Origin of the sequence: Paenibacillus sp. A3M_27_13, assembly GCF_024213315.1 — a bacterium.
GTDB lineage: Bacteria > Bacillota > Bacilli > Paenibacillales > Paenibacillaceae > Paenibacillus > Paenibacillus polymyxa_B.
Map to the genome: position 1 here is coordinate 1 of NZ_JANAVE010000012.1, position 115343 is coordinate 115343.

Below are 115343 nucleotides of genomic sequence, written 5' to 3' on the forward strand. Positions count from 1 at the left end.
TAAAAATATCTCTTGTTTGATTTTGCGAACAAAATCGTTTTACTCACTCGTTGTTCAGTTTTCAAAGATCAAACATTCTTTTTCGTTGATTCAGCTTGTCACTTCATCAACTCTTATATCATATCATGTCCGAACCAACTTTGCAAGCATTTTTTTGAAATCTTTTTTTGTAACACTCGCTCGCAACATTGTATTTCTTGGCCGGAATTAGAATATACCATATGCATATCCCTATTGCAAGCATTTATTAGATAAGATTTCACAATGCTTTATTTATTATTCGTTTTCCTTCTATATAATAGCTTCTTTGTATCTATCTGCGTCTAACTACAAAAAAAGAACCTCTTCCCTTAAGCAACAGGAAAGAGGTTCTGTGTTCTATATCTACTGATTATTCGGAGCCCATAAAGGCAAAGCGGATCACTACAATAATAGCAAGCACCCACATGAGCCAGTGAATTTTAACTTTATTGCTGGTAAACAGATTACTGAACACAGCCAGCACAACGTAAGACAGAATACCAGCAGAGATACCATTCGCGATTCCACCTGTGAAAGGCATTAGCACGATGGTCAAAAATGCAGGAAATGCCAACAGGAAGTTATCCCAGTCGATGTTGCGAACCTGACTCATCATTAGGACCCCAACGATAATCAGAGCTGGAGCAGTAGCGGCAGAAGGCACAACCAGAGCCAATGGTGCAATAAACAGGGCCAACAAGAACAGAACACCTGTCGTTACAGCAGTCAGTCCGGTACGTCCGCCTTCTTCTACCCCTGCGGAGCTTTCTACGAATGCTGTAATCGTACTTGTACCCAATACTGCGCCGGTACTTACGCCAACAGCATCCACCAGCATCGCTTTACCGATAATTTTCTCGCCTTTTTTCTTATCTTTCATTATACCCGCGCGTGTAGCTGTACCTACCAAGGTACCGAACGTATCAAACAACTCTACAAATGTGAAAATGAAAATGATATCAAACAGACCAATATGCAAAGCTGCTTTCAAGTCTAACTGACCTACAGCCAAATTACTGAAATCAGGAATCCAGTTGCCTGTTGTCAAGCTACTCAGATTTGTTACTCCCATCGGAATACCGATTAATGTAGTAGCTACGATCCCAATCAGCAATGCACCTTTGACCCGAACGACCATCAGTGCTGCGATAATAAGCAATCCGATTAGCGCCAGCAGTGCATCCTTTTGATGTACCAGACTTCCCAGAATCAAATTAAAAGCATGACCCGGAACCGGCTGACCAACATCTGTCCCTGGAACGATGCTCACCATAACCAGATTACAAAGCTTGAAGCCGACAATCGTAATAAACAAGCCGATACCCACTGTAATGGCTGTCTTTAAATTTTCCGGAACCGCAACAAGCAGCATCTGTCTTACTCGTGTCACGGTTAAAATCAGAAAGACGATACCGGATATAAATACAGCGCCAAGTGCCGCTTGCCAAGTAATCATGCCATTCGAACTCAGGACTACAGTCATAAAATAAGCATTCAAGCCCATACCCGGCGCCATGCCGATCGGCACATTAACGAATAAACCCATCAGTATGGTAACCAAACCTGCACCTACCGCCGTAGCAAAAAAGACAGCTTCACTGGGCATACCTGCTCCAGTCGGACCTAAAAAAGTATTGTTGACCACCAGAATATAAGCCATGGTCATAAAAGTAGTAATCCCCGCAATAATCTCTGTGCGGACGTTCGTGCCATGTTCCTTTAATTTAAAGAAACGCTCCATGAGTCGTAATTCCTCCTACGCAAAGCATACTCGTATTGTTATCGTTCGTTTGAAGTAATATTCGCATTCATATGCGCTATATTATTACATTCGTTATTTTAGGCTCTCACCTACTGCTTGTCAACAGAAAAAGCGAATGTTACAAATTGAACACATATGTATTGTTCGGAAAACAGAAAACCCGCAAGCTATTATTCAGCTGACGGGTTATGATTTAGAGGAATCAGAGATTTTTGTACTTATCAAAGGCATTCGCTGTGTCTGGTATATTTTCCAGATAAACGATCTTACCTTCCGCATCCAGCCGGGCCTTGTCCACTCCAGTAAGTGTATAAACTTCGCCTGTTGCTTTTTTACCACACACTGCCCATTTGGTTTGATAGGTATCAGGTTCTCTGGGTACAGGTTTCCAACCTTCATACATATGCTTGATTTCGAGCGATCCCTCAAAGAACATATTCAAGAAGCTTTTCCAACTGTCCATACCTTGTTTTCGATCACCATTCAATACAAACTCAATCTTCTCAGAAAAAAGGCTAATTAATCGTTCTCTACTCTTCTCGTCATCTTTTGCTAAATCATAGTAGTGAAAATATTCTTCTAAAATCTTCATCGTGTGCAATTCCTTTCGTGCTGTATATGTGTATGCGTCCTTATGAGAAGGTTATTGCAATTTTACCGACAGCGTGGTGAGTTTCGCTTAAAGCGTGTGCGTCATACAAACCTTTTTGTGAAAAAGGAAACGTAGCTCCTACTACCGATCTTACTTTCTTTTGCTCCAACAGATCGGCAATTTCCTGTAGTTGCTGTCCGTTGGGCTCCAGCCATATATTTTTGGCCGTTACGTTGTACTCCTTCACCAGCTCTTCGTCAAAATTGCTGACAATGGATATGATCCGTCCGGTATCCCTTTTCATTACCTTAAAGCTATTCTTCTGAACATCCCCACCCATCGTATCGAACACCACGTCCACATCAGATAAAACTTCCTCAAAACGAGTTGTACGATAGTCAATGATTTGGTCGGCTCCCAATGAAGCAAGCAATTCATGATTACGCTCACTGGCTGTAGTAATGACATAGGCTCCGGCCTGTTTGGCAAACTGGATAGCAAACATGCCTACGCCACCTGCACCTGCGTGGATTAATACTTTCTCCCCTTTGGTCAGTTGACCATGTGTAAAGAGCGCCTGCCAAGCAGTCAACCCCGCCAAAGGTACAGAAGCGGCTTCCTCCCAAGAAATTGTGGCAGGTTTACGTGCCAGCAGGTGATCGTCCACCAAGGTATACTCGGCATAGGTACCGAACCGTGTGGTGTCCGGGCGTGCAAACACTTCATCTCCCACTTTCCAATCGGTGACCTCGCTGCCTACTTCCGAAATAGTGCCGGCTACATCCCAGCCTAAAATAATCGGGAACTCCCAATCCATCATTTGTTTTAAGTAACCTTCACGCAGCTTCCAGTCAATTGGATTGATGGAGGTAGCCGCCACTTTGACTACAACCTGATGAGCCTGTGGTGTAGGAGTAGCCACTTCTCTTTCTTTCAATTCATCCTTGCTTCCATACTGATCTATAACGATGGCTTTCATATTCATTTCCTCCTCGCACATTTACATATTCTTTACATTGCTAGACATACGCTGTAGCACATCTGTCAAAGCCACAATTTCCTCATCTGTAAACTTACAGAGCAGCTTTTCCTGAAAGGCTTGTCTTTGCTCTGACAAAACTTGCAGCTCTTGAACCCCTAATTCGGTCAAACATATATAGGTCACACGCTTATCCTGCTCTTTTTTACTACGTAAAATCAGACCTTCCTCTTCCAGCCTTCTCAGATGTCGGGTTACTGCTGCACCATCCAGAACGAGCAGGTGTTGGAGTTCCAGCTGACTTAGTTCCTGACGATGATCAATATGATACAAAATTTCAACCTTGGTAAAGCTGGTTTTTAACTGTGCTTCAAAGGCGTTATTCATTTCTTTACACAAAAGATGCATGCGATAAAACAACTGGCTTTTTTCAGAGCAATGTTCGATGACAAACCCTCCTCCTAATACTTGACCTATCAATTGATATATCAAGTATTATACACCCCCTCTAAAAATAAACAAGCCCTGAGACAAGTCTATATATACAAATCCTACAATCACAAAAAAATGCTCAAGCTAAACGAATAGCCTGAGCATTCTAGAATTTTGTAGTTAGTAGGGTCATTCGATAAAACGATGAAATGGTCCAAATTACAGTGTATTCATAAATCCCATAATACGGGCCGCCATCCGCTCGTGGCCTGCCTGATTCGGGTGCAGGCCGTCAGGAACACCATTTTCCCCTGTAAAGTACATCTGTTTATGTACAGGCAATAGTGGTTGAATTCCGGCGATATTCCACAGATCGCAGCACGGGAAAGAATAAAGTGAGGCCACTTCTCTCACGGCCTGTGCATACGCGCTATAGACTTGACCAGTAATGGCATTAGGCAGATGCTCAGGAACCGTATCACTTGATCCGTGAGGCGGAGTCAAAAAGACGATCAGCTTGTCCGGGTAACGGTTAATTAGTCCTTCGGCAATATGCTTGAGCGCACCATAAAACGTACGCGTTTCTGTCGATGGCGTATCCAAGCTACCGAACGGTATTTCTCCCATCGAAAAATCGTTTCTTCCCCCCATAAAAAAGATCACGTCTGCATGAGGGCTCATTTTCTCATAACGCTCACACATCGGTTCAAAACCGCCGCTGGCTACACTGCTGCCGGATATGCCGTGATTCTCAAAGGTTAGGAATCCCAGTGCGTCGCTCACAAGGTGGGGGTAAGGCTTTTCTCCATCACGCAATTCATATCCAAACGTAATGCTATCGCCCAGAAATACAGCATGGCTGCCTTGGTATTTGCCTTGATTGATTGTCATTCGATATCTCTCCTATCTATTAGATCGTATTGTTGATTTCGATAAATTTATGTTCAATCGCTGTCATTTCGTGATTTGACCGGGTTATTAAATATGTATCCATATAGCCGAAGGTTGGGGGAGCGGGCAAATAGGATGTTACTTTAAATTGCCGCGCCAGCTTTTTGGACATGAGGGTGATTCCCATTCCCATCAAGGAAAATTGCACCATCGTATCAAACACACCGACCTCTACCACCTCGCCATGAGTCAATTGCATGTCCTGATACATCTTCTTTAAATACGTGAGATACAGGCAACCATCCGACAATATGATAATAGACGCTCCTTGGAGTACCTGTTTGAGATCCGAGCCTTCATGTATGCCTTTCCCCACCAGCACCAGTTCTTCACGGCATAATTTTTGATAATGAATATACGGGTTGGCGGGATACCCTGTAACAAAAGCAATATCGAGTTCGCCGTCAAGGATCAATCGCTCCATTTCCGTCGTGGTTCCGGTTTTTAATGTAACCGAAGCCTGCGGATACAACTCGTATACCTTCGTAAGCGCCCTCGTTGTTTCGCCCGCCACGATGGACTGCATGGTACCGATGCGCAGCTTTTCCTCCTGCGGTCTCATTTTCATCTCCGTGTCTTGCCATAGCAACAACATTTGCTTGAACTGAGCATACAAGGTTTCTCCTGCGGGTGTCAGCTCCATACCACGGGGCTTTCGGTAAAATAACGCTGTGCCGTAATGGGCCTCCAGCTTCTTTATTTTGGCCGTCATATTCGATTGCAGGTGATTCAACTTTTGTGCTGCTTCTGTCAGGCTTCTCAGCTCTGCCACCGAAACAAATGCCTGCATATTTTCAATATCCATCCCTTCACCTCCCATCAAATAAAATGATACCTGTATCATAAACAAGCATTATTATTTATGAGTTAAGTGTATTATATTGGCCTTGGATGCTATTTTCCACCCTCATTTTAAAAATCAGGAGGTATGGCAACATGATCAAAAAGAAGATTCGTGTAGGTATCGTAGGAGGTTCGATGAATAATAAATGGGCCAGTCAAACGCATATTCCGGCTTTGCTCAAGCACTCGAACCTGGATATCACTGCCGTCGGTACCTCTCGTATGGAGAGTGCGCGACAAAGCGCAGAAGAAGTAGGTGCGGCACTAGCTTTTGATGATTCCAAAAAGCTCGCAGCTTCCGAGGATGTGGACATGGTCGTGGTGAGCGTAAAAGTTCCCCATCATTACGAGGCGGTGATGGCGGCAATTCAAGAGAGAAAACATATTTTTTGTGAATGGCCCTTGGGGGCAAACACTGCGGAAGCTGCTGAAATGGCCAAAGCGGCGGAACTGGCAGGCATTCATCATACCGTCGGCTTGCAGGCACGGCAGGATCTTGAAGTGCAAACGATGAAAAAGCTCGTGGAGGGCGGAGAGATTGGTGAAATTATATCCTGTCATATGCAAGTAGCTACTCCCGGCAAAGGAGGACAAGTAAATCAGGACACTGCTTATCTGCTGAATAGAGCCAATGGGGCTAATCTGCTCACGATTAATGGCGGGCATTCCCTGGATGCGCTGCAATACATCGTTGGCGAATTCCGCGAGCTATCGGCCATCACATCATCCCGTTATCACGAAGCCACTATTCAGGAAACGGGTGAAGTCATTTCCAAGGATACAGCCGATCAGATTCTGATTCACGGAATATTGGAAAAAGGAGCACCGGTATCCGTTCACATTCAAGGTGGAGTGAGTTCTAAGTTTGAGATAGAGATTCAAGGAAAAAAGGGCATTTTGCGTTTGTCACAGAATCCTTCGCTTGGGCATGTTCAATTCGGGAATCTAACGCTCGAAAAACTTGTGTACGATCCAAGCAGTACGCAGAGTCATGGTCCTAATGGTGCTTTTGAACAAATAAGTATAACTAGAGAGCCTAATATAAGCCTGGATTTCCCAAGAGAAGGGGTAACCCTAAATGTAGCCAAGGCTCATTATGTTTTTGCCGAGGATATTTTGACACACACCCGTCTCGCTCCCGATTTCAACCATGCCTTAAAGCTGCATCAGCTACTGGACCGCATTGAGGAATCGGCTGCAACTGGGAAAAAGATCGTATGGTAAGGTAGTATTATAAAAAAGAACCTTTAACACCACGATAGATGTGGAGCTAAAGGTTCTTGATCTTTTAAAATCATGCATTCTCGACCTTTATACTGTCACTTTCAACCAAAATAACTTCCGCGTTGCTGATTGGATATAAATTTAATTGGCTGCCATATTCCTCAATGATGCTCTCCACCGCTTTTTTAAACGGGATGTTCGTATGGTGGGGGACTGGATAGAATTCAATTATCCCGAGCGCAATAAAGGAATCCAAAGCAGGCGCCTCCTCCACATTGTCCATAAGTCGGGCATATTCGATATTCGGTGATAAAATCATCGAACCTGCCGATTCGCCTATATATAACTTCCCTGCATTAACTTCATCAGCAATGATTTTGTCAGCCCCGGTTCTTCTCAACTCTTGAAGTAAATAAAATGTGTTGCCTCCGGTAATATAAATATAGTCATTTTCTCTAATTTTACTCTCTATTTCGTTCAATGTTGCTGTGCCGATTTCGATTTCATCCACGACTAATCCTAAATTCTCTAATGCTTTTTTCCCTGAATCCACATAAAACTTAACTTTCTCTGGAATACTTGCGGTTGGGATGAAGGTGACTTTTTTTCCTTCTAAGTTTTCACCAGCGAAATGGACTAAGCATGGTGCAACATCCTTAAATGAGGACGACAGAAATAATTTTTTCATCTCTTTATTCTCCTTAGAACAGCGTTTAATAAAACGAGATATGCAACACTTTAATCTAGGTACATTATAAAATATATTAGTATCAAAACATGACACCATTAGAGCATGACATGAAAAAGAAGTGAACGTTTAATTTCATACTTGATTTAAGCTATTTATAGCTTGAATCTAATAAAACCATATAAAAAAAGGAGACATTACCATTGAATAATATCTCCTTTTTTCAGCTTCATATTCCGTTTTGCAACAATAAATGACTTCATATCTCCGCCGCATGAGGCAATGCTGTTCGCCTTTAGCTAACCCCCGTCGATTGAGGTTGCCGTACAGTAAACTTTCCCGAGCAAAGGTTCGACCTGGCACCCGTAAAAAAGACTCCAACCGCATAGCGATATTTCGCCGATACGGAGGAGTCCTGATGTTGTATTGGTAAATCTTAAAGGATTGATGGTTACGGCGCGGGAGTCTCCGCGTTTATTCCCACTCAATCGTTGCTGGTGGTTTGGAGGTGATATCATACACGATGCGATTCACGTTATCCACTTCGTTTACGATACGTACCGAAATTTTCTCCAGCACATCCCAAGGGATACGTGCCCAGTCGGCGGTCATACCGTCGATGGAGGTTACTGCACGAATACCTACAGTGTAAGAATACGTACGAGCATCGCCCATAACGCCAACACTCTTCATATTCGGCAAAGCGGTGAAGTATTGCCAGATTTCCCGGTCCAGACCGGCTTTAGCAATCTCCTCGCGCAAAATGTAATCCGACTCACGAACAATGGTTAGCTTGTCCTCTGTCACTTCACCCAGCACACGAATGGCAAGACCCGGACCTGGGAACGGCTGACGCCATACAATCTCAGGTGGCAGTCCGCATTCTTCGCCGACTTTACGCACTTCGTCCTTGAACAGGGCATTCAACGGCTCGATCAGCTTGAACTTCATGTTCTCCGGCAAACCACCCACATTATGATGGGATTTAATGGTCTGTGCCGTTGCTGTTCCGCTCTCTACAATATCCGTATACAGTGTACCTTGTGCCAGGAAAGTAAAATCGTCGAATTGAGAAGATTCTTCCTCGAACACATAGATAAACTCGTTACCGATGATTTTACGTTTTTGTTCCGGATCATCAACTCCTGCCAGCTTGGACAAGAAGCGCTCACGTGCGTCAATTTTGACAACTTTCATATCAAATTTACCAACGAACGTCTCCATTACACTTTCGGCTTCACCTTTGCGCAGCAATCCATGGTCAATGAACATACACGTCAGTTGGTCACCGATCGCTTTGTGAATAAGCATCGCTACAACAGAAGAATCCACGCCACCGCTTAAGGCACACAATACTTTCTTGTCGCCAACCTGTTGACGAATCTCACGAATTTGATCTTCAATGAACGATTCCATGGTCCAGTTGCCTTCACAACCGCACACTTCATAAAGGAAGTTGCTGATCATCTCGTTACCTTGAACGGAATGACGTACCTCTGGATGGAATTGCACCGCATACAGATTCCGCTCCAGGTTACTCATCGCGGCAATCGGCGCACTCTCTGTTCCTGCATCTAGTGTAAATCCGGTTGGCAGATCTGTAACGTGATCCCCATGGCTCATCCATACGGTTTGACGAGAATCCAGTCCTTTAGCCAAGCGGGCATCCTGATTGAATTGCACGTCTGCTTTGCCATACTCACGCTTGCCCGCACGTTCTACCTTACCATCCAGTTGGTGAGCCATCAGTTGCATGCCATAACAAATACCAAAGATAGGGATGCCAAGATCATAAATTGCCCGATCCACCTGAGGAGCATTGTCTGTATATACGCTGGAAGGTCCGCCTGAGAAAACAATCCCTTTTGGCGCCAGCTCTCTCAGCTTCTCCGCAGGCGTATTGTATGGAAGTAGCTCGCTATATACACCGAGATCCCGAATTCTTCTTGCGATTAACTGGTTGTATTGTCCTCCAAAATCGAGAACTACAACGATTTCATTAGGCTTATTCATTACCGTGCCTCCCTCAATTGTTCGTTTCATTATACGCAACGATAAAACAAGACGTCAAGAAATCAACCGGAGTTGAGTGGGCATGAAAAGATTGTTAAAATGAATTGATTCTAAAATACTCAATCTGTTCGTAGGAGTGTAAACGATGGATGTGCTGAAGTGGATCGCGCAATTGTTCGAAGAATACGGCTACGGCGTCCTTTTTTTCGGCTTGCTGCTTGAGTTTATTGCTTTACCTTTTCCCGGGGAAACCACAATGGCTTATGCGGGATATCTTTCCTATGCCGGTACCCTGGATTTCGGTAAACTGGTGCTGCTAGCTTTCTTGGGCACAACCATCGGTATGACTATTACCTACTTTATCGGAAAGTGGGCTGGACTCCCCTTTATTCAGAAATACGGTAAATGGGTTTTGTTATCGCCGGACAAGCTTCAGAAAACACAAAAATGGTTTCAACGATATGGATACTGGCTTATTTTCCTTGGATATTTCATTCCCGGTGTCAGGCATTTTACCGGTTATTTTGCCGGAATTATTGCTCTTTCTTTCCGTAAGTTTGTCTTGTATGCTTACAGCGGCGCTTTATTCTGGGTCATCCTCTTTCTAAGCATCGGCAAGCTGTTTGGTCCCCAATGGGATGTCATTTTCCATTTGGTAGAGCTGTATGCACTGCGAATTGCGGGAGCCGTTGGGTTCATGATCCTGCTGTATATTATTTACCGGTGGAGAAGCTTCCTGTTTAGCTCGCTACGCAAATCCGAAAAATCAGTGAAAACCAGCAACAAGGATGACTTGAAGTAGTCAAACTCCTGCTGCCTTACGGTTACGAGTCCTTGCATAATACATTGAAATCACGATAGATATCACAACAAACCCCGCGCCTCCACCCAAGCCCAACATACGCGGCTCCATCATTTCAATCGCCACCCCTGCTCCAAACATAGACAGTCCGATGATACCTTGGCTCCACGCCGTCAGCATGCCCAACATGACCACAATGGACCCTGTAAATACAATGGGGTCTCCCGCATTAATAATGTATCCAGACAAATGCCCCCCTACCCCGCTAGCAACCAGACCCGCGCCCAAAGCGGCTTAAAACACTCCAATTCCGGCATCGTCCAGCCTGAAATCCTGCACTGCATATAATTAGTTGTTTATCTAATTTATAAAAATCACTCTATAAACCGTCAAGGCATAAATCCATATATTCAGAGCATACTAAGCCAAGAAACTCCAATATCGGAGGATTTTACGTATGCCAAATCAGAATAAAAGTTGTCCAGTTACTCATGTGTCCTCTAACTTGAGGGATAATGTAAACCATATTGAAAGCTCCTTTGGAAACAGCGGGATTTAATCATTAAAGAGCTATTATGGATGCAAAAATGGCCAGCGGCTTTGTTTTATATCAATGGTCTGATTAACACTCAATTACTCCATGATTCCGTTCTGCGTTCATTAATGCGGGAAAACGAACATCATGTACCAGAGGGCGCGGAACCATTCGACTATTTAAAGGATCAAGCATTGATTGCTGGTAACTCAGGTAGTTTGGAGGAAATGGATATTACTGGTGTTTACTGTAGGCTTTTAGTCGCGTTAGTGAGATGCTGTTATCTGTATATGTATTCATTTTCTGTGGTAACGGCTTGTTCATTCCGCTTATATTATGGGGTATTTACCTTTGCCAGCAAAAGTGGAAGCATCGGCAAAACACATCTGGAAATTAACAAAAACCTTTTGAAACCAATGCGCCTGAAAGCACGATCCGGTTTCAAAAGGTTTTCTTTTGTTCTTCACTTACGCCATATCCTGAATGTATGCCAGCGCAGCATCAATATGTCCTTTCACTCTTAAACCACGCCATTCATGAATTAGGATACCATTTTCATCAATAAGGAACGTAGACCGAACTATGCCCATGTACTGCTTGCCGTACATCTGTTTTTGCTGCCATACACCATACGTCTCAGCCACCTGATGCTCTTCATCAGATAACAACTGAAAAGGGAGTCCGTACTTTGCAATAAACTTGTCATGCTGTTTGAGTGGATCAGGGCTTATCCCCAGAATCACCGTGTTCAAGCCTTCAAACTCCGTATGTTTATCCCGAAAATCACAAGCCTGGGTCGAGCAACTAGAGGTCAAATCCTTGGGATAGAAATACAACAATACCCTACTGCCTCGATAATCAGACAGCTTGACACGCTTTCCCTCACTCCCAGGCAATTCAAAATCCGGTGCCGGTTGTCCAATAACGGTAAATGTCGTGGACATCTCATCATCTCCTTTCTTGTGGGGGTTCTTATGTGATCCGCCCTATGAGCCTGCGCCCCTGTAACGGCGAATCCCCCAGTTCCATGCCAGTAAGCCCAAGGTCAGAAAGACAATCCCCATCACAGGAGTTAAGAGCGCCATATGGCGCATGTCCTCTCGGTGAAGGAATAGGGAGGCTGGATATACACCAACAAAAGCAAACGGTAGTATCCAAGTCAGCACAACCTGAATGGCTCGGTTATAGATCGTTACTGGATAACGTCCGTAGCCCTGAATATTGTACATGAGCGGGATAATTCCTGTAGGCGCATCCGAAAAGAATGAAAGAGATGTCAATATGGTGTATATGCCCGTATAGATCGCCACGGCACTTAGGCTCAAAACGATCAGCGCTGGTACGAACCACCACTCCATAGCCAAATCCATCTGTGCCCCGCTGATTCCCATAATAATCAGACCGATCACTGAGCCCACCAGTGCAGGCGGATCCACATTTTCAAGGAAAATCTGGAACAGATTATACGCGGGACGGGTCATTACCCGGTCGAGTTCACCTTTCACAATGTAACGCTCGCTAAAGTTCCAAAGGTTGACAAAACAACTGAATAGTCCGTATGGAACCATGAAAAATCCATAAACGAACACGACTTCATTTTCACTCCAGCCGCCCAAACTGTCTGTATGCATAAAAATAACCAGGATAAAAATAAGATTTGTGGCCTGAAACAGCAGGTCTGAAATCACTTCTACCCAAAAGTCGGCCCGATAGGTGAGCCGTGACTTCATGTAATTTTTTAAATATTCGCTAATGAGACCCAAATAGTACATCATCGGCTTACCCTCCCTGCACGAACAGACGTCTGCGCGCCAGTCGCCAAATGATGATCATCGGCACGAGCAGAACGACCAGCCAAATGATTTGGATACCCAGTACATTCCAGATGCCAACGCCTTTTACACGTCCCGTAAATACAGAGCCCGGCAAATAGGTAATCGCCTGAAACGGCATCCATTGGGCGATCGTCGCCAGCCAGCCTGGAAACAAACTGATTGGCAAAATCAACCCAGAAAACAGATCTACAACTACGCGCTTCATACGCATCATGCCCTCATTATTTTCGATAAAAAAGGCCGTTAACCCCGTAATAATATTGATCTGAGTGTTGATCAGAAAGCTGAAAAACAGCATGACCAGAAAACCAACCCAGGCTACCGGGTCACTGGGGAGTGTCACTGGAAAGAGCAGCATCGCAATCGCCATGCCTGGAATCATAAACAGCAGAAAACGGAACATTCCCTCGCCGAGTCCTTGCATAAATTTAACAAGTACATAGTTATAAGGTCGGATCATCTGAATTGCAATGCTTCCATCACGTATATCCGTCGAGATTTCACGATCCAGATTGTTAAAATAAAAGGCTCTCGCCATCCACGATACTGCTACATACGTCGTCATCTGAGCAGCGGTAAAACCTCCAATGCTACCCGCATCGCCATATATCGCTTTGTATGTGAAATAATATACGCCAATATTCATGCAATAAATAAGGATTCCTGAATAATAGTTCACACGATACGCAAGCATCGTGAGAAATCGGATACGAATAAAATCGGTGTATACGCTAAGCATGAACTTTGGCCTCCACTATCGGATTGCCCTGGCGTTCAGCCGAACCAGACTGATAGATACTGCGGACGATATCATCCGTGTTGGTTTCAATGATTTTGATATCCGTAATATCCGTGCGACCGACTACGCAAGCGAGAACATCCGATACATTAATATGAAGAGGAATCCATACTTTGGCAGCCAAATCATTATCCATCGTCCAAGCCAGTGGCATATCAGCAGTCCATGCCTGTAATTGTTCCAACTGGGTCGATGTGCCGAACTGGAACCGCACTTCTCGACCTGTCCCCCAACGCGCCTTCAGATCCTCCAGACCACCATCATAAATGATATTTCCATCATCCAGCATAATGACGCGCGAGCACAGCGCTTCAATATCCTGCAAATCATGGGTTGTCAGCAAAATAGTCGTACCATAATCCCGATTCATGTCCTTTAGAAACTCGCGGATTTCGGACTTTACCATAATATCGAGCCCAATGGTCGGCTCGTCCAGAAAAACAATGGACGGATTGTGCAGCAAGGCTGCTACCAACTCACAGCGCATCCGTTGCCCGAGACTAAGCTTGCGTACCGGGCGGCTTAGCAGATCCTGCAATTGCAGTCTCTCTACCAGCTCATCCAGCCTGCGTTTGAAGTCCGTAGCCGGAACCTGATATACTTTCCGCAGGAGTTGAAAAGACTCGATCACACCGATGTCCCACCAAAGCTGGCTGCGCTGACCGAAAACAACACCAATGTTGCCTACAAATTTCTCGCGTTCCTCATAGGGAACATAACCGCCTACCTTGAGATGTCCCGATGTCGGCACGAGAATGCCTGTCAGCATCTTAATCGTGGTGGACTTTCCGGCGCCGTTCTCACCGATATAACCGCATATTTCTCCTTGCGGAATACGGAAGGATATATCTTTGACCGCGGCTACCTCGTTGTATTCGCGGGCGAATAAATCAAGGAAGGCACCTTTTAAGCCCTCGCGATTTTTTTGAACCTTAAATGTTTTGCGCAGATCCTGCACATCAATTGCCAGCATGTTATACCTCTCAATCAGGATTTGTAAAATCCATAGTTAAATTGATTGTGCTCCAAAAAGAAATTATAATGTAATGAACTGAAAAGCGAAAGGGAGAGCATCCATGACAAGCAGAACCAAAAGGACGATATGGTCGGTTCTAGCCGTGGTAATCGTCGCGATTGTCGGCTTTGCCGTGTACTATTTTACATCCATTTATAATCAGCTGGATAATCTGCATAAAGAAGGCGCTAACTCCCCCTTCAAAAATGTAAAGCAGGTCGATCAGGTTCGTACGCCAGAACCGCCCAAGTGGGAAGGTACCGATATGGTTAACATTTTGCTGATGGGTGTCGATGGGCGCGGTATCCAGAAAGGGGAAGTTCCCCGATCAGACAGTATGATGGTCGTATCGCTGGACCCCGTTAAGAAAAAAATCCACCTGTTCTCTATTTTGCGTGATACGTACGTGGATATTCCCGGCTATGGAAAAAATCGAATTAACACCGCCATTACTCACGGACCCAACACAGCCATGAAGACGGCTGGCGATCTGTTAGGCATCCCGGTGCAATATTATGTGTACACGGATTTCCAGGGCTTTATCAAACTGGTGGATGCCGTAGGCGGGATTGATTTTGAAGTGGAAAAGGATATGCATTATACAAGTAATGCGGATAAACATCAGTACGATATTGATTTGAAAAAGGGCATGCAGCATCTAGATGGCAACACGGCGCTTCAATATGTGCGGTTCCGCCACGATGCAATGTCCGACTTCTCCCGATCAGGACGGCAACGCGCATTTTTGGAGGCAATAGCCCAGAAAATGCAGACCACGACTTCCATCGCTAACTTGCCAAATATTTTAGAGCAGGTTAACCCGTTCATTGACACGAATCTCAGTGTTAACGATATGTGGAAGCTGGCAAATGTGGGGTACCAAAGCAACTTTGCAGGCAGCGAACAGGTTCCACCGATGAAGATGCTCGGAGAAGAGAATGTGGGCGGCGCGGCAGTTCTTACTGTCCGCGATCCGGAAGAACTGAAAACGTATGTGCAGGATATATTTAATAATCCACCCGCACAAACACAGGAACAAAATAAGGATCAGAATGAAACGAAACAGCCAGACAGTGCATCGTCTACCAAGAAGGATAAAGCTTCTTTTACAGGGGGCAGTAAAACCAGTAATGAGGATGCTTCCACACAATCAACAACAAAGACAGGACAAAAAGAGCTATAATGATGTATGCAGGGGCAGCCGTGAACGCTGCCCTTTGGCGTGTGTATACCCTATTTTAATGAACGGAAAGGAAGTTTTTGATGATGAAACGGGAAAACTCCGAAGCACTATATAAAGAAGCCCTGGAGCATATTGTCGGGGGCGTTAACAGCCCTTCACGCTCCTTTAAAGCTGTGGGCGGCGGCGCTCCAGTATTCATGAAACGCGCTAAAGGTGCTCATTTCTGGGATGAGGATGATAATCGGTATATCGACTATTTGGCGGCTTATGGCCCTATTATTACTGGACATGCCCATCCCCATATTACTAAGGCTATCAGCGAAGCGGCCGCGAACGGCGTATTGTACGGAACCTCAACGGTATTGGAAATCAAACTGGCCAAGATGCTGAAGGAAGCAATTCCTTCTATGGACAAGGTCCGGTTTGTGAATTCTGGCACAGAAGCGGTTATGACAACGATTCGTGTTGCACGGGCCTATACGAAACGGAACAAGATCATCAAATTTGCCGGCTGCTACCACGGTCACTCGGATCTGGTACTTGTTGCCGCAGGCTCCGGCCCTTCCACGCTAGGCATACCTGACAGTGCAGGCATTACGACCAACATTGCGAGCGAGGTTATTACCGTACCATTCAATGATCTCGACGCGTTACGCCAAGCCTTGGAGCGTTGGAGCGACGATGTGGCGGCAGTCATGGTCGAGCCCATTGTCGGTAATTTTGGCATGGTCATGCCGCAACCCGGTTATTTGGAAGGGTTGTGCTCCATGGCGCGTGCGAACGGCTCACTCGTCATTTATGACGAGGTCATTACCGCATTCCGATTCCACTTCGGTTCCACCCAAACGTATGCAGGTTTGGACAACCATGATGCGATTCAGCCAGATTTGACCGCGCTGGGCAAAATCATGGGCGGTGGTCTGCCGATTGGTGCCTACGGCGGCAGCAAGCACATCATGGAGCAGGTTGCCCCACTCGGCCCAGCTTATCAGGCGGGTACGATGGCGGGCAACCCGGCGTCCATCTCGTCAGGCATCGCCTGCCTTGAAGTCCTTCAAGGGGAAGGCGTGTATGAAGAGATGGAACGTCTGGCTGTGAGGCTGACGGACGGTATCCAGTCCTCTGCCGAACGCTACGGCGTGCCATTGACGATCAACCGAATTCGTGGAGCGTTCTCGACGCATTTCTGTGATCATCCGATCACGAATTACGCGCAGGCGCAGGATACGGATAGCGAAGCGTTTGCATCCTTCTTCCGTCACATGCTGGATCGCGGTATTCATCTGGCACCATCCAAGTACGAAGCCTGGTTTCTCACAACAGCGCATACGGATGAAGACGTGGATACTACGCTGGAAGCGGCGGACGATTCGTTCCGGGCGATGTCACAAGGTAAGTAAAACAAGCAGTAAGTGATAGAATATGAATAGGATAAGAGCTGGAAGTAGTCTTAGGGATGGGAATCCGACCTCTGGGACTTCGTTCCGGCTTTTTTTCATTTCACAACTGTACCCGTACAGTTGCAGATTTTATGGATTGTATCAGGTTATGCCATCCGGGTATATTGAGAGAACCACAGGTTAAGGTCATTATTACGGAGGTTTATTATGAACAGTCGTTCCAGAAATGGAGCCGCCTATCTGGCAGCTCTCAGCTATGCAGCTATACTTGGATTTTCATTTTTATTTGTAAAATTGACAGTCACAGAGGCGAGCCCGCTGGATGTGATCGCCCACCGCTTTGCGCTGTCTTTTATCGCTTTGACCATTCCCGTGTTGCTCGGTTGGATCAAGATCAACATCAAGATGCGTGACATTCTGCGCATTTTACCACTGGCGCTGCTCTCGCCATTAGTGTATTTTCCACTGCAAGCCTTCGGGCTGATGAGCACTTCTTCATCGGAAGGTGGAATTATCCAAGCAACCGTTCCCATCTTTACGCTGCTGTTAGCTTCCTATTTTATTAAAGAGCGTACAACGGTAGTCCAGAAGATTTCCTTACTGCTCTCTGTCTTTGGCGTGGTTTTTATATTTGTGATGAAAAGCGGAGCACCGCTAGCATCCAATAGCTATGGCGGTATTCTTCTGCTCGTGCTTTCTGCGATATGCCTATCTGGCTATAATGTGCTGGCACGACCATTAACACAAAAGTACAACCCAATGGAATTGACCTACGTTACCTCTATTTTGGGATGTATCGTTTTTAACGTGGTGGCACTGGGATATCATGCCATAGACGGCTCCATGAGCGCCTATACCGCTCCACTGGTGAAGCCTGGTTATTGGATGGCACTGATTTATCTAGGCATTCTGTCTACCCTCGTCACCTCGCTGTTATCGAGCTTTGCCTTGAAGTGGATCGAAGCCTCCAAAATGAGTGTGATCGGCAATTTATCCACCCTCATTTCCATGATTGCCGGTGCTTACATTTTGAAGGAGCAGCTCGCCTACTATCACATTATTGGGGCTGTGATGATCATTATCGGCGTGTTGGGTACCAATTTCGGAGGACGAAAAAACTTCACGCCAATCAAAACAACTTTGGCAAAATCACAAAAAACGGGCTAAAAATAGACACTCATTTGCCTGCAAAAAAAGAAATCTCCAGGCTGCGCAATTCCAGCCGAGAGATTTCTTTTTTCATTTCTTAGTCTTCGTCGCATTAGATAGGGTACGCCATGACACTCATTAACGCCAATTCCGGCTGTGTCGCGTCCAATCTGCTATATTGTACGATTACGGGCACATCGCTAGTGACCGTAATTGCGTAAGGAATACCTACCGGAATCCGTTCGCCGGATTTCTCCAACGAGGCTGTTCGGATATGACGGGTTCGTCTTCCTTCTACCACCTCGATCAATCCCTCCAATGGCTCGCGGTCTTCAAAATAGATGTCTATACTCAGATTTGCCACACGGCTTCCACAATTCAGCACGCATATACTCTCATGACTGAGCAGCTCTCCCCGGCTTTCCGGTGGAATATACCCATCGGGGATGACCCAGAATAGGCTACCTCGCGGCTGATTAGCCACCTTATTCTGAGAAAGTTCAGCATTTCCCATACTATTGGCCTCCTTTACTCATAATACTTTTTGGCGCTTATCCCCCTTCTTCTAGCCGTACGGATTCTCCTTGGTACGCAACAGTTGAGCCAGAAAAGCAAGCGCCAATCCCTGACCCCATCCCTGAATGCGTTTGTATGGAACGTTTCGATAGCCGTCAATATCGTTCATCACAGCAGTTCCCGCGGATACACCCGTTACTGTGCCGTCGTCCTTAATGCGGGAAAGAATACCTTCGATCGCCTTTTGGGTGTATTTGTTAAACAATCTTCCTTGCATAAGCAAGGCGGTCGCAATTCCTGCCGAGCCCGAGGTTTCCAGATAAGAGGTATCATCGTTCAGCACCGTATGCCACAGCCCTTCTGGGGATTGCAGCCGCACCAGTGCATTGAGCTGGTCACGCAGCGAGCCGTCGATGATCATATAAGATGGATGCTGCACCTCCACAAGTTTCAGCGCTTTTGCCATCGTGAGGGCTGCCCATGAATTGCCGCGCGCCCAATATATTCCTGACATCCGGCTTTGATTCGCATGATCCCATCCGTGATAATACAGATTCGTATCCGGGTCCTGCAAAAATTCTTCATGCCCGTGATATTGACGAATTCCATCCTCCCAATACTCCTTGTTGCCTAACAGATGACCAATACGCAGCAAATAATAACCGGCCATAAACATCGTATCCACCCATGCTTGCTGCGGAAATACATCATGAAGTGAATTCACCGTATGCTGGAAAATGCCGTCGGCAAACCGCTCCGCTTTTTTGGCCAAAAATTCTGCCATCTCGATGGCAATATCAAGGTATTTTTGCTCACCTGTGGCCTGATAAAGCGTCAACAAACAGTGCCCGACAGAAACGCCGTTCACCGAGAGAGACGGAAGCCCATCCTCGATATTTTCGTCTACCCATTCTTTTAGCTTGGTCAGATACTTTTCGTTCCCTGTCGCTTCATACGCTTCGCATACTCCGTAAAAGGCTACTCCGCCCGGCCAATCCCAGCTGTAGTGCATTTGAAAGGTGCGTTCTACTACCCGGTCGATCACCTGCTTAACTTGTTCTTCATCAAAAATCAATGCAGGCATTTCCACGTCTCCCCCTTTGGTAAGTTTCACGTGAGTTACCTCCTTGACGCCCGTACATGAAAAGGTCGTCCTTCAACGTAAATACATGCGCAGCGGTTGCAAATCCAGTTCCTTCACAGCATCCACCACCATGTCTGCAATACGAACCGCGCCATTCTCATGAAAATGCGTGTTATCCTCTAAGCCGCCGGAAAAGTTCATGTATTCACCAGGCAGCAACCACATAAAAAGCTCTTTACTCTCTTCGGGACCCAGCTGCTCATATAACTCCTGCGTGCGGGCAGACAAATCAATCAGCGGTACATTCGCTTCTTCCGCCAGCTCACGAACCGCTGTTACATAGTCACCATGTGTGTCAGATAGCGTACCATCCTCGCTAAAATAGCGACGATGTACGGGCGTGACCAGTACCGGGGTTGCCCCATGGCTTCTTGCGCCGTCGATATAGAGGCGAAGATGCTCCTTGTAGGTTGTAAAAGGCTCTGTAGCCCGCTCCGGATCAGGCTTCTGATCATTATGACCGAACTGGATGAACAGGAAATCTCCTGCCTTTATTTCGCCCAAAATGACACCCAGCCGTCCTTCGTCCATGAAGCTTTTGGAGCTTCGCCCCGATACGGCATGATTATCCACGCAGACATCATGCTTGAACAAGGCGGGCAAAGCCTGACCCCAGCCTGTATACGGATAGCCGGATGCGTCCTGATCCGTAACCGTGGAATCTCCGGCTAGGAATAGCCGGAGGGTCTGTGGCGCTGGTGCAATCTCCAGCGCATTGAGCCTTGGCGCGGTGCCTGATACAGTGAGGCGCAGTTTGCCACCCCAGACAGGCACTGCAAACAGGGCTTCGGTGAACTGGCCTGGCAGCGTGTGCACTGGGGGAAGCATGTGCTTGCCTTCACCAGCCTTGAGTCGCGTGAGCGTTTCCGCCTGCGAATCGCCAACCAGTATAGTGACAAGATACAGCCCGTCTGGCACATCTACAACAAATGCAGCGTTTAGTGGAATACAAAAGCTGCTTCGCAGCCGCGTGCGTGCATCCTTGGCTGCACTCTGCCTTTTCCGACCGTACACATGCTCCGTAGTCTCAAAGCCATAGCCCTGTTCAGTTGTATATAAGCAATCCGGAGACACTCCCTTGTAGCCATCCGCAGGCTCCCCCGGACCAAAATCAAACTTCCACAATTTACTCACCTCTCAGCCATCGCCCTCAAATCCCGTCCATTCAATCGCACAAACCCGGATGCCTTCCATTTCCACTCGTAAGCTTCATAACTCACGCTATGGATTTTGGATCTTACCCCTTCAAACCACTCGTACTCATTCCTTCTACAATTTGCTTCTGGAATGCGAAGAATACAGCGATAACTGGAAGCAGGCTTAGGATAGACATCGCGAACATTCCTCCCCAGTTGGAAGCTGACTCGCTGTCGAGGAACATCTTGAGTGCAATAGATACGGTATATTTCTCTGGCGAATTCAGATACAGTACCGGACCAAGCAAATCCTCCCACTTCCAGTAGAAAGAGAAGATTGCCGCTGTAGCCAACGACGATTTAAGTAAGGGTAAAATAATTCTGAAATACAGCCGGAACTTGCCGCATCCGTCAATCGTCGCCGCCTCATCCAACTCTGCTGGAATCGTCCGTATAAACTGCACCATCAGAAAGATGAAGAACGGCATCCCGAAGAAGGAGGGTACCACTAACGGTAAGATCGTATTGATCCAACCGAGCTTGGTGAAAATAATATATTGCGGTACCAGTACCACATCCCCTGGTAGCATAAGCGTCACCATCATCAAAGCAAACCACAAGTTACGCCCTTTGAATTTCAAGCGTGCGAAGCCAAATGCGATCAATGAGGAGGAAAGCACAGCTCCAATCGTTGAAATCACCACGATCGTGAGCGAGTTCAGAATGTACGTGCCAAAGTTGTAGCCAGTCGTCCCTTTCCAACCTGTTACATAGTTTTGCCAGATCCATTCTGTAGGGAAAAGCGAGGATGCCGTGACGAATATCGTCCGACTTTCTTTAAACGAGCTGAACAGCATCCAAAAAACGGGATACAGCATCAGGAGCGCCAGTGCAGCAACCAGTATGTGATAAATTGGCCATTTGACCGTTTTCCATGCCATCAGTATCAGCGCCCCTTTTCCGTTTCATAAAATACCCAGTATCTGGAGGTTATAAATAAAATCGCTGTCAGTATCCCAATCATAATGAGCATGACCCAAGCCATGGCTGCCGCATATCCCATGTTGCTGAACATAAACGCCTGCCGGAACAGATACAGTGAATGCAGCATCGTTCCATCCATCGGGCCTCCTTCGCCCTTAGAAATAACATAAGCCGGGACGAAGGTCATAAAGGCGCTGATCGTCTGCATAATCAGATTAAATAGAATAATGGGGCTAAGTAACGGCAGCGTAATACTGAAAAATTTTCGTACTGGCTTAGCACCATCTACACTGGACGCCTCGTACAATTCAACAGGAATGTTCTTCAAACCTGCCAGAAAAATCAGCATAGAGGAGCCAAATTGCCATACGGACAGGGTGATCAGCATCGTAAGCGAAGCATCCGGATCACCAAACCATTTCACCGGGGTCGCCCCTAGAGTCGAAAGCAGGCTGTTCACTATGCCGTTATTACTGAAAATGTTCCGCCACATAATCGATACCGCAACGCTACCTCCGATAATGGATGGCAGATAGTACATCGTCCGATAGGTGCCGACCATGCGCGATTTGGTATTCAAAATCATAGCCACAAACAGCGCGAAAATCAGTCGCAACGGTACACCGACCAATACATACGTAAACGTGACCCTGATCGAATTCCAGTATTTCGGGTCTCCTGTGAACATCTTTTCGAAGTTACCCAGACCAATCCATTTGGGCGGGGTGAACAGGTTGTAGGTGGTAAAGGACAGATACAGCGAAATAAACATTGGAATTAACGTAAACGCCAGAAAGCCCACAATAAAAGGGCTGATAAACGCATATCCGGTCATATTGGCTTTCAAGCTCTGATGATTTCGCAAGCTCATCAAGCCTCCCTTCTGTTGCATTTAAAGAATTAGTAAAACTTTATGATGTCAATAATTCGTTGTTATGAGAATAATATAGTGATGTCTGCAAAGGGTGCTTATGCAGTTGGTTCGTCGAATCAACCGTGCGCAATCATGCTTTGGACTACGCACGGTTAACTTAACGAAATGTTCCTTCGATCCTATCGATTCTTATGCTAAAACGTTGTCAGATATCCAGAGGCCTTATTGCGCTTATTATTGCTTGTTATTCGCAAGGATGGTATTCGCATCAGCCCGGAATTTGGCCGCTGCGTCTTCAGCCGTCATCTGTCCGAAATTGACCTGCTCAATATAATCGGTCAGAGTCGCAATCACTTCCGGCGATCCGACTGGTGGCGGCGGGCTCATTGGAGAAGCCTTCGGCTCCATGGAAGCTACAAATTCAAACACCTGCTTCGTAGGCTCGCTCAACTCTGGTGCAACAGCTTCCTTGATTTTGGCGGAAATCGGCACGCCCCGTTCGCCTTTAATCAATTTATTCGCTTCTACATCGTTCATCCAGAAATCAATAAACTTAGCGGCTTCATCCTTCACCTGTGAACGGGAAGCAACCGTCCAGTACATCGTAGGCTGCATATATACGCCTTTTTCCATATTCGGCCCAAACATCGGAGCCAGTGCCATTGGGCGGTTAACAACCTGCTGTAATCCCACATACTGATTGGACCACTGCCAAATACCGATGCCTGTTCCTTTTACGATATCGGATTCCTCAAGAATCCCCTTGGTCTGGTTCATGATTTCAGGAGGCGGGGTCGCTCCCTTCTTAATCAGATCAGCCAATCCGCTGAAGAAGTCAACAAACAGCTTATCGTCGTCATACCCCAATCCTGTTCCTTCCGCATTGTAGAGAGTCTTTCCTTGAGTACGCAAATAGTAGTGGAAGAAAATATCGGCAGCCATCGAGCTGTCAAAGTATACTTTATTGGAACCAGCCTTTAAAGCCATTTCTTTGTATTGATCCCATGTCCAGTTGTCAGGAATTTTGTCTATACCCGCTTTTTTGAGCAACGCCGGGTCATACTGGAAACCCAGAACATTAACACCGGTTGGGATACCATATTGCTTTCCAGCAATTACGCCGGTTTTGAGTACATTTTCGGTCACATCAGCGACCTGAATTTTTTGATTCAAGTAAGGCGCGAGATCCTCCAGCTGACCATTTTTTGCATATTGGCTAATGTACGAAATGTCCATTTGCACGATATCCGGCAACTGATTAGCCGCAGCCTGCGGAGCGAGTTTTTTCCAATAGTCATCGAAAGAGGCATATTCCACATCAATCGTTACATTTGGATTTTTCTGCTTATACAAATCAACGACCTTTTGCGTGTATTCATGACGCGTATCCGATCCCCACCAAGCGATACGTAACTTTACTTTCCCGTCTGCACTTGTGCCCGAATTGCCGCCGCCCGCTCCGCTACATGCCGTCGTCAAAACGAGCAGCATAGCTATGATCAGAAACCATCCCTTTTTGCCCACCTATCTCTCCCCTTTTCGCTGTTCTAGAAAGGAGCCAAATTACGAGTGACAACGCACTTCCGCAATTTTGATAGCGTTTACATTAGCTCCTGTTGTTATTTTCCCAAAAGCCGAGAAACATTGGAATACACAAATCAGGTTTCCTGGGTTTAAAAAACAGTGGGACTCCATACGCTCATCCCCGTTCATGTGATTTAATGTACTCGGAAGGCGTCATACCCGCCCACTTTTTGAACACTTGGCTAAAATATTGTGCGTTCCCACCGAAGCCGAACCATTCCGCCAGCTCAAACACCTTCACGTCTCCTGTCTCCCGAATATGCTCAGCCGCACGTTCGATCCGATAACGATTGACGTAGTGTGAGAAGTTTTCGCCCGTCACCTTTTTGAATATCTTCCCTAAGTAGTCGGAATTCATATACAGCATTTGACCTGCCACTCCGTTCAGCGACAAATCGGATTTTCTGTAGTTTTGCTCAATAATAGTGATCATTTTATCAACGGTGGAAGATTGGCGATACACATTACTTTTATAATAGATTGCGGTCATTCGTTCGGCAGCTTCCTGTACAAATGATTTGAGACATGCCAGCGTTTTTTGCTCTGCCAGCACCACCATTCGGCTCGTAAACGCCGCACGCTCTTCTTCGGGGCATATACGGATCATAGCGGCATAGAGCTGAAGCACATAGGAGCGGGTCACGGAAATTTCCAGCTTCATACGGGACAGAATACCGAACAACCGATCCACTTCCTGTGCAACCTCCACCGTATTTCCAGCCTTGATCAGCAGACCGAACTTCTCCTCGTCCAGCTCCAAATCTGCCATCTCCCGGGTATCCTCAGCCGCTAAATCCTCCTTCGTAATCAGACTGCCTTCCCCGGTGTAAAACCGGTGATTCATACAATGCAGTGTCTCCCGATACATCCCCCGTGAATGCTGCATACTATCCGACTCACTAACTGCGACCGTTACCTCCAGCTTGTAAAAGCGATGAAATGTCGCACGTACCGCTTCAATCTGTTTCATAAACCGTGACGTGTCATCCTCACTTTCCAGCACGATGAGCAATTGCCCCTGCATGGTCGTACTGAGCAAGACATCATCCATCAAATCTGCCGCTATATTTTGCAATGCAAACAAATGCTCCGGCTCATGGGATTCCTCCACCCGCAGCAGTAGCATTCGAACCTGCTTATCTTGCAATTCAAGTCCGAATAACCGCTCATAAAATGCGATATCGCGGCTACCGTAAGTTTTATAGGAAATAAACTCCTTCAAAAAGTGTTCCTTCACATGAGGCAGCATACGCTGAAAATCTAGCTTCATCCGGTTTACAAACTGCTTGCGTTCTTCCTGCTCTTCCCGCTCCTGCCCCAACTCGGTCAGAGCCTCATGAATTTGCCGCTCATTGCATGGCTTCAACAAGTAGTGCTTCACCCCGTATTGCATGGCCCGACAGGCATAGTCGAAATCTTTGTAACCAGACAACAGAATGAAACGGACGTCTGGAAAATGCTCCGTCGTTTTGGCAACCAGTCCGATACCGTCTAGTCCAGGCATAGAGATGTCGCTAATCACAAAGTCAGGCGGGCTGGCCTGAATCTGATCATAAGCCTCAATCCCGTTACGTGCCGTACCCACCAATCTCGTTCCCGCTTTACCCCAATCAACCACCTGCGATATGCCTTCCAAAATCATACGCTCATCATCAACCAGTAGCACCTTGTACACGACCCTGATCCCCTTTCACATATGGAATACAGACATGAATCGACGTTCCTGTTCCTGACTCGCTATGCAGCTCTATCCCCCAAGGTGTACCAAATGTCAGGTTAATCCGTTCTTGAATATTCGTAAGTCCAATGCCCTGCCCACGAGTCGTGACCTGCCCGCTCCGCAGTTTTTCCAAGAAATCCGGCGTCATTCCCGGTCCGTCATCTTCAACTCGCAGAAATAGAGCCCCCTCGCTTTCTCTCGCAATAATAGCAATCCGACAGGGTTCAATTCGCGGCTCCAACGCATAATGGATGGCATTCTCCACCAAAGGCTGAAGCGTTAGCTTCGGAATTTGCGCATCCATCAGTTCTTCCGGGACATCCAGATGGAAAACGAGACGCTCATCAAAACGTGTTGTTTGGATCGTTACGTAGCTCCTTACAATATCCAGTTCTTTTCGAAGCGGAATCAGTTGCTCTTCAAAACTGACCGCACTACGCAATAGAAAAGCAAGTGCTTCCACCATCTCTGAAATCCGATCCTGCTTGTTGGCCTTGGCGAGCCAGTTCACGGATTCCAGCGTGTTGTATAAAAAATGTGGATTAATCTGTGCTTGTAGTGCCTTTAGCTCTGTTTCCCTCAGTAATAGCTGCTTGGCAACATTTTCATTAATGAGCTCACGAATGCGGCGAATCATTTTCTTATATGTCCGATGTAGCAAGCCTACCTCGTCCTGTGTGGAAAGGGGGACCGCGCCAAGTGCTTCTTCTTCCAAACGGTCGAGATCGCCTTTTTCTATTTTACGCATGTTCTGGATTAGTTGAACGATCGGTTTGGTAATGCTGCCTGACAACCTAGCTCCCAGTGCCAATGCAATAAGAAGCATAATGACAAAAATAGCGCTTACAACTTCTTTAATGATCGTAATGCTGCGAAACATATCATCGAAGGGGGTCATATGCAAATACGTCCAACCCGTATAAGAGGATTTGATTTGAGCAGCGAAAAAGGTTCCTCCTGAGTAGGTCGCAATCCCGTAAGGCTGCTTCCGACCAAGCTCGGCCTGAATATCACTCTCACTCAATAGTGGTGTTTCGGGATAAATCATCCGCCTTCCATCTGTAATCATCAGTTGTCCGTCACGGCCGGAGGTTTGCACGCGGTCCGCTACAATCCGGTCAATTCGCACACGAATCGCAAGCGTTCCGAGCCCATTCAGCGTAAAATTGGAATCGGTAAAGGATTTGAACTGCCGAGCTGCCAGCAAGGAGGAATGGCCTGCCGCATACCATGCATTGGAACCGTCATGTTCGTCTGCCAGCTCCGACAGGGTGGATCGAAGTTCTTGGGGAATACCTTCGCGGTTGCCCGCACTCATGACCTGTCCCTCTTTATCGATCACTATCATAGAATAGACATAGGTCTCAGAGCCGGCAAAGGCGACGAGCCTATTCGTTATTTTTTTACGCAGCACCATTTTGGCATAAGGTGACGTTTCCTTTTCCAATTGCAGCAAATAACGTTGAAGCTGCTCGTCCGTTGTTACCTTGAAAGTAACTTTTTCCACATCCTTCAACTCATTTTCTATACCGATTGAAGAAATATTGAGTACTTCGGATGTTTTTTTGTACATTTGATTATCATAAATATGAAATACGTACTTAAGTATGACTGCAACTACTGCAAAATTAACCAGCATAAGCACCGTAATCAGTAGTACCATTTTATGATGGATTCCAGCATTTTTGTAAGCGCTTTTAAAGTAGGTAATCAGTGAATGTCGCCTCCTTTATAACATACAAAATACCCCATGCCTTGGTCATTCGGCAAGAGGTATTTGTATTTGCTTAGCGTTGATCGGATGGTTTCGATTTGTCCGCCTTGCTCATATATTCGTCGTATCGGTCATCAAGTTCACGTGCCATACTCCGGTATTTACGCGTCTCCTCAACAATGGGATCGATATGAGTCTGAACCCGCACCTCATATTTAGGGCTGAGCCGTTCCCGCTTTTTGGCCTCATTCTCACGAATTTCGCCTTCCGTCAGCAGTTCACTGAGCTGGCGTTCCAATTCTTCGGATTGGCTCATCGCGATTTCCTCCTTCAGGATGATGGTCTACGTAGAATTATAACCCGGTTGCGTCTGCTTCTTTCAGCACTTGAATAAGTTGAGAATGAATAGCTGTATTCGTAGCTGCAATATGCCGTACACTCAGGTCATAAGGTCTGCCCAATGTATCGGTGATGGTACCGCCTGATTCCTGTACCAGCAAAGCGCCCGCTGCTACATCCCACGCATTCAAACCAATTTCGCAATAAGCCGACAGCCGTCCTGACGCTACATAAGCCAGATGCAATGCTGCCGATCCCAGCGCCCGAATGCCACGTACTTGAGGTGTAAGAACCTGCGTAATTTTCATATTTAGCGGTTGTGCATACGTACGGTCCGGTGGGAAGCCGATGCAGACCAGACTATCTCCCAGTGTTTCTTCTCTCGATGCTTGCATGCGATTGCCATGCACATACGCGCCTTTTCCTTTTTCCGCTACAAACATTTCATCACGGGACGGATCATAAATGACCCCGACAATCACCTCGCCACGATGGGCCAAGGCAATAGACACACTGTAATACGGCAGACTGTGTACAAAATTGGTAGTGCCATCTACCGGATCAATAATCCATAAATATTCCTCTTCACGGGCAGCCTCTAATGCGCGGGCCGAAGCTTCGGCTCCCGGCTCTACACTCTCTTCACCCAAAATAGCATGATCGGGAAAATGGGTCAGAATCAGTCTGCGAATCATCTGCTCTGCACCTTTATCTACCTCGGTCACCAGATCCGTAGGAGACTGTTTAGTATTCAAATGTTCAACAGTTCCCAGTCTGCTCTTAATCCATTCCCCGGCTTTGGATGCCGCGTTAATAGCCACGGCAGTATAGCTTTTTCCTGATACGATATAGGGAACCTTTTCGTTTTCATGTTCGTTCAACGTGTTCACTCTACTTTCTATATCATTGTTACGTGGTTTACGAAGCTGCCCTACAGCACAGTCTCTTAACCATCTCTGTTTCATTACAAGTTTGCTAGTTTACACATTCTAGTATACACAATAAACTGCATAAAGTTTCTCTAAATGGGAGCTTTATCCGCGAAATGCCACTTTCTAAGGCATAATTTCTACGGAAGCCCCATCCAGCACTTTAACCCCATTGTCTTCCTGAAGGCGCAGTTCATTCATCAATCCGAATAACGCTTCATCCTTAAGCTTGGCTTCAAGCATGACATCAATTCGATCCGTATATCCGGCAATATTGCGCAAAAAGGTAAGCAACGGCTCCACTAGAACACCCTCCGCATGGCCCCGGGGATCTTTTTCACTTTTGGGACTGGACGCATGAATTTTGGGCGGCAATGGATAATCAGCAGAAGATCCGGCTTGGGCCAACTCCCCTTTCCAAGTATCCAAAATACCCGGCCATAGCTCCCACGGCTTTTCCCCCTCATTATTCACCCATTGATGATGAATATCGAGAACCATCGGCAACCCCGTCAATTTGCAAGCCTCCAGCGTTTCCACCGCATTGAACGTTTTATCATCATTTTCCAGCGTTAACCGTTCTCTTAACGAAAGATCCAGCGCACTAACCTGCTCTACAAAACGCTGACCTGAGGTCACCTTATCTCCGTATGCACCACCAATATGAATGTTGTTCTTGGCTTCGGCACCGAGCCCCATGGCCTCCAGCATCGCTTTGTGGTACTTCAGATCATTAATGGAGCTCTGCAACACCTCAGGACGGGGAGTGCTTAACACTGTAAAATGGTCAGGGTGAAACGATACCCTCATCCTATTCGCCTTGACATAGTTCCCTACCTCTGCAAAATCAGCAGCAAGCGCCTGAAACGGGTCCCAATCCCGCAGATCCTGATGGGTCGCGAGCGGAATCAGCTTAGATGAGAAACGATAGACCTGGATATCACTCGCGCGATTATGGCGCAGCAGCCTCAAAGTATTATGGAGATTTTCGGCTGCTATCCGTTCTAGCTTGCGGATCGCAGCTTCTCGGTCTCCAATCTTGGTAAAGCTGCTCATTGTCATGGTTTTAGAGGGGGATGCATTTTGCACGGTAACCGACATGGCTACATAACCGAACCTTACGATCATAGGGTGTCTTCCTTTCAGCAGTCGCAGTAGATGGTAAGGCCGCTTTCGTTCTGTGACCTAAAACCCTTTTCTACTGATCATACCCGGAAAAGCACCTGCTGATTCGGTGTTATCGCACAAATTGCAAGAAGGAAACAGCTAGGATTGCTGCTGTGCTCCAAAAAACATTTCATCCGCCAATGCGGTCTGAATTCTCGCTTCCTCTTCATTCAGCTTACGAATGAGAATCATTTCAACTTCGGTCACTTCATCGCCCTGGAAATTAATTTCGGCGATACAGCCCACAATCTGCACGATGGCTACTGCCACGTTATCCACGCTGTATGCGATGACCTTCTGGCCTGTCGGAAACACACGCAGTCCGGATTTAACCATTTTGCCACGTCCGTATTCCAGGAGTTCGTAAAGTTCTTGTTCGCTCTTGAATTTGCACACTGAGTTAAATTCAGTTTGGAAGCCCATGTGTAGCCGCCACCTTTCATGATTAAGGGTTTAGTGTTGTGCTCAAAGATATGCCATTTATATGAACAAAAAGGAGAGTGATCAGCTCCCCTTTGTTTCGTTTATGAGTTCTCGTAGTGCAGTGCCGACCTGCGCTCATAACGCTCCAGTGCAAGGGCAATCATGCGGTCCAGCAGACTTGCATAGGATACGCCTGTTTCTCTCCACAGTAATGGATACATACTGAACGGTGTAAAACCAGGCATTGTATTCACTTCATTAATAAGGATATGTCCGTCCGAGCGTCTGACGAAGAAATCGGCACGGGAAATCCCGCAGCCTTCTAGAGCGCGGAATGCTTGCAATGCGGCTTCACGAATACGATCTGCCACTTCCTCATCCAACGGTGCCGGAATAAGCATTTCCGATTGGCCATCCGTATATTTGGCAGCGTAATCGTAATAATCACTCGCCGATACAATTTCACCCGGTACCGAGGCAATCGGCTCATCATTGCCCAGTACGCTGACCTCAATCTCACGGGCATCGACGTACTCCTCGACAATCACCTTTAGGTCAAATTGCAAAGCCAGATCTACAGCCTTTTCCAGCTCTTCTCGGTTGCTGGCTTTGGAAATACCGACACTTGATCCCAGATTGGCTGGTTTGACAAAGCAAGGATAACCTAGCTCGGTTTCCATGTTACGCACCAGATCATGACTGGTTTGGGCCCACTGTGTACTATTAAAATAACAGTATTTCACTTGCGGCAATCCTGCATGCTCAAACAGCTTCTTCATGACGCCTTTATCCATACCTGCTGCCGAAGCCAGCACTCCTGCACCGACATAAGGCATATCCGCCATTTCGAACAGACCCTGAATCGTTCCGTCCTCGCCAAAGGTACCGTGCAGCAACGGAAATAGCACATCCAGCGTCTGCTCTCCGTACAGCTTGCCGAACAATGTATCTAATGCCGCCTTGGTGCCACCCTCTGCGCGTTCCAGCTTCAATTGCTCTACAGAAGCCAGAGGAGCGCTTAATAGCGCCCCTCTACGCCAATCGCCAGCCTTCGTAATATAAAAAGGAATAATCTCGTATTTCTCATAGTTAAAAGCGTTCATTACCGCATACGCCGTTTGCAGCGAAACCTCATGTTCACCCGATTTGCCACCGTACACCAGCCCTACGGTCAATTTTTGATTTGCCATGCCTATCCTCCGCTTTCCTGCTTTCGTCATGTGACTGATTTGCATCACTGTACCTGTTATCCATCATCTCATTTAAAAATAGTCGGCGATGTGATAAAAGCGATATACCGTGTTGTCGGTCCACGCATACGAATTTTTATAGTCCCAATAACGATGTCTGGAGCTTACCGTATGTGCATTGACTAGCGGCATGCCGCCCGCATCAAAGGCCGTGACCACCGTGCTGTGCTGGAAGGTTCCGTCACCATCCCAATCGTAAAAAATGACGTCCCCCAGCATGAGCTGCTCTGGGCGACTCACTTGCTCAGCGGTCAACCCCCATGAGCTGGAGCCCAAATACCGCTCTAGACTGTTGGAAACTGCCCAACTGTAGCTCCACAGCTCACGTCCGGCAACCCGTCCTTTATACCACCAGCCCGATTCTCTTTTACCAGTATAGTGGATCGGTGCTCCCCCTGCAAAGAGGCATTGCGAGATATAATTGGTGCAATCCACATCAAAACCTTCAAACTCTGGATTGAAGCTATCCCACCACTGATCTGCATAGGCCGCTGCTTCTTCGCGGCGATATCGGCTGGGACGTGCTGATGAACCGAAGCCCAGCACACCGCGATTCAGCAGCGGCAGATTTCCTCCTTGATTAAACGAAGCCTGTTCAAAAGGAACCTCTCCCCCCGCTGGCTTCCTTTCTGCCGGATCGCGCTCAATTCTCGCTACCTGCCAGGCTTCACCCTCGCGTGTGAACGTCAGACGCTCCCGTTCAATCCGATCCTCCCGGTGAGTCATCCCGCCCTTCTCATAAAAGAGTCGGACATGCAGTTGTACATCTACCACAGCCTCATCCGGAGTATCCTGCACCATTCGTAGCGGCTTGGCGCGTGTCTCGCTGCGTAGGGGAACAGCATCCCGTTCGTTGTACCACTGCTCCAATCTGGCCGCACGTGCTGCTCGTTCCATCCGCTGACCCACCTCCAGATACTCATCTGGCTGCGGTATACCATTCACCTCACTGCGATTGTATTGATTCACGTAAGCAAAAAGGGCCTGTTTCCATTCCCGCTCCCCCATCCCAATCCCTCCATATTCGTCCCGCTATCCTTTTCCGGGGATAACCGGAATGATGAATAACTTCCTTTCTTCCCTCTCTGGTCTGATATGCTCTCTATACTATAAGTATGAATCTCTAAAGCTTGGTATGAACATCGAAACGCGAGGGAGCGGAACGTTTTATTTTCCAATCTGCAACGCATCATTTAGGCCAAAAAAACTTTACGGAACCGTCTGAAAACGGTATACTTAATCCAAAAGCAATCATTTTGAAATCACGTTTCATCTAATGAAACAAATTACATTGATCGCAACCTCTAACACGTAATGAACCACTGAAGATGTAATTGAGAACGCAACCAATTTAAACCAACTGTGCAAGACGTCGAAAAAACGACATCCCTATTTTCCCCCAAGCATCCACTTCAAGGAGGTAATACTTATGTCAGGAAAAGATCAATTCTCCATTGCCCGTAGTCTCGAAGTTAACGGTAAGCCTTATCGCTACTATAGTCTTAAGGCACTGGAGGAACAAGGAAAGAGCGGTATTGCCAAGCTGCCTTTCTCCATTAAAGTGTTGCTGGAAGCTGCGGTTCGCCAATTTGACGGACGCGCCATTACAGAAGAACATGTGCAACAGCTGACAGGATGGGCTGAGGATCGTGACACCAACAAGGAGATTCCGTTCATTCCTGCACGTATCGTGCTACAGGATTTTACCGGTGTCCCGGTGGTTGTCGATTTGGCAGCTATGCGTGATACGGTGAAAAAAGCGGGCGGTGATCCGAAACAAATCAATCCGCTCGTCCCTGTCGATCTCGTTATCGACCACTCGGTCATGGTCGATGCTTTCGGTACCAGTGACGCGCTGGACTACAATATTAATGTAGAGTTTGAACGCAACGAGGAGCGGTACCGTTTTCTGCGTTGGGCGCAAACGGCGTTCAACAACTTCCGTGCTGTACCGCCGTCCACCGGTATCGTCCATCAGGTCAATCTGGAGTATCTCGCCTCCGTGGCCGCCACCAAAACCATTGACGGCGAAACGGTCGTCTTCCCGGATTCCCTCGTGGGAACAGACTCCCATACCACGATGATTAACGGCCTTGGTGTTGTTGGCTGGGGTGTCGGCGGGATTGAGGCAGAGGCGGGTATGCTGGGGCAACCGCTGTATTTTGTCACTCCCGATGTGATTGGCTTCAAGCTGACAGGCAGTCTGACGGAAGGCTCTACCGCCACCGATCTGGCGCTCACTGTAACGCAAATGCTGCGTAAAAAAGGCGTAGTCGGCAAATTCGTGGAATTTTACGGGCCTGGTCTGGCTAACATCAGCTTGGCTGACCGTGCGACAGTTGCCAACATGGCACCGGAATACGGCGCAACGATTGGCTTCTTCCCGGTCGATGCGGAAACGCTGGCCTACCTGCGCAGCACCGGACGTTCCGATGAGCAAGTAAGCCTCGTAGAGGAATATTACAAAGCCCAAGGCATGTTCCGCACATCCGATACACCGGACCCTGTGTTCAGCGATACCATTGAGCTGGATCTGGCTTCGGTTGTACCGAGTCTCGCCGGACCCAAACGTCCGCAGGACCGTGTTGAGCTTAGCCGCATGAAAGAAACGTTTGAAGGCATTATCCGTACCCCGGTGGACAAGGGCGGCTATGGACTGAGCGATGAAAAAATCGCACAGAAGATTCCGCTGACCCATCCGGACGGCTCCACCAGCGAGTTGGGTACAGGAGCAGTCGTTATTGCAGCTATCACAAGCTGCACGAATACCTCCAATCCAAGCGTTATGCTCGGTGCGGGCTTGCTGGCCAAAAAAGCAGTGCAGCGCGGGCTCAAAAAGCCGGGCTATGTTAAAACCAGCTTGACACCAGGCTCCCTCGTCGTGACGGAGTACCTGCAAAAAGCCGGATTAATCGGACCGCTCGAAGCCCTCGGCTTCCATGTAGCAGGCTACGGCTGCGCAACCTGTATCGGTAACTCCGGCCCACTTCCTGACGAAGTGAGTCAAGCCATCACAGACAATGATTTGACGGTTGGAGCAGTCATTTCCGGCAACCGGAACTTTGAAGGTCGTGTGCATGCGCAAGTAAAAGCCAACTATCTCGGCTCACCGCCACTGGTTGTCGCTTATGCGCTGGCAGGCACAGTGAACATTGATTTGGTGAATGATCCGCTCGGTTACGATCAGGACAATCAGCCTGTCTACCTGAAAGATATCTGGCCAACCTCCGAGGAGATCAAGGAAGCCATCAGCCTGTCTCTCAGCCCGGATATGTTCCGTCGTAAATATGAGAATGTATTTACTGCCAACGAAAAATGGAACTCCATTCCGGTTCCTGAAGGCGAACTGTATGAATGGGATGAAAAATCAACTTATATTCAAAATCCACCATTCTTTGAAAAACTTCAGGATGGCGTGCAGGATATCAAGGAAATCCGTAATGCCCGTGTGCTTGCCCTGTTGAATGATTCGGTCACAACGGACCATATCTCACCAGCAGGCAACATTGCCCCTTCCAGCCCGGCAGGACTGTACTTGAAGGAGCATGGCGTGGAACGCAAGGACTTCAACTCCTACGGCTCCCGTCGCGGTAACCACGAGGTCATGATGCGCGGTACATTCGCCAACATCCGTATCCGCAACAATGTGGCTCCAGGTACTGAAGGCGGCGTGACCAAATACTTGCCAACGGATGAGGAAATGTCCATCTATGATGCATCCATGAAATATCAGGCAGCCGATCAGAACCTGATCGTCATTGCTGGTAAGGAATACGGCACAGGCAGTTCCCGTGACTGGGCGGCCAAAGGTACGCTTTTGCTGGGTGTTAAGGCTGTCATTGCCGAAAGCTTCGAGCGGATTCACCGCAGTAACCTGGTCGGCATGGGTGTACTGCCTCTGCAATTCCAGGAAGGCTATGGCTGGTCCAGCTTGGGTCTGAACGGTCGTGAAACGTTTGACATTCTTGGCATCGACAATGACGTGAAGCCTGGTCAAGAGCTTACGGTTGTGGCTAAACGCGAGGATGGCACGAAGTTCGAATTCCCGGTAATTGCCCGTTTGGACAGCACTGTCGATATCGACTACTACCACAACGGTGGTATTCTGCAAACCGTATTGCGTCAAATGATTCAAGAGTAAAGAGCGTATAAATAACAAAATCCCCTCCAAATGCAGTGGAAACTGCACATTGAGAGGGGATTTTTTACATGCTTCAGGCCTTTAAAAGAAAACATATACCCAGGATTGCAAATACGAGGGTTATAAGAAGTGTGAAGAGACCAGGCAGGCTTTCCATGATTGCAGAGCCTTCTTCGCTCTTGAACTGACGACTGAAATAGGGTTGGAGCATAAGCATAATTATAAAAGATATGAGGCTAACTCCACACAACAACCATACCTCAGGGGAGGATTTGTCAACAAAACGGTCAGGCACATCATTGAAATTGTAGTGGATTGCTACATTCCTAGGCATTCTCGGATACATGAAAAGGTAGATAATGAAAGGCAAAACAGAAATAAGAAAAGACAATACATTAGAAAAATTTAATTTACTTCTCATGGAAATCCCCCTAATATGCTAAATCGATCCGCATTATACAGATATCAGCAGTCTATATTTTTATACCTATGGCTTAGAAAGAGAGAAGTAACAAAACTAATCATCGTCGGTAAACAAGAAGCGAGCACCATATACACATTAACTTCTTGTCCTAATCCTATAGCGATCCCGATTAAGCCAAAGGCTATCCAAATATAAGCAGAGATACGATGCGTCTTCTTCCATGCCATTTCATTCGAAAGTAGCCAAGGGAACTTCAAACCAATTAGACGGTTAGGTGTTAATTTAGGGAATGTGACACCTACTGTTAAGTGCGATATCGCTGAAACCAGTAAAACTATATTTAAGGGACTGAAGTAAATAGCATTTGAATACAGTAACATTAAAAAAAGAAAAATAAAATTTAGAACAACAAACACACTGGAACATAATTTACGATATGGAACCAAATTTTTTTCAGAAAATTGTTCTCTATGTTTCGAGAATTTTGGGTACAAGACAACAATAAGAAAAGAGATAATCATCGCTCCTGATGACACAATAAAAAAGCTAGAGGGAGCTTTAGAGGGTTCATTGAAGGCAATACAATAAATGAATTTATGAAATGCAATATAATAAATAAAATAGAAATCTGAATCCACGGCTTTTTAAATTCTTTTTTTAAATCATAGTTATTCTCCACTCAAAACAACCTCACTTCGAACTGATTTTCAGTTGATTTTAGAAGTAGATGCAATAAGATTCTTTACTTAGATTTATAACACTTTAATGGTAAAAAATTAATATATTTGTATAAAATATATATCATTGTCTGAGCATAATACATATTTTTCAAAAAAATAAGAGATCAAAGTCACATTCAATATATTTTTAAAAAAAATATCTTTTCTTCTATTTCGAAAAGAACTTATTATCTATCTACTCTATTTCGATTATTAAAATAAACATCACAAAAACAAAAAAAGTCGATCCCTCAGGACCGACTTCTAGCCACGTTCTCTTATAACCTTACCTTCGCACGCGAGTTACTTCGAAATATCCAAAAAGCCCTCTCCGAACACATCCCGCACGTCATGAATGGTGATAAATGCTGCTGTGTCGATGGCTTTCACTATCTTTTTAAGCGCTGATACCTCTTGTTTACTAATGACGATATACAGCACTTCTTTTGGATTTTTAGTGTAATATCCGTGGCCTGACAGGACGGTAACTCCACGATCCATTTTCGTGATGACCATCTCAGCAATTTTATCTTGGTGCTCCGAAATGATCATGACCGCTTTTTTAGGGTTTAGTCCTTCGATCATGAAGTCCATCACCTTCGTACCAACGTACAATATAACGATAGTTAGCATCAATTTTTCTGGACCAATAATAAAATAGGAAGAGAACGCGACAATCAAATCAAAAAACAGCAGGCCATAGCTGATATTCCAATCCAGATACTTGTTGGCAATTCGGGCTAAAATGACCGTTCCCGCCGTAGTGCCACCTACACGTACAATTAAGCCAATGCCGACCCCCACCAAAACTCCGGCAAATACAGCATTAATCGTCGGCTCATGCGAATCAATCCGCCAGTTGACCGTTAAATGTAGAAACAGCGAGTTAAAAGCGACCGCAATTATAGTGTACAGGGTCGTTCTCTTGTCCAAAAATTTATATCCGACAATCAACAGCAAGCCATTGATCACCAGATTGACGATCGAGGGAGACCACTGAAACAGGTAGTACAAAATGATCGTAACCCCTGTAACGCCCCCCTCACCAAACTCATTCGGGATCACAAACAGATTAACAGCTAGCGCGAAAAAAAACGCACCCAGAATAATAAATGCGATATCTGCAATACTTTTTTTCATATATGCTCTAATCCTTTCTCTAACATTTCAAAGGATGAATCGCCAGATGGATTGGCTGACTCTTGTTGCCAAAATACGCTGACAACCAGTTCATGGTATCTACTACCAAACATAAAGTCAATACAACTTTGACACTTTAATTCGCCACCAGACTGCCTCAATCCTGACTTGGATTCCGCAAAATTCTCCTTTTACAAGGTTATTCGACAAAATAACACAATCCCGACTACTAAACTAAGAAAACGGGCCTCTAGCCCTTGTTTTAGACCTAGGCACATTTTCCTCTAAAACGACCATCCTCCTAATCGACATTTTGGACACATATGACCATCTTCCTGTTTTATGTCAAAAGCGTTTTACTTTGAAAAAATGTGGGTATAATGATTGAAACATTACCAAGCAACCTACATAGCATCACGACATCAAGTACATACAAATAGTCCTATACAGACGTTCTAAGCAACTCAATCTGAATTTGACAATATGGAATTGGAGGAATGACCTACATGAATACAATGAACTTAACCGTCCACACCCTGATGCCCTTTCACCACCAATACCAACGTGCCAACGCGGTGAGTATGCAGAAGAAAGAAGATAGCTCGGAGAAGAAGCTCAGCTTTCAGGACATTTTGAATGAAAAAATGGGTAAAAAATAAGGCGCCGTTTATCCGGTTGCAATATCCCACTTTACATAAGCTAAAAAGCCGTAGTTTCCTACATCGACTGTAGAGAACCACGGCTTTTTTTAGTTCATTTGTTCCTAAACTCACACGTTCGTTTTACTGACCGCCATCCCGATACTGCTCTGCCTTCTCACGCATCCCGGCAGCTACTGCTTCTTGAGTGTTCAGCCCCTTATCCGCTGCATAAGCGCGAATGTCCTGCGTGATGCGCATACTACAAAATTTGGGACCACACATCGAGCAAAAATGTGCTTCCTTGGCGCCCTCTGCCGGTAGCGTTTCATCATGGTAGGACAAGGCCCGCTCGGGATCAAGCGACAGATTGAACTGGTCCCGCCAGCGGAACTCAAAGCGTGCCTTGGACAAAGCATCATCCCGCTGCTGTGCCCGTGGATGACCCTTCGCCAGATCGGCAGCATGTGCCGCAATTTTGTAAGTAATGACACCCTCGCGGACATCATCCTTATTCGGCAGACCCAAATGCTCTTTAGGCGTAACATAGCACAGCATGGACGTCCCGAACCAACCGATCATCGCCGCCCCGATGGCTGAGGTAATATGATCATATCCGGGGGCAATATCCGTCGTGAGTGGCCCCAAGGTATAGAAAGGAGCTTCCTTACAAATCTCCATTTGTAAATCCACATTCTCTTTGATTTTATGCATAGGGACATGTCCTGGCCCTTCAATCATGACCTGAACATCATGCTTCCAGGCGATTTGCGTTAGCTCGCCCAACGTTTCCAGCTCTGCAAACTGTGCTTCATCATTCGCATCATAGATGCTACCCGGACGTAGACCATCTCCGAGAGAAAAGGCCACATCATAAGCTTTCATAATTTCGCAGATTTCTTCAAAATGCGTATACAAAAAATTCTCCTGATGGTGCGCAAGGCACCAGGCTGCCATGATCGACCCACCACGGGATACAATTCCCGTCATTCTATTCGCCGTCATCGGTATATACCGCAGCAATACACCCGCATGAATTGTAAAATAGTCCACTCCCTGCTCCGCCTGCTCAATCAGCGTATCGCGATACAGCTCCCACGTCAGCGCTTCTGCTTCGCCGTTCACCTTTTCAAGTGCCTGATACAGCGGTACAGTCCCAATCGGTACAGGAGAATTCCGAATGATCCATTCACGTGTTGTATGGATATTACGGCCTGTGGACAGGTCCATAACTGTATCCGAGCCCCAACGCACAGCCCAGGTCATTTTCTCCACTTCCTCCTCGATGGAGGAGGTAACCGCAGAATTACCAATGTTCGCATTGATCTTCACGTGAAAATGACGCCCAATGACCATTGGCTCACTTTCCGGGTGATTGATATTCGAAGGCAAAATGGCTCGTCCAGCCGCCAACTCCTGCCGTACAAACTCAGGCTCCACCCCTTCGCGGATCGCCGCAAATTCCATTTCGGGCGTAATGATCCCTTGCCGCGCATAATGCATTTGCGTCACTGTACGACCTTGCGAAGCACGAAGCGGACGGTTGGTCACGCCGGGAAATTCAACTGTCTCCCGTTTGGAGCCAGGTTTCAGTCCATTATCCTCCGGTTTGACGGCGCGTCCCTCGTAAGCCTCCACATCGCCCCGTTCCAGGGCCCAAGCTCGCCGTAATGGAGGCAGGCCCTGACGGATATCGACCTGATAGGCTTCGTCGGTCATGGGACCGCTCGTATCGTACACACGCAATGGCTCATGATGCTCCGTGCCCTGCGGCGTATGTGTAGGATGAAGAGCAATTTCGCGCTCTGGCACGGCAATGTCCGGCCGTGAGCCTTGAATATATACCTTACGGCTCCCTGGAAAGGGCGTTACCCCTCTGGCTTGCTCCCCGTTTGTCTTCTCTACCTCAACTTCTTTTGTTCCTACCAATCTTACTTCTGTTGATTTCAATTCTGTTCCTTTTGTTCCTTCTACTTCTGTCGGCTTCATTGTCCATTCCTCCCGTTTCGATGAAATGACACACCGATCCGGAACCATTCCCAGGGTGGCGCTGATCTATGCAAAAAAGCCGGTTCCCCAGGGAACCGGCTAATCTAACGAGGCAGCTATCCAGACAGTACGCATGTGGAATAATCCTATTCCAATGCGTCACCGTAGACAGCAGCCGCGTATACATTTCAATGGCCGATTACTTCCCTACGCTGGTATGATCCAGATCAGGTGCAAAGGGTCCGGAATCTTGCACGATTCCATCTCAGCCCGGCATTACAGGCTCCCCCAGTAACTGTGATACTTCTATTCACATGAGGCGGCTATAACAGATATCCCGCCATCCTTACCAGACTACTTTAAATTTATGGCTTTGGCAACCCTTCTAGGTTCCCTTTACCAAGGAGACGCTCCCCATCAAATCACTCTGCTTGCTTCAACTGTGTTCATTCTTGTTACGGAAGCATAAGCCCCATTTCCTTCGCCGCTTCAATCAAAATCGGAGCAAAGTCATGTAGCGTCTCGGGTGCAAGCCGACTGACCGGACCGGATACAGATAAAGCCGCAGTGACCTGTCCCTTCCGGTTTACAATTGGGGCAGCCACAGCAGCAGCCCCTGGCTCCCGTTCTTCATAGCTGGTCGCATAGCCCTTCTCGCGAATGTCCTGCAGCTGGGCTTTATAGACCTCCGGGTCTACTGAGGACGGCCATTCATCCCCGCTTAGCAGGGCTTCCAGCTCCTGCGGCGGCATAAAGGCTGCCAGCACTTTGCTGGAGGCCCCTACAGCCAGCGGCATACGCGCACCTACAGGCGCAACCCTGCGGATCGCCTGATTGCTCTGCACGGCTTGTATGCGAATACGCATGCTGCCGTCCCGTAAGTACAAGCTGACCGTCTCGCCCAGACGATCACGTAGTCCTTCCATTGCAGGCTGTAACAACACCGCCGGCTCGTCGCTTTGGGACAAGTGCGTGGATAGCTCCCAAATGCGGAAGCCAAGTCGATATTTTTCCGTTTCGGCATTCCGAACGACAAAGCCCCGATCCTCCAACGTAGTCAGCAGCCGATGAACCGTGCTTTTATGTAGACCAATTTTGGAGGCAATCTCCGTCAGGCCAAGATCCGAATCTGCGGTAAAACACAGCAGTATATCAAGTGCACGCTCTACAGCGCGAACGGTTAATTTACGGTCTTCCATCGTGAACCGCTCCTCTTGTATCCATATTCGTTTCACACTATGAAACATGGTTACATAAATTATATAGAATAGTCGCGGCTACTGTAAACCGATGTTTTTGTGACAACCATATTACAGAACGAGAACAAACATCGACAATTCTTTGCATCATTTTTACTTTTCCGGTTCAGGCGTTGACTTTGGATAATCCCCATCATACGATAATAGGTATCTATACGGATCTACACTACTATTTTCAAGTGGAATTATACCTAAATTCTATGAAACGAAGATCAATTTTATATAAGGAGGCTCTTACATGATTTCGACATCCCAGCGCAACGCTCAGCTACAGACCGCTGTTCAGGAGCCGTCCACCCCACTCTTTAATCCCCGTCTGCTGCGGTTCAAGCACGTTGTGATTGCTCTGCTGCTGTCGGTCGTCTTTTTTCTGTTGTTTTGTTTTATTGCCTTGCATGCTTACATCGCATGGGTACTTACGAATCCCACCGTTGCACCACTGTACTCTAATCCGATGCAGGCTAAAAGCATGCCTTATGAGGAAGTCAGCTTCCCTGCCAAGGATGGTAGCCGCATGGTACAAGGCTGGTATATCCCGGCGGACCAATCGCGGAAAACGATTATTTTCAGTCATGGCTATGGGGCTAACCGCGAAGAAAGCTGGATTCCCATGTATGATCTGGCGCATTATGCCCACAGTTTGAACTTTAATGTGGTCATGTTCGATTATGGATTTGCGTCACAAAACAGCAAAGCAGTCGCAACCGGAGGCAAAGCAGAATCCCAACAGCTCCTCGGAGCAATTCAGCTTGCGAAGCAACGCGGCTCGTCGGAGATTATCGTATGGGGCTTCTCCATGGGGGCAGGAACCGCTCTTCAGGCGGGCTTGCAAACCAAGGATGTGGACGCAATGATTTTGGACAGCACCTTCCTGCTGGAGCCAGATACGCTGTACCATAACATTCACAATCAAATTAATCTGCCAAGACATCCGTCTTTGGAAATTCTGGAGTTGCTGTTTCCAGTCTTGAACGGAACCAGCTTGCATCAAATTCCATATCAGGAAGTTAAAAAGGAAAACTATCCGTTCCCGATCATGTTTGTGCATGGTACACAGGATGAAAAAGCTCCTTATCCTATTGCGGAAAAGCTCGCTGCCAATCAAACCAACCCGCTTTCCAGTGTATGGATTGTTAAAAACGGGATACATGAGCTTATTTTCAGAGAGCACCCTCGTGAATATTTGCGACGGGTATCGACGTTTCTAAGCAGTGTACAGGAGCTGGAGGACAAGAAAACCATCGCTGATGCCCACAAACAAACGACTACGAAGTAAATTTTTCGAAGAACTGTATTCTATTCTTCGCCTGGAAGAAGCCTGCCTATGGACACTTAACCCGTGCCGTAGCTGGGCTTCTTTTTCGTTTTCCATGGGTATTCATTGTTTTACGTAACAGATGTGACCGGATTAAGGGAGTTCATAGACATATTCCTGATGAGACAGCGAATATACTGGGTACGTATGCATCCAGGGCAGATCTGCCAGATCCGCCGGATAGCCATAGTAGGATACGGGAGGTAAAAAAACGATGCTGAGTACTTATGGGTCTTTCCTGCCCTTACGTGTGCTGGAGGAAATTCGGCATTGGAAGCAGCAGGAAAGTTGGCATGTGGAAGTGATTAAATCCGCTACCGAGGGATTGGAGCCAACTTATGTACGGTTGCTGGATGATTGGCGGACTGTATTCGAACAGACGGAACGCACCGCCATAGAGTTGCTAGAAGAGCAACGGAGCGTACTCGATCCGGCAGATCAGGCGTGGCATCAGGAATGGAAACAGATGTCGGCTGCTCCACAAGCACATACACACGAATTCACTGGACATTCAAAACAGTCAAGGGGATTAGACGCATCATCATCTGTAAAGATGCCATTGTCAGAGTCAGCCTTAAACTCTCAGCCTGACTCACAAGAATTAAATCGTCGACTGGACGATTTGCTGCAAACCGCAAACCGTCAGTCACAGGAGTATGTACGACAGCTCGGTCTGCTGAGCGAGCACAGTCATGCATTGCGTCAGCAGCCAAAATCTGCCGGAGTTGTATTACACGCGGCACATGAAAGCCAATATTTCCTAATCTCGACAACCCCCTTTCAAGAACCTGGCTCCATCGCAAGGGCTGCTAGGTTGTATCATGTAGCGGCAGAGGGTGAGAATTACCCAGAGGAAGCGTTTCGAGAACGGCAGGCAGGCATAAGGGGAGAAGGCGCATGGACGACTAAAAGCGTCAAATCCAGCCAAGCGCAACCTTCGGCAACGGAAAAAACCTCAATCGGCCGCTCGGTTCCTATTGGGGGACATCGCCTACCGCCGCTCCCTTACCCCTATAATGCGCTTGAACCGTATATTGATGAGAAAACGATGCGTATTCACCATGATAAGCATCATTTGAGCTATGTGAATGACCTGAATAAAGCGGAAAAGAAGCTGGAAGAAGCCCGAAAAACAGGTGATTTTGACCTCGTAAAACATTGGGAACGTGAACTGGCATTCAACGGCGCAGGCCATTATCTGCATACTCTTTTTTGGACGATCATGAGTCCTAAAGGTGGTGGAAACCCAAGCGGACCGCTGGCTGAACAGATTAAAAAGGATTTTGGCAGCTACGATGCGTTCAAAAAGCAATTCAGCTCGGCAGCCGAAAAGGTCGAGGGTGGCGGCTGGGCTATCCTGGTATGGAGTCCACGCGCGGGCCGGCTTGAAATTTTGCAGGCCGAAAAGCACCAGAATCTGACTCAATGGGAGTCCATTCCGCTGCTGGCGATAGATGTATGGGAACATGCATATTACTTAAAGCATCAAAATGAGCGTAACAAATACATTGAGGATTGGTGGCATGTCGTTAACTGGCCTGAAGTGGAAGCGCGCTACGATCAAGCCTCCAAACTGAGATGGCAACCCTTCTAAGCTTCTAAGCTAAAGAAAAACTACACCTGCAAATCGTATCGCTCTCTGAGCGCTGCCATTTGTTCGGTCAATCCTTCCAGTTGTACCAACCAGCCATCGGCAGGTAAAATGGCTGTCCGGCTCTCAACGACACGGCGCAGAGATGCCGTGTACGCCTCAACAGACGGCACTCCAGCCAGCTCTGCCAGGCTACCCATCGTTGCTGGATTCACCCGGGGGTAATCCTGCTGCTGCACGCCTGCCGATGTGTCCCCGGCTGCCTCTGTATAGAAATGCTGCACCGCCTGTGCACGCTCTGCACCGCTGCCCTCAATCATCACGAAGGCTGTGATGATATACGCCTTGGCTTGGCGCCGCTGTGCAATGCCGCAAAACTTGCGGCCCCGGACGCTGACATCGTAATCCCCGGGACAGAAGGACCCGAGGATTTCTCCGGTCTGCGCCTCGCCAGACCACGGAACCAGCGCATCGGCAATTAGCGCTGCCATGAGCCGAAAATCCTCATGTAGGCTGATGGCCCGCTGTGGATTCGGCAGGATTAAGGACAGGTTCAGTACCCCTCTGTCCAGCATGACGGCTGCTCCACCCGAGGGGCGCACGCATACCGAGGTTCCCGCGTTGCGCACTCGTTCCATCGCCTGTGGGGCGTAGGGAAGCCTGCGGTCCCGGTGACCGATCACAAGCGCTGACGGATGCCGCCATAGATGCAAAATGGGTGTAGCTCCTTTCCCTACTTGCCGACAAGCCAGCTCCTCCCAAGCCAGCGGAGACAAAACATCCTCCTGAGTGGCCGCGAGTGGCGTTTCAAACCACTGTAACTCAGGCAAAGCTGTTGTTTTTTCCGTTGATCTATGTACATTCTCCATACGTTATCCCCTATCTATAAAAATAACTGTTATCCATAGGCAAATCGTAATTTTAAGGCAGCTATCCCGTCGTCTCTATTTCTGATGTTAACAAAAAAAGGTGGCTACGCCTATGCGTAAACCACCCTTTTTTTGTTCATCACATAAACGTCTTGCGATGTTCGATCAATCCTTGAGCAGCGACAAAAACTCTGCGCGCTGCGCTGCATCATCACGAAACGTACCGCGTACCGCAGACGTTACCGTTTTGCTACCAGGCTTTTTGACACCTCTTGCACACATGCACAGGTGCTCACCTTCCACGACCACCATAACCCCGTGAGCGGAGACCGCTTCATTTAAAATATCAGCGATCTGTGATGTAATACGCTCCTGTACCTGCAATCGGCGGGTTACTGCCTCTACCAGGCGTGCAAGCTTGCTCAGTCCTACAATTTTGCCGCTGGGTACATAGCCGATATGCACTTTTCCGAAGAAAGGAGCCATATGGTGCTCACACTGGCTGTAATAGACGATGTCCTTCACGATCACAAGCTCCTCGTGATTCTCGTCAAATGTCACACCCAACGCATCCCGGGGATCAACCTCATAACCCGCAAATATTTCCTCATACATGCGCGCAACGCGTGCCGGTGTTTCCAACAACCCTTCACGCTTGGGGTCCTCACCGATCAGTTGTAAAATCTGCTCCACATGGTACTCGATTTTATCCCGGTTATCCGCAGCTTTGCGGTTAATATAATCTTTTACGCCAGCCACAGTAATCCTCCTCTATGCAGCAACCTCATGCGGCATCCGTGCTCACGTTGCTCATTATTTCCGACGGCCCTGATTTTTACGCGGACCAGGCTGATTTTTGGAGAACTGTTGGTTCTTCATCATCTGCTGGGCTTTTTGCATTTGTTTCCCATTCAGGTTGTAACCCATCTGTTTGGCCATTTTTTGCAGCGTTTCAGGGTCGTTTTGCATCTTTTCAAGCTGTTTACGAAGATAATAAGCACCGATGAAAAATCCCCCAACCAAACCAGCAATCAGGGTAATAATCGGAATGACAATATTCCACACCACGAAGTCGTCACCTCTGTATATTTATATGAAACATCTTGAATTGCACGAACCTATCATAGCAAAACATGGGACAGCTAGCAAATCACTTTTTGCAAACATATGTCCTTATTGTTTCTCCAAATCCAGTAGCTTCGTCTTGACTGGTAAGCCTCCAGCATAACCGACCAAACTTCCGTTAGCACCCGATACCCGGTGACATGGAAACAGAATAGGTAACGGATTTTTATTATTGGCTCCACCCACAGCACGTACCGCCTTGGCTCGTCCGATCGATTCTGCAATATCTTTGTAGGACACACTTTGTCCGTACGGAATATTTTGCAGTGCACGCCATACCTGCTCTTGAAAAGGAGTGCCTCTCAAATCATAGGCTATACTGAATTCCCGTCGTTCTCCCGCAAAATATTCACGCAGTTGATCCGCGGCTTCGCGCAGTTTTTCCGGCTCCTGCACATAGACATATTCCCCAATCCATGTTCGGGCCCATTGCTGAAGCAGTGCTTCCTTTGCATGAAAAACGCCATAGTCTATTCGGCAAAGCCCCCGATCCGTAGCGCACAGCGTCAACGTGCCCACAGGTGTCTCCATCTCATCATAATAAATGGTGGTTGGACCCTGTGAATCTCCGGCCGTTACTTCTGATTTTGGTAATTCAGACGCCTTTTGCTGTTCTGCCTGCTCTTGTTCCTCTAGTTTGGAATGCGCTTGCGCGATCATTTCGCGTACTTGCTCATGTTGTTCCTTCTCTGATGCTTGCTTGATCGCTGTCATAGCGTTCTCCCCTCCTATTCGACTCAAAGCCCACGCCGCCGTGCCTCGTAGCTCGGGACGCGGATCATCCAATAAAACCTCCGTTAACTTGGGCACCGCGCTGATATCCTTGAAATTGCCCAGTCCAATGACTGCATTGCGTTGAATGGGCTTCTTCCCCCGCCAAGCCGCCGCACTTTGTCCAAATCGGTCTTTGAATTCACGGTTGCTCAAATCCAATAACGGCAGCAGCAACGGCTTCACAATTTCAGGATCGGGTGTAAGCTCGGGATGGTGATCCCAGTTGAGACCCCGATTTTTGGGGCATACCATTTGGCAGGTATCACATCCGTATAGCCGATTCCCTATCTTCCGCATAAACTCCTCATCCAGAAAGCCCTTCGTTTGCGTCAAAAAGGACACACACCGCTGGGCATTCAGCTGTCCAGGACCCACAAGCGCGCCCGTAGGACAGGCATCCAAACATTTGGTACACTCGCCGCAACCATCCGTTACCGGTTCATCTGGCTGGAAAGGAATGTTCGTCAACAGCTCACCTAGATAAATCCATGATCCCAGCGTCGGTGAAATCATCATCGTATTTTTGCCGCTAAAGCCAATCCCTGCGCGTTCCGCAACGGCTCGATCCGACAATTCTCCGGTATCCACCATGTTTTTCAATATGGCATCAGGTACCCGCTCACTTATAAAAGCCTCAAGCTTTTCCATCGCTTCGCGTAGTACCAGATGATAATCTTTCCCCCAGGCTGAACGTGCCAAAATACCACGGTACTTCCCCTTGTCCGACTTCGGCGGGTCCTTCATTTTGGAAGGGTACGCCACCGCAATAGCAATCAGAGATGCAGGCTGTGAGCCATACAGCTCCGGGTAGATCCGCTTATCAATATCTGGCTCTTCAAAGCCGGATTCATAGCCTTTCGCACGATGCTCTTCCAATATAGCTTTCAGAGACAGAAAGGGGTCGGCGGATGCGAACCCGATGGAGTCGATACCCAGCCCTGGAGCTGCCTCAATAATTTCCTGCTTGAGCGAAGCCCAAGTCGAAGCGGTTCCGGCAGCCGCCTGAGTCAATCCGCGTTGCATCCGATACTCACCTCTCTTCCACTTTTTATCATTACAGATATGAGGATTTGCAAAATTCTCATATCTCAAATTTCAACAGAAAACAGCAGCAGATGCTACCGTAAATTTTTAACAGCACTGGTCGCCAGAAAATCACAGCGATTATTCAGTTCATTGTCACTGTGCCCCTTAACCTTCACATATTCAACCTCATGCTTACCCATCAGTTCCCACAGTTCTTCCCATAGTTCCTTGTTCTCCACTGGCTGATTTTTACTGTTGCGCCAGCCATTACGAAGCCAGTTCTTAATCCAGCCCTGTTTGAAGCAATTGACGACATAGGCAGAGTCACTATGTACTTTCACATGGCAAGGCTCCTTGAGCAGCTTCAGTGCTTCAATCACGGACTTGATCTCCATACGGTTGTTTGTCGTCATTTTCTCGGCACCCGACAGCTCCTTACGATGTTCCCCATACAGCAAAACAATCCCCCAGCCCCCAGGACCGGGATTTCCCGAACAAGCACCGTCGGTATATACCATCACTTCTTTCATAATCCTCTTCCTTTCCTAATCGGTAACCGCCTGCTCCGTCATGGTCCTGATCGGTTCGGACGTGTTCCGCATTAATTTCAGACTTTAGTTGCTCTATAGCCATTTCCACTCAGATATCGGCCAAAATATAAATTCTGCACGTCCCAGTAAATTTTGAGATTTAATGCTGCCAAAATAGCGGCTATCCTTGCTTGCTGCAGTATGGCGATTATCTCCCATGACAAAAAAGTGCTCCGGCTCCACCGTAAAAGGACCATAATCACCATCCTCCACGTCAGAGTTGGTGTAAGGTTCATTTAGCAGTTCACCGTTCACATACAAATGATTATGTTCAACTCGGATTACATCTCCGGGAATACCTATGACTCTTTTCACTAAAAATCTTGGACTCGACAGCTTGGAATCGGGATCTTTTAAAATCACAATGTCCCCCCTGCCCGGATCATGAAAATTATAAACCAGCTTGTTGACGAACAAATGCTGGCTTTCCATTAGCGTCGGCTGCATCGAATGTCCTCTGACCGTGGACAAGTTAAATACAAACAGGTTCAGAAGCAGCAAGACGACCATGGCAATCAGAAGGGTGACTAACCAATCGCGTATGTAACCAGAGCGACCTGCTGGTTTGGACGTTTCCGGCGAGGGAAGCGGGCCTGGCGAAGGAGCCAAAGCGTCCATAATTAAACCTCCTCAACCCTGTTATAAATAGAAAAGCATATCCCGTACCCGATTGCAACGGTTACTCAGATATGCTCTAAATGTAAATATTATACTTAATGTTATTCAATTCTCTTTATTTCGATTCCCGATTAATGAGGCGCCAAAATACTCAGCTTCTGAAAAGCCTGTAAAATCTGGCTTGCTCCATAGCCCATCGCTTCGTACAAAGGCATGGCCGCACTGTTATGCTTGTCCCCTGCTACCCAAATACGGCTAACCTTACGTTGCTGAAAACGCTGCTCCATGGACTCCACAAGCGATTTGCCGATTCCCATCCGACGACGATCCGGGTGAATAGCGATACGATAGTAACAACCATCATTCTGATCGATCGTGCCGATCAAAGCACCAACGATCTCACCCTCTTCTTCTGCAACGATGATCAAACCGGAATCCCACGAAAGCTGACGGGCAAACGCACTCACCGTCTCTTTGTAGCACTCCTCTGACAAGGCAATTTGCATGAGTTCCGTTACTGAGTTCACATCACTTAATTGAAAGGAACGAACGTGCATAAGTAATATCTCCCTTTTCGTAAGCATAATAAAAAAATTGAGACAGCACCGTCATTTTTACATAAATCCTTAAATTTCTTATCATGGTGTTAATCACAAGGCATTATGATAAAAATGCATACGATCTGCTATATATGAAATGAAGAACAGGAAAAGGGTGTATGCCCTCAAGTTCGTCATGTCATAGACATGACAGATTATAGCAGACGACAAAAAAGCCGAAATTTCTGCTTCCTTGACCATTAAACCATACTTTTTGATGGAATACATCCCTTTTTCTCATGTAAGCGCTGTATATAAAGCGTTTACATTTTAAAGTTCACAATTTACCTCTTATTACCTAGGTATTATGTATTCCAATCGGGTTTTTGGACATGCTAGCTACCAGGCCGTATTGCCCAGTTTGCTATTTTACAAACAAAAATGTTGATTAAATAGGCTGAATGCGGTTTAATATAACTGTCGAGGGTATTATTACATAGGAACACTTACCCAACCATATAACCAGGAGGGATTTTACTATGGCATTTCAATTACCAGAACTTCCTTACGCAAAAGACGCACTGGAACCGCACATTGATGCACTGACAGTAGAAATTCACCATGATCGTCACCATAACACATATGTAACGAACTTAAACGCAGCTCTGGAGAGCGCTCCTGAACTGCAAAGCAAAAGCCTGGAGGATCTGATCTCCAATCTGGACAGCGTTCCTGAAAGCATCCGCACTGCGGTTCGCAACAACGGTGGTGGACACCACAACCACAGCCTGTTCTGGGAAGTTATCGGTCCTAACGGCGGTGGACAACCGACAGGTGCTATTGCTGAAGCAATCAGCAACGAGCTGGGCGGCTACGACAAATTTAAAGAAGACTTCACTAAAGCAGCTACAACACGTTTTGGTAGCGGCTGGGCTTGGTTGGTTGTCGGCAAAGACGGCAAACTGGCGATCACTAGCACTCCAAACCAGGATAGCCCGCTGTCCGAAGGTCTGACTCCGGTACTTGGACTGGACGTTTGGGAGCATGCTTACTACCTGAAATATCAAAACAAACGCCCAGACTACATTGCAGCATTCTACAATGTAATCAACTGGGATGAAGTAAACAAACGTTACGCGGCTGCAAAGAAATAAGCCAGTAACAACATCTCTATCCTATAATAAAGGGCTGTCTCAAAAGTAGATTTTCTACGAATGAGACAGCCCTTTTGGCACTCCATGGTAAACTGGTGGAGATGATTCTTAAATATAGTCCCTGGAGGTTGATGGATGCAGACTTTTTTTCGTTACAACTGGATGATTCGGGAACAATGGTACCGCTGGTGTGAAGAGGTGTCGCAGGAGGAATTACTGAAACAACGGGTCGGCGGAGTCGGCGGCATTCTAAAGACACTCTTTCATATCGTTGATGTGGAGTGGAGCTGGATTCAAACGATTCAGGGCAAACCCGACTTTCAGGAGGACTTCTCTCTGTATGATACGCTCGACAAAGTCCGTGAGCTGGATGCAAAGTTTCGACTCGATGTCGAGCCGTTCGTGCTCGCCTGGCATGATGGTCTGGAACGGAAAAGGTTTGAAGATCACCTCCCGGACGGCAGGATTGTAATTGATGCCTGGGGCGAGGTGATGCGTCATGTCATCGCCCACCAAATCCACCATATTGGGCAGTTGTCCATATGGTCTCGGGAGCTAGGCAAGCCTCCGGTTTCGGCCAATGTAATCGGCAAAGGGCTGATTGAAAGCGATGGTGGCATCGATTAGCTTTAACGAACATACAAGTATATTCATGTGACTCAGAGCCGTCCTCGGTCATTTTAACGACTGAGGACGGCTCTTTTACTTTTTCATCTATACTCTCTTGTCCATTCCACGCATATTCTCTTCTTTTAACCGTTTTCATAAAGCCTGATTGTAACTGATTAAGTTATTCAACTTATCAATACTCTCTTGGTTCAGAGTGTTGACCTCTTGCTCTTGATAGCACCGTAAGCCAATGTAAATAATGCTCCACATAACAGGGCAATAAGATGAGCGATAAGATAATTCATATGACCATGGTTCTCTGACGCTGCAATTGCAAAGCCAGGAAGAGCCGTGGTTCCGAATCCTATGGCTGTCAGCTTGCTTAAATATACATATGCTCCCGCAATCATTCCTCCAAGGCATCCAGCAATCAGGGGGAATTTATACTTTAAAGTGACCCCGAAGATCGCTGGTTCGGAGATTCCAAAAAGTACAGACCCGAATGCAGAGTAACCCATTTCTTTAACCTTGGTGTCTTTGCGATTCAAAAGAATATACCCCAAAACGGCGCCCCCTTGAGCCATCAAAGCTACTGATGCCAATGGGTTGATAAAATTTCTGCCTGTATCGGTTAACAGCTGCGCTTCTACCGCACCCATAACATGATGTAAGCCTGTAATAACAATGATCTGCTGAATGCCTGCAAAAAACATAAAACCGAATATCCCAAGGTTTTGCGTCATCCAAAGCAGCGAAACGGTGACCAGACTGGCTAGCTCTCGCCCAAGAGGGCCGATAATCGTAAACAATAGCAGGGAAGAAATAAAGACCGTCAGCAACGGAGCCAAAAATAGTTTAATCATGTCTGGAACCTTTTTGTTAAAAAACTGATCCAACTTGGCTACCACATATCCCATCATTAGAGCAATAATAATACCGCCCTGAAATCCAACCAACTGTACGGGAAGGCCGAAAAGACTGATCGATTCCGGATTTTGACTCCCTTTAGCTACCTCAAAAGCATCTGCCAGTGCCGGATGAAGCATAATCGCACCCAGCACAAGCCCCAGAATAGGACGACCGCCGTATCTCTTGGTTGCGGAATAAACAACAAGCAGCGGCAGGATTGTAAAAATACCCGTGGAAACGATTTGAACGAAGCGATTGATCCCTTGAAAAATTGGATACATCTCCACAATTGACTTAGGACCGAATAACCCCTTCTGACCTAACAGCCCGGTTATCCCCATTAACAATGCGGCAGCAAGAATTCCCGGCATGATCTCAATGAAGACATCTGACAGCGATTTAATGGCTTTTTGAAAAGGATTTTGCTTTAGTGCGGACTTCGATTTGACATCACTTAATGACATATCTTCTGTTCCGGTCAGTTTGGAGAACACGGCATAGATGTTATTGACCAACCCTGCTCCAAAAATGATCTGCAGTTGGTCCCCCGCTATGAAAACGCCTTTAACCAGATCAATATCTTCAATTTTTTTTAATTCCGCTTTTTCATTGTCCTCAAGTACAATTCTTAATCTTGTGGCACAATGGGCCACACCGATAATGTTCTCTTCACCACCGATATATTTTAAAATTTCTTGAGAAATTTGCTTATACTGCTTTTCTTTTGCTTCCATCTAGTAAAACCTCCTCTAGCTGAGTCAGATGTCTTCTTTAACAAATCTCCAGAACATGCCTAAAAAGTCCTGCTTTACCCTGGCAAGCGTTATGCCGACATGCATTAATTCATCACCGCCGAACAGCTCACCGGTTTCTACATTTCTATAAACGTAGTCTGGATTCAGACCTTTGAATTTTAATGTTTTAATCGCGGCAGCAGGTTGGGATAAAATCTTGAAATAGCTGGCCGCCATTTCCGTTTGATCCTCTGATACAAAGCTCCATGCGGCTTCATTTTCATCAAACGGATTAATTATTCTGTAAAACTTCCCAAATTGAATGAGCGATCTCATTTCTTTATATAGAGCTATCTGTTTTTTTACTATTTCTTTTTCCTCAACGGTTAATGTCGTCAAATCTAGCTCATATCCAAAATTCCCGGCCATGGCGACATAACCTCTTGTCTCCAAGGGAGTTATTCTGCCCACTTGATGGTTGGGTACTGTGGAGACGTGTGCCCCCATGGTAATTGGAGGGTAGACAAGACTTGTTCCCCATTGAATTTTCAGTCGGCAAATGGCATCCGTATTGTCACTCGTCCAGGTCTGAGGCATGTAATAGAGCATACCGGCATCAAAACGACCTCCTCCACTAGAACAGCTCTCGAATAAGACATGGGGAAACTTTGATGTAAGCTCTTCCATAATATTATAGAGTCCCAGGATATAACGATGCGCCGTCTCCCTTTGTCTCTCAGGCGGCAAGGCTGCCGAACCCACATCCGTCATGTGACGATTCATGTCCCATTTTACATAAGTAATTGGAACGTCCGATAAAATATCGGAAACCGACTTAATAATGTACTCACACACTTCCTTCCTCGATAAATCCAACATCAGTTGATTTCTTCCCAACGTATACGGACGATCAGGGACATGGATACACCAATCTGAATGCTTTCTGTATAAATCGCTGTCTATGGATACCATTTCAGGTTCAAACCACAGACCAAACTCCATACCCAGATTTCGTATGCGGTTTGCAAGATCCGGCAATCCATCTGGAAGTTTGCGACGATCCACCACCCAATCGCCTAATGAAGTATTGTCATCATCCCGTTTTCCAAACCACCCATCATCCAGTACAAACAGCTCCACTCCTACACTTTGAGCCTCCTTCGCCAACTGCTCAATCTTGTCGGCATCAAAGTTAAAGTAGGTGGCTTCCCAGTTATTAATCAGGATCGGCCGCTCCTTGTCACGAAAAGGCCCACGACATAATCTGCTCCTGTATAATTCATGATAAATTCTTGACATGCCGCCCAATCCATTTTCGGTGTATACCATGACCACTTCTGGCGTTTGGAAGGATTCCTCCGGTTCAAGCAGCCATGTAAAATCAAAAGGATTAATCCCCATCGCGACTCTTGTGTTCCGATAGGAATCTACCTGAGCCTGTGCCGTAAAGTTCCCGCTGTACACCAGATTAAAGGCGTACACTTCACCCTGTTCTTCATCTGTTCCTTCTCTTACAAGTGCCATAAAGGGTGCCTGTTGAGGGCTGCTGGCTCCACGGCAGCTGTCTACCATTTGAATTCCGGGTAAAATTTTTCGCCTTGCTATATTTTTTTCATTATTATGCGCACCGTACAAGGTAATTAGTTCGTATTCATCATCACGAAAATCCACACTAGCACTTAACGCTTTAAGCAGTTTTAGCTGCTGCCGACCTTCATTATCGAACCGGACTGAACGGGTGATGACATCCCACTTTTGATATAGGCTATAGGATAGTACAATCTTTACATCAATTAATGGGTCTTCAAGGACGATTTCCAGAGTTTCTACTTCGCCATCATCCTCTGCATAAGTAGAAGGAAGCCCTTTCAATTTGGGCTTGCCTTGGTAAACCTGATGTTCTTTATACCGAAAGTCTGTCACGGTAGAACCATTCTCCAATTGAAGCTGATACGCAGGAATCCTGAAATCACTATTTCCAAATGACGGATATTCTTGTGGGATGGTATCCAGTGAAAAGGCTCGATCCTCACCATCCGGATTGGGTGAAAATCCTCTATCCATAAAGATGATCTTATTGCTTCCCCGATAGTTCTGAATTTTCTTTCCCCAATACAGATGGGCTAAATAACCATCTCGTATAACCTGCATGACATAACTCGTATTGCTGCCTTGTAAATGGAATAAAAGATTCTCTTTATCGATGTGTATAGTCATAGCAACCCCCTTATAGCGCCAATAGTACGTTTTTTCAAAATTATAAATTATGTTGTTTTCTTATTGTTTACACCCTAATAATAATTGAATAATTTAAATAATTATATGGAATAATGTAGACTCTATATGAAACAGTGTGATAATATGCAGAGATGAATTAAGGGGTGAAAACAAATGAGTTCACACTTTTCCAATCATTCCTATAACAACCTGGATCTCAATTTATACACATGTGGCAAAGAAAGCTGTACCAGCAAACACTCTTATGGTCCAGCCATTCGAAGCGGGTATATGGTGCATTATATTTTAAAAGGAAAAGGGATCTTTAAAGTCAACGATAAAATCTATCATTTGGAGAAAAACGATGCTTTCTTCATTGAGCCGAAGGTTTTAATTTACTACGAAGCGGACGAAGTCGACCCATGGGAATATGCCTGGATTGGTTTTAATGGGGTGCAAGCAAAAGAATATCTAAGCCGGACCTGTATCAATAGGGACAATCCCATTTTCCGGTTTGAAGCAGAGGGTAGCCTTGCCCGCTGTATGGAGAGCATCGTCGTTTCTTCTACACTGAAATCCAACAAAGACCTGCTGCTTGCATCCAAGCTATATGAATTTCTGTATTTGATGTTTGAACATTACCCTAATCAGGAAGTCAACCATGAAGTAAGACAGCAGCGGTATATTAAAGAAGCGCTTCTCTTCATTCAGCAAAACTATTCACACTTCATTACCGTAAGTGACATTGCCAAGTACATTTCAATTGACCGTTCGTATTTGCATCGTTTATTTAAACAGCAACTAAATAAGTCACCGCAGGAATTTTTATTACATTTGAGGATTGAAAAATCGTGCTCCCTATTAAGAAATACTTCCCTTAAAATCGGAGATATTGCGCGGTCTGTAGGGTATAAAGATGTACTCCTATTCTCCAAAATGTTCAAAACGGTCAACAAGGTGACTCCATCCGAATACCGAAAAAACCCCCAAAAATAACACGCTTCGTTCGCAATTAAATTAGGCATATTCATTCCAAAAACAGAAAAATAGCGGCAGCATGGATCAACCTCATGTCCATACTGCCGCTATTGTCAAAAGAAAATAAAGTTCTAGACTGAAAAATAAAGTATTAGACTGACGTTGCTTCATTAAGCTAACGGGCAGGATAGTTTAAAGCTTTCGATAAATCGTATGGCCTTACGAAAGACAATAAAAGCGCAGCTCATGATTGGAAAAGACCGTTTAAAAGAGCACCACCAATTCCACTGGCAATTATGCAAATTTATTAGCATTAGCGCTGCGCCACTAGGCGTACTCGTCCCATTGGGCACTGCGGAACTCATGCTGGTTGCTATACAAGAAGCGCGTGCCAATTGCGACGAGCCGTTCGCTCTATATCATTCAGCGGTTACTTTGTATATTTGGTGCAGCAGGTCGTATCCCATGCCGTCAGCCAATATGTGCACCCTGAGAACACATAATCGTCCTTTAAGTATGGCCAGATGAGATTCCCAGCAAACGCAAAGCGAGTTTCAAGCAGTGGCGTTCTTCGTGTATTCGGTCAAATAATACACGGGGAATGGGAAAGTCATTTTTTCAACTATAAACAGTTGCCTGAAAGGGCAGAGAGGATTTCCTGTGTTGTCCGGGTACGCCCGATGCGTGGAAAAATGAAATTTTTTACGTAATCATGCCCGGTTTCGGAAAATCCAGTCATAGCATCAATCGCCAAAATCAGCTGATACCCATGCATAAACGCCTCCCGCGCAGTCGTATCAACGCCCAACTCAGTAGCGATGCCGCATAAGACGATGGTATCAATTCCCCGGCGGCGCAACTGAAGGTCGAGCTCCGTTCCGTAAAAAGCCCCCCATTGCTTCTTCGTGATGATATGGTCTGTCTCGGTGACCCGCATTTCCGGGACGATTTGATCCCATCCTTCAGGCAGATTCAGGGGTGGTCCAGGCGAATCCAACTTAGGACGCGGGATATCCTTCAAATCTTTACTAGATACCCGGACCAGTGCAACCATTGAGCTTTGCTCACGGAAAGTATCTGCCAAGGCTGCGGCGTTAGACACTACCTGCTCAGCAGAATAAGGGGCGTATTGATTTCCTATCCACTTTTGCAAGTCAATAACAACCAACGCTGTTTTTTGTGGATCCCATAATCGTTCCATTCTGTATGTTCTCCTCATCTCTTCGATTTGACCGTATGTTTAATTACGCGAACATATAGTCATTTGACTTCGTGTTTCGTATTTTGTACTATCATTCATGAATAGTCAAGGGGGAGATTTTTCTTATGAGTGTGACAAGGGAAGAGGTTTTAAAATCGGCGATGAAGCTTTTTAAGGAACATGGGTTTCTTTCGACGACGATACAGGATATTGCCGAGGATTGCGGTATTGCCAAAGGATCAGTCTATAAATATTTCCCTTCCAAGGAAGACCTCTTCAGCGAGGTGTTTGATCAATGCCATAACGCCTATTTTGATCAAGTCGATGAACTGAAACGCTTTCCCGAACTCTCGCCAGAAGAGCAGTTTCTGCAGCAGATCATTCTGCGATTCCGTTATTTTATGGAATACAAGCATATTCTGGTCGAATTCACGGAGCTCCCCATCCAACAGGATCCCAAGTTCCAGCCGCTTAGACACAAGGTTAGAGGGCGGCTCATCCGATGGCATAAAGAGTGCTTGATACAGGTTTATGGCGAAGAAATTTATCCATTCCTGTGGGATTTGGTTTCCATCTATCGTGCGATTCTGAAGGAGTACTTATTTTGGATCGTTTATGAAGAAAAGTCTCTATCGCTTGAGGAAACGGCAAGGTTCATTTTGGATAAGCTCAATGTGCTCGTTAAGCATATGATGGCCTCTAACCTGAAGCCTCTGCTGAAACAGGCTTCGTTCGAGAGGTATTTAAGCTGGGGGCTCGAGGACCGCCAAGGGGAGAGAGAGCAGTTCCTTACCGAGCTGTTCCGGGAGATGGATTCGGCCCTTAATGTTCTTCCATCCGGCGCAAAACATCGTTCGGAGTTGAAAGAGGTTTACCATTTTATCCAGAACGAAACTCGTAAAGCGGAACCGAACTTCCCGTTGCTGCAAGCTTCGCTCTACTTTTTGGAGAGAGAGAAAGAGCTTAAAAGTCAGGTCATCCAGTTAAGGAATATTATTTATTCAGGTAGGGGGAGATAGCTTGTTATGTGAAATCAAATCTAACCCCATCGGGGACAAGAGTGAAGACTCTAGGGGTGGAGAGAACAATACGCGAGAAAGGTACGTCTAATGTTGTTACGGTTAGCGAGCATTCCGCTAACGGGAAACGTTAGTTCAATGGAAACAGCGACAGTCTCGTACTTTATTTTCTCGTCCTTGGTTGTCACTGTTTCCATTTTCTAGGCTCAGTCTAATACTTTATTTTTTGCTGACAGCTATTCAATTAACATCAGTTCTCTTTTTGCTTCGTATAATACTCGGTGATCAGATCAAGGAACACCTTGGGAAATGCCAAGGTGGCCATATCCGCCTCGCTGATCCAGCGGTACCCCGCTGGCAGCACATTGCGCGTGTGCTCCGCCTGCTCTGCCAGCGCAATCAACGCCCCCGGCTTCGCTCCGGTGCTGTAGCTGACCCGCTGCTCGGCAGCCAGCGGTTGTCCTCCCGCCTCCCCGGCAGGGGCGGCGACCTCTTCACACTGGAACACACGTAGGTTCCAGTGAATGTGGCTGAACGTGTGCTCCGCCTCACGTACAAACCGCACCGGGCGCGCAAGCACGCCCTCTGCCAGCAAATGAGCCGCCAAATGGTCCATGGCGGGCTCATCCGGCACCGGGCCGTTGTAGCCCTCCGGCCCGGCAAGCTCATGCGGCAGCTCCCACATGCGGGCCAACAGGCCCTTGGCCGGGCGCTGCCGTACGAGCAAGCGGCCGGCGTTCGCTCCGCTGCCCTCGATGAGAGCAACGGAGCGCGGCTCCAGCCGCGGCGGCTTCGCCTTGGTCTTGACTGGCAGTGTCTCCTCGCGACCTGCCAACCTGCCCGAGCAATGCTCCATGACTGGGCAGGTCAGACAATGAGGCGACTTCGGCGTGCAGACCAGCGCCCCCAGCTCCATCAGAGCCTGATTAAAATCAGAGGCTCTTCCTTCGGGAATCAGCTCCCGTACCAGACTTTCCATATGCGCCCGCGTGCTACCCTTCATAATATCCTCTTCAATGAGAAAATAACGCGACAGCACACGCATCACATTCCCGTCCACAGCAGGCTCTGGTCGGTTAAAGGCGATACTCATAATCGCACCCGTCGTATATGGGCCTACTCCTTTCAGTGCAGCGACAGCTTGTGTATCATCCGGTACCTGCCCGCCGTGAAGCTCAACTACTTGTTTTGCCGCAGTTTGCAAATTCCGGGCCCGCGAATAATAACCCAGCCCTTCCCACAGCTTAAGCACATCCTCTTCGGGTGCTTCCGCCAGCGCTTCAATTGTAGGAAAACGTGCAATAAAGCGATTAAAATACGGAATGACCGTATCCACACGCGTCTGCTGAAGCATAATTTCCGAGATCCAGATATAAAAAGGATTCCGATGGCGGCGCCACGGCAAATCGCGTTTGTTACGTGTATACCAATTCAACAGTTCAAAGCTGAAATAACGCTTTTGTTCCAATGTATTTGTAGTCATCACATCACATCTCCTTATATTCGACAATCACAAAAGCAGAGGCAATGTTAGGCTGATGTGTAATACTCAAGTGAATGCTGTAATTCGAGTCACCTGTGAACGGCAACCTCAGTCTATCCCACGCGGATGAAGACAAATAAACTACTGGCTTCCCCCCAGGTTCCGGTAAAATATCCATATCGCCGAACCCGATGATTTGCCCAATTCCGCAACCGAAGGCTTTCGTTATCGCTTCCTTTGCGGCAAAGCGCCCTGCTACGAACTCCGCTAGTCTACCCTTGCGTTCCACAGCAAGCTCACGTTCTGCCGGGGTCAGCACCCGATTCAAAAACGCGTCTGCATATTTACCTGCCAAAATATTAGCCATACGGTTTATTTCCAGCACATCATGTCCAATTCCGTAGATCATTTGGGTATTCCCCGTCCTTTTTACTTTACTGAATCTATTGTAACAGTGCGTCCACACCCTGGCGAGTCACAAAGGCGTAAAACCGGCACCAAAATATGTTAAAATAAGAAAGGCTATAGGTGAATGTTTTGAAATTCAGCTGATATGCCCATTTAAAAAAATTCCCGTAGAAAGGAAGGATTGGATGTCAGAAACCATTATTATTGAAGCAGGTACCGAAGCAGGAACAGATGCGGTGATCCGGGCTTCCTGGTTTCCCGCTAAAAATACAGCCAAAAGCCTGCTCATCATCGCTCACGGCTACAAAGGATTTAAGGATTGGGGCATGTTCCCCTATATAGCAGAAGCATTGAGTATGGATAACCATGTTGTGACCTTCAACTTTTCACATAATGGCATAGGTGAGGATCTAGAGAATTTTACCGAGCTGGAAAAGTTCGCACGCAACACCTATAGCCGCGAACAAGAGGATTTGGAACTATTGCTGTCCAATCTGAGAGCACGTCATGAGTTCAGAGAATTGCCGTTGTTTCTGTTAGGACATAGCCGAGGCGCGGGGAGCTGCTTTGTATATGCTCTAGATCATCCCGGTGAGATTGCTGGCGTCATTTCATGGAATGGCGTGACAGATCTTGATCTGTTTACTTTACCGCAAAAAGAAGAAATGCGCGCCAAGGGGCGCAGCTATGTGGAAAACGCCAGAACCGGACAACAGCTTCCGCTGGATGCTGTCATTCTGGAAGACCTGGAACAAAATCGCCAGCGTTTTGCCATTGTAGACAGACTTGCCAACAGCCAGCTCCCAGCTGTACTGATCCAGGGAACCGAAGATTCCAAACGTCTACGGGAAGGCTCTGCCCTGCTCACATCCGTTCGTCCCGACATCGAATGGGTACAAATTCAAGGCGGCACTCATACCTTTAATACCGTTCATCCATTCCAGGGAGGCAGTCTTCCACTCGATCAGGCGATTACCGAAACCCGCCGCTTCATTGAGTGGATCGCCAATTAATTATTGCCCCTTCAATACAAACGGCGATCCGCCGGGCGGATCGCCGCATTTATTTACTTCAGGATTTTGCAAAATTCGATTCCATTCGCTCCAAGTGCAATATATAGACGAACTAGACCATTTCATCTATATATTATTTATTGAAAATCGCTTATTGGATTTTTGCAAAATCCTCACTTGAGCATTTTACAATTCCATAATGATTAATGCTTACACTCCTGGGATGCTTGTCCGCTTATGCGCTGTACGTGTAAAGAAGCTTTCCAGCTTTTCGCGTGCCGCGGGGTCAATTTCCTTGCCTTCTAGGTAGTCGCTGTTTGCTTCGTAGGAGATCCCCAGTTCTTTTTCATCCGTCTGGCCTTCCCACAATCCTGCTGTAGGCGCTTTGTCCAAAATGGCCTGCGGAACTCCGAGATAGCTGGCCAGCAAGCGCACCTGACGTTTGTTAAGCGTGCTAAGTGGCGTAATATCGACCGCTCCATCGCCCCATTTGGTATAAAAGCCTGTGATGGCTTCTGAAGCGTGATCTGTGCCAACGACGAGCAGATTCAGCTCATTCGCGAGTGCGTACTGAACCACCATACGTGTTCTTGCCTTTACATTCCCTCTCACTTGCGGAGTAATGGAACGCTCCAGACCGATATCCTTTAACGTATGCTCCACTTCCACGGCAACCTTGTCCACGGCTTCCTTGATGTTCGTTTCCCCAGCATATTTCAGGTCGAACGCTTTGGATACCGCGTAGCTATGCTCGATATCTTCCTGTTGGCCATATGGCTGGAATACACCCAGCGTTTTGTATTCGTCCCCTTGCTCCTGCGTCAATTCATCTGTAGCCCGCTTGCACAAAGCGGCTGCTACGGCACTGTCAATCCCGCCACTGATGGCGATCAACAGCCCTTTGCTTCCCGTTTTCGTTACATACGACTTGAGGAAATCCACACGCTTGCGGACCTCCGCTTCTACGTTAATCGTAGGTTGTACTCCCAATTCAGCAATAATCTGTTCCTGCAAACTCATCAGATAAGCACCTCTTTTTTAGGAATTTCCTTCACAAGCCAACATGCAAAAGCCCCGGCAAGTTTCGCAGGCGAAAAATGCGGGGCATAGCTTGAGCAGTCTTACCGGCAAAAACGATCAAATGCACTGGTCAAATCAGCAGCGATCTGATCTGCCGAACGATCCTCCACCTGATGACGCTCGATGAAGTGAACCAGCTCGCCGTCTTTCAACAGCGCGATAGAAGGGGAAGACGGTGGGTAAGGCGCGAAAAATTCGCGAGCCTTTGCTGTTGCTTCCTTGTCCTGTCCGGCAAAAACCGAATACAGATGATCTGGCGTAAGATCATGCTTCAGTGCTTCAGCCACACCTGGGCGGCATTGGCCTGCGGCACAACCACATACCGAGTTCACAACAACCAGCACTGTACCTTTAGCATTAGGCAGCTTGGCCTCCACATCTTCAGAAGTACGCAGTTCCTGAATCCCAAGATTCGTCAGTTCATCACGCATTGGCTGAACTGAATCTCTCATATATTGATCGAAAGACATAGACATATTCTTTCACTCCTTTTCCAAAAATCATGTATACTACGTTTCTAATTTCATCCTTTGCCGTAGTAAAGGCATGGACATCTAAACTTCATTATACAATCTTTTTCACGTAATTTGCAAAAATCCGGCTATATATTTGCACGATTATTTCTGTATCGAATTCATGACAGGAAACTCAGAATGATCCCGGTAAGTCGGAACGGTTCTACGCAATCGAACTTTAAACTGCGTGCCCATTCCCTCCACCGAATCTACGGCAATTGTACCGTGATGACGCTCCACTATACTTTGACATAAGGCCAGACCCAGACCTGTACCTTTCGTTTTGGTCGTGTAAAAAGGTTGGAACAGCTTTTCAAGCTGCTTTTGCGGAATTCCCGGACCTGTATCCTTTACTTCCATTTCCACGAAATCCCCTTCCTCATGAGTCGAAATGGTCAGCACTCCCTTTTCCCCCATAGCTTCCATCGCATTACGCGATAAATTAAGCAGCAATTGCTTCATTTCCTTAGGGTTCAAATGCAGCATCGTCACATGATCCTCTAACTTTAGCTCAATCGTCTGTCCCCTCAGATTCGCATCTGCCCACAATAAAGGCGTCAGTTCGCGAATAATATCATGCAGATGACATTGCTCCTTCTCAACAATTCGATTCTGGGCCAGTGAAAGAAAATCGTTAATAATCCCGTTCGCCCGGTCAAGTTCCTCCATCACAATGCGGTAATAATGGTTGAGGGATTCTGGGCTTTTCTCACGCATAAGCTGTAAAAAACCACGCACAACCGCCATCGGATTACGTATTTCATGAGTAATGCCTGCTGCCATCTGTCCAACCAGACTGAGCCTTTCAAAATTACCCAGCTCACTGCGCAGCGTCTCCAGCTCTGTAATATCTTGCAAGGCGATAATGACACCTGTCGTTTGGTTTGCATGTTTATCCCGAATAGGAAGGAAACTTGAGAAGAATACTTTTGGGGTAACATTTATAAAATCAGCCCCCGCCTCTCCTTCCAACGCTTTCGCAACTCGTTCGTTAACCGCAGGCAAAGCGCTAAAACCATATAACGAGGTGAATGGACGACCTACTACCTCAGGCAGCGTAATGTAGGGATCGTAGTCCCGATAGAGTTCCAGCATCGTTTTGTTCATATGTATAACTCGTTCTTCGCTGTCCAAAGTAACAAGAGATAACGGCATCAAATCCATAACTTGACGCAGCTTATCCACTTCAATTAAATATTTGCTCGTAAACTCAGTCACATCACGCCGTAACGTCAGCTTCTCAAAGGCATTATGCATCAGGCTCACGACCGTAAAACTTGCCAGTACCCCTGCACCAATATTCCAAAACGTTGTAAGTAAGTCAGGAATGTATACCGCAATATCCTGTTTGCCCCACAGTAGCGGAAATATCGCCTTAAACAGCATATCAGCCACAACATATGCGGAGATCAGGAGCTTTTTGTCCAACATTGTTCCTCTTTGAAAAAACTTGACATGCAGGAGCATAAAAGGAAAAAGGATAAAACCCGTGCCCACATACATCGGGGACATTTCTGTCGACTGGGCTATAATTAGGACTCCCATCAGTGCGGAAGCGGCGAGCACGAAGGCAGTGCGACGTCTACCGTACATGATGCCAACTGCAAGGGGAATAATACCGAGATTGGAAGGTAGACCATATGGAGACTGATATTGAAAGAGTGTACATAACAATATGGCTGGCAAGCAACACAAATACAGTATTCCTTGATTGGGTCCAGGAAGCAGATTGCCACCCCAAACCTTTTTCTTATCCCCATAATCCGTTAATATAGAGAAAAAACCCGCCGATATAACGGCAAGGAGAACTTGGAGCACACTTTCCTTCAACGCAATTAACAAGGACTTCTCCCCCTCATCATCTTTCCTTGACGCCGTTAGTTGAATTAAAGCACAGGCTACAATATATTACAATATATGTGTTAAAATCCCGGTGTAGAACGACAAAATTTGCTAAATACTAGATGTTTATAAGAGGAGCGTTTTTACGCAATCCAAATCCCTACAATTGAAAGATATGTGCGTTTACTATACTCGAAAGGTATCTAAAGTGACGGTATTACGTTATGATGAACAATCGGTTACGCCGTTCTGAATGATTTTGAAAATTTGTCGACGAAAAGGAAGAGGTTAATGACTTACGACGTTATTGTGATCGGAGGCGGCTCAGCCGGATTAATGGCTGCTGCTGCTGCCAGCGGTGAAGGTGCCAAGGTGCTTTTGCTGGAAAAGGGAAATAAACTCGGGCGTAAGCTGGGGATCTCTGGTGGAGGCCGTTGCAATGTCACGAATGCCAAAGAGCTGAACGAACTCATTCGGCACATTCCCGGCAATGGCCGATTTCTGCACAGTGCACTGGCGGCTTTCGGCAATCGGGATATCATCGCCTTTTTTGAACAGTTGGGTATAGCCTTAAAGGAAGAAGACAACGGGCGTATGTTTCCAGTGACGGACAAAGCCAAAACAGTTGTCGATGCTTTGATCAACAAGGTACGCTCTCAAGGAGTCGAGATTCGGACAAGCTGTCCTGTTCAAGAGGTTATTTACAATGAAGGTCATACAGCTGGGGTGCGACTGCGTTCCGGTGAAATCCTACATAGCCGTAATGTCATTGTAGCCGTTGGTGGCAAATCCGTCCCGCATACAGGCTCGGAAGGTGACGGCTATGCATGGGCAGAACAAGCAGGGCATACCATTACGGAGCTGTATCCAACAGAGGTGCCGTTGACCTCAGGCGAGACGTTTATCCAGACGAAAGAGCTTCAGGGACTATCCTTACGCGACATCAGTCTGACCGTATGGAATGCGAAGCAAAAGAAAGTTGTCGTCCATGAAGGAGATATGATTTTTACACATTTTGGTCTATCTGGCCCGACTGCTTTGCGGTGCAGTCAGTTTGTCGTCAAGGGAATGAAAAAGGATAAGGTGAACACGGTGTTGTTGACTCTCGATTTGCAGCCTCACAAACATGCCGATGAAGTCTACCGTGAGACGCTGGAATTGGCATCGGTCGATGCTAAAAAAGCGATCAAAAACGTGCTTAAGCCTTATTTACCGGAACGCTTAATTCCATTGTTGCTCCAGCAAGCCGAACTGCGTGAGGACTTGACCTATGATCATATTCCCAAGCAGCAGTGGCAAGAACTTGCTCATCGCATTAAGGCGTTTCCAATCCGTGTGAACGGTACGCTCTCTCTGAAGGAAGCATTTGTTACCGGGGGCGGTGTGAATTTGAAGGAAATTAATCCGAAAACAATGGAGTCCAAGCTGATGCCTGGATTGTTCTTCTGCGGTGAGATTCTCGATATTCACGGTTACACTGGAGGTTATAATATTACAGCGGCGTTTACGACAGGGCATACAGCAGGAACCCAAGCGGCCGTAAGCGATTAAGACGCTGCGCGTAGGATTTGATCTTACGATCGCTGTTGCCACGGGATTCTCTTGATTATATAAAACATTTAAGGGTAAGAATTCCGTGGCAAAGGCGAACGCTGTCGCTTCTCCAGATTCAAATCCTCCGCTTCGCTAGAAACCGCCATTACATCCGCATTCTTATAGGAAAAGTAGGAAGGAAATCAAAAAGGCTTAAATCAGTCATGTTACTGATTTAAGCCTTTTTTTTAAAATGGCGTAAAGAACAAGCTCCATCTTGTTTTGACATTTGCCGCTATTCTATACCTCAATAATGATAGGTAAAATCATGGGTCTTCTCTTCGTCTGACTGTAAATAAACCGGCCAACATCATCTTTTAACATCTGCTTAATCAGTCCCCACTGACTCATTTCGATTTCTGTTAACTCGTTCACTGTGGACATAATCGTGTCGTGGATCTGGCTCATGAGCTCTTCGGAATCCTTAACATATACAAACCCTCTTGATATGACCTCTGGCGTTGCGAGCATTTGCTTCTCGTTTTTGCTCAACGTCATCACAATAATCAGCATTCCGTCTGATGAAAGCTTTTTACGGTCTCGCAGTACAATATTACCTACGTCCCCTGTGACCAACCCGTCTACCAAGCTATTGCCGGCTGCTACTTTGGGGCCTAGGGATGCCCTTCCCTCTTCGATTTGAACAGTGTCACCGTTATGGACGATAAATACATTCTCCATCGGAATCCCCACAGACTCCGCTAGCTGACGATGCTGATACAACATCCTGAATTCGCCGTGTATGGGAATTAAAAACTCGGGTTTCATCAGGGTCATCATTAATTTTAATTCTTCCTGGCTGCCATGACCGGACACGTGCATCCCTGTGGTGCTGCCTGATCCATAAATAACGTTGGCGCCCAGTACGTACAGGTTATCAATGACCTGGGAAAGATTCCGTTCATTCCCGGGTATGGCTCCTGCAGCAATGATTACAGTATCACCAGGCAAAATTTCGATTCTGGGATGCAGGGAATTGGCTAGACGGGACAGTGCAGCCATTGGCTCACCCTGACTTCCTGTACATAAAATAGCAATTTCTTCTGCAGGAAACCGTTCTGTTTCTCCCGCCTCAATCAACAAGTCCTCAGGCATGTGCAAGAAACCCAGCTCCTTAGCCACTGACACCACATTTATCATGCTGCGACCCAGTAGAACGAGTTTTCTGCCTGTTTCTACAGCCGCGTCAATGACTTGTTGGACACGGTTCACATTGGATGCAAACGTAGAAATAAATACTTGCTGTTTGGCTCTGGCGAAAGCATCCAAAATATGTCCGCCAACCAAACGTTCTGAAGGAGTAAATCCTGGCCTTTCGGCATTTGTACTTTCGGAGAGCAGCACTTTTACCCCCTTCTTTCCTATTTCAGCCATGCGATGAAGATCGGGGAAAGGTCCACTAACGGGAGACATATCGAATTTGAAATCCCCGGTATGGACCACATTTCCTTCCGGTGTCTGAAAAAAGACACCCAGGCAATCCGGGATACTGTGGACGGTAGTGAAAAAGGATGCCTGAATCGTTCCCGCTTGAACGGTTGAATCCGCATCTATAAGATGAAGCTCAGCATCACGTAAAAGGTTGTGCTCCCTTAACTTAATTTTAATTAATTCGATGGTGAGCTTTGTTCCATAAACGGGCATATTAATCTGCTTCAGCAGATAGGGAATACCTCCGATGTGATCCTCATGCCCATGAGTCACAATGAGCGCTCTGACTTTATCCTGATTTTCCAGCAGATAGGTGACATCCGGCACAATGAGGTCAATACCAGGCAAGTTCTCATCAGGAAACTTGGAACCACAATCGATAACGACAATATCCTGATCGTATTGGATAAAATACATGTTTTTCCCGATTTCATTAACACCGCCTAGAGCAGCAATGAGTAATCTATTATCAGCATGCATCAATTTTATTTCCTCCTTAGGAAAATGCTATCCATATTATTCATTTTCCACGTAAACTTATGCACAAAAAGAAACCCTTGTCTCTAAAAGACAGGGGCTCTCACTTGATTTATTAGATACCCACCGCAGCCGAAATAGCAGCAAAAATAGCAGCAACTAACCACAGGATCGGGAATAGCTTGAAGATTACCTTCAGCCACTGTCCAAAGCTGATCCGGGCAATGGCCAATCCCGCCAGCAGTACTCCGCCTGTCGGTGAAATTAGATTGGTTAACCCGTTACCGAATTGGTACGCTGTGACTACTGCTTCACGATTGATACCTACAAGATCGCCAAGCGGTGCAAGTACAGGCATGGTTAGTGCTGCTTCCCCCGAAGAAGATGGGACCAGGAAAGTAATAATATTATGTGCAACCAACATAATGGTAGTGAACAAGTAACTTGGCAATCCTTCCAGAATGCTTGCGAGTGCATTCAATACGGTATCGATGATCATACCCTGCTCGGCGATGATCAGAATTCCGCGGGCGAGACCTATGATCACTGCAGCGTAGATGAATTCTCCACACCCTTTTACAAAATTCTCAGCTATTTCCTTCTGGCTCATTTTAGTAACTACCCCGACAAAAAGACCGAGTGCGAAGAAAAGGGCACCAATTTCAGTCATATACCAGCCTTTGGACAAAATTCCCCAGACAATTGCTCCAAGCGTTACAATAAATCCACCTATTATTAATTTGTCCCGAAACGTGAAGACGACGTCCTCACCTGTATTTTCTTTTATAAATTGCTCACGATTTATAATATCACTCTGAAAAACAATGGATTTCTCCGGATTTCTCTTAACCCGATGCGCATACCACATCGTAAAGGCAATAGAAATCATAGTAAATACAAGCCATTCAATAAATCTCAGCCAGAGCTGAGGATTCCCCTCCACTCCTGCGATCCCCTGGGCAATCAATACTGAAAATGGATTAACAGTCGAACCAACATAGCCAATTTGCGTTCCCAGAAATAGAATGAGAATAGCAGTCATAGAATCGAAGCCTAGGGCAAACATTAACGGAATAAAAATCGCATAAAGCGGAATAATTTCTTCGCTCATCCCAAAGGTAGAGCCTCCGAGACTGAATATAACCATGGCAATTGGAATAAGCAGAATCCCCTTATTCTTCAGCCGTCTGGCAAGAGCTGTCAGGGCACGATCGATGGCTCCCGTCTGCAGTATAATCCCGAAGGAGCCGCCCACAATAAGGACAAAAGAGACGACATCCGCGGCATTGATAATCCCCTCAATAGGAGCGCTTAGGATTTGAGGGAGGCCTTGTCTTAAATCACCGTTCTCACCAGTTTTGGGTACAGTGTGATAGGTTCCCGAAACGATCGCCGTTTTGGTCACACCGTTCACTGTCACTTCATGACGCTCAAATTGTCCGCTGGGCACAATCCATGTCAATGCGGCGACTGTAATAATAATCAAAAATATTAAAGTATAGCTATGGGGCAAGGATAATTTCCATTTCATATTCTTGATGTTCATGTTTATCCCTCATTCCAAGAATGGTTATACGTAACCTTCCCTCCCATAATGGTCAATATCACTTGGGCGTCCCTGATGTCACCAGCGGATGCGTTAAGGAGGTCGCGATCAAAAACGGCGATGTCAGCATATTTTCCAGCCTCTAGCGTGCCTGTAACCTCTTCCATATAACAATGTTTGGCTCCATTAATGGTCCATGCCTTTAAAACTTCGGATGGCGGCATCCCCCGATCGGGATACCAGCCTCCAGCAGGTGATCCGTCCGGAAATAACCGATGAGAAGCTGAGTACAGTGAATCGGGAACACTCGTGATAAATAAGGGCAGATCAGTCCCAATGGTTATTGGCACATTAGCCTCCAGCATAGATTTATAATTATAAAACCGATTTTCATTACCTTTGCCTACCACAACAGGCATATAGGCCTCTTCATAGGTTGGATTCAGTAGCAGGATTTGAGCGTAGACTTCGGCAAAAATTTCGTTTTCGCCCATTCTGATCAGATCATCTGGATGAGGATACTCTAGATCACTGATCGAATGTCTGATAAGGTTATTACCTTGTTGTTCGCGGCATTTTTCAATCATGGATACCGCTTGGCGAATCGCAGCATCACCTTCTGCGGTTAGACAGCATTTGATACCTTGGCTGTCTGCTTCCAGCACAGAGGCTTCAATCTTTTTGTAGTCAACCGTCCTCAAAGTCGTTACTCCTGGCATATCTGCGTAAGGTTCCAGCATGTCCCCCGTATGATCTGCTACGACACCGTCAAGCATCAGCTTGTATCCTTGGAAACGAATAAGGTCTCCATTATAAAATGCTTTATACTTCATACCGGTGGCAATATCAAGCGATTCAACAACGGGTTCAAGCGAGAAATGAAATCTGAGCGGCAGTTCCCCCGTTTCTTTCAATTCTTCTAGAATCGGCAGCAGCTCGCTATGCCGGTCAAAGCCAATATCTTTTATGGAAGTAACTCCTCGTGCAGCTAGTATGCGGCAAAACTCCAAAAACTCTTGTTTGACAAGGCTGTGGTCCTGCATCATAGCTTGGAGTAGCAAAGCTCGTGCCTCAGCACTGCATTGATCCGGCAAAAATTGATATTTCTCCTGAGCCAGTCGGTTCATCCAGCAGTAGCTTTTATTTAGGTTAATGGCAATTACCGCCCGATCAGGGAACAGCTCGTCCAACAAGCTTTGCTCAGGCAGCTTGCCCCATCCTTCCTCGCTCCACCCGTAAGCGGTTACATCTTTCCCTGGCGGAAGATTGTTTGCCGCTTGTAGCATTGATTCCACTGCTTCTTCAATCGAGGCTGCATGAGTCAAATCCACGCCCCGATGCATCGACATATATCCGGTAAAAAATACATGGTTGTCATGAACTCCTGGCATGATAAAAGCATCACCCAAATCACAGACAACCGTTCCCGCTCCTATCCAAGCTTGTGCTTCCTCGGGACGCCCCACTGCTGCAATACATTCTCCTCGCAGTGCAATAAACCCAGGCGAGGCTTCATTTTCTAAGCCATTAAAAATAGCATTTGACAGTAAAACTTTGTCCGATAATGTGTCATTCTTCCCTTGCACAATTTCACCCCCTCATTATTTATCCGCCCTATAACATAACGTAATATAACGTTATAATATTGCTTCTGCTTCTCTTATGAAGTGGAAGCAGAAGCTGCGCCGTACCTGAATAACATTACCTAACAGGCAACGGATTTATATTGAGAATTGATAACGGTCTCCAATGATGTACTGCTTACCTACATGAACGGGGCTTCCATGCTGATCATAAATAATCGTGTGCATGTAGAACAACGCCTGTCCGATGGCCGTCTCCAGCAGCTTTGCTTGGTATTCATCCGCCAAAGCGATTTGTAATATCGTCTCTCCCGGTTGGTTAGGATCGATGCTGTATTTATGACGCAGCAGTTCGTATACAGAGCCCTCCAACTGTTCTTCCATTAGAAAAGAAAATCGGTCATAAGGATAAAAATTATTCTCCAGCATTAGCGGTCGATCACCGGCGTATCTCTTGCGCTGAATAAATAACACTTTTTCTCCTTGTGGCAGCTGCAACTGATGTGCAATTTTCTCATCTGCTTCTATGATTTCACGTTCTGTGACCACACTGTGTGAAGAGAGGCCGTTGGATTTGCAGGCAGCTGTAAAGCTGATAATATGTTCAATCTTCCGCCCAATTTTGGGTACATTGACAAAGGTACCTTTTCCTTGACGTTTGGTCAGATAACCTTCATGAACCAATTCGGCAATTGCTTTTCTTACGGTAATTCGACTTACATTGTAGGTCTCGCTTAGCTCAGTTTCGGTCGGTATACGACTTCCCTGCGTAAATGTTCCATTATGAATAGCGGTTTTGACTGCTTTTTGTAATTGAATATATAATGGCTCTGCTTGGTCTGAATTCAACATAATGTGCCCTCACTTGTCATATAACGTTATATTACTCCCACTTAGAGTATCAAATGTTACATATTCTTACAAGTGAAGATATTTGAAAATAATTTTTTAGTAGCAGACGCCGTATCCGAAAGAACCTTCTACCAGACAGCTCTGGGCGGCAACCCTCGAGCCTTCTGCCATAGCGTCCTGAATGTTGCTATTTTTTAAAAAACTCAGTAAAAAGGCGGTTATATAAGAGTCTCCTGCCCCCATCGTATCCACAGCGTCAACGGAATCAGGCATTTGAAAATAGAACTTAGTACCATCATAGGCAATAGACCTATCTCCACCGCGTGTGGCTACCAGGATTTGCCCCTCTTTTTTTCGATTGGAGCGGATATAGTTCTGTGTCTCTTCATCCGTCATATGGCTGCAAGAGAAGAAAGCGAAATCGGCATACGCAATATATTTCTCCACTTGTGCATCTACGAAATCATCCGAAAAGTCAAAAGAAAGAGGGATTCCCAGCGTCTCCAATTCAGGCAGCAAGTGCCCTGTATGACTGTACAAGCCGGTGTGTATAAGGTCGAACCCGCCAACATAGGCCTTGTCTTCTTCACTCAGCTCCAGCGGATGGAGACGTGTAACTCCTCCCTCATTGCTGCCCAGAAATACTCTGTCTCCGTCTTCCAGGGTTACACGTGCGCAGCCGTTCTCACCGCTGTGATATCTGCACCGTGAAATGTCAATTTCCAGCTCACGGAGAATGTGTTCTACATGCTGCGCTTCGTTATCATCTCCGAATACTCCTATAAAGGCTGCATCTACTCCCGCTTTTTTGGCAAATACACTGAAATTAAGCGCATTGCCGCCAGGATACATCATGTGCAGATGAACATATTTATCTACCACATTATCGCCAATGCCTAGAACTTTCATGATGGTTTCCTCCTGTTGGTAAGAGCGCTTAGTAAGCTACTTTGCCCATATAACGGCGAGTTTCCAGTGGGTGATTGCGTACATTTGCGAGTGCTTCACGATAAACACATACAATGCTGTAAAATAAAACCGGGTTAAAAAACTCGACGACCTCGTCGGCAATGGTTCCGATTCCAAGCTCCTTCGCATCGATCACTTCCACTTTCTCGGCATATTGACTCAGGAAAGTCCGTGCCCGCTCATCCAGTGCCCGTGTGCGTCCTTCGTTGATCATCAGAATAAATGGAGTTTCTTTATCCGTTACTTCAAACGGACCGTGGAAAAATTCACCGGAATGGATTGAAGCCGCATGGAGCCATTGCATTTCCATCAGAGAACAGATAGCAAATCCGTAGGCATGTCCATAAGAAGCTCCGCTAGTCAGAATATAGAAGAGATCTTCATTGCGATATTTGTCAGCGAATACACTGGCACGCGGTTCAACTTGTATTTTTGCCCGGTTAATAATTCCATTGATTGCTCCCAAGCCGTTCTGGAAAGCTTGATAATGCACATAGCCTTCAGCGATTTGAAGCAGCTCAACAGTAAGCTCTAAAATAATAGCCATAGGGTTATTTTTGACATCGCTCTCATCTCCCCATTCGTAGAGGAATGAATAATCGGAATAATTGAGCAGTGTCGCTTCACTATTGTGGGTTAAGCCGATGGTGTAAGCGCCTTTCTCTTTGGCTGATTTAGCAGCCGCAACCGATTCCGGCGTGTTTCCACCATGGGAGCAGACGATGACTACTGCGTTTTTACCTAAACGTTTTGGCAGCGCGTGCACAAACTCATTCGCCGTATACATGCCTGCTACCAACTTCTTTGCTTCACTATCCAGAAAATATTTTGAGGGATACATATCGACTAATGAGCCCCCGCAGGCTACTAAATAAACCTCAGAAATCTTCCCACTCGCTTGTTCATAAATCGTTTGAACCGTCTGATGTACATTCATTGTTATCTCTCCTTTTTTATATAACGTTATATAACGTATTGTTTACGAGATAAATATAAGCGCTTTCAATAAAAGTGTCAAGCCCAATTATTCGATCAAATAGACTTTTTTTATAACCTGTCATTAAAAAAACTCTAATCCTTTTGTGTACGGGATTAGAGCTCCTTTTTTAGTTTTAATTGATTGATAGTGGTTGGCAATAACGAGGCTACTCCTGCAATATACGTACAAAAAAATGGTCTTACAGATGGGTTTGTCCGAATAAACTAATATAGACAAATACATAACATCAAATAATACTCAAGGAGGAAAAAGGACATTAATACGTTTATCAGTTATATTTTTCTCGGTTTGTCACTTTCCGCTCCCATTGGACCGATTAATGCCGCACAGTTGGATCGAGGTATTAAGAATGGGTTTTGGCATGCCTGGTTTATTGGTCTTGGTGCAATAACCGCAGATATAATCTATATGCTGCTTGTCTATTTGGGAATGATCCACCTTCTTAATGCCCCGTTTGTCAAAGCTTTTTTATGGATGTTTGGTTTTTTCGTACTTGTGTATACAGGTGTTGAAAGCATCAAAAATGCAGGTGTGATTTCAGAGTCTGAATTAAGGGGAAACGGTAATACCCTAACCAACTCATTTCTAGCGGGCTTCCTGATGTCATTATTCAATCCCCTCTCCATCCTGTTCTGGCTTGGGATTTACGGGTCCATACTCGCAAACGTCGCTAATACATATCCAGTACAACAGCTAATGATCTTTAGCGGAGCGATTGTATTAGGTGTGCTACTCTGGGATGTGACTATGGCAGCCGCTTCAAGTATTTTCCGTAGGTTTCTAAAAACCGGATTGCTTAAAACCATCTCTTGGATGTCTGGATTATCTCTTATCGGTTTTGGCTTTTATTTTGGTGTACAAGCATTTCAATTACTTTTTTTACGCTAACTCTTGGCTTCTTGGCAAAATTACCGAGATACCTTCGTGTGTTTTCGGCGAACCCATTGTACGATAAGGTCACATATTGCAATTAACAAGACAAGCAATAAGCTGATGTAAACTCCCGGGCGGCTAAGCTTATGAAAAAATGATCCGACCACAGCCATAGCTATCAACAATAATCCAATCCAACGTTTAATATGGTTTGATCTACTCGATTCCAGTAGCTTACCTGAAGACAGCAAAATAAAGCACCAATTATACAACAGCATTAAACCCGCTGCAGTAGTGATATATTCATATACTTTTCCCGGTAGTAGCAACGACATTACGATGGCTGAGATTAATCCAACGGAGATCAAACTAAGTGCATATAGAGGATATTTACCCTTCCACTTCCGTGAAAATAATGTGGGTGTATCTCCTTCCTGTGCGAGTGTAATCATTATAGATGTCTCTGCATATAGAGATGCAGTCATTGTTGAGAACCCTGCAATAATAAGCACTCCATTAAATAAATGAGGCATAAAAACCAGATGATCGCTGCTGAGCGCAAGCACAAAAGGACTTTCTTTCGGGTTAAAGGCACTTAATGGCACCATAGACACAGCCAGACCAATCGAAAGCACATACACTGCAACCAGTGTAACCAGCATTACTTTTCCTGCTTTAGGTGCATCCTCCGGTTTTTGAAGCCGATTTGACATAATTCCGAGCACTTCAATACCTCCGTATGCATAAAAGGCAAAAATAAAAGATGACCACAATCCTATACCGCCGGTAGGGAAAAACTCTTTGTAACTGATGGGGAACTTTGGATTATATTTTCCTCCTCCGATCCAGCCTGCCAAAAGAGCAACGGCCAAGACCAGAAACATAACAATAGCTGCCATCTTAATGATGGCCAATACATTTTCAACTCGATCAAAACCCTTATTGCCGAAAAAAACAATCACAAGCCCTAAAATCCCGAAGCCTGCCGCAAAGATCCACATCGGTACCTGAGGAAACCAAAAACGTGAGAATATAGACAACGCAGTTAACTGGCTCCCATTAATAAGGAGTTCCGAAAACCAATATACCCAGCCACTGCCGAATCCTGCCCAACTTCCAAATGCTTTTTGGGCATAGGAACGGAAGGAACCCTGTTCAGGATGATCTGCCGTCATTCGCGAAAGAGCATCAAACACTACATATGTTCCAACCGCTGCCAAAAAGTATGCAATCAGTACGGCTGGACCGCCAATAGAAATCGCTAAGCCGGACCCCAGAAAATATCCTGTACCGATAGTACCTGCAACTCCTAACAAGCTAAGATGCCACCATTTTAGTTTTTGTTCTTTTTGCATATCAGACGGTTTGTCCATTAAAAAATCACCCTACTCCTAGATTTTGGGACAGATCTCTCCATTCTTTAGATTGCCCTCTCCAATATATTTCATGTGAATGAATGACTCTTCTTTATCAATAAAAAAGCACCAGCTAACCCGCTCAAGGTTTACTGGTGCTTTTTACTTCACAAAACATTTGGAACATAAACAACCGCCTAATCGACATAGCGTCATCATTTGGGTCAAATATGGATGCTACCAGAAAATCCATCCACTTCGTCTTCCGGTTGTTGATCAGAGCTGACGTTGTGCTCCCCAGTTGTGTTGCTGTACGTTCGAGAGGAACCGTTTTTATACGCTTCACTCCAATCCTCGTTGATCGTGTGCGCCGGGATAATCCAGTCCTCCGGGCTATAACCTGGATTTTGTACACCGACATTTCCTTGCAGATCGGGAATTGCATCCGGTCTAGAGAAAAGAGTTCCTACCTCAATCATACTTCCTTCATAGGCTTGGCAAATCTCCAATGCAGACAACACATCCTGGTTCTCAATATGAACACTGAGACCTGTGTCACCATTTGTGCTGGCGGAATATCCAATTTCCTTTAATGTTTCACAGGCTTGGGTGGCTTGCTGCGGATCACGAAATTGAAAACGGAAAGAACCCGTATCCATGTGTTTCATCTCCTCTGAAGTAGCTTATTTTGTTAATTGGGGTTCATTAGGTTAGGTATGTTATTTTTAATATAACCAACCGGAACAGTATTTTTACATTCAAAACCTTTATTTTTCAAAAATTTACTTTAAAGCTTTGAAATTAAATAGTTAAAAAAGCAGCTACTGTGACAAATCGCATGTTTTCGCTACGTAAATCCCTTTATGCTAGTAACAAGGGTATGGTTGCCCGGTCATCCGAGCCGAGCGGTCAAAGGATGCCCAAATCCATACATAAAGGCGGAATGAAGATGATAGATTACCGAACATTGGTGACACAGCAATCTATGCATTTGTATAGCGTGTTTGCCAAGTCATTCAAAAGTGTAAACGAACATGCGGTTGCTGGCATCAAAACGGTGGGCTTCAACCCAACGGCCTTCGCCGTGATGGAAGTTTTATATCACAAGGGCGCGCAGCCAATCCAACAAATTGGAGCAAAGCTGCTTCTGCAAAGCGGAAATGTCACTTATGTTATTGACAAGCTGGAAAGCCGCGGTTATTTGCACCGTCACCCGTGCGACCAAGATCGTCGGATTATATATGCAGAATTGACGGACGAAGGACAACGTGTCATGGACGAAATTTATCCTGATTATACACGTCAGATTGAACGTGCCTTTAGCGGAATCAGTGAAACCGAAAGAGATCAACTCATCGGCTTGCTCAAAAAATTGGGCCGTAGCGCTGATAACCTGTCACCTTATCACAAATAGAACGAATAGTAATTTTAGCAACTGATCGTTTGTGAATAAACGAACAATCTTATAGCTGTGCTAAACAAAAATTTAGATTTACACAGAAAAGTCCACCCTTATATTCATGGGTGGACTTTTCATATACCTGAATAGAGCGAAATATGCCCAAGCTTACGAGCAGCATAAGTACCTACTATCGACTAAAGTGTTTGACCACTACATTATTAAAAATTGCTGGACCGCCATCGGAAAACAGAGTGATTTTCTGATCCTCTAACCGTGGAAATATTAAAGAGGAATAAGCTACTTCTCCACCATCGACAAACACTTCAATACTGGTTTTATCGACGAGAATGTTCAGGTGTACCTTTTTCTTATCGGGATCAAATGGCGCCTTGCTCTCTACATATTTTCCACTCTGATCCGGCTGCCCAGTGTTCGCTCTGTTTACGTAAGAGTATTGACCTTCCACTGAGACACCCACATCGACATGACGCTTGCCATCCGTCGACTCTCGAAGCCTCAATCCTACATTTTTAATCGTGGACCAAGAGACATCCGCCTCTAGCTGATAGGCATCGCCTGCTACCGGAAGCCGGTGAGTACCCTCTACTTTAATCGTTCCTAATGATTTTTTGGATGTTTGGAATCGCTCCAAATTGGGTACCGGCTGTGAAACCAATCGATATCCAGCATCTGCCGTATGTTTCAGTCGAATTTGGCGAACAATCGAATCCATTCCATTAAAGCCTTCCTTTAGGGTAGGCGTGTTATTGGCATAATCCCAATTGTTCATCCAGGCCAGAGCATAACGGTGACTATATTTATCTTTGTCTTTTCCTTCCTCGAACGTAACTGCACCATACCAGTCAAACCCATAATCCAGCCACTCAGGTTCACTGTGATCAGGGAGAAATGCTTCTCCATTAAAATCTCCCGTCCAATAGGCATACGTGTTGGGCCCGCCTGTTGATTTGCTATTGGCGCTCACGCCTAGAATCCATTGATAGGTTCCATCATCCGCACGCATCCGGTAAAGGTCAGGACACTCCACAAGCCCGATATTTTCCGTTTGAAAGCCACTCGTATACCGCCAATTCTTTAAATTATCAGACTCATAAAAGCCAATCTTTGTTCCCTCTGCCATGACCATCACCCATTGATTACGTTGAGTATCTCGGATGATTTTGGGATCTCTGAAGTCCTTTGTACCGGGGTTGGACATCACAGGCTTGTTGCGGTAAGAAGTAAACGTCTTGCCTTTGTCCTTACTGTACCACAAAAATTGTTCCTGCTTTCCGCCATCTGCGGAGGGCTGCGTCACAATGGCTACTAGAGTGCCTTTTCCAAAACCCGCGGTATTATTAACATCGATCACGACCGAACCGGACCAAGGATCTCCATTCGGGTTCGTATATTTGGGAATCGCCACCCCTTCATCTTTCCAATGTACCAGGTCGGTTGATGTGGCATGTCGCCATTCTGTACCGTTCTTTTTGGGATAGTCACGATTATATAAATAGTAATAATGATATTTTCCATCAAAATAAATGGGCCGTTGAGGATCATTCTTCCACTTATCCGGAACAGTAAAATGATAGGATGCACGATAGGTCGGTGTTGTATGCTTACTTTGATTAGCTTGATTTTTGGGAATTGCAGCAGGTTTTTGGGGTTTGGCTGCATCCTGTTGGTACATACTCCATCCCATAGCTATAAATATAGTTAAGCCTGTGATGATTACAACGGATCGTATCCAAATGCTCTTGGGAGCTTTTTTTCTCATTATGACGATCCTCCTTACCTCTCATTGCATTGTTATGTATCGTCCGACGGACGGCAGATCGGTAAGCTACCAAACCGCCGCCTTCGGACATACTGCATATACCTACTTATTTCTTCCCATACTCATTTGGAGATTCTTTTTTGTCATTCGTTGGATCAACCGTGATTTGCCCTTGCTCCAAAATACCGTTTTTCACAACAGACGTTTTCGAGCCTTTAATATTCAGCAGGAAGCTTGGCGCGAAAGTAGATTTGTGATCCGGGAAAAGCCCTCGATTAGTCATATAACTCGAAACGACTACGTTATTGCCTTTGCCTTGCGGGATAGCAAAATGGGCATACGTCCAGGTAATATCATCACGATCCAGATCCTGATGAAGAACGAGACCGGTTCCATTCAACGGTTTATAAGGCCCTGTCAAGGAAGTAGAAACATAACCCAGCATGTAAATATCATCGTCTCCGATCGCATCTACAGTCACCTTGGAACCTCTCGTACTCGTAAATAAATACCACAAACCGTTCATTTTGAACACATTCGCCCGTTCAATTTCATCTGTTACCAGATTGGAAGCAATCAAAGGAGGCATTACATTTTTCAACGTATAATCATCATTCAATTCAACGATGCCCAGTGCGCCGTTCGCCAGCTCAGCTCCTTTTTTCTTAGGACTTTGCTGCAGATTAGAAAGCTCTTCCCTGAAGAATTTCTTATTGCCGCCATAATAAGCTGAGTTTTGAAGCGAATCTTCGCCTTGGTAGCCTGTCTCTGTCCCTGTATTGGCTTCAAATATAATATATTTGTGGCCTTGATCCTCGACATAGTGAGGGTCTCTAAACGTATGGTTATCCATATCCACTCCGACGCTTTGCTGCACATTTTGATAGGTTTTCCCATCTCCACCGTCATAGATCGATTTCAAATCCTCGACTCCATCTACTTTCAGTGTCTTATCATCAGGCTGAGAGACATTAATTTGAGCCGTGCTCAAGGTTTGCTTGCCGTATAATTTGTTATTCGGATCATAGGGCTGTCTGCTGGTATAAAATAAACGTACTTGTCCATCAGAGGTTAAGGTAGCTGAACCTGACCATTCTTCTGACTGATTTTTTAGAATCGGATCGTTGGCAAGCAATTTATCATTGTCTTTAAATACTCTGCCGGCATTTTTCCAGCCGCTCAGTGAAGTATTGCCCGCTTTTTGATAGAACAGGTATATGAATGTATCCTCGCCTCTTTTAGGATCGCCTGCCAATCCAAAAACGATATTATACCCTTTGTAATTGGCTACTGTGCCATCGGCATTTTGTAACGGCCAAGAGTCCCAGACATCGAAATCAATTAGCTTGCCTGAGCTGTCGCGACCAATAGCAGAAGGAATATTCTTAATTGTAGACGCATCGAAGGACGGAACCTCATATTTTTCTTTGCCTTGCTGTTTGAAAATATTCAGCATGTCATTACGCGTAATTTGGGTAAATGCATTGTCTGTTTTGAGATCAGATGCATCATTTTCCTCGGCAAAAGCCTGAACGCCGCCTCCTAACAGCAAGGTAGTTGCTACTGTTGCAGTGGCTGCTTTACTGAACCATTTGTTAAACTTCAAGTACTCCATCTCCCTTAATCTAATTATGCTTCTAGATTTGAAACCCAACTTTTTGGTTGGTAGGGCCATTTTATATGGTATGTCAAACGATTGATATAGACTGAAAAGCCCTATTATGTGAGGTAAGCAAACAGGTGCCTCTTGAATTTCATCCTCATATTTTCCTAGTAATTTTCTGAAAATTCCTATATTTTTCATTTTTATTACATTCAGAAAAATTTGCTACTTGATTTTTTTCCGTGTCCCATTTTGCTAGGTTGGTTGCTTCATTCACATGCAAAATCGTTCTAAAATAAATCATACAAAGCCCGATTTGTAAGCGGGTTCAAAAAAATGGTTCCTTAGTACCCTACAGCTCAATTCAGAAACATATTTTTTGTTACAATTTCTTAAGACTTTTTTACCATTTTGTTACCTATACCCTATGAATATATAGCAACTCTAGGGGGTTTTCATCTCCTTTTTGTATGCTGGGGAATTTATCGGTCCTATACGAGGTGGCTATTTTGCTGAATCAGTAGGAGGAGAGACCATTGCATAAAGAGACAGCCCGGACCCTTATTTGGTGTACCGGACTGTCTCTTTATCATGAAAGATTTATATTATTTTTTATGCATGTTCTCTTTGTGGTGTCTTTACGCGCTGATCTGCCTCTTCTTCAGTGCCCGGCGGACGGTTCCGCAGTCCGAGGACGACAAACCAGCTAATAACCGCAATAACGACCATGATAACGAACAGAGAATGCAGACTGTTTTCCAATACAGAACGAAGTAATCCAGCAACCTTGTCACTTAGACTCTGTGAAGCATGAGGTGCAAGCAGACCGTTAATATCCTCCTGCGTTACCCCTTGCTGTGTAAGCTGTCCGTCTGCTGTCTGGGCAGCAATGCGATAATTCAGCCATGAACCGAAGGCTGCAACCCCGATCGTTTGCCCCAACGTGCGCAGGAATGTATTCAAAGCTGTAGACGCGCCACGCAACTGGAACCCGACCGAGGACTGGGCAATAATCGTAAACACAGTCATCGAGAAGCCAAACCCCAGTCCATACAACAATGTAGACAGGAACAGCAGCCAGATCGGAGCCGTTTGGCCCATCAAGGTCATGACGAAAGCCCCCAAAACAATCAGGGTCAGCCCAATCAAAGAGGTTCGACGTGAGCCCAGGGTCAGCAAAATGCGTCCTCCGATCATGGAGCCAAATAGCCAGCCTACGGACATTGGAGCCAGCGCGAGACCAGATGAAGCGGCATCTCCACCGTGTACACCTTGAATCCATAGTGGAAGATAGCTAGTCAGTCCGATCAGCAGGGTGCTGACTAACAGTGCTGCGGCACAGGAAAAAGCGATATCCCGTATCCGAAATAGCTTTAGTGGCACCATCGGTTCCTGAGCGCGTTTTTCGATAACCAAAAACAGAATCAGGAACAAAATGGCTACGGCAGCCAAGGCCAACAATTCAGGAGAAGCCCAGCCGATATACTGCCCGCCCAGTGCCAATACGAGCAAGAGGGCCGTCATCCCGATGGTAAAGGTAACCGCTCCCGGCACGTCGATACGCGCAGTACGCTTGCTTACCTGTTCCCGCAAGTAACGGGCGATGAAGAACATAGCCAGCAATCCAAAGGGAACGTTAAAACCGAAAATCCACTCCCAGCCAAAATAGGTAACCACATAACCACCCAAGAGAGGCCCGATCAGGGAAGAAATCCCCCATACGGAGCTAATCATGCCTTGGACTTTGCCGCGTTCCTCCATTTTGTAGATATCACCGATGATGGTAAAAGTAACAGGAATGACACCACCCGCACCAATACCCTGAATGGCCCGGTAGATAATAAGTTGCTCCATACTACCAGCCAGCATACAAAGCAAAGAGCCAAGTACAAACAACGAACAGCCGATTAAAAATATGGGTTTTCGGCCAAACAAATCGCTAAGCTTGCCGAAAATGGGTGTGGTCACAGCCATAGTCAGCAAATATGCCGTAAAAATCCAACTGAGCAAATTCACGCTGCCCAGCTCGCTAACAATCGTCGGTCCCGCCGGACCGATAACCGTTCCTTCAATTGCGGCCAGAAAAGTGGCCAATAGAACACCTGTCAGCACGAGTCCGCGCTTCATGGGTTTATCGTTTGCCAAGCAAATCACAAATCCTTCCCTTATAAAAACTGTGTTGTATCTGTGCGCGGTTTGCCTTTCCAGATTGGATTATTACCCGCACTGCATAATCGTAAACAGGCGGCCTATATAGGCCGCCTGTTTTGTACGATGTATATATATTATTGTCTACATGTCGTTAATTTTTGTCAACTGTAATCGTATGATAAATCTCACTATTTTCCACTTTATAGAGATGACCCTCTTCCATGCACAGAACATCGCTGGCAAAGCTTTCAGCCACCTGCATATCGTGGGTGATGACCAGAAAAGCCGCACCTTCGGCAGACTGCTCTGTGCACATACGGAGCAGAATTCTCGCCCCTTCGTAATCCGTTCCTGCGGTAGGCTCATCCAGAATGTATAGCTTTTTGGGCAAGATGAACTGTGCCGCAACGCTCAACAGTCTTTTTTCGCCTCCACTTAGTAGGTACGGGGAGGCATCCAGTCTGTGCTCCAGCCTGGCGGCGGCCAGTAAGCGCTGCGCCCGTTCCACATATGCGGCGGGAACCGGCTCCCCGGTCCGTAAACCAAGCTTGGCGCGCACGCTGTATAAACACTCCTCCCACACCGTTGCAGCTGCAAACTGGTGCTCTGGCTGCTGGAACACATAGCCGATTCCGGCAGCCAGCTGGTGAATTGGCAGCTTCGCCATATCCTGCCCCTCCCACCGCATGCACCCCTTCGGTGCTGGGAGCAAGCCCATGAGCAACTTGCCGAGCGTGGTTTTACCCGAGCCGTTCTCACCCAGCAGCACGGCTCGTTCACCGGGCGCAAAAGCTAGGCTCACGCCCTTTAGCGCTGCCCGCTGGCTACCGGGATAGGTGAAGGTCAATCCCTTCACCTCCAACAACGGCTGCCCAGCGCGGTCTGCCGCTGAGCCGGGATTCACCTCCGGCTCACCCGGCATGTCTCCCCTCCCTGCGGGAGAGGGGAGCAGCCCCAAGGCGACCAGCTGCGCACCATGCTCGCGCAGCAGCGTTTCGGGCGGACCCTGTAGTTGTACGGTCCCGCCCTTCAAGACGATGACGCGCTGCGCTGCCCGCACGCCATCGTCTATGCGGCCGGACGCGGTAACCACCGTCCGGCCTGCCGCATGGAGCCGCCGACATAACTCTACGAAGTCGCATACAGCCGGCGGGTCCAACTGCGCAGCTGCGTCGTCGAACACGACCAGCGGCGCTTCCAACGCCAGTACCGCAGCAATCGCGGTGCGTTGGCGCTGGCCTCCCGAGAGGCGCCGCACGAAGGAGTCGCGCTCGGGAGCTAGGCCGACGGCTTCCAGCGCAGTAGCAATGCGCTGCGCTATTTCTGCCGGAGGCACGCGCAGGTTCTCCGGCCCAAAAGCAATCTCATCTTCGACGATTCCCTGCACCAGCTGGGCATCCGGGTCCTGAAGCACGACGCCAACAGTGGTGGCGACAGTAGCCAGATCAGCGATATCGGGGTCCATCCCGTACACGGTCAGCTCCCCTGTCCGTTCGCCCTCACCGGAACGGGACAATCCACCATGAAGCAGCTGACATAGCGTAGACTTTCCACTTCCACTAGCTCCGACAATGGCTACATGCTCACCCACCGCAATGTCCAGTGTCAGACCATGTAACGCTGGCTCTACCTGATCATCATACCGATAGCCAAAATTCTTCAAGGATACGGCTATTTTACGGCTAGAATTATAATCGCTATGTTCAATCATAACTGAAATATCCTCGATCCCCATTGTTGAAGATATAACCACATGCATAGCCACGGCTATGCACGTGAAGCGCGTCCCAGTTCAAACCGTTTTAACAGTCCCGTACGATTTAAGGCATCGCCCAGCACTTTCGTCAGCAGACCGCACAGGACAATGCCGCTCAGGATACGAACGACCAGTGCAATCGTCAGCACCTTCCACCCCCAATGCATATAGCCAAACATATTGGCTGCGACAATAAACCACAGCGGAACCATAGCCCCACCCACTAGCATCAGCGAAACTGCGTTCCAGCGCCGATACCGCAACAAGGCAAATACCAACTCAGCCGCAATCATATAGCAGACAGCCGCCGCGATAATAGAAGCAATTCCATAGGCGGAGCCCATAAAAGACTGCACTACCGCGCCAAATGCATAAGCAATAACCGCCGTACCCGGCTTACGAATAATATAATAGGCCAACAAGCCGTATATCATGTACAGCCCGACAATAGCGGAAGTTGCGATAGGCCCTCCCAGACTGTTTAATGTTTTGTTAATGAGCGACAAATACACGGTCATGACGCCGTTCAACGTGGCCAGCATCGCCATGAGTACGATATCCAGCGTTGTAAACTTTGCAAACATACGAGATTCCTTCATATGTATTTCTTGACTCCTCTCCCTATCTAATCTATAAGATTACAGCTCTGATCCTTGTACAAGCTGCTACTGTATAAATGTATTCATTTGCAGCCTTATTGTCAACCTAATTATATTTTACAGGTTGACAATAAGAACAAAAATAAGAGGCTTCACTTTATAAGCTCCACCATAAAACAGCCGTAGTTAATACAGCAGTCACAGCACATAAGTTGCCTACACGCCCATTGTTCAGTGTACGAAGATATGTCCGTTCTGCATAAGCGCCGAAACCTTTGCCCTCCATAGCCAGCGCCGTCTGCTGAACCCGTCTTACAGCATTCACCAACACGGCAGCCGCATACCCGCTCCACCATGATAACCGATTGCCCCACCCTCGTGGTGGTTCCTGTCCACGAACACGCCGTGCTGCCATAATTGTTCGCCCTTCTTCTTCCAATAAGGGGAGAAACGTCAGTGCCACTGAAATACCGAACGCAAACCGATAAGGAACACGCAAGCGCAGATTCAATGCCTGCACAAAATCTCGGGGATCCGTCGTCGAGAGATAGATATAAGATGCCAAAAACAACACAAAAATCCGCAACGTTAACGCCCCTGCGATATCCAGTCCCTCTGCTGTAATGACAATGGGTCCCCATGAAGCCACGGTATGTCCTTCTCGAATCGCTAGGATAGACAGTATAAAATACGGGATACCTAAACCAATCAGGAACGACATAGCCCGAAGTTGGCGTGCTAAGGTCAAACGTGCGCCCAAGCCAGCCACAGCAATCAGTACAGCCAAGAGTGCTGCTTCCCGCAGCGTCGAATCCCAAGCCATTGACAGGAGGCTAAAGCACCCCACCCATATTAGCTTACTTAACGGCCCTAGCCTGTGCAGCGGCGACGAACCGCCGTTATACTGAAACAGCATTTCGTTGTGCCTCCAGTCTGAGCCATTCTTCATGCAGTAAAGAATACATCAGCATATCCTTAAAGCCTGTAGATGTATGCTGTACCTGCCGCAACAGTCCTTCCTGTGTCCAGCCCATCGAGGACAGCAGGGCTTGCGAGCCTGTATTACGCGGGTCCACCAGCGCTTCGATCCGATTCAACCGAATCGTGTTATACCCGAATGACAGCACCAAGCGTAGCGCCTCGGTCATGTAACCCTGTCGCCAATAAGGCTTGGCTATCTCATAACCAATCTCGGCTTTATAAGCTCCCTCCGTCTGCCAATAATTAAACCCACAGCTTCCAATCAACTTCCCATTCTCCTTCAGTTCTATTCCCCAGCGCAGCGCATCCTCCGTCTTCGCCAGCTCATTCAACAACTCAATCATATCCTCTGCATCCTCACGTCCTGACATACCAGAAAGGTTCATATAACGGTGAACCTCCGGGTCAGACCAGCAAGCGAACATCGTAGCCGCATCCCCGCTTTCCATCCTTCGCAGCCGAAGACGCGGACTTTCCAGCGGTGGTATATGCCCCTTACATGCATATGCACACATGTTCAATCATCCTTCCAACATTAAAATGACAATAAATATACGCTACATTTAAGCATACACCTTTAACAAACACAACCTTATTTAAAGCTGAGAAGCTTAAATATATAAATAGCCCTCCTGTTCCTAGGATTAGGAATTAGAAGGGCATCTTCTATATTATAAGAGATTAAACTGTGCGAGCTTGTCTTCCGAATCAAAATTATCGAGCCTCTAAGCCTTTAAGAAGAGACTCGGGTAGTGGTGCGAGTCGGTTTCTTCACAACATCCTTGTACAGTACGCCTAGCATCGACTGAATTTCCTGTAATTCATCGATCCCTGCACCGGTAATGCTAAACATATCATCATGCGGTGTCAGAAAGTTTTCCTGCGTCAAGTTTTCAAGCTCCTGCTTGACCTCACGTTCTCCTACACGGTAACCGCGTTCTTCCAACACAGGTTGAATATCTCTTACCGTGAGATCGTTCTGATGTGCATAAGAAAGCATCTGTATACGGATAAACAAGTTCTGAACATCTGCATGCATAATTGCAACTCCTCCCTGGCCTAGGCCAACCATGTTACACTGTTTTTACCCATAGAGGATAAGCTGGAAACAGATGAGGGCAACCCTTGCTGGATTACTTTCTATACTGTTTGCCCCGCTAAAACGTATAGCTTATCCCCTTCCCAAAATGATTCTGTACAGAGGTTAGAGTACGGAGATACCAAAAGGTTACAGAGTGATTTTTCACTTGACTGAATATATACAATCGTTATATCTTAAATTAATTAACCAATGGTAAAAGCGAATTGCATAATTACCTATTTTTGACGATATATACAACAGTTAATGTAAAAATTTAATGTTAGGAGCGTGAACTCTACATGTTTCAAACCATACCTTACGAGGGCACACGTCATGAACAATTCGAATCGGTTCTCGGACAACTCCGGGCACTTATTCATGATGAATCCAATACCATTGCCAATCTGGCGAATGCTTCAGCACTACTTGGTCATTTCCTTCCAGATATTAACTGGAGCGGCTTCTATCTTTATGATGGTACTGAGCTTGTACTTGGTCCTTTCCAGGGCTTACCTGCATGTATACGGATTCCATTGGGACGTGGCGTATGCGGTACCGCAGCAGCTGAGCAACGAACACTTGTTGTAGATGATGTGCATGCGTTTCCAGGACATATCGCCTGTGACGCTGCTTCCAATAGTGAAATTGTTATTCCCCTTGTCAAGAATGGGGAACTGATTGGAGTGCTGGACATTGACAGCCCGCTAAAAGGCCGCTTTGATCACGAAGATCGTGTATTCCTAGAGGAATTTACGGCTATTCTGGTGTCTAGCTTGTAACCAAAATTGTGCATATATATGGTCTCCCTTCGCCACAATATATGAGGGTCTGAAACCCAAAACTATGCGGCGAAGGAGATTGATAATTCATGTACAACAACATGGCTCCACAACAACAACTTCATCAATGTGAACAAATCATGCAGCAATTGGTACAACAAACACAGCAAGGAACTGCCATGTATCAGCAGTTGCTGCAACAGGAACAACAAAATGCATCCAGTCTTGAAAGCCTGGTGCAACGTGAACGAAGTGCAGCTCAAATGATCCAAACTGCAATTCAGCATCACCAGCAGGCTATGCAGCAGTACCAGCAAGTTATTCAACTGTGTAGTCAGTTGGAAAACTCCATCCGTTCCAGCAGTCAAATGACTCAGCCCGGATTTGGCGATAGCTACGCCTCACGCAGTATGCAACCATCCTCCTATAATGCAGGAAGCCACATGAATCACAGCTTCCCGCAACACATGGGGACGACTGGACAGCATTATGTAAGCGGTAGTGGCATGCAGCAGTACGGAAACAACAGCCAGCAAGGCATGAGAGCGACACAAAGCAGCATGTAAACTGCTCTACACACAAAAAGGGTGAACAGCAGGCCATCGGAATTGGCTTGTTGTTCACCTCTTTTTCAGACCTTTTACAGCCCTTCTTCCCCGCTTTGTTAATTTAATTCCCGTTCGGCTAGAACCTTCATCCCGTCTCGCAAATACTCAGCTAGTCCGGGGCGATAGCCTTCATACATTTTACTGAAATCCTCATGCTCCACATACAAGTCTCCCAGCCCGCTATAAATTTCTGCTGTAGGAGTATAGAATCGGCTTACCCATTGAAGATGACGGCGGATCAGCGCCTGTACTTCTTCACTATTATGCTTCAATCCTTTATTCATGGCTTCAGCCAGCTGCCGATGAATCTGATCAGCCTCTGCCTGTGAATCCAAATAATCCTCTTTGCTCCAGTTCTTTGTCGCCGTCTTGCTTTCCTGAATTGTTTCCTGAGCCTCTTGACCATAACGGTCTGTCAAATCACGTTCGTACATTTCCTGCTTTTCCGGGTTAAACCCTTGGTACATGTGCTCTGGTTTCATTGCTTGTTCCCCTTTCAAATGAGCCACCGTTTCGTCGATGGTCTGTAGGAGAGTATGCAAGCGGAAGACTTTGGCCTCGACCTTGGCTCGATGCTCCTGTAAAACTTCAGCTTTTTGTTCCTTGGTTTGCTCCAGCACCTTTCCAATTTCAGATAAAGGCAAATCCAGTTCCCTGTACACCATGATTTGCTGAAGCCTCAAAAGTTGTTCCTGTTCGTAATAGCGATATCCATTATTTCCAATATGATGCGGTTTCAGCAATCCGATTTCATCATAATAATGCAAAGTTCGTACGCTGATTCCCGACAGATTAGATACTTCCTTTACCGTATAGGCCATTCCGCTTCACCTCCCTTGCTTGACAGTCTAGTGTCTCACGTGGCGTGAGAGTCAACACCCCCACTTGCCCACCTTGGTACTACACTTTTACCCGTTAAGCGTGTGATGAACCGTCCCTGTGACAAGGATACAATCAATTCTTTTGTTTAAAGATCGTGATCAGACGACTCATATATTCACGCATATTTACAATTAAATTCGAGTCGCCATCATGAAGACACCAGTTGTACATGACCCCACGAGCTGCAATAAATAAGTAGTCTGTCATCTCTTCGGATGTCATGCTTTGATCCAACTCTCCTGCAGCTTGTCCTCTCTCTATAATCTGTTGAAGTATATTTTGCATATCACGACCCTTAGTAATGAAAAGCTTGTTATTAGTTGTATATAACTGTTTCACCGTCTCTAAACCAATATTCTGATTATATTCCGCATAAACTTCAAAATATTGAATAATATCCTGCACAATACTTTCTGAAGGTGGTTCATTCTTAAATTTCAATTCAAAGTAGCCATCCGCCTGCGCATACATCTCCACCAAAATATCACTTTTAGTCTTGAAATGATTATAAAATGAGCCCACAGACACTCCGGCCCTCCGGCAGATATCCTCAATTTTAATTTTTTCCAGACTCTTTTCATGCATTAGCTCTAATGTACTGTTATATATATTTTTTTTAGTCTGCAGGCTTTGCAGCTTTCGTCCACTCAATTGTTGGTTTGGCATTTACCTACTCTTCCTTTCTATTCTAAACATTCCTATCCTCGATGCCTTGTCCATGTTACTTAATTATAATAAGAAATGCTGTTTTGTTTAATTGTGAAAACAATCACATAATAATGTCCACTACCGTCCTATACTGAATCCATTCAATGAATTCATTCACTGAATGGATTCATTGAAATGGTCGATTCATAATTAGGAGGCATTGTTATGAAAGAAGAGCATCGAATTTTATTTGAGCCTATGAAAATTGGAAAACTAGAAATTAAAAATCGGTTTGTCATGGCTCCCATGGGCCCTGGTGGGCTTTGTGATGCCGATGGCACCTTTAATGAGCGCGGCGTCGAATATTATGTTGAACGGGCAAAAGGCGGGACAGGACTGCTCATTACAGGTGTAACGATGGTTGAGAATGAAATTGAGAAATGTGCCCTGCCATCAATGCCCTGCCCTACTCTAAACCCCTTAAATTTTGTTAAAACGGGTAAAATGATGACGGAGCGGATTCATGCATACGGCACAAAAATATTTCTACAATTATCCGCAGGCTTTGGACGGGTAAGCATCCCTTCAATTGTAGGTAAAACGGCTGTCGCTCCCTCTCCTATCCCTCATCGCTGGCTTCCCGATGTAATCTGTCGTGAGCTAACTATCGATGAAATTCACACCTACGTCAGAAAATTTGCGGAATCTGCGGCTATTGCCAAAAAGGCAGGCTTTGACGGTATTGAAATCCATGCGGTTCATGAAGGCTATTTACTGGATCAATTTGCGATTTCTTTCTTTAACCATCGGAAAGACCAATACGGCGGAAATCTGAGAAACCGCTTAAGATTTGCCATAGAGATCGTCCAAGCCATCAAAGCCGAATGTGGACAGGATTTCCCGGTATCTCTTCGATACAGCATCAAAAGCTTTATTAAAGATTGGCGTCAGGGTGGATTGCCAGGCGAAGAGTTTCAGGAACAGGGACGGGATATTGAAGAAGGAATTGAAGCGGCCAAAATATTAGAGGAAGCTGGATATGATGCTTTTAATGGTGATGTTGGTTCGTACGATTCATGGTATTGGGCACATCCACCAATGTATCAGGAAAAAGGACTCTATCTTCCTTATAACAAAATTTTAAAAACCATTCTAAAGGTACCTGTCATTACTGCTGGCAGATTGGATAATCCAGACTTGGCCAGCAAGGCTATACGTGAAGGAAAAACCGATATGATTGCACTGGGTCGGCCATTGTTGGCTGATGCTGACATCCCCAACAAAATCAAGGCCGGGAAAATAGAAAAGATTCGTCCTTGCCTCTCCTGCCAGGAGGGCTGCATGGGTCGATTGGCATCTTTTGCAACGATTTCATGTGCCGTTAATCCGGCTTGCGGCAGAGAAAAAGACTATGCACTCGGAAAAGCAGATCAGTCCAAAAAAGTCTTGGTGATCGGTGGAGGACCCGCAGGATGTGAAGCTGCCCGTGTAGCTGCTATTCGCGGACACCACGTTACCTTATTCGATAAAAATAACCGATTGGGAGGTAATCTGATCCCGGGTGGAATTCCAGACTTCAAAGAAGACGATCATTTACTTGCGACCTGGTATGAAGGGGAGCTAAAGGATTTAAAAGTTGACGTCCAATTGAATACCGAGGTTAATCGGACTACCGTAAATGAATATGCAGCAGATGTTGTTATTTTTGCTACCGGCTCCTCTCCCAAAACCTTCTCCATTGGTACATCTACTAAGGTGTATTCCGCAGAAGAAGTTTTGCTTGGGAAAAAAGATCCCGGTGCTTCCACCGTAATTGTCGGAGGTGGGCTTGTGGGATGCGAAACTGCACTTTGGCTTGCTGATCAAGGTAAAAAAGTAACGCTGGTGGAAATGCAAGAAGATATTTTAACCGTCGGCGGCCCCCTGTGCCATGCAAATGAAGATATGCTGCGTGACCTTGTTGCATACAAGGATATCCATCTCCTGACCAACGCCAAAATTGTCGATGCCAACGATCAAGAATTCGTTCTTCAAAATAAAGATGGTGAAGAAACGATTCTAAACGCAGATTCAGCGATTCTGGCTGTAGGATATACTCCTCAGCAATCGCTTTATGAAGACATCCAAAATGAGGTTTCCGAGTCCTACTTAATCGGCGATGCCAAGCAAGTACAAAATATTATGTATGCTGTCTGGGACGCCTATGAGGTTACTAGAAATATATAGTACCCCGCTACCTCCAAAGCCGTTTACTATGTAAGCAGGCGGCTTTGGCTTTTTTACCTTTGCAGCAATTGCTTAGTTAAGAGAGGCTTTTCCCCATAACCACATGATCATAAAAAGCTATCTTTTGAATAATTTTCTCCAAATTGTGCTGCGTTTGTGCCACATGTGCTTCCACTTTCTTTTTGTGGGCTACAAGGAAATCTCTTCTCTCTTGGATTGTGGCTTCTCCTTTTACATTTAGCTCAAGGTATGCCTTAATTTCTTCAATAGTCATCCCTGTATCTTTCATAGCCATAAGGAACCTAATCCAATCGATTTGTTTTTCGGTATATACCCTTCTTCCACCTTCATCCCGACCGACATCAGGTAATATGCCTTCTTTTTCATAATAACGAAGGGTAGATGCGGGCAATCCGCTCTTGATTTGAACTTCTTTAATGGAGTACATGGTTATTCCCCTCCTCGTTCTTTTAATTTCTCTTCAAGTCAGCTTTAACGATAAGTATAAGTTTTCATAGTAAAGAGTGCAAAATTAAGATTCCGATATTCGTCTAGCAGAAAAGCTAGCCCTCTCCCTGTCCTTCTTCTCTCAATTTCCCAATACAACTCCTAACATTCTCCTCCGGATGGTTCACTTCCCAATGATCCAACAGCCCATTAACCTCCTCATCCAGAGGGTACAGCCGATAATAAAATATGGCAGCTCGTAATTGGTGATGCTCTTCGACAGGTTCATCGTCGGGCCAGTGGTACTCTTGCTTGCCATTCCCATCGGTAGTCCCTATAGCTCCATCCAGCAAGGGAGAACGGCCTTCTAACCCTTCACCACGGGCAATTGCTTTGAGAAAATCGGCATGCCTCATGGCAACATCCGGCGAACAACGGTACAAATTCTCGAAAATATCAAAGGCATCAATCGGATCGTATTCCAGATTCTCAAGGAAATGCCTTTGCAGCAGCGAAGCAACCTTCTTATTGCCCGTCAGTCCAGACAGAAAATAGAACGTGGGCATCTGTGCCTCATAACGAAAATCGTCGACATGGCTGATAATATCGTCCACAATCTGGTCGGTCTGAAGACCTTCACGTGCTAATCGAGTTAGTATCCGCACCGCCTTATACTGCGTCCAATCGTACACACCGAATAGCAGTATCCAAATCGATTGCCACTACAGCTTTCTTATTCTTCTTCCAAAACTGAAATATTCTCATATGTAATTCACAGCTCCTTATCCCGTGTTACTAACAATTTCATTGCCAACTAGAATATTCTTTATGAATATATATCGGAAATTCTTTATAATCTCCTCAACACGTTTCCCCCAATAACAAAACATATTTTGGAAATTAATTGTATACTTTTCAACAGTTTACTAAATATATGCGATTGCTTCTCTAAGCCTATTCTTTTTTATCATAACTATTTAGTATTATAAGGATATAAAAAAGGAGGTTATCATTTGAAAAGTACAGGTATGACACGTCCCCTAGATGCGTTAGGCCGTATCGTTATCCCCAAAGAAATGCGAATTTCCATGGATTATAATGTGGGTGATCCTGTTGAGATTTTTGCAGATGAGGAAACTGGTATTCTCGCCTTTCGAAAATATACTGGGGTGACGTGTAAAATGTGTGGTTCAACAGAACAATTAACTTATTTTAGAGACAGCTTTATTTGCGGGGAATGTATTGAAAGTTTAAAAAAGGGAATACATTTTAGCCCTATCCTAAGACCAGCCAAGTCAGCTTTATCCAACTCACAACGATCTAATAAAGAGTCCAAACGTCTGCGGCGATCGACACAACAGATGATCGAAAGTCTAAAAGAATTAATGCAAAAACACCCCAATGCAGCACAGCACGAATATGCCAAAATACTTGAGGTTTCCCAAGCCCGTATATCCCAGCTCAAAAAAATGCTCTAACTACAGCTTGATACCCTACATAGATATACACCAGAGATTTCATCATGTGCAGCTACTTTTGAACCGTGATACGCAGCATCATAGCTAACCGACAAAACGCATGAACGTCCATACGAAAATTCCACACTAGGTATAAAGAACTAGTGAATGACTTGCAAGCGAGAACGCCTATAAGCAGAAGGCTGTGCTACATTTAATAATGGTTCCTGAATTAAAAAATGACCTTCTTTAATTAGAGAAGGTCATTTCATTTATTTATTCATTTTTCTATAGTAAACCACCACACACTTCTAATGTTATTTTTCAATTAATCCACTTTAACCCCAATAATGTAAAAAAAATTTTACAACTATGATTTATCACAAAAAAAGTAAAACTGTTTTTACATATGGTTGTAAATAAGGATGGGTGAATCTAATATGAACAGACCTGCTCAAATTATTTCTATTCTTATATTTTCCGTAAGTGTAAGTGTGTTTGCTGGTTGTGGAAAGCAGGAAACAACGGATACATCTACTAATGGAACAATACCAACAACCTCAGAAACGGTAGTAAAAGAAGAAACAGATCAACCAGCCGCCCTGCAAAACTTGGACGAGATCAAATGGAATGATGTTAAAGACCCTCTAATTGAGGATGCCATGATAGCAAAACTCAAAGCAGCAATAGCTGCCTTCGTGTCAAAAGATTTGGATCAATTCCATGCTGCGCTCGGTCCAGACGTTGGAACAGGTCACGATTACCTCTTCGATCATCCGGTGAAGTTTACTGGTATTGCTGAAGCTATGAAAGAAAATAATCGGATATTGATACCCATTGTAGGGGAACGGCTGAATAATGAAGAAGGATATTCACCCGATATACGATATACCTTCTATTTAGAAAAAGATAAAGATGGTGCATGGCAAATTGTTTCAATTGATTAACTAAATTCTCTAAGATGCATTTATCTCGATTTCATCCATGATGCTATAAACCAAATGCTTTTCATTCGTAAAGGTATGTTTTTAGTAGTCGCTAAAAGCACACTTTTTTGGGACAATGAATTTTTCCAAAAAAATATCTTGTAGCAACATTGCCCATTCCAACAAGTACGTTTGCACATATGATGTCACAAAATTCAATCTAAAGGAGAGATACACACCTTGTCTAAACATTCTTCTCATCGTTCGATGGGGCCGTTACAACCACATTTCGCGACCACTACTGAAGTGAGCAATTTTGTTAATTTATGGGGGATATTTACTGTGAATGGTCAACAGATCGTTGCTTTTGTAAAAAGCGTAGATCCCGCTAACAAATCAATGTTAGTGCTATATCCTAATGGTACACAATCATATATTGATGTAACTCAAATCAGTCAGGCACAAGGCCCTTATCCAAGTATGCCTTCTATTCCAGGACAAAGCAGTGGTCAGGGCGGTCATCAAGGTGGTGGATCACAGTGGTGGCCTCAACATGGTCAGGGCGGCGGTCAGGGCGGTGGATCGCAGTGGCCTCCTCATGGTCAAGGCGGTGGTCAGGGCGGTGGGTCGCAGTGGTGGCCTCAACATGGTCAAGGCGGCGGTCAGGGTGGTGGATCACAGTGGTGGCCTCAACATGGTCAGGGCGGTGGGTCGCAGTGGTGGCCTCAACATGGTCAAGGTGGTGGATCACAGTGGCCTTCCGGTGGATCTCGTAGCGCTAATCGGAAAAATCGGAAAAACTAATATCCAACCCTTATTGTAGCAATTGCCGCTTGCCATGAGCGAGTGTCGATTGGAACACATTCAATATTGGACCAAACAAAAAGGCGTCGCCTGCAAATGCACGCGATGCCTTTTGGATTAGCCACTGGCTACTTCGATTCCCCTAATTCTTAATCCTCTGCTCCTAAACATATTTCCATTAGGCTTTGCTGGCCATGTCTGCAATCTGGCGAAGCCACACTTTACGTGTATCCTCATCGGATTGGGGTACCGACTCGAAGAACAGATGATACATGACGTCAAGCCCACAGTATTCAAATATACCTTTGTCGGACGTCAAGCGAAGTGCTTGATCCATGCCATTGCTAGCATATTCCGCATGTGATTTTCCTTGCGTATTGAGGATAATAGCTTTCTTTCCCTTGAGCATTCCCATCTGCACTCCATTTACATATTTATAAGCAAATCCATAAGAGAATACACGGTCAATATACCCCTTCATAATAGCTGGCATCCCCGTCCACCAAATAGGATAAATAAAGGTGATTACCTCTGCCCATTGCAAAAATTCCTGTTCCCGTACAACATCTTCTCCGATTCCTTCAATGACCTCGCTGCTGCTAATCACAGGTTGAAAGTTGATTGCATATAGATCACGAACAACCACATCATGTCCTTTTTGCTTTAGCCCCTCGACTGCTGTGGTCAAAATTGCATGATTAAAGCTTCCCTCGGATGGATGTGCGTAAATAATAAGATGCTTCATGTTCTCTCCTCCATTTACTTTAAAATAAGTGATTGATCAATTACTTAACTACGTACTCCTTCAATCAACTGAATATGCTCAATCCATAGTTCGGATAAAGATACGTTTGAGTAAACTTTAGCGGTATCCTGCTCATGAATATCACCTCCGTTGCTTAGTTAGTGATTGATCAATTACTAATGATTGGCCTCAGTATAGTATATTCCTTTTTACTTTACAAGTGCTTTTTGTTCAACTTTATATAAAAGATTGTAAAAAGGTCTGATCCCAAAACAGTGTTATTATCGCTGTTCAAAGTAAATTAAGTCCCCCAGTTGGTTTTAAACAGATTGATGTCCATCATGGTGTGATGTCAAGCAATCACTTAATATGACTTTATAATGTCATATTATAAGTTGTATGCTACTGAGAGAGGTGAAGCGTATGCCGTTAAGCAGACATTTTGAAATCGTTTATATGTTACTCCATAAGAAAAAAGTGACTGCTGATGAATTGGCAGAGCATTTTGAGGTTTCCACACGAACGATTTATCGGGACATAGATGCCTTAAGCGCAGCTGGGATTCCCATCTACAGCAGTAGAGGCAAGGGTGGCGGAATATCATTGATGGAGGGTTATGTCTTTAACACCTCTTTACTGTCCGAGCAGGAACAAGATGATATCTTAATGGCCCTTCAGAGTGTGGCTACAGCTACCATCCCACAGGTAGAAGAAGTGCTAAACAAGTTGAGTAGGCTTTTTAAAAAAGACATGGGAAACTGGATCGAAGTAGATTTTTCGCCATGGGGAAGCCAAAACAGCCAGAGACAGCTATTCACTCTTATACGCAACGCAATAATCACAAACCGTGTTATAAAGTTCCGCTATTATAACGTCGCCGGGGAACAGAGTTATCGTAGCGTCGAACCTGCCAAGCTCTTGTTTAAAGATAAATCCTGGTATGTGGAAGGTTACTGTTTAAATACCGAAAGTCATCGTGTATTTAAGATTAGCCGAATGAAAGAGATTGCAGTTACCGAAATTAGTTATGAGCCAAGAACGGTCGTAGCATCTACAGATACAAAGATGAACGACTTGCTTCATACCATTGAAGTAACTCTTCACATTTCTGCTCAAGGAGCTTACCGCGTATACGATGAATTTGCCGAGAAAACAATTACTCAGAAGGAAGACGGCTCTTATACCGTCACGGCACAATTTCCTGTAGGCAATTGGCTGGACAGTTATCTGCTGTCCTTTGGTCCCCTCCTTATAGAGGTTAGCCCCGAACAAGTACGTACAAGAATATTGTCTCATTTAGAAACGATGAAAAGAAATTTAAATGATCCTCTATAATATGACACCATGTAGTCATATTATTACTGCTATGATGAGTTTGAAGTTATCGCTCACAACATACTCACCATAGGAGGTTGAAGGATTAATGAATCCACATAAAACCATGCCACCGGCAGTAGAAACTTACTTTACATCAGCGAACAAATCCCAGCTTGAAGTATTTACTTCCGCTTTCGATAAAGATGCGTTGATCTTGGATAATCATCGCGAAATCAAAGGTATGGAAGCCATAAAATCATGGTGTGAAGCAGAAATATTGGAGCCGAATGTCACCTTCGAGATCGTGGATATGGATGACAGTAATAATACCATCGTCGTAATTGCGAAAGTAGACGGAGACTTTGATAAATCGAATCTTCCCGACCCACTCCTACTTAAACATCAATTTCTAGTAAACAACAATAATATTAAAGAACTGATTATTACACTTCCATAAAGGAATTAAAAAATAAGAAAGGGAAAACGAATATGCCTGCTTATGTTGTTTTTATACGTGAACAGAGTACCGATCAAACTGAACTCCAACTCTATTCTCGGAGTGGAGATACCTAGAGGTATTCCTCAACCACATTGTAAAAATTAGGAGGAATTATTCGCATGAGTTTTCAATTAGAAAGCATATTAAGTGAGTTTAAAGGCAAAAGGGCCTTGGTCACAGGCGGTACCAAAGGAATGGGAGAGGCTATTGCTAAGAGACTTACGGCTGCAGGTGCTACCGTAATAACTACGGCTCGAACGACTCCAGTTAATTTAGAAAATCCAGACCTGTTTATTCCAGCCGATATTAGTACGCCTGAAGGTGTAGATAAAGTAGTAAACAGTGTTCTTGAGCGCCTAGGCGGTGTAGATATTCTTGTCAACAATGTTGGAGGCTCGTCAGCCCCATCTGGGGGAGCTCTTATCTTGACAGACGAGCATTGGCAGCAAACTTTTAACGCCAATCTGTTTGCTGCCGTCCGTTTAGACCGTGGACTGCTGCCGGCTATGGTGGAAGAGGGTTCCGGTGTTATTATTCATATTTCATCCATTCAACGTCGCTTGCCGCTATATGATGCAACATTGGCTTATGCTGCAGCCAAAGCAGCTTTAACTACTTACAGCAAAGGGTTATCCAAGCAGTTTTCACCTCAAGGCATTCGTATTAATACAGTTGCGCCAGGCTTTATCGAAACGAAGGCAGCACAAAGTTTGATTGATCGGATTGCTGAGACGACAGGTGACCGAGAAAGTGCATTAAAGCAACTGATGGACTCGTTGGGAGGAATTCCAATTGGTCGTCCAGGACTACCAGAAGAAGTCGCTGAGCTTGTTGCTTTTCTGGTATCCGACCGGGCCGCTTCAATTACAGGAAGTGAATATAATATTGACGGTGGAACAGTTCCAACGGTCTAAAACTTTATTTTCATCTGACAATCACGCAAAAGGTGAAAAAAAAGCCCATCTAATGAGCAGACATACGCAAAACGTATTATCTATGTCCATCAGATAGGCTTTTAAATAACCACTACCGTTTAATAACGATCAGCTTTGTTTCCAGCATTTCTTCCATGGCATACTTTACACCTTCGCGTCCCGTGCCACTTTGCTTCACACCACCATACGGCATATGATCAACACGGAAGCTTGGAATGTCATTGATCATCACGCCGCCCACCTCAAGCTTGTCCGCTGCATCCAGCGCGGTCGTGATATTACGAGTGTAAATTCCCGCCTGCAGGCCATAGATCGAATCATTTACATGGTTTACGGCTTCATCTATAGAGCTAACAGAATGAATCAGCACAAGCGGGGCAAACACTTCACGACAGGACACCTTGGAAGTCGGGTCCACATTAAGCAAAACCGTCGGCTCCAGAATACCTCCCTTGGCTTGGCCCCCCAGAGCGATCCTTGCGCCTGCTTGAACCGCTTCTTCCAGCCATTCACGGACACGTTCGACATCCTTGGCTGAAATAAGCGCGGATACATCCGTGTCCGGCTCTAGCGGATCTCCAATTTTTAAACGTTGAGTTGCTTCTATAAATCGGGATACAAAGGTATCATACAGTTCATCGACAACGTAAATACGTTGAACTGAGATACATACCTGCCCCTGATTGGCAAAGGCTCCACTCACACAACGGTCGATGACCGCGTCTACATCCGTATCACGGTCGATAATAACGGCCGCGTTGGAACCCAGCTCCAGCGTGACCCGCTTCAAGCCAGCCTTGGAGCGAATTTCTGTACCGACCGCCGGGCTACCGGTAAAAGTGATATAGCTGACGCGTGGATCAGTGACAAGTACGTCGCCAATGGTTTTACCATCGCCGCTGATCACGTTAAGAGCGCCCGCAGGCAATCCAGCCTGCTCCAGCAGCTCCGCAATCAAGTAAGCCGACAACGGTGTCTGCTCCGCAGGCTTTAATACGACCGTATTGCCTGCTGCCAGCGCGGGACCCACTTTATGAGCGACCAGGTTCAACGGGAAGTTAAATGGTGTGATAGCTCCTACTACCCCTACAGGTTCTTTGAGCGTGTAGGCCATACGACCCTCGCCGCCCGGTGCGGCATCCAGCGGAATGGTTTCCCCGTGAATCCGTTTGGCTTCTTCAGCTGCGAACTTGTAGGTTTGCACCGTCCGGTCAACCTCCGCCAGCGCAGCCTTCCATGGTTTGGATGCTTCACGTGCAATGATGCGCGCTGCATCCTCACGCCGCTCTTCCAGCAGGTCAGCCAGCTTCTCCAAAATGGCTGACCGCTGGTGCGCTGGCATGGTCCGCATCTCCGAGCGTGCATCAGAGGCCGCCTGAATAGCAGCCTTGGCATCCTCTGCTGTGGCCTCTGCCACCTCAGCAATGATTTCCCCGGAATACGGTGATTTCAACGTCGTGTACGATGAAGCTGCTTTCCATTCTCCACCGATAAATAAATGCTGCTGCATGCTTTTTCCTCCTTCTCTTGATATCACGTTCCTTTTACCATCTATTTTACCGTCAACACCGGACAAGGTGCATGCTGAATCACCTGATGGCTCACGCTACCCAGTATCATTTCAGAAACAAGTCCTTTGCCCCGCGTTCCCATAATGATCAAATCCGTCTTTTCCTGCTTTGCACTTTCGCAAATGACACTCGCCGGATCACCGTGACCCGCCAGCATACGGTAAGAAATACCCTCGTCCTTCAAATAGTCGGATGCTGGTTCCAAGATATGACGACCTTCCTCTTCGATTCGCTCATCCACATCAACCCCAACCGGGGGCTCATTCATGGATAAAGCCGGGTTTACATGTAATACAGTCAGATGTGGATTCCCCTGAAGCTGCTTAGACAACGTTTTGGCTGTCTGCAACGCATTCATAGCATGTTCCGAACCATCAATCGCGACCAGAATATGTTTGTATTCGCTCATACTCTTTTCCTCCTCAGAAGTTCGATCTTAGTGTGCATCCACCTGAATATCCTGCATATGTCGACGACGTACGATCAGCACAGCTACGCCAATCAGTACCATCAATGCTCCAAAATAAAATGGGGTTTCTGCTGAGTACCACTCTGACAGCTTCCCTGCAAGCCACGGCGAAATTGCCCCGCCCAAAAACCGCATGAAGCTGTAGGCCGCAGATGCTGTCGAGCGCTCCACTGGAGCAGCCTGCATAACAGCAGTTGTAATCAATGTATTGTTAATCCCCAGAAAAATACCAGCCACAATGACGGCGACAATGACAGTCGTTGGTGAACCAGCTACCGTCCCGATCGCCATAACACCTAAATCAATGGCAAACAGCGTCAGCATGATACTAATGGAAGATACCACGCTCAAGCGTGCTTGAATCTTCGGTGCTACAAACACCGAGGTAAAGGCCAGCATAATTCCCCAGCCAAAAAACACATAACCCAAACCATGCTCGTCCAGATTCATTACATATGGAGAATACGCCATCAACGTAAAAAATCCAAAGTTATATAACAACGCTACAATACCGAGCGTGAGCAAAGCCGGATAACTGAGCGCTTTGAACGGATCGGCAATGGAACCGCGTTTTTTGGGCTTTGGAATGGAAGGCAGCATAAACGTAATGAACAAAAATCCCACTACCATCAGTCCGGCTACACCGAAAAACGGACCGCGCCAGGAAATGGAACCTAACTCACCGCCCAGCAACGGACCCACTGAAATCCCGAGGCCCAATGCCGCTTCATACAAAATAATTGCTTTAGCTGTTCCAGAAGTGGACAGACCTACAATCGCAGACAACGCTGTTGCGATAAACAAAGCGTTCCCCAAACCCCAGCCTGCCCGGTAGCCCACAATTCCGCCAACTGTACTGGCTGTGCCGCCCAGTCCAGCAAACACAATAATAAATAAAATCCCGGTTAGTAGTGTCCATTTGACACCCAATCGACTAGATACAACGCCTGTAATCAGCATCGCAACGCCTGTTACCAGATTATAGCTGGTGAACAGCAATGACACTTGGCTTTTCGTAGCATGAAGCTGATCAGCAATGGCCGGAAGAATCGGATCGACCAATCCCAGACCCATAAATGAAATAACACAAGCAAAGGCGACTGCCCAGACCGCTTTAGGTTGAGACAGCAAGCCTGAGCGTTCTTTTAACTCTTCAGGTAATGCATGTTGTGAACTCATATTATGATGTTACCTCCACATCTGAATGTAAATGTTCTTGTTATGACGGGTCGTGATCAAGTTCATCATCCAGAAGAACCTTGCGTTCACGCACCCTAACCCGTAACTCCTCCAACTCAGTCTGGAGCATACGGATGCTGTTGATTTTTCCCTCCATTAATTCCAACTGCTCGTTCAATGTACTTTCCATATCCTCCAACATGGCCCGTCGCTCGTTCGGTTGCAAATGCTCCGTTCGCTCGCGATATTCCTCCCGCTGACCCTTAAGCATTTCCGCTGCGGACATGTAACGCTGAAGCTCTTGCAAGGAGAATCCAAGTACTTCCTTGGCACTCACTATTTTTTTTAGTAAGTCCACATCCTCCTGCGTATACAGGCGCATATTTCCTTCACTGCGCTGCGGAGAGGGCAATAAGCCGATTTCCTCATAATAACGAATGGTTCGCTTGGTTAATCCGCTTTGTTTGGCGACCTCATCAATTTTATACGTAACCATGACACCCACCTTATGAAAAAGATTATATATAAATACTACGCCTCTATAACGTTAACGTCAACGTAAACTTCAATATAAAAAAAACCGCCTCTAATTGGAGACGGTTCCTATTTTGACTAGTACGGTCATAGACCCGAGCATCGGTGCTCAAGCCCATGAATATAGCTTTAGATGAAACAAGTACGAGTGATGATAACCAGTAAAATGAAGAGAACCAGAATAACACCAGTGGAGGTGAACATGTTACAACCGCCACAACCTCTATCTACTTCACCCATTTCGTATTCCTCCTCCCTACTGATTCCAGCAAATCTCCCGAATTTTAAATCCTTGAGCTACGAATTAGATGATAAATGCTTTGGAAATAATAACGAGCAGAATGAAAAGTACCAGAATCGCTCCTGTAGATGTAAAAGCTCCATAACCAGCGCCTACTCCAGACATGGTGATTCCTCCCTTCATGGTTTACAAGAGCATCTTATGCTTATGCCATCATCCATGATAGGGACAAATGCCGCGCCTGCCGCCCAAATCTAGGTTGGGGTTGTACTGTCCTGTTATTCTTCGGACCCGAGCATGCCGTGATACAGGAGGTTTCGTGCCTGCTTGGCAAGCACAGACGGACTTTCACGTCCAGGCAGCAATTTAGTTAACGTCAGTCGTTCAATCAAGCCGATCACGCATTCCGCTGTCAGTTCAGGGTCCAGTTCCTCACGGCAGGAGCCCCATCGTTGCGCCGCCAGCAGATGCTTTTTGATATGCTCAGCCATTTCCGCCTTAATACGCACCGAATCTGTCGCCTGGTAAAATCCGACACGAGTGATCGCCGGATTATTAGACAACACGCGAAAAATAGCTTCCAGAAACACCTGTCCCCGTCTCAAAATTTCAGCCTCGCTTAGGTCTGGGCCTATCTTCATGCTTTGTACCGTATCATTCACCAAAGTACCGAAGCTCTCCACAAGCTCCTCGTACAACTGTTCCTTGCTTTCAAAATGAATATAAAAATCCGGCTGCGTCAATCCTGCACGTGCCGCGATCGAACTTACCTTTGTCTGATAAAACCCCGTCTGAGCAAACTCTTCAGCCCCCGCTTCCAGTAACAACCGTCGACTCTCCCGACTTCTGACTCCTGCTCTCATCACGGTCTTGCCCCCTTACGCCACAAATCTATCGTATTATAAAGTTCCTTTGCAGTAAGAACAACGGGCTTGAGGATGATATATACCTGTCCTTCAAAAGTCCTAATACAGAAGGACTGAACGTTTTGGAAAATCAAGGGCATCTCCCTACAAGGTATAATTAACCAATCTGACGGTGAGCGAGCAGGAATTATTACGTGGAATTCAAATATTTATACTTGAGGATTTTGCAAAATCCTGACTTTCGATATATATCAGTGATGAGGACAATATTTGCGCATCATCTCAATCGTTGTCAGATCATCATCCAACCCCCGTTGTTCCAAGCCATCGATAATTTGCTGACGTTCCTGATCTTTAACATTTTGACCGAATTTAAACTTGGCAGTCCATTCCTCCGGTACAATTTTGATCAGAGCGACCCCTTTTAAACGTGAAGCATACCGAGAATCGCTGGCATCGATCGTGTCATACCCGCCTTCTGGTTGCAGCTTACTCATAAAAATGGAAAAGGCCGCCGCTTTTTCCTCCAGATCCACTACTTGCTCCGCATGACCACGCACGGTAATACTTTTAAAAAATGAAGTCGCCGGACATGCCATTTGTTCATCCGTAAAATAAGACGGAATGAGCGCATATTCTTTGGCGGCTGAAAAAGTAACTCGATTATCTTCTTTCATCCGTTCCATCTTTTCTCCAGCACGGCTGCCATGAATATAAAAAACGCCATTTCCATAAGCGAAATTCAAGGGAACCACACGCGGAAAACCATCCTCGCTGTTCATGCCTAAAAATCCGAAACTGACCTCGCTTAGAAACTGCTCTATTTCCTCTAGTTCTGCTACCGTAAATTCTTTTCTTCTCATAGGGAACTCTCCTTCCATCTATTGACCAATGATACATTTCAGATTATGTTGAAAATGGATTCATAAAAAGATCCAATATGAACGAAAATGAGTGGCCCAATCGAAGGAGAAGAGTATGGATATTACGATTGCTTATCAGCGTTCGCTTCAAAAGTATCATTTAAAATATTTGGCATTGTATCATGCTCTTCGTGAGGGAATCCTCAATGGCTCCCTTGCCAGTGGTACGCGTCTGCCTTCCACTCGTGATCTGGCTGTGATGTATGGAATTTCGCGAGGGAGCGTTAAAGAGGCATATGATATGTTGTTGGCAGAAGGATATATAGATTCGGCAGTAGGCAGAGGAACCTTTGTTATGGAACAGACAGCGGTGCTGCCCGACAAATCTTTAATCAACCAGCAGAACCAGAATTCACCTGTTGTAAAACAAAAAGCCCCTGCTCTATCAGCTTGGGGACAACGAATCATGCAGATCGAAAGGGAACGAAACTTACAGCGGTCTCCTGCTTCTGCTACAAATAGAGACAGTGCGCAACAGCCTTTGATTTCTTTTCAGGCAGGAGAAGTTGTATTGGAGGGCAACTCACAGATCGCATGGAAAAGCGCAATGACTGCCGCTGGAAAAGATCTGCAAAAGCCCTCGGCTGACGCGACGACTGCACCAGTGAGCGGTGATGAATGGCTGCGTGAAGCGATTTGCCATCATGTTGGCAGAACACGCGGAATTACGGCCACGCCGGATCAAGTCGTATTATGCAGTGGTTCCATGGAAGTGATCACGTTATTAAGTCAGTTGCTTATTCATGAACAAGATCGAATTGTATTAGAAAACCCCTGTTATTCCGGCATCTACCGTGCAGTTACTGCCTCAGGCGGACAGATACATGCTACTGAGATGGATCAACATGGAATTGTCCCACAGGATTGGGATTCCAAACTTCTATTTGTTACACCTGGACGACAGTTTCCAACCGGTGCAGTGTTGCCATTAACACGCCGTCAACATATTTTGCAATGGGCAGCATCCAAGGGAGCGTGGATCATTGAGGACGATTATGACAGTGAATTCCGTTGGGCAGGACGACCCATTGAACCATTAAAAGCACTGGATCGTACAGAATGTGTCATCTATGTCGGCTCCTTTTCCAAAAGCATGTTTAGCAGCCTTCGACTCGGGTTTGCAATCTTGCCGGTTGAATTAGCCCAAGCGCTGACAGCTGCCAAACGACTATACGATCCCCTGCCGCCTGCCCGCTTGGAACAGCGCGCACTGGCACGTTTTATGATGCGCGGCGACTACGTTCGCCATGTGCGACGGATGACTCGAATATACAGATCACGCTACGACGTGTTCCAACGTGAAATACAGCAGTTAAGTGAACTGTTTCACTGGCATCAGAACGATTGTGGACTACATGCCTATGCCATCTGGAAGCATGAGCCTGCCCAGTATTATCATTTGATGCAGACAACACAGTTTTACGGAGTCACATGGCGTGATGCCGCCGATTACCAACTGACACCGGGACCTCCATCAGCCTGCTTTATCTTTGCCCATTTAACGGAGCAACAAATTGTTGAAGGGTTTAACCGTCTGCGCCAGGCTTGGGACCATATTAAAAATCAATGAGGAGTTCCCTTATTTAATCACTAGCCCCAACAGCCCTACAAATGATGAAGCCTGATGCGGTGAGATGATACAGCCATTCAAATCTTCTATATCCACCTGTAACCCATCAAATTCGCAATCGCTCAGATCAATTCCTTTGAGCTTGGACCCGGATAGTACCGCTTGATCCAGATTGCAACGGTTAAAAAAGGTTTTTTGTAGTGTTAAATGATACAGATCGGCACTTATTAAAGAACAATCCTCAAAACCAACTTGCTTAAAATTAGCAAAACGGAACATCGAATAATCCGCTAAGCAATCCGAAAAACGAACGTTTTGGAGCCTGCTTCTGGAAAAGTCTGTTCCAAGCAATTTGCAGTTTTTGAACTCTACCCGATGGATAAAGGAACCGGAAAAATGAACATTAGACAGATCGCATTTATCAAAAATGACGTCTGTCCATTCACTTTCCGGTAATGACGATTCCATGATCGTTACATTTTTAAAAGTCATCTTCTCTAATGAAACCTTAACCGCTTCCACATTATCCAAAATCATATCTTCTACAGACCCCATACTATATTCGCCTTTGGACCGTAAGGAATACATTTCTTCGTTTAGTACGGGCAAGTCCACAGGAATTTTCGGCAACTCCATTTTAATTTTCATAATAACTCTACCTCCACGATTGAGAGCCCTCTAGGACATCTATATGAATCTATTTTCTATCAATTCTCATACATAGGGTAGCAAAAGTATTTCTCACACATATATTAACGTAGTGAGCACGCTCACGAACCTTTGTTAGGAGGTTGATAGCATGGCAGTACAACTATCTAATCAAGTGTTCTCCATCTCTGTCGGAGATTACGGCGATCTCTCTTCCTTACGGCTGGTAGGGGACACTTTTAATACCAACTATGTCATGAACAGCTCCAACGCACCTAAACAGAATACGTCGGATCATCAGTGGCTGGGTGAACTGATGTTCACCTATCGTCTCGGCAACGGAGCGTGGACTCGGGCATGGACAAGTAATTCTGCTGATGCGCGCCAGATCACCTCTTCTGGAAACAGTGTCCAGGTAGCCTATCAGAATTCATCAAACAATCAGGGAATACGTAATTTCATTTTACATGAAACTTATTCGTTGGTTAACGATTATTTGCATTGGCAAATGAAAGTAACGAACACCTCTAATCAAACACTGGAGATCGGAGATTGGGGACTGCCGCTTCCGTTTAACGAGTACTGGTCCGGCGGCAATAATGAACAAATTTATGAAACCAGAGTACTCTCACACTCCTTTGTAGGCCATAACAGCTCCTTTATTACCGCTGGACGACCTAGCGGCATCGGACCGTATGTACTGCTGATCCCTGATGCCTCAACGGGTGCTGGTCTCGAATATCAGGACCATTGGAGAACTGAGGAGCATCCAGGCAGCACATGGGCTATGGAGCAAGGTGGCTGGTCCGAAGGACTGAATGTGTTCTATATCCATTCCAATGTCATCAAGAGCACCAACCGTGGCTATCTTGGAAGCACCAGTCTGTCGCTGGCTCCTGGTGAAAGCAAAACGTATGCCTTTAAATTTTACAAGGTAGCGGACGAGCAGGCCGTAAAGGACAGGCTGTACAGTGAGGGACATGTGGATGTGACCGTGGTTCCGGGCATGATTTTCCCGACCAATCTCAAGGCCAAATTCGATCTGCATACCAGCAAATCCATTACCTCTGTCACAGCGCAATATCCGTCTGAAACGACCATCAGCTATCTGGAAACAGCCCCTACAAACCATAAAATATATGAACTTACACTGGGACGACTGGGACATAACAATATTACTGTAAACTATGGTAACGGCGAAAAAACCGTTCTCCAGTTCTATGCCATCGAGCCAGTCGAAGCTGCACTTCAGCGTCACTCTACCTTCATGGTCAACAGCACCCAATGGAACGTGCCGGGCGACCTGAGGGACAAGGTCTTTGATGACTGGATGATGCAGTACAAGGCTAGACGCAACAGCTTTGCTGGTTACTGGGGCTGGGGTGATGATTGGGGACTAACTCACGGCCAGTTTCTGGCGGAGAAAAACGTTCAGAAGCCCGTGGCATCTGAGATCAAGGCAGTCGATGATTATTTGGAAGTAGCCATCTGGACGAATTTGATGGAAGGCCATCATACCGATTATCTGGTCCCTGATTTCCTGATGCCGCAGCCTAACACGACACCAACGTACCGTGGCTATGCCTATCCGCACATTTATAATACGTTTTTTAGCATGTATAAAATTGCCAAGCTGTATCCCAACCTGATCAGCTATCGCAATAGCAAAAACACATATTTGCTACGTGCTTATCGTATTTTTAAAGCGTTGTATGAAGGCCCTGTTGCTTATAACTGGAACACGGGACTCATGGGTGAGCTAACTACACCTGATATGATTAAAGCGCTTCAGGAAGAAGGCTTGACCACCGAGGCTAACGACCTGATTGGCAAAATGGCTACCAAGTACAACAATTTCAAAAACACCACCTATCCTTATGGCTCTGAGTATAACTATGACAATACAGGCGAAGAAGCCGTATATACACTCGCCAAAATGAACAACAACACGACGATGATGAGCAAAATCAACGCCAAAACGCGTGCTGCACGCGGTCATATGCCTGTCTGGTACTATTACACCGATCCGGTCACCATCACCGGAGAGAATTGGTGGAACTTCCAGTACACCACCTCACTGGCCGGCTATGTGATGGATGACTGGACACGTCGGCATTCGTCCAAGCCCGAAGTGGATCAGCGTCTATCCTATGCCGCCAAGCTGGCGAACATCGGAGCGATTAACTCGGGACAGATCAGCTCTGATCCTGCCAACATCGGGGCGGTATCGTGGACATATCAGGCGGGCAAGGGCAATTACGGCGCACTCGGTCTGGACGGTGGCCCTCTCTTTAACGGATGGCGCGGCATGTCCGGGGAAGCCGATCTGGGACTGTTTGGAGCCATCAAAATCCTAAGCTCGGATGTTGCTGTAGATCCAATATTCGGCTTGTTCGGCTATGGCTGTGACGTTACAGAAAGCAGTAACAGCTACGCGATTACTCCAAAGGACGGTGTATTCCAACGTCTGCATCTGATCACCCAAAAGCTGAGTTTGGAGCTGAATCGGGATCAATATAGCTTGGCCATCGTGTCCAAGTCCAAGAACAACATCCGTCTGACACTGAAAAGTATGACCTCAGGCACGACTCATACCACCGTTATGAGCTTGACCGGACTCGCGGCAGGTACGTATGACGTGCTCGTAGACGGCACAAAAACCGGGTCAGTCACGGCTGCTAACAGCTCTGCGACCACGGTCAGACTGAATATTGGTACGGCAGCCAACTATGATATCCGTATCCAGTCGAGTACAGACAACCCGTCTCCCGCCGGAGACATTGTAGCCCGTTATGAATTTGACGAAACGGCCGGATCTACCGCAGCCGATTCGTCAGGTTATGGACAGCAGGCCAGTGTAAGTGGAGGCGCGTGGGGCGCCGGACGAAAAGGTAATGCCCTGCACTTTAACGGTACAGACGCCTATGCTAGCCTGCCCGGTGGTATCGTTAGCAGCATAAATGACTTTACGATTGCCGCGTGGGTACGGGTGAACACGCATAACGGCTGGGCACGCCTGTTTGATTTTGGAGCAGGCACGGATCGGTATATGTTTTTGACACCCAAGGCCGAGGGAACTGGCATGCGCTTTGCTATCACCGTCTCGGGGAACGGAGAGGAACAACAGTTGAATGCGCCAGAGCTGGCAACAGGGGTTTGGAAGCATGTCGCTGTGACTTTGTCAGGCAATACTGGAATGATGTATGTGGACGGTGTAGAGGCGACGCGTAACACCAACATGACGCTGAAGCCTTCCAGCCTTGGACTGACAGACCGGAACTATATTGGGAAATCCCAGTTTGATGATCCCTATCTGAACGGTGCAGTGGATGAACTGATCATTTACAACAGAGCCCTGACCGCTCAGGAAATCCGGGGCTTGGCCTCGGCAAGCAGCACCATTACAGCCCATGATGAGGGAGCCCGTTCATATGCCGAAGGAGCAGATTAGAATACATTTACGCATTCATTCATGCCGTTAACGTTTTAGATTGTGAATGATTTGTACTGTGAATCATTTGTGTCGTGAATCATTTGCGTCGTAAATGATTGGTATCGTGAATGATTCTTGCTTATATTAGCTCTACCCCCGGATTTCTTAAGTTAAGTCTGTAATCAGGGGAGAAATCCGGGGAGATGATGCTTCCGAGCGAGCCACCCTATGGAAAGCATTTAAAGCGACCGCCTTACCGGGACGATCAGCGGCAACTTTTCCATCTGGAGGGCGTTTAGCTCCGTCTAATGCGTGTCGTTCTTGGTCTTAAGCGAACCAGTTCCTCACTAGTGAGTTGCCTAGTATAGGAGCGAGGGGAAGATCCTGTATCTACCCTCAGTACTCTGCCTGCCCCGTTGGGGCGGGCTACCCGTGTGTTGAATACCTGCATGGCCCACTGCACCGGAAAGGCTATAGATAAGCGACCATCTGCCGTGCCTGCATAGTTGACCGCAGCTGCATAATTATCTGACTGTCTGAGCCATACAGAGCCAGAATCCCCAGGTAGTGATACGGGAGTCGTACCTCTAATAACCGTCTGATCTTCGAAGGTCAGTAAGCCCAACTCTCCACCATAATTGATTTGCAGGTCCGTATAGACGGACTCTACCGTGCCATTGACCCGCCCGGTCGTACGCCCTACCTTCTTCAATCTTTCCCCTATGCGATATGCGGTCACATGACCCGGAATCGCTCCTACTGTAGCATAACGCGGATTGAGCAGGTTGTTGCGGGTCGGAAGCGAAAGCGCCGCATCAATCAGGTTCGTTCCGGTGGGATTCAAGCGTACGTAACGATAAAGCCGTCCTATACGATCCTGGGCAACCGTCCCACCATCGGCTCCGCCTGGCTGAATTGTAGCCTCTCGATTGTCTGTATTGGAGGGATTGAGGACATGGTTATTGCTAAAAAGATAACGTGTCGCCGGCGCTCCAGTTGGGGCAACGATGAGTCCGGTTGAACCGGAGCCTTCAATCGTCCCGACACTGTAGCCGGCGATGACCGGGCGTATGCGCACTTTGTAGTCCGTGGCATTGGCTCTGATCTTTCCAGTCTTTACAATTCGGACTGGAACGTTCGTTTTCTTTCCTAATGCGGTGGCCGACAGGAGTCCGGTAGAGGCCGACGCTAAACGGTCCGTGTACACAATGACAGCGGCTCCTCTTTTGGGATGAGCAGGGTCCCTGTACCCTACGCCAATGCCGTGGACACCGGACATTTTTAAAACTCGCTTGGCCATCCGCTTTTTCACTTGAAGCGCGGCCGAGAAGGTAGCCAACATAATCATCTCCTTTTACATTCAGATGAAATATTGTATGGCTAAGGCCGCTTCGCGTTCCATTTGATCATACGATCGCTGTATTGAAAGACATATGAAAACATTCCAAAAAATGGTATACTCATTTCCGAAATTGACATCTTATCATTTGATTCTGGTGTTCAAGGAGGTACTTTATGTTTTCAATCATGTTGACATATAGCATACAAGCAATTGTAATTTTACTGATTATCTTTGAATTGTTGAGAAATAACAGAAAAAAAATAGGCTGGGGATCACTTTCACTGCTTTTATCTCTTCTTGGTATGGCTGTTTCTTTCGAATTTGGCAATTACATATTGGGAGACCAGTTGCTTTCCTTTTTAGGATTGCCCGCCTGGTCTAACAGTGTTGATAATACTAGGTTTCACTACACCATTTTTCTATCCAGTATTTTTTTTATTCCCAGTTTAATCATTGGATATAAAAATCCTAAAGAGTTTGGAGCTACAATCGGAAAACGGATTTCCAGTATATATCTATTTTTGATCATCATTTCACTTTTATTTTTATTATCAGCATTTTCTCGAAGTGAAAGTTGTCTTAGCGGAGGTTGTTGTTTTATACATTAAATCCGAACAATCCGGGGTGAGTAATTAGATCAAGGAGTTGGTATTATCTATAATTCATTTACCTCCATATTCTTTCCGGCACTGACTGCAATCATCCTTATAAAGATGCCAATATTGGAAACAAGAGTGGACAAAGGTACGATGTTGAAAGTGAGAATTACAATAATAACAGTCCTGCTTATCGGAGTCGTGTTGTATATAATTGATACTCAGTGGTGGATTGTGATTGCTTTTGCAGTATTTTTCTGCATACTACTTGTTATAAAACTTTTGAAAAGGCGTAATAAGCCACATTGATTTATGATTCTCATACTCAGCGTCTAACAAAAGCCCTCCATTAATGGAAGGCTTTTTATATTACGTAGCATATTTAAATTCCCAACTTATTAAAACACCCCACCAGCGTATGCCAGCAGGGTGCTACCGATGCTTTCGGATTTATATGGGAAGTATATAACGTTTGGGTGATTATGTAAATAAATATATAGATTAAGCTGATCCCCTCATATTATGACACGTTCTACCCAGTTCCAAGTACCTTGGCTTGTTACTTTGATTTTATCCCCTACGACAAAAAGGCCATATTTATCGTTACTAACTGAAATTTCTTTGCGCTCATTGCTTTCGAACTCGCAAGTTATATAAAATGTTTTTGAAGACGATCCTTCAGTCCAATCTACCCGCTTATCAACCACCTCACCTATACGTTCTATTCTCGGTTGTTTACGATTA

General features: G+C 46.1%; 108 protein-coding genes and 1 riboswitch (1 of these 109 running past the window's edge). Of the genes, 30 read left to right on the plus strand and 78 right to left on the minus strand.

Going from position 1 to position 115343, the window contains the following annotated elements; all coding sequences use genetic code 11:
* Window positions 1-391: 391 nt before the first annotated feature.
* The 6 genes from NLX82_RS25370 to NLX82_RS25395 all read right to left on the minus strand — a co-directional run bounded on the left by NLX82_RS25370 (window position 392) and on the right by NLX82_RS25395 (window position 5542).
* Complete coding sequence (locus NLX82_RS25370) at window positions 392-1762, minus strand: NCS2 family permease (protein ID WP_023987039.1); 1371 nt, start codon at window positions 1760-1762, stop codon at window positions 392-394.
* 223 nt (window positions 1763-1985) lie between these two features.
* Entirely contained in the window at window positions 1986-2375 is a 390-nt protein-coding gene (locus tag NLX82_RS25375) for a nuclear transport factor 2 family protein (protein ID WP_023987038.1), read from the minus strand.
* A 40-nt stretch (window positions 2376-2415) separates the two neighbouring features.
* Window positions 2416-3354: an NADP-dependent oxidoreductase gene (locus NLX82_RS25380; protein WP_053324647.1), complete on the minus strand. Its 939-nt coding sequence runs from the start codon at window positions 3352-3354 to the stop codon at window positions 2416-2418.
* A 21-nt stretch (window positions 3355-3375) separates the two neighbouring features.
* Window positions 3376-3846: a MarR family winged helix-turn-helix transcriptional regulator gene (locus NLX82_RS25385; RefSeq protein WP_023987036.1), complete on the minus strand. Its 471-nt coding sequence runs from the start codon at window positions 3844-3846 to the stop codon at window positions 3376-3378.
* A gap of 159 nt (window positions 3847-4005) precedes the next feature.
* The gene (locus tag NLX82_RS25390; RefSeq protein WP_254349231.1) at window positions 4006-4677 is read right to left on the minus strand and encodes an SGNH/GDSL hydrolase family protein; all 672 of its coding nucleotides are present in this window, start codon (window positions 4675-4677) and stop codon (window positions 4006-4008) included.
* Window positions 4678-4696: 19 nt separating this feature from the next.
* Window positions 4697-5542, minus strand: a complete 846-nt coding sequence (locus NLX82_RS25395; protein ID WP_254349232.1) for a LysR family transcriptional regulator — start codon at window positions 5540-5542, stop codon at window positions 4697-4699.
* 131 nt (window positions 5543-5673) lie between these two features.
* On the opposite strand from NLX82_RS25395, the gene NLX82_RS25400 reads away from it, so the two are divergent.
* On the plus strand, window positions 5674-6804 hold the full coding sequence (locus NLX82_RS25400) for a Gfo/Idh/MocA family protein (RefSeq protein WP_076160657.1): 1131 nt from the start codon (window positions 5674-5676) through the stop codon (window positions 6802-6804).
* A gap of 70 nt (window positions 6805-6874) precedes the next feature.
* On the opposite strand, the gene NLX82_RS25405 is transcribed toward NLX82_RS25400, so the two are convergent.
* Window positions 6875-7492 carry a Type 1 glutamine amidotransferase-like domain-containing protein gene (locus tag NLX82_RS25405; RefSeq protein WP_028540990.1) on the minus strand — a complete coding sequence of 206 codons (618 nt, stop codon included), beginning with the start codon at window positions 7490-7492 and terminating at the stop codon, window positions 6875-6877.
* Window positions 7493-7966: 474 nt separating this feature from the next.
* On the minus strand, window positions 7967-9505 hold the full coding sequence (gene guaA, locus NLX82_RS25410) for a glutamine-hydrolyzing GMP synthase (protein WP_023987031.1): 1539 nt from the start codon (window positions 9503-9505) through the stop codon (window positions 7967-7969).
* Between the two features lie 145 nt (window positions 9506-9650).
* Between guaA and NLX82_RS25415 the strand changes: the two genes are divergently transcribed.
* Window positions 9651-10307 carry a DedA family protein gene (locus tag NLX82_RS25415; protein WP_076160653.1) on the plus strand — a complete coding sequence of 219 codons (657 nt, stop codon included), beginning with the start codon at window positions 9651-9653 and terminating at the stop codon, window positions 10305-10307.
* On the opposite strand, the gene NLX82_RS25420 is transcribed toward NLX82_RS25415, so the two are convergent.
* Window positions 10308-10556: a hypothetical protein gene (locus tag NLX82_RS25420; protein WP_143758233.1), complete on the minus strand. Its 249-nt coding sequence runs from the start codon at window positions 10554-10556 to the stop codon at window positions 10308-10310.
* A gap of 330 nt (window positions 10557-10886) precedes the next feature.
* Between NLX82_RS25420 and NLX82_RS25425 the strand changes: the two genes are divergently transcribed.
* Window positions 10887-11366 carry a hypothetical protein gene (locus NLX82_RS25425; protein ID WP_254349233.1) on the plus strand — a complete coding sequence of 160 codons (480 nt, stop codon included), beginning with the start codon at window positions 10887-10889 and terminating at the stop codon, window positions 11364-11366.
* Here the strand turns inward: NLX82_RS25425 and bcp are convergent.
* The 4 genes from bcp to NLX82_RS25445 are packed head-to-tail and all read right to left on the minus strand — an operon-like array spanning window position 11310 to window position 14449.
* Window positions 11310-11786 carry a thioredoxin-dependent thiol peroxidase gene (gene bcp, locus NLX82_RS25430; RefSeq protein WP_076160646.1) on the minus strand — a complete coding sequence of 159 codons (477 nt, stop codon included), beginning with the start codon at window positions 11784-11786 and terminating at the stop codon, window positions 11310-11312. The genes NLX82_RS25425 and bcp overlap by 57 nt on opposite strands.
* Window positions 11787-11828: 42 nt before the next feature.
* Window positions 11829-12617, minus strand: a complete 789-nt coding sequence (locus NLX82_RS25435) for an ABC transporter permease (RefSeq protein WP_080710685.1) — start codon at window positions 12615-12617, stop codon at window positions 11829-11831.
* A gap of 4 nt (window positions 12618-12621) precedes the next feature.
* Window positions 12622-13416, minus strand: coding sequence for an ABC transporter permease (locus NLX82_RS25440; protein WP_023987024.1), 795 nt, complete (start codon window positions 13414-13416; stop codon window positions 12622-12624).
* Window positions 13409-14449, minus strand: coding sequence for an ABC transporter ATP-binding protein (locus NLX82_RS25445; RefSeq protein ID WP_023987023.1), 1041 nt, complete (start codon window positions 14447-14449; stop codon window positions 13409-13411). The genes NLX82_RS25440 and NLX82_RS25445 overlap by 8 nt, the downstream gene beginning before the upstream one ends.
* Window positions 14450-14552: 103 nt before the next feature.
* Between NLX82_RS25445 and NLX82_RS25450 the strand changes: the two genes are divergently transcribed.
* From NLX82_RS25450 to NLX82_RS25460, 3 genes are all read left to right on the plus strand, one after another.
* Window positions 14553-15674 (plus strand): LCP family protein, encoded by a 1122-nt coding sequence (locus NLX82_RS25450; protein WP_023987022.1) that lies wholly within the window; start codon window positions 14553-14555, stop codon window positions 15672-15674.
* An 83-nt stretch (window positions 15675-15757) separates the two neighbouring features.
* A complete protein-coding gene (locus NLX82_RS25455) occupies window positions 15758-17074 on the plus strand; it encodes a glutamate-1-semialdehyde 2,1-aminomutase (protein ID WP_023987021.1) in 1317 nt (438 codons plus the stop codon).
* Window positions 17075-17281: 207 nt separating this feature from the next.
* Window positions 17282-18241, plus strand: coding sequence for a DMT family transporter (locus NLX82_RS25460; RefSeq protein WP_053324640.1), 960 nt, complete (start codon window positions 17282-17284; stop codon window positions 18239-18241).
* 94 nt (window positions 18242-18335) lie between these two features.
* On the opposite strand, the gene NLX82_RS25465 is transcribed toward NLX82_RS25460, so the two are convergent.
* The 14 genes from NLX82_RS25465 to NLX82_RS25530 form a co-directional block, all read right to left on the minus strand.
* Window positions 18336-18737: a sensory rhodopsin transducer gene (locus tag NLX82_RS25465; RefSeq protein WP_254349234.1), complete on the minus strand. Its 402-nt coding sequence runs from the start codon at window positions 18735-18737 to the stop codon at window positions 18336-18338.
* Between the two features lie 51 nt (window positions 18738-18788).
* Window positions 18789-19823 carry a glycoside hydrolase family 88/105 protein gene (locus NLX82_RS25470; protein WP_023987018.1) on the minus strand — a complete coding sequence of 345 codons (1035 nt, stop codon included), beginning with the start codon at window positions 19821-19823 and terminating at the stop codon, window positions 18789-18791.
* Between the two features lie 72 nt (window positions 19824-19895).
* The gene (locus NLX82_RS25475; RefSeq protein ID WP_023987017.1) at window positions 19896-21008 is read right to left on the minus strand and encodes a rhamnogalacturonan acetylesterase; all 1113 of its coding nucleotides are present in this window, start codon (window positions 21006-21008) and stop codon (window positions 19896-19898) included.
* Between the two features lie 112 nt (window positions 21009-21120).
* Window positions 21121-21960: a carbohydrate ABC transporter permease gene (locus NLX82_RS25480; RefSeq protein WP_023987016.1), complete on the minus strand. Its 840-nt coding sequence runs from the start codon at window positions 21958-21960 to the stop codon at window positions 21121-21123.
* 5 nt (window positions 21961-21965) lie between these two features.
* A complete protein-coding gene (locus NLX82_RS25485; RefSeq protein ID WP_023987015.1) occupies window positions 21966-22874 on the minus strand; it encodes a carbohydrate ABC transporter permease in 909 nt (302 codons plus the stop codon).
* Window positions 22875-23111: 237 nt separating this feature from the next.
* A complete protein-coding gene (locus NLX82_RS25490) occupies window positions 23112-24401 on the minus strand; it encodes an ABC transporter substrate-binding protein (protein WP_023987014.1) in 1290 nt (429 codons plus the stop codon).
* Between the two features lie 175 nt (window positions 24402-24576).
* Window positions 24577-26136, minus strand: coding sequence for a response regulator transcription factor (locus NLX82_RS25495; RefSeq protein WP_023987013.1), 1560 nt, complete (start codon window positions 26134-26136; stop codon window positions 24577-24579).
* Window positions 26114-27844: a sensor histidine kinase gene (locus NLX82_RS25500; protein ID WP_023987012.1), complete on the minus strand. Its 1731-nt coding sequence runs from the start codon at window positions 27842-27844 to the stop codon at window positions 26114-26116. Before NLX82_RS25500 ends, NLX82_RS25495 begins: the two co-directional genes overlap by 23 nt.
* Before the next feature lie 124 nt (window positions 27845-27968).
* Window positions 27969-28211, minus strand: coding sequence for a hypothetical protein (locus tag NLX82_RS25505; RefSeq protein WP_023987011.1), 243 nt, complete (start codon window positions 28209-28211; stop codon window positions 27969-27971).
* A 37-nt stretch (window positions 28212-28248) separates the two neighbouring features.
* Window positions 28249-29115: an inositol monophosphatase family protein gene (locus NLX82_RS25510; protein ID WP_023987010.1), complete on the minus strand. Its 867-nt coding sequence runs from the start codon at window positions 29113-29115 to the stop codon at window positions 28249-28251.
* A 174-nt stretch (window positions 29116-29289) separates the two neighbouring features.
* Window positions 29290-30291: a UV DNA damage repair endonuclease UvsE gene (gene uvsE, locus NLX82_RS25515; RefSeq protein ID WP_254349235.1), complete on the minus strand. Its 1002-nt coding sequence runs from the start codon at window positions 30289-30291 to the stop codon at window positions 29290-29292.
* 138 nt (window positions 30292-30429) lie between these two features.
* Entirely contained in the window at window positions 30430-30753 is a 324-nt protein-coding gene (locus tag NLX82_RS25520) for a hypothetical protein (RefSeq protein ID WP_023987008.1), read from the minus strand.
* A 101-nt stretch (window positions 30754-30854) separates the two neighbouring features.
* Window positions 30855-31943 carry a D-alanine--D-alanine ligase gene (locus tag NLX82_RS25525; RefSeq protein WP_068939418.1) on the minus strand — a complete coding sequence of 363 codons (1089 nt, stop codon included), beginning with the start codon at window positions 31941-31943 and terminating at the stop codon, window positions 30855-30857.
* Between the two features lie 72 nt (window positions 31944-32015).
* Window positions 32016-33011, minus strand: a complete 996-nt coding sequence (locus tag NLX82_RS25530; protein ID WP_254349236.1) for an amidase domain-containing protein — start codon at window positions 33009-33011, stop codon at window positions 32016-32018.
* Window positions 33012-33432: 421 nt separating this feature from the next.
* Here NLX82_RS25530 and acnA point away from each other — a divergent pair, with 421 nt between their 5' ends.
* On the plus strand, window positions 33433-36144 hold the full coding sequence (acnA, locus tag NLX82_RS25535; protein ID WP_071559304.1) for an aconitate hydratase AcnA: 2712 nt from the start codon (window positions 33433-33435) through the stop codon (window positions 36142-36144).
* A 73-nt stretch (window positions 36145-36217) separates the two neighbouring features.
* Here the strand turns inward: acnA and NLX82_RS25540 are convergent, their stop codons facing one another.
* The 3 genes from NLX82_RS25540 to NLX82_RS25550 form a co-directional block, all read right to left on the minus strand.
* Window positions 36218-36565, minus strand: a complete 348-nt coding sequence (locus NLX82_RS25540) for a DUF1648 domain-containing protein (RefSeq protein WP_254349237.1) — start codon at window positions 36563-36565, stop codon at window positions 36218-36220.
* A gap of 44 nt (window positions 36566-36609) precedes the next feature.
* Window positions 36610-37089, minus strand: a complete 480-nt coding sequence (locus NLX82_RS27845; RefSeq protein WP_076295352.1) for an SdpI family protein — start codon at window positions 37087-37089, stop codon at window positions 36610-36612.
* Window positions 37090-37590: 501 nt separating this feature from the next.
* Complete coding sequence (locus NLX82_RS25550; RefSeq protein WP_023987004.1) at window positions 37591-38427, minus strand: YitT family protein; 837 nt, start codon at window positions 38425-38427, stop codon at window positions 37591-37593.
* Window positions 38428-38933: 506 nt separating this feature from the next.
* Between NLX82_RS25550 and NLX82_RS25555 the strand changes: the two genes are divergently transcribed.
* The gene (locus NLX82_RS25555) at window positions 38934-39086 is read left to right on the plus strand and encodes a hypothetical protein (RefSeq protein ID WP_010348453.1); all 153 of its coding nucleotides are present in this window, start codon (window positions 38934-38936) and stop codon (window positions 39084-39086) included.
* 123 nt (window positions 39087-39209) lie between these two features.
* On the opposite strand, the gene thiC is transcribed toward NLX82_RS25555, so the two are convergent.
* Both thiC and NLX82_RS25565 read right to left on the minus strand, forming a co-directional pair.
* Complete coding sequence (gene thiC / locus NLX82_RS25560; protein WP_023987003.1) at window positions 39210-41054, minus strand: phosphomethylpyrimidine synthase ThiC; 1845 nt, start codon at window positions 41052-41054, stop codon at window positions 39210-39212.
* A gap of 187 nt (window positions 41055-41241) precedes the next feature.
* Window positions 41242-41354: riboswitch (TPP riboswitch) on the minus strand.
* Between the two features lie 155 nt (window positions 41355-41509).
* Entirely contained in the window at window positions 41510-42253 is a 744-nt protein-coding gene (locus NLX82_RS25565; RefSeq protein WP_023987002.1) for an IclR family transcriptional regulator, read from the minus strand.
* A gap of 298 nt (window positions 42254-42551) precedes the next feature.
* On the opposite strand from NLX82_RS25565, the gene NLX82_RS25570 reads away from it, so the two are divergent.
* Entirely contained in the window at window positions 42552-43589 is a 1038-nt protein-coding gene (locus NLX82_RS25570; protein WP_023987001.1) for an alpha/beta hydrolase, read from the plus strand.
* A gap of 253 nt (window positions 43590-43842) precedes the next feature.
* The gene (locus NLX82_RS25575; protein ID WP_023987000.1) at window positions 43843-45222 is read left to right on the plus strand and encodes a Fe-Mn family superoxide dismutase; all 1380 of its coding nucleotides are present in this window, start codon (window positions 43843-43845) and stop codon (window positions 45220-45222) included.
* Window positions 45223-45242: 20 nt separating this feature from the next.
* Here the strand turns inward: NLX82_RS25575 and NLX82_RS25580 are convergent, their stop codons facing one another.
* The 7 genes from NLX82_RS25580 to NLX82_RS25610 form a co-directional block, all read right to left on the minus strand.
* Window positions 45243-46088 carry a lipoate--protein ligase family protein gene (locus NLX82_RS25580; RefSeq protein ID WP_076295354.1) on the minus strand — a complete coding sequence of 282 codons (846 nt, stop codon included), beginning with the start codon at window positions 46086-46088 and terminating at the stop codon, window positions 45243-45245.
* A gap of 165 nt (window positions 46089-46253) precedes the next feature.
* Complete coding sequence (folE, locus tag NLX82_RS25585; protein WP_013308743.1) at window positions 46254-46847, minus strand: GTP cyclohydrolase I FolE; 594 nt, start codon at window positions 46845-46847, stop codon at window positions 46254-46256.
* A 54-nt stretch (window positions 46848-46901) separates the two neighbouring features.
* On the minus strand, window positions 46902-47156 hold the full coding sequence (locus NLX82_RS25590; protein WP_013308742.1) for a YneF family protein: 255 nt from the start codon (window positions 47154-47156) through the stop codon (window positions 46902-46904).
* A 105-nt stretch (window positions 47157-47261) separates the two neighbouring features.
* Window positions 47262-49010: a tRNA epoxyqueuosine(34) reductase QueG gene (gene queG / locus NLX82_RS25595; RefSeq protein ID WP_028541010.1), complete on the minus strand. Its 1749-nt coding sequence runs from the start codon at window positions 49008-49010 to the stop codon at window positions 47262-47264.
* Between the two features lie 95 nt (window positions 49011-49105).
* Complete coding sequence (rnhA, locus tag NLX82_RS25600) at window positions 49106-49543, minus strand: ribonuclease HI (protein ID WP_023986996.1); 438 nt, start codon at window positions 49541-49543, stop codon at window positions 49106-49108.
* Between the two features lie 93 nt (window positions 49544-49636).
* Window positions 49637-50221: a signal peptidase I gene (lepB, locus tag NLX82_RS25605; protein WP_254349238.1), complete on the minus strand. Its 585-nt coding sequence runs from the start codon at window positions 50219-50221 to the stop codon at window positions 49637-49639.
* 131 nt (window positions 50222-50352) lie between these two features.
* Window positions 50353-50778 (minus strand): GNAT family N-acetyltransferase, encoded by a 426-nt coding sequence (locus tag NLX82_RS25610; RefSeq protein ID WP_023986994.1) that lies wholly within the window; start codon window positions 50776-50778, stop codon window positions 50353-50355.
* Window positions 50779-51299: 521 nt separating this feature from the next.
* On the opposite strand from NLX82_RS25610, the gene NLX82_RS25615 reads away from it, so the two are divergent.
* Together NLX82_RS25615 and NLX82_RS25620 are read left to right on the plus strand one after the other, a co-directional pair.
* Window positions 51300-51914, plus strand: a complete 615-nt coding sequence (locus NLX82_RS25615) for a superoxide dismutase (protein ID WP_023986992.1) — start codon at window positions 51300-51302, stop codon at window positions 51912-51914.
* Between the two features lie 135 nt (window positions 51915-52049).
* Window positions 52050-52541, plus strand: coding sequence for a DinB family protein (locus tag NLX82_RS25620; RefSeq protein ID WP_023986991.1), 492 nt, complete (start codon window positions 52050-52052; stop codon window positions 52539-52541).
* A 191-nt stretch (window positions 52542-52732) separates the two neighbouring features.
* Here the strand turns inward: NLX82_RS25620 and NLX82_RS25625 are convergent, their stop codons facing one another.
* Together NLX82_RS25625 and NLX82_RS25630 are read right to left on the minus strand one after the other, a co-directional pair.
* Window positions 52733-54166 (minus strand): PTS transporter subunit EIIC, encoded by a 1434-nt coding sequence (locus tag NLX82_RS25625; RefSeq protein WP_028541013.1) that lies wholly within the window; start codon window positions 54164-54166, stop codon window positions 52733-52735.
* Between the two features lie 24 nt (window positions 54167-54190).
* Entirely contained in the window at window positions 54191-56383 is a 2193-nt protein-coding gene (locus NLX82_RS25630) for an alpha-galactosidase (protein ID WP_254349239.1), read from the minus strand.
* Window positions 56384-56557: 174 nt separating this feature from the next.
* Here NLX82_RS25630 and NLX82_RS25635 point away from each other — a divergent pair, with 174 nt between their 5' ends.
* Window positions 56558-57379 (plus strand): AraC family transcriptional regulator, encoded by an 822-nt coding sequence (locus NLX82_RS25635; RefSeq protein WP_076160600.1) that lies wholly within the window; start codon window positions 56558-56560, stop codon window positions 57377-57379.
* 604 nt (window positions 57380-57983) lie between these two features.
* Here the strand turns inward: NLX82_RS25635 and NLX82_RS25640 are convergent.
* Entirely contained in the window at window positions 57984-58562 is a 579-nt protein-coding gene (locus tag NLX82_RS25640; RefSeq protein WP_029515795.1) for a hydrolase, read from the minus strand.
* A gap of 125 nt (window positions 58563-58687) precedes the next feature.
* Between NLX82_RS25640 and NLX82_RS25645 the strand changes: the two genes are divergently transcribed.
* Entirely contained in the window at window positions 58688-59581 is an 894-nt protein-coding gene (locus NLX82_RS25645; protein WP_029515796.1) for a TetR/AcrR family transcriptional regulator, read from the plus strand.
* Window positions 59582-59831: 250 nt separating this feature from the next.
* Here the strand turns inward: NLX82_RS25645 and mutY are convergent, their stop codons facing one another.
* The gene (gene mutY / locus NLX82_RS25650) at window positions 59832-61064 is read right to left on the minus strand and encodes an A/G-specific adenine glycosylase (protein ID WP_254349240.1); all 1233 of its coding nucleotides are present in this window, start codon (window positions 61062-61064) and stop codon (window positions 59832-59834) included.
* Window positions 61065-61068: 4 nt separating this feature from the next.
* Window positions 61069-61473, minus strand: coding sequence for a holo-ACP synthase (gene acpS, locus NLX82_RS25655; RefSeq protein WP_254349241.1), 405 nt, complete (start codon window positions 61471-61473; stop codon window positions 61069-61071).
* A 184-nt stretch (window positions 61474-61657) separates the two neighbouring features.
* Between acpS and NLX82_RS25660 the strand changes: the two genes are divergently transcribed.
* Window positions 61658-62485, plus strand: a complete 828-nt coding sequence (locus tag NLX82_RS25660; protein ID WP_254349242.1) for an alpha/beta hydrolase family protein — start codon at window positions 61658-61660, stop codon at window positions 62483-62485.
* 210 nt (window positions 62486-62695) lie between these two features.
* Here the strand turns inward: NLX82_RS25660 and nadE are convergent, their stop codons facing one another.
* From nadE to NLX82_RS25675, 3 genes are all read right to left on the minus strand, one after another.
* A complete protein-coding gene (gene nadE, locus NLX82_RS25665; protein ID WP_075153725.1) occupies window positions 62696-63505 on the minus strand; it encodes an ammonia-dependent NAD(+) synthetase in 810 nt (269 codons plus the stop codon).
* A 101-nt stretch (window positions 63506-63606) separates the two neighbouring features.
* Window positions 63607-64041 (minus strand): BrxA/BrxB family bacilliredoxin, encoded by a 435-nt coding sequence (locus NLX82_RS25670; protein ID WP_023986978.1) that lies wholly within the window; start codon window positions 64039-64041, stop codon window positions 63607-63609.
* A gap of 141 nt (window positions 64042-64182) precedes the next feature.
* Entirely contained in the window at window positions 64183-65922 is a 1740-nt protein-coding gene (locus NLX82_RS25675; RefSeq protein ID WP_254349243.1) for a two-component system sensor histidine kinase NtrB, read from the minus strand.
* 291 nt (window positions 65923-66213) lie between these two features.
* Here NLX82_RS25675 and NLX82_RS25680 point away from each other — a divergent pair, with 291 nt between their 5' ends.
* Window positions 66214-67473: a BaiN/RdsA family NAD(P)/FAD-dependent oxidoreductase gene (locus NLX82_RS25680; protein WP_254349244.1), complete on the plus strand. Its 1260-nt coding sequence runs from the start codon at window positions 66214-66216 to the stop codon at window positions 67471-67473.
* Window positions 67474-67755: 282 nt separating this feature from the next.
* On the opposite strand, the gene NLX82_RS25685 is transcribed toward NLX82_RS25680, so the two are convergent.
* From NLX82_RS25685 to NLX82_RS25710, 6 genes are all read right to left on the minus strand, one after another.
* Window positions 67756-69426 carry a ribonuclease J gene (locus tag NLX82_RS25685; RefSeq protein ID WP_028541023.1) on the minus strand — a complete coding sequence of 557 codons (1671 nt, stop codon included), beginning with the start codon at window positions 69424-69426 and terminating at the stop codon, window positions 67756-67758.
* Window positions 69427-69538: 112 nt separating this feature from the next.
* Window positions 69539-70969 carry a YfcC family protein gene (locus NLX82_RS25690; RefSeq protein ID WP_023986975.1) on the minus strand — a complete coding sequence of 477 codons (1431 nt, stop codon included), beginning with the start codon at window positions 70967-70969 and terminating at the stop codon, window positions 69539-69541.
* A 2-nt stretch (window positions 70970-70971) separates the two neighbouring features.
* Window positions 70972-72555: an amidohydrolase gene (locus NLX82_RS25695; protein WP_075153724.1), complete on the minus strand. Its 1584-nt coding sequence runs from the start codon at window positions 72553-72555 to the stop codon at window positions 70972-70974.
* Window positions 72556-72690: 135 nt separating this feature from the next.
* On the minus strand, window positions 72691-73404 hold the full coding sequence (locus NLX82_RS25700; protein ID WP_023986973.1) for a GntR family transcriptional regulator: 714 nt from the start codon (window positions 73402-73404) through the stop codon (window positions 72691-72693).
* 96 nt (window positions 73405-73500) lie between these two features.
* A complete protein-coding gene (locus NLX82_RS25705; protein ID WP_023986972.1) occupies window positions 73501-74313 on the minus strand; it encodes a PfkB family carbohydrate kinase in 813 nt (270 codons plus the stop codon).
* A gap of 28 nt (window positions 74314-74341) precedes the next feature.
* Entirely contained in the window at window positions 74342-75310 is a 969-nt protein-coding gene (locus NLX82_RS25710) for an SIS domain-containing protein (RefSeq protein WP_053324625.1), read from the minus strand.
* A gap of 318 nt (window positions 75311-75628) precedes the next feature.
* Between NLX82_RS25710 and NLX82_RS25715 the strand changes: the two genes are divergently transcribed.
* On the plus strand, window positions 75629-76261 hold the full coding sequence (locus NLX82_RS25715; protein ID WP_076160580.1) for a LysE family transporter: 633 nt from the start codon (window positions 75629-75631) through the stop codon (window positions 76259-76261).
* 20 nt (window positions 76262-76281) lie between these two features.
* Here the strand turns inward: NLX82_RS25715 and NLX82_RS25720 are convergent, their stop codons facing one another.
* Together NLX82_RS25720 and NLX82_RS25725 are read right to left on the minus strand one after the other, a co-directional pair.
* A complete protein-coding gene (locus NLX82_RS25720; protein ID WP_254349245.1) occupies window positions 76282-77619 on the minus strand; it encodes an amino acid permease in 1338 nt (445 codons plus the stop codon).
* A 206-nt stretch (window positions 77620-77825) separates the two neighbouring features.
* Window positions 77826-78260, minus strand: coding sequence for a hypothetical protein (locus NLX82_RS25725; protein ID WP_023986968.1), 435 nt, complete (start codon window positions 78258-78260; stop codon window positions 77826-77828).
* A gap of 290 nt (window positions 78261-78550) precedes the next feature.
* Between NLX82_RS25725 and NLX82_RS25730 the strand changes: the two genes are divergently transcribed.
* Entirely contained in the window at window positions 78551-79015 is a 465-nt protein-coding gene (locus tag NLX82_RS25730; RefSeq protein WP_013369372.1) for a MarR family winged helix-turn-helix transcriptional regulator, read from the plus strand.
* Between the two features lie 175 nt (window positions 79016-79190).
* Here the strand turns inward: NLX82_RS25730 and NLX82_RS25735 are convergent, their stop codons facing one another.
* From NLX82_RS25735 to NLX82_RS25770, 8 genes are all read right to left on the minus strand, one after another.
* Window positions 79191-80783, minus strand: a complete 1593-nt coding sequence (locus NLX82_RS25735) for a glycoside hydrolase family 32 protein (protein ID WP_076160572.1) — start codon at window positions 80781-80783, stop codon at window positions 79191-79193.
* A gap of 106 nt (window positions 80784-80889) precedes the next feature.
* A complete protein-coding gene (locus NLX82_RS25740; protein ID WP_023986966.1) occupies window positions 80890-82389 on the minus strand; it encodes a glycoside hydrolase family 68 protein in 1500 nt (499 codons plus the stop codon).
* A 609-nt stretch (window positions 82390-82998) separates the two neighbouring features.
* Window positions 82999-84513, minus strand: a complete 1515-nt coding sequence (locus NLX82_RS25745) for an MDR family MFS transporter (protein ID WP_023986965.1) — start codon at window positions 84511-84513, stop codon at window positions 82999-83001.
* Window positions 84514-84688: 175 nt separating this feature from the next.
* The gene (locus NLX82_RS25750) at window positions 84689-86248 is read right to left on the minus strand and encodes an ABC transporter ATP-binding protein (RefSeq protein WP_254349246.1); all 1560 of its coding nucleotides are present in this window, start codon (window positions 86246-86248) and stop codon (window positions 84689-84691) included.
* A gap of 56 nt (window positions 86249-86304) precedes the next feature.
* Window positions 86305-86892: an ECF transporter S component gene (locus NLX82_RS25755; protein WP_023986963.1), complete on the minus strand. Its 588-nt coding sequence runs from the start codon at window positions 86890-86892 to the stop codon at window positions 86305-86307.
* Between the two features lie 157 nt (window positions 86893-87049).
* Window positions 87050-87808, minus strand: a complete 759-nt coding sequence (locus NLX82_RS25760) for an energy-coupling factor transporter transmembrane component T family protein (RefSeq protein WP_023986962.1) — start codon at window positions 87806-87808, stop codon at window positions 87050-87052.
* Window positions 87792-88388 (minus strand): GNAT family N-acetyltransferase, encoded by a 597-nt coding sequence (locus NLX82_RS25765; RefSeq protein ID WP_023986961.1) that lies wholly within the window; start codon window positions 88386-88388, stop codon window positions 87792-87794. The genes NLX82_RS25760 and NLX82_RS25765 overlap by 17 nt, the downstream gene beginning before the upstream one ends.
* 218 nt (window positions 88389-88606) lie before the next feature.
* On the minus strand, window positions 88607-88912 hold the full coding sequence (locus tag NLX82_RS25770) for a hypothetical protein (protein ID WP_023986960.1): 306 nt from the start codon (window positions 88910-88912) through the stop codon (window positions 88607-88609).
* A 341-nt stretch (window positions 88913-89253) separates the two neighbouring features.
* Here NLX82_RS25770 and NLX82_RS25775 point away from each other — a divergent pair, with 341 nt between their 5' ends.
* Window positions 89254-89733, plus strand: a complete 480-nt coding sequence (locus NLX82_RS25775) for a GAF domain-containing protein (protein WP_023986959.1) — start codon at window positions 89254-89256, stop codon at window positions 89731-89733.
* Between the two features lie 89 nt (window positions 89734-89822).
* A complete protein-coding gene (locus NLX82_RS25780; protein ID WP_023986958.1) occupies window positions 89823-90299 on the plus strand; it encodes a hypothetical protein in 477 nt (158 codons plus the stop codon).
* A gap of 98 nt (window positions 90300-90397) precedes the next feature.
* Here the strand turns inward: NLX82_RS25780 and NLX82_RS25785 are convergent, their stop codons facing one another.
* Both NLX82_RS25785 and NLX82_RS25790 read right to left on the minus strand, forming a co-directional pair.
* A complete protein-coding gene (locus NLX82_RS25785; protein ID WP_053324617.1) occupies window positions 90398-91162 on the minus strand; it encodes a MerR family transcriptional regulator in 765 nt (254 codons plus the stop codon).
* Between the two features lie 133 nt (window positions 91163-91295).
* Window positions 91296-91889, minus strand: coding sequence for a TetR/AcrR family transcriptional regulator (locus NLX82_RS25790; RefSeq protein ID WP_069080927.1), 594 nt, complete (start codon window positions 91887-91889; stop codon window positions 91296-91298).
* Between the two features lie 207 nt (window positions 91890-92096).
* Between NLX82_RS25790 and NLX82_RS25795 the strand changes: the two genes are divergently transcribed.
* A complete protein-coding gene (locus NLX82_RS25795) occupies window positions 92097-94097 on the plus strand; it encodes an oxidoreductase (protein WP_053324616.1) in 2001 nt (666 codons plus the stop codon).
* Between the two features lie 76 nt (window positions 94098-94173).
* Here NLX82_RS25795 and NLX82_RS25800 read toward each other — a convergent pair whose 3' ends face one another.
* Both NLX82_RS25800 and NLX82_RS25805 read right to left on the minus strand, forming a co-directional pair.
* Window positions 94174-94545 carry a MerR family transcriptional regulator gene (locus NLX82_RS25800; RefSeq protein WP_013308707.1) on the minus strand — a complete coding sequence of 124 codons (372 nt, stop codon included), beginning with the start codon at window positions 94543-94545 and terminating at the stop codon, window positions 94174-94176.
* A 115-nt stretch (window positions 94546-94660) separates the two neighbouring features.
* Window positions 94661-95236, minus strand: coding sequence for a hypothetical protein (locus tag NLX82_RS25805; protein WP_254349247.1), 576 nt, complete (start codon window positions 95234-95236; stop codon window positions 94661-94663).
* A 321-nt stretch (window positions 95237-95557) separates the two neighbouring features.
* Here NLX82_RS25805 and NLX82_RS25810 point away from each other — a divergent pair, with 321 nt between their 5' ends.
* From NLX82_RS25810 to NLX82_RS25820, 3 genes are all read left to right on the plus strand, one after another.
* Window positions 95558-96022, plus strand: coding sequence for an AbrB/MazE/SpoVT family DNA-binding domain-containing protein (locus NLX82_RS25810; RefSeq protein WP_023986953.1), 465 nt, complete (start codon window positions 95558-95560; stop codon window positions 96020-96022).
* A 419-nt stretch (window positions 96023-96441) separates the two neighbouring features.
* Window positions 96442-96948, plus strand: a complete 507-nt coding sequence (locus NLX82_RS25815) for a hypothetical protein (protein WP_023986952.1) — start codon at window positions 96442-96444, stop codon at window positions 96946-96948.
* A gap of 219 nt (window positions 96949-97167) precedes the next feature.
* The gene (locus tag NLX82_RS25820) at window positions 97168-97731 is read left to right on the plus strand and encodes a hypothetical protein (protein ID WP_193217077.1); all 564 of its coding nucleotides are present in this window, start codon (window positions 97168-97170) and stop codon (window positions 97729-97731) included.
* 178 nt (window positions 97732-97909) lie between these two features.
* Here the strand turns inward: NLX82_RS25820 and NLX82_RS25825 are convergent, their stop codons facing one another.
* Window positions 97910-98476, minus strand: coding sequence for an NAD(P)H-dependent oxidoreductase (locus NLX82_RS25825; RefSeq protein WP_028541035.1), 567 nt, complete (start codon window positions 98474-98476; stop codon window positions 97910-97912).
* 423 nt (window positions 98477-98899) lie between these two features.
* On the opposite strand from NLX82_RS25825, the gene NLX82_RS25830 reads away from it, so the two are divergent.
* The 3 genes from NLX82_RS25830 to NLX82_RS25840 all read left to right on the plus strand — a co-directional run bounded on the left by NLX82_RS25830 (window position 98900) and on the right by NLX82_RS25840 (window position 101206).
* Window positions 98900-99811: a helix-turn-helix transcriptional regulator gene (locus NLX82_RS25830; protein WP_023986949.1), complete on the plus strand. Its 912-nt coding sequence runs from the start codon at window positions 98900-98902 to the stop codon at window positions 99809-99811.
* A gap of 88 nt (window positions 99812-99899) precedes the next feature.
* Window positions 99900-100250: a nuclear transport factor 2 family protein gene (locus NLX82_RS25835; protein WP_068941386.1), complete on the plus strand. Its 351-nt coding sequence runs from the start codon at window positions 99900-99902 to the stop codon at window positions 100248-100250.
* Between the two features lie 161 nt (window positions 100251-100411).
* Window positions 100412-101206, plus strand: a complete 795-nt coding sequence (locus NLX82_RS25840; protein ID WP_068941384.1) for an SDR family oxidoreductase — start codon at window positions 100412-100414, stop codon at window positions 101204-101206.
* 112 nt (window positions 101207-101318) lie between these two features.
* Here NLX82_RS25840 and NLX82_RS25845 read toward each other — a convergent pair whose 3' ends face one another.
* The 7 genes from NLX82_RS25845 to NLX82_RS25875 form a co-directional block, all read right to left on the minus strand.
* Window positions 101319-102737 (minus strand): aldehyde dehydrogenase family protein, encoded by a 1419-nt coding sequence (locus tag NLX82_RS25845; protein WP_068941382.1) that lies wholly within the window; start codon window positions 102735-102737, stop codon window positions 101319-101321.
* Between the two features lie 41 nt (window positions 102738-102778).
* Window positions 102779-103207 (minus strand): universal stress protein, encoded by a 429-nt coding sequence (locus NLX82_RS25850; protein ID WP_023986945.1) that lies wholly within the window; start codon window positions 103205-103207, stop codon window positions 102779-102781.
* A gap of 27 nt (window positions 103208-103234) precedes the next feature.
* A complete protein-coding gene (locus NLX82_RS25855; RefSeq protein WP_023986944.1) occupies window positions 103235-104446 on the minus strand; it encodes an MFS transporter in 1212 nt (403 codons plus the stop codon).
* A 40-nt stretch (window positions 104447-104486) separates the two neighbouring features.
* On the minus strand, window positions 104487-104942 hold the full coding sequence (locus tag NLX82_RS25860; protein WP_023986943.1) for a MerR family transcriptional regulator: 456 nt from the start codon (window positions 104940-104942) through the stop codon (window positions 104487-104489).
* A 342-nt stretch (window positions 104943-105284) separates the two neighbouring features.
* Window positions 105285-105386, minus strand: a complete 102-nt coding sequence (locus NLX82_RS25865; RefSeq protein ID WP_023986941.1) for a hypothetical protein — start codon at window positions 105384-105386, stop codon at window positions 105285-105287.
* A 113-nt stretch (window positions 105387-105499) separates the two neighbouring features.
* The gene (locus NLX82_RS25870; protein WP_023986940.1) at window positions 105500-106084 is read right to left on the minus strand and encodes a TetR/AcrR family transcriptional regulator; all 585 of its coding nucleotides are present in this window, start codon (window positions 106082-106084) and stop codon (window positions 105500-105502) included.
* Between the two features lie 254 nt (window positions 106085-106338).
* The gene (locus NLX82_RS25875; protein ID WP_254349248.1) at window positions 106339-106950 is read right to left on the minus strand and encodes a pyridoxamine 5'-phosphate oxidase family protein; all 612 of its coding nucleotides are present in this window, start codon (window positions 106948-106950) and stop codon (window positions 106339-106341) included.
* Between the two features lie 115 nt (window positions 106951-107065).
* Here NLX82_RS25875 and pdxR point away from each other — a divergent pair, with 115 nt between their 5' ends.
* Window positions 107066-108580, plus strand: a complete 1515-nt coding sequence (pdxR, locus tag NLX82_RS25880; RefSeq protein WP_254349249.1) for a MocR-like pyridoxine biosynthesis transcription factor PdxR — start codon at window positions 107066-107068, stop codon at window positions 108578-108580.
* A 9-nt stretch (window positions 108581-108589) separates the two neighbouring features.
* Here the strand turns inward: pdxR and NLX82_RS25885 are convergent, their stop codons facing one another.
* Complete coding sequence (locus tag NLX82_RS25885) at window positions 108590-109228, minus strand: pentapeptide repeat-containing protein (protein ID WP_254349250.1); 639 nt, start codon at window positions 109226-109228, stop codon at window positions 108590-108592.
* A 151-nt stretch (window positions 109229-109379) separates the two neighbouring features.
* Between NLX82_RS25885 and NLX82_RS25890 the strand changes: the two genes are divergently transcribed.
* On the plus strand, window positions 109380-112679 hold the full coding sequence (locus NLX82_RS25890) for a DUF5695 domain-containing protein (RefSeq protein WP_254349251.1): 3300 nt from the start codon (window positions 109380-109382) through the stop codon (window positions 112677-112679).
* A gap of 277 nt (window positions 112680-112956) precedes the next feature.
* On the opposite strand, the gene NLX82_RS25895 is transcribed toward NLX82_RS25890, so the two are convergent.
* The gene (locus tag NLX82_RS25895; protein ID WP_028541041.1) at window positions 112957-114003 is read right to left on the minus strand and encodes a hypothetical protein; all 1047 of its coding nucleotides are present in this window, start codon (window positions 114001-114003) and stop codon (window positions 112957-112959) included.
* Window positions 114004-114176: 173 nt separating this feature from the next.
* Between NLX82_RS25895 and NLX82_RS25900 the strand changes: the two genes are divergently transcribed.
* Entirely contained in the window at window positions 114177-114611 is a 435-nt protein-coding gene (locus tag NLX82_RS25900; protein WP_254349252.1) for a hypothetical protein, read from the plus strand.
* A gap of 503 nt (window positions 114612-115114) precedes the next feature.
* Here NLX82_RS25900 and NLX82_RS25905 read toward each other — a convergent pair.
* Window positions 115115-115343, minus strand: the 3' portion of a protein-coding gene (locus NLX82_RS25905) for a DUF2500 family protein (RefSeq protein WP_028541043.1). 80 nt of this gene lie beyond the right edge of the window; 229 of the gene's 309 nt are visible here — the last part of the coding sequence; its start codon lies beyond the right edge, outside the window; it ends in the stop codon at window positions 115115-115117.

Excerpts from the sequence above, each read along its gene's own strand:
- NLX82_RS25440 (WP_023987024.1), bottom strand. The coding sequence starts at position 13,416 with ATGCTTAGCGTATACACCGATTTTATTCGTATCCGATTTCTCACGATG.
- uvsE (WP_254349235.1), bottom strand. The coding sequence starts at position 30,291 with ATGATCGTAAGGTTCGGTTATGTAGCCATGTCGGTTACCGTGCAAAAT.
- guaA (WP_023987031.1), bottom strand. The coding sequence starts at position 9,505 with ATGAATAAGCCTAATGAAATCGTTGTAGTTCTCGATTTTGGAGGACAA.
- NLX82_RS25685 (WP_028541023.1), bottom strand. The coding sequence starts at position 69,426 with ATGCATGCTGATAATAGATTACTCATTGCTGCTCTAGGCGGTGTTAAT.
- NLX82_RS25405 (WP_028540990.1), bottom strand. The coding sequence starts at position 7,492 with ATGAAAAAATTATTTCTGTCGTCCTCATTTAAGGATGTTGCACCATGC.
- pdxR (WP_254349249.1), top strand. The coding sequence starts at position 107,066 with ATGGATATTACGATTGCTTATCAGCGTTCGCTTCAAAAGTATCATTTA.
- NLX82_RS25760 (WP_023986962.1), bottom strand. The coding sequence starts at position 87,808 with ATGCTGTTTCAGTATAACGGCGGTTCGTCGCCGCTGCACAGGCTAGGG.
- NLX82_RS25445 (WP_023987023.1), bottom strand. The coding sequence starts at position 14,449 with ATGCTGGCAATTGATGTGCAGGATCTGCGCAAAACATTTAAGGTTCAA.
- NLX82_RS25900 (WP_254349252.1), top strand. The coding sequence starts at position 114,177 with ATGTTTTCAATCATGTTGACATATAGCATACAAGCAATTGTAATTTTA.
- NLX82_RS25450 (WP_023987022.1), top strand. The coding sequence starts at position 14,553 with ATGACAAGCAGAACCAAAAGGACGATATGGTCGGTTCTAGCCGTGGTA.
- NLX82_RS25670 (WP_023986978.1), bottom strand. The coding sequence starts at position 64,041 with ATGTCTATGTCTTTCGATCAATATATGAGAGATTCAGTTCAGCCAATG.
- NLX82_RS25750 (WP_254349246.1), bottom strand. The coding sequence starts at position 86,248 with ATGATTGAACATAGCGATTATAATTCTAGCCGTAAAATAGCCGTATCC.
- NLX82_RS25775 (WP_023986959.1), top strand. The coding sequence starts at position 89,254 with ATGTTTCAAACCATACCTTACGAGGGCACACGTCATGAACAATTCGAA.
- NLX82_RS25710 (WP_053324625.1), bottom strand. The coding sequence starts at position 75,310 with ATGAATGTACATCAGACGGTTCAAACGATTTATGAACAAGCGAGTGGG.
- NLX82_RS25720 (WP_254349245.1), bottom strand. The coding sequence starts at position 77,619 with ATGGACAAACCGTCTGATATGCAAAAAGAACAAAAACTAAAATGGTGG.
- NLX82_RS25745 (WP_023986965.1), bottom strand. The coding sequence starts at position 84,513 with ATGAAGCGCGGACTCGTGCTGACAGGTGTTCTATTGGCCACTTTTCTG.
- NLX82_RS25485 (WP_023987015.1), bottom strand. The coding sequence starts at position 22,874 with ATGAGCTTGCGAAATCATCAGAGCTTGAAAGCCAATATGACCGGATAT.
- NLX82_RS25725 (WP_023986968.1), bottom strand. The coding sequence starts at position 78,260 with ATGGATACGGGTTCTTTCCGTTTTCAATTTCGTGATCCGCAGCAAGCC.
- queG (WP_028541010.1), bottom strand. The coding sequence starts at position 49,010 with ATGCAACGCGGATTGACTCAGGCGGCTGCCGGAACCGCTTCGACTTGG.
- NLX82_RS25865 (WP_023986941.1), bottom strand. The coding sequence starts at position 105,386 with ATGTCTGGAGTAGGCGCTGGTTATGGAGCTTTTACATCTACAGGAGCG.
- NLX82_RS25860 (WP_023986943.1), bottom strand. The coding sequence starts at position 104,942 with ATGGTTACGTATAAAATTGATGAGGTCGCCAAACAAAGCGGATTAACC.
- NLX82_RS25395 (WP_254349232.1), bottom strand. The coding sequence starts at position 5,542 with ATGGATATTGAAAATATGCAGGCATTTGTTTCGGTGGCAGAGCTGAGA.
- NLX82_RS25890 (WP_254349251.1), top strand. The coding sequence starts at position 109,380 with ATGGCAGTACAACTATCTAATCAAGTGTTCTCCATCTCTGTCGGAGAT.
- NLX82_RS25550 (WP_023987004.1), bottom strand. The coding sequence starts at position 38,427 with ATGAAAAAAAGTATTGCAGATATCGCATTTATTATTCTGGGTGCGTTT.
- NLX82_RS25730 (WP_013369372.1), top strand. The coding sequence starts at position 78,551 with ATGATAGATTACCGAACATTGGTGACACAGCAATCTATGCATTTGTAT.
- NLX82_RS25795 (WP_053324616.1), top strand. The coding sequence starts at position 92,097 with ATGAAAGAAGAGCATCGAATTTTATTTGAGCCTATGAAAATTGGAAAA.
- NLX82_RS25825 (WP_028541035.1), bottom strand. The coding sequence starts at position 98,476 with ATGAAGCATCTTATTATTTACGCACATCCATCCGAGGGAAGCTTTAAT.
- acnA (WP_071559304.1), top strand. The coding sequence starts at position 33,433 with ATGTCAGGAAAAGATCAATTCTCCATTGCCCGTAGTCTCGAAGTTAAC.
- NLX82_RS25835 (WP_068941386.1), top strand. The coding sequence starts at position 99,900 with ATGAATCCACATAAAACCATGCCACCGGCAGTAGAAACTTACTTTACA.
- NLX82_RS25540 (WP_254349237.1), bottom strand. The coding sequence starts at position 36,565 with ATGAGAAGTAAATTAAATTTTTCTAATGTATTGTCTTTTCTTATTTCT.
- NLX82_RS25610 (WP_023986994.1), bottom strand. The coding sequence starts at position 50,778 with ATGCACGTTCGTTCCTTTCAATTAAGTGATGTGAACTCAGTAACGGAA.
- NLX82_RS25660 (WP_254349242.1), top strand. The coding sequence starts at position 61,658 with ATGTCAGAAACCATTATTATTGAAGCAGGTACCGAAGCAGGAACAGAT.
- NLX82_RS25465 (WP_254349234.1), bottom strand. The coding sequence starts at position 18,737 with ATGGGAAATGCTGAACTTTCTCAGAATAAGGTGGCTAATCAGCCGCGA.
- NLX82_RS25500 (WP_023987012.1), bottom strand. The coding sequence starts at position 27,844 with ATGGTACTACTGATTACGGTGCTTATGCTGGTTAATTTTGCAGTAGTT.
- NLX82_RS25645 (WP_029515796.1), top strand. The coding sequence starts at position 58,688 with ATGAGTGTGACAAGGGAAGAGGTTTTAAAATCGGCGATGAAGCTTTTT.
- NLX82_RS25755 (WP_023986963.1), bottom strand. The coding sequence starts at position 86,892 with ATGAAGGAATCTCGTATGTTTGCAAAGTTTACAACGCTGGATATCGTA.
- NLX82_RS25570 (WP_023987001.1), top strand. The coding sequence starts at position 42,552 with ATGATTTCGACATCCCAGCGCAACGCTCAGCTACAGACCGCTGTTCAG.
- NLX82_RS25630 (WP_254349239.1), bottom strand. The coding sequence starts at position 56,383 with ATGACTATACACATCGATAAAGAGAATCTTTTATTCCATTTACAAGGC.
- NLX82_RS25565 (WP_023987002.1), bottom strand. The coding sequence starts at position 42,253 with ATGGAAGACCGTAAATTAACCGTTCGCGCTGTAGAGCGTGCACTTGAT.
- NLX82_RS25735 (WP_076160572.1), bottom strand. The coding sequence starts at position 80,783 with ATGAGAAAAAAAGCTCCCAAGAGCATTTGGATACGATCCGTTGTAATC.
- NLX82_RS25800 (WP_013308707.1), bottom strand. The coding sequence starts at position 94,545 with ATGTACTCCATTAAAGAAGTTCAAATCAAGAGCGGATTGCCCGCATCT.
- NLX82_RS25700 (WP_023986973.1), bottom strand. The coding sequence starts at position 73,404 with ATGTTGAATTCAGACCAAGCAGAGCCATTATATATTCAATTACAAAAA.
- thiC (WP_023987003.1), bottom strand. The coding sequence starts at position 41,054 with ATGAAGCCGACAGAAGTAGAAGGAACAAAAGGAACAGAATTGAAATCA.
- NLX82_RS25640 (WP_029515795.1), bottom strand. The coding sequence starts at position 58,562 with ATGGAACGATTATGGGATCCACAAAAAACAGCGTTGGTTGTTATTGAC.
- NLX82_RS25505 (WP_023987011.1), bottom strand. The coding sequence starts at position 28,211 with ATGAGCCAATCCGAAGAATTGGAACGCCAGCTCAGTGAACTGCTGACG.
- NLX82_RS25620 (WP_023986991.1), top strand. The coding sequence starts at position 52,050 with ATGCAGACTTTTTTTCGTTACAACTGGATGATTCGGGAACAATGGTAC.
- NLX82_RS25400 (WP_076160657.1), top strand. The coding sequence starts at position 5,674 with ATGATCAAAAAGAAGATTCGTGTAGGTATCGTAGGAGGTTCGATGAAT.
- rnhA (WP_023986996.1), bottom strand. The coding sequence starts at position 49,543 with ATGAAAGAAGTGATGGTATATACCGACGGTGCTTGTTCGGGAAATCCC.
- mutY (WP_254349240.1), bottom strand. The coding sequence starts at position 61,064 with ATGACTACAAATACATTGGAACAAAAGCGTTATTTCAGCTTTGAACTG.
- NLX82_RS25470 (WP_023987018.1), bottom strand. The coding sequence starts at position 19,823 with ATGCCTGCATTGATTTTTGATGAAGAACAAGTTAAGCAGGTGATCGAC.
- NLX82_RS25840 (WP_068941384.1), top strand. The coding sequence starts at position 100,412 with ATGAGTTTTCAATTAGAAAGCATATTAAGTGAGTTTAAAGGCAAAAGG.
- NLX82_RS25845 (WP_068941382.1), bottom strand. The coding sequence starts at position 102,737 with ATGCAGCAGCATTTATTTATCGGTGGAGAATGGAAAGCAGCTTCATCG.
- NLX82_RS25850 (WP_023986945.1), bottom strand. The coding sequence starts at position 103,207 with ATGAGCGAATACAAACATATTCTGGTCGCGATTGATGGTTCGGAACAT.
- NLX82_RS25635 (WP_076160600.1), top strand. The coding sequence starts at position 56,558 with ATGAGTTCACACTTTTCCAATCATTCCTATAACAACCTGGATCTCAAT.
- NLX82_RS25530 (WP_254349236.1), bottom strand. The coding sequence starts at position 33,011 with ATGGGGGAGCGGGAATGGAAACAGGCCCTTTTTGCTTACGTGAATCAA.
- NLX82_RS25425 (WP_254349233.1), top strand. The coding sequence starts at position 10,887 with ATGCAAAAATGGCCAGCGGCTTTGTTTTATATCAATGGTCTGATTAAC.
- NLX82_RS27845 (WP_076295352.1), bottom strand. The coding sequence starts at position 37,089 with ATGATTATCTCTTTTCTTATTGTTGTCTTGTACCCAAAATTCTCGAAA.
- NLX82_RS25705 (WP_023986972.1), bottom strand. The coding sequence starts at position 74,313 with ATGAAAGTTCTAGGCATTGGCGATAATGTGGTAGATAAATATGTTCAT.
- NLX82_RS25625 (WP_028541013.1), bottom strand. The coding sequence starts at position 54,166 with ATGGAAGCAAAAGAAAAGCAGTATAAGCAAATTTCTCAAGAAATTTTA.
- NLX82_RS25855 (WP_023986944.1), bottom strand. The coding sequence starts at position 104,446 with ATGAGTTCACAACATGCATTACCTGAAGAGTTAAAAGAACGCTCAGGC.
- NLX82_RS25380 (WP_053324647.1), bottom strand. The coding sequence starts at position 3,354 with ATGAAAGCCATCGTTATAGATCAGTATGGAAGCAAGGATGAATTGAAA.
- NLX82_RS25480 (WP_023987016.1), bottom strand. The coding sequence starts at position 21,960 with ATGGCATGGAAAACGGTCAAATGGCCAATTTATCACATACTGGTTGCT.
- NLX82_RS25580 (WP_076295354.1), bottom strand. The coding sequence starts at position 46,088 with ATGGAGAATGTACATAGATCAACGGAAAAAACAACAGCTTTGCCTGAG.
- nadE (WP_075153725.1), bottom strand. The coding sequence starts at position 63,505 with ATGAGTTTGCAGGAACAGATTATTGCTGAATTGGGAGTACAACCTACG.
- NLX82_RS25575 (WP_023987000.1), top strand. The coding sequence starts at position 43,843 with ATGCTGAGTACTTATGGGTCTTTCCTGCCCTTACGTGTGCTGGAGGAA.
- NLX82_RS25370 (WP_023987039.1), bottom strand. The coding sequence starts at position 1,762 with ATGGAGCGTTTCTTTAAATTAAAGGAACATGGCACGAACGTCCGCACA.
- NLX82_RS25520 (WP_023987008.1), bottom strand. The coding sequence starts at position 30,753 with ATGGGCTTCCAAACTGAATTTAACTCAGTGTGCAAATTCAAGAGCGAA.
- bcp (WP_076160646.1), bottom strand. The coding sequence starts at position 11,786 with ATGTCCACGACATTTACCGTTATTGGACAACCGGCACCGGATTTTGAA.
- NLX82_RS25415 (WP_076160653.1), top strand. The coding sequence starts at position 9,651 with ATGGATGTGCTGAAGTGGATCGCGCAATTGTTCGAAGAATACGGCTAC.
- NLX82_RS25460 (WP_053324640.1), top strand. The coding sequence starts at position 17,282 with ATGAACAGTCGTTCCAGAAATGGAGCCGCCTATCTGGCAGCTCTCAGC.
- NLX82_RS25690 (WP_023986975.1), bottom strand. The coding sequence starts at position 70,969 with ATGAACATCAAGAATATGAAATGGAAATTATCCTTGCCCCATAGCTAT.
- NLX82_RS25830 (WP_023986949.1), top strand. The coding sequence starts at position 98,900 with ATGCCGTTAAGCAGACATTTTGAAATCGTTTATATGTTACTCCATAAG.
- NLX82_RS25895 (WP_028541041.1), bottom strand. The coding sequence starts at position 114,003 with ATGTTGGCTACCTTCTCGGCCGCGCTTCAAGTGAAAAAGCGGATGGCC.
- NLX82_RS25785 (WP_053324617.1), bottom strand. The coding sequence starts at position 91,162 with ATGGCCTATACGGTAAAGGAAGTATCTAATCTGTCGGGAATCAGCGTA.
- NLX82_RS25555 (WP_010348453.1), top strand. The coding sequence starts at position 38,934 with ATGAATACAATGAACTTAACCGTCCACACCCTGATGCCCTTTCACCAC.
- NLX82_RS25375 (WP_023987038.1), bottom strand. The coding sequence starts at position 2,375 with ATGAAGATTTTAGAAGAATATTTTCACTACTATGATTTAGCAAAAGAT.
- lepB (WP_254349238.1), bottom strand. The coding sequence starts at position 50,221 with ATGGACGCTTTGGCTCCTTCGCCAGGCCCGCTTCCCTCGCCGGAAACG.
- NLX82_RS25875 (WP_254349248.1), bottom strand. The coding sequence starts at position 106,950 with ATGAGAAGAAAAGAATTTACGGTAGCAGAACTAGAGGAAATAGAGCAG.
- NLX82_RS25870 (WP_023986940.1), bottom strand. The coding sequence starts at position 106,084 with ATGAGAGCAGGAGTCAGAAGTCGGGAGAGTCGACGGTTGTTACTGGAA.
- NLX82_RS25815 (WP_023986952.1), top strand. The coding sequence starts at position 96,442 with ATGAACAGACCTGCTCAAATTATTTCTATTCTTATATTTTCCGTAAGT.
- NLX82_RS25615 (WP_023986992.1), top strand. The coding sequence starts at position 51,300 with ATGGCATTTCAATTACCAGAACTTCCTTACGCAAAAGACGCACTGGAA.
- NLX82_RS25780 (WP_023986958.1), top strand. The coding sequence starts at position 89,823 with ATGTACAACAACATGGCTCCACAACAACAACTTCATCAATGTGAACAA.
- NLX82_RS25435 (WP_080710685.1), bottom strand. The coding sequence starts at position 12,617 with ATGATGTACTATTTGGGTCTCATTAGCGAATATTTAAAAAATTACATG.
- NLX82_RS25770 (WP_023986960.1), bottom strand. The coding sequence starts at position 88,912 with ATGCATGCAGATGTTCAGAACTTGTTTATCCGTATACAGATGCTTTCT.
- acpS (WP_254349241.1), bottom strand. The coding sequence starts at position 61,473 with ATGATCTACGGAATTGGACATGATGTGCTGGAAATAAACCGTATGGCT.
- NLX82_RS25680 (WP_254349244.1), top strand. The coding sequence starts at position 66,214 with ATGACTTACGACGTTATTGTGATCGGAGGCGGCTCAGCCGGATTAATG.
- NLX82_RS25390 (WP_254349231.1), bottom strand. The coding sequence starts at position 4,677 with ATGACAATCAATCAAGGCAAATACCAAGGCAGCCATGCTGTATTTCTG.
- NLX82_RS25790 (WP_069080927.1), bottom strand. The coding sequence starts at position 91,889 with ATGCCAAACCAACAATTGAGTGGACGAAAGCTGCAAAGCCTGCAGACT.
- NLX82_RS25765 (WP_023986961.1), bottom strand. The coding sequence starts at position 88,388 with ATGTGTGCATATGCATGTAAGGGGCATATACCACCGCTGGAAAGTCCG.
- NLX82_RS25525 (WP_068939418.1), bottom strand. The coding sequence starts at position 31,943 with ATGGCAAATCAAAAATTGACCGTAGGGCTGGTGTACGGTGGCAAATCG.
- NLX82_RS25455 (WP_023987021.1), top strand. The coding sequence starts at position 15,758 with ATGAAACGGGAAAACTCCGAAGCACTATATAAAGAAGCCCTGGAGCAT.
- NLX82_RS25885 (WP_254349250.1), bottom strand. The coding sequence starts at position 109,228 with ATGAAAATTAAAATGGAGTTGCCGAAAATTCCTGTGGACTTGCCCGTA.